Origin of the sequence: Nocardioides sp. NPDC000445, from assembly GCF_040300245.1 — a bacterium.
Taxonomy (GTDB): domain Bacteria; phylum Actinomycetota; class Actinomycetes; order Propionibacteriales; family Nocardioidaceae; genus Nocardioides.
Window position 1 is genome coordinate 226,194 of sequence record NZ_JBEPDH010000003.1, and the last position, 111,276, is coordinate 337,469.

The window sequence follows — 111,276 nt, forward strand, 5'->3', positions numbered from 1 at the left end:
GAGGGCCGGTCGGCAGCGCTAACTCCGGGTCGAATCAAGGAGTTCAATCAGCGGATTCTTGCCGAGCTTCCACTCAAGGAAGGCGTCGTGCCTGGCCATGTGCGTACGCACAGCGTCGGGGTAGCAGGATACCGAGGCGCCCCTGCCGAGGACTGCGAATACCTCCTGGAGGAGCTGTGCTCCTGGCTCGAGCGCATCGACCGCCAGATCGAGCAGCAAGAGGAGCTTCGGTTCACCCTCGTCGTCATGAAGGCGATCCTCGCCCACCTCTACATCGCTTGGATCCACCCCTTCGGCGACGGCAACGGCCGAACCGCCCGGCTGATCGAATTCGAGCTGATGGTTCAGGCTGGCATCCCGCTCCCCGCCGCCCACCTGCTGTCCGACCACTACAACCGGACGCGAGAGGTCTACTACATCGAGCTCGACAAGACGAGCCACGGCAGCTTCGCGATCGAGCCGTTCGTGCGGTACGCGCTCCGTGGATTCGTTGACGAACTCCGCGAGCAGTTGGCCGTGATCCGCGAGGAGCAGATGGAGGTGACCTGGGAGAACTACGTGCACTCTCACTTCCGCGACCACGAGACACCGGCCCGCCGCCGGCAGAAGCATCTAGTTCTGGACATGCCCAAGGGCGAGGTCGTGCCCATCGGAAAGCTTCGAGAGGTGAGCATGCGAGTCGCGCTGGAGTACAGCTCCAAGACGGCCAAGACCGTCACCCGAGACGTCAACGCGCTGACGGACTGGGGCCTCGTCCGCCGCGTGCGTGGAGGGGTCATCGCCAACCGAAAGGTCATCAAGGCATTCCTCCCTGTCAAGAGCGTCGACGGGCACGTGTAAACGAAGGGCCCACTTGCAGCCCAGACCCCCGGTCGAGTGGATCCAACGAGACCACATCCTAGAGCTCGACATGGACCCCGCCAGCGCCTCAGGCTCGCCTGGGCCGCCCAGAATCCCAAATCCGTCCGGATCGACCCCGACTGATCGCGGCTGGCTGATCCTCATGGCGAAAACGTTTTCCCGCGTTGACGCCACCCCTGGTTCACTGTCCCGGTGGCATCCTCCCCCGGCTCCCTGTGGCACACCCTGATCCACCTCCGCGGCAACCCGCGCGCGTGCGTGTGGACGGAGCCGATGTGGGGCCTGTCGATGGCGCTGGTGCTGCCGTACCTCTCCGTCTTCATGCTCACCCTCGGGCTGCACGACGCACAGATCGGCCTGCTGGCGACCGCCGGGATGATCTCCCAGGTGTTCTTCGGGCTCGCCGGCGGCATCATCACCGACCGGATGGGACGTCGGCTGACGAACGCGGTCTTCGACGTGATCGCCTTCGTGATCCCCTGTCTGATCTGGGCATTCGCCCAGGACTTCTGGGCCTTCCTGGCCGCGTCGCTGCTCAACGGGGCGCTGCAGGTCACCGCGAACGCCTGGGACTGCCTGATGGTCGAGGACGCCGAGCGCGACCAGCTCACCGGCATCTACTCGCTCGTGCGGGTCGCGGCCGACTGCTCGGCGCTCTTCGCCCCGATCGCCGCCTTCATGGTCGCGCAGTTCGGCCTGGAGCCGGCGGTGCGGGTGCTCTTCATCAATGCCGCGGTCGTGATGCTGGCCAAGGTCATCCTGCTGTACGCCGCCTCCACCGAGACCCGACAGGGCCGGATCCGGATGGAGCAGACCCGCCACGAGAGCCTCTGGCGGCTCTTCGTCGGTTACCGCGAGGCCGCGAGGCTGCTGGCCCACTCGCGCGGCTCGCTGCTGGCGCTGGCCATCGCCGCCGTCGTCGCGGCCGTCACCCTCGTCAACGCCACCTTCTGGCAGGTCCTGGTCAACCAGCACCTGCACGTGCCCGACCCGGTGCTGCCGTTCTTCCCGATGGTGCGCTCGCTGCTGTCGGTGCTCTTCCTCTTCACCCTCATCCGCCGGCTGACCTCGGGGCATGACCTCAAGCAGGCGACCTTGTGGGGCTTCGGCATCTATCTGGCCGGCCAGCTCGTGCTCGTCGTGATCCCGGCCGCCGAAGGTGACGCCGGCGTCGTGACGTACGCGCTTCTCGGGGTGTGCCTCCTCCTCGACGGCTTCGGCGCGGGGATGCTCTTCATGCTCTCGGAGTCGCTCGTCGCCTTCCACGTCGACAAGGACGAGCGGTCACGGGTGATGGCGCTGCAACGCACCGCGGTGATGCTCGCTGCCGCCCCGTTCGGCTGGATCTCCGGTTGGCTCTCCGGGATCGACCGCACCTATCCGTTCTGGCTGACCAGCGCGTTGCTCGCTATCGGCCTGGTCACCGCCGCCGTCTGGTGGACCGGGCCTCGCAGCGAGCAGCCGGTCGAGGTCGTGACGGCGGATCGAGCCTGACTGGCGTGCGGTCCTGGACGCCCTCGCTACCGAGTGGGGGGACTCCAGCAACACGGGCGCCCGGACCGCACCCGGAAGTGATAGCACGCATCCTGCGCCGAGCATCGCCAAACCTCGATATCTGGTAACAGATGTTCTCATCCGAGCCGGCTGTCGACGTCTCGGACGGGAGTATCCGCGGCCCTGCATTACTCAGCGGCTCAAGTCAGGGCGAAGGTGCTGGAGCGCCGTCCCGCGGTGCCACCGACGGTGAGCGCACCGCGGTCGTGCTGGAGGTAGTCGCCGCGGTCCGTGGCCACCTGCAGCGAGATCCCGCCCTTGACCGGGATCCGTCGGAAGCTGGCCTCCGCGGCGTACGCCGGGCCGGACTCGACCGGGTCGATCCGGACAGTGCCGCCGGTGACCCGGACGTACCGGTCGGGGAAGTTGACCGACTGCAGCGACTCCGACCCGTCGCCCGCCAGACCGGGGACGAAGCGGAACTGGCTGTCGGCGAGTTCCCTGGGGGCATGGTCCACCCGCACGGCGTACTCGTAGTGGCGTACGAACGAGCCCGGCGCATCCAGCGGGGTGAGCCGCACGATCGGCCCGCCCTTTCCGACCGGGATCCCGAACATGGGTGTGCCGTCCGCGTGCCACACGACCTTCTGCACGCGAGCGTGCCGGTTCGGGTCGTAGAGGGGATCGCCGGTGATGTCGCGGTAGTCCCGGGCGTGGTAGACGAGAACATCGGTCACGCCGTCCTCGGCGACCGTGAACGAGTTGTGGCCCGGGCCGTACTGCCCGGTCTGCACGTTCGTCGTGAACACCGGATCGGGGCTCTTGACCCACGACGCCGGGTCGAGCAGGTCGGCGTCGGCCGAGGCGGTGAGCAGGCCCATGCAGTAGCGCGAGTCGGTGGCGCTGGCCGAGAACGTCATGAAGACGCGGCCGTTGCGGACCAGGACGGCGGGCCCCTCGTTGACCTTGAAGCCCTGCACCTCCCAGCTGCGGGTCGGCGTCGCGATCCGCGCCGGGAAGGTGCTGATCGCGAACGGGGAGGCCATCTCGGCGATGTAGAGGCTGGTGTTCACCGCGATCTCGGGCTCGCTCTGCGCCCAGACCAGGTAGCGGCGGCCGGCGTGCTCGAAGGTGGTGGCGTCGAGGGCGAAGCTCTGCCACGGCGTGACGATCTGCTGCGGTGCGCCCCAGCCCGCCGGGTCTCGCGGGTCGGCGAGCGCCGACTCCATGACGTACATCCGGATCCGGAAGACGTCGTCGGAGTCGCCGGCCGCGAAGTAGACGTACCAGCGACCGTCGATGCGGTGCAGCTCCGGCGCCCAGATGTGACCGCCCATCTTCCCGCTCGCGGGCCGGCGCCAGATCACCGACTCCGCCGCGGTGGCCAGACCGGCGAGCGAGGCCGACCCGCGGATCACCAGACGGTCGTACTCGGGAACGGAGCCGGTCAGGTAGTACATCCCGTCGACGGGCCGGGTGACGAACGGGTCAGCCCGGCGCTCGACGAGCGGGTTGAGGGTCGGCACTCCCCAGATCTCGGCGTCGCTGGGCATCGGCGTGGGCGGCGCCGCGGCGGCCGGCGCGACGTGCCCGGCGAGGGCGGCGGCGGCCCCGAGGCCGACCCCGGCCTGCAGGAGGTGTCGTCTGCTGAGGCCGGCCCGGAGACTGAGGTGGTTCAGGTGATCGGACATGGATGCTCCCCTACCGGGTCTGGATGCGGATGAAGGTCACGGAGTACGGCGCGAAGGTGCGCGTGAAGGTGCTGTCCACGCCGCGGATGGTGCTGGTGACCGGCTTGATGGGCTGCGCGGTACGGGTGTTCTGCGCCTCCGGATCGCCGCTGATGACGGTCATCTGCGCCCTGGAGGCGACCTTGACGCCGAGGTCGACGCGGGTGACCGCCGGCTCGGCCTGGGCGTTGACGACCTTGACGAGCAGGTCGCCGGTCGTCTCGTCACGGGTGACCACCTGCGCGAACGGCTCGGTGACCTGGTCGTCGTCGAAATCCTGGAAGAGCTGGCCGTCGAGGAAGAGCCGGACGTGGGTGCCGCGGACCTCGATGCGTACGTCGTAGGTGCGCCCGGTCTCGACCGAGTGACCCTCACGGGCGACCAGGGTCTCCTTGCCGCCGTTGGTGGCCTTCTCGACGACGGTGCGGGTGTTGTTCCAGCCCCCGATGTTCCACCAGTAGAAGTTGCCGGAGTCCTTCACCCCGAACGCGACCAGGAAGCCCTCGGCGCCGGACAGCTTCGTGGCCTTGAGCTTGATGTCATAGTCGCTCGCGGTGATGTCCGCGGCCCCGACCAGGGTGTCCTGGGCGGCAGCGTCCGTCTGGGTGTAGGCACCGTCGACGACCGACCAGCTGCCTCGGTTGGCCAGCGAGCTCCAGCCCTCGGCGTCTCCGTCCTGGAAGTCGTCGGCGAACAGCTCGGTGCCGTCAGGGGCGGTGACCGACACGTCGTCGTACGCCGCGGAGGTGGCCCAGGTGGAGAGGCCGACGCCGCCGGTGATGGGCTGCGCCTCGATCACCTTGCCGGTCGCCTCGCTGGGTACGACCCGGTCACCGACGTTGTTCATGAACAGCTTCTGGACCTCGTAGCTCGCCGAGCTCCAGGACTGGTCGTTGTCGAACCAGATCATGTCCGGGCGCCACTGCACGTGGTCGATGTTGGCCAGCAGCGGGGCGTAGGAGGCGAGCCGCACGACGTCGGCGTTGCGCTCGAGCCCGGTCATGTACGCCGCTTCGGACAGCGCGTTGAAGAGCTTGTTGTCCTGGGAGGCGTACTCGCCGAGGAAGACCTTCGGCCCGTTGCGGTCGTAGCTGTCGTAGCGGTCGTTGTTCTGCAGGAACCAGGTCGGGGAGTTGTAGTAGTGCTCGTCGACCATGTCGACCCCGGCGGCCCGGTTCTGTGCCCAGTGCTGGTCGAAGAGCGCGCCCTGGTCGTCGGGGCCGGAGTTGCTGATGATCGTGATCTCCGGGTGGCGCGCCTCGATGGCCGCGCGGAACTTCTCGAACCGCTCGAAGAACTCCGTCGGCAGGTTCTCCTCGTTGCCCACGCCGAGGTGGGTGAGTCCGAACGGCTCCGGGTGTCCCATCTCCGCGCGCAGGGCGCCCCACTCGGAGTCGACCGGGCCGTTGGCGAACTCGATCAGATCGAGGGTGTCCTGGATGTAGCGCTGCAGCAGGGCTTCGTCGTCGGTGACTCGGTTCTGGCCGCAGCCGGTGACCAGCGCCGGTACGACCGGCAGCGGCATCGCGCCGATGTCCTCGGCGAACTGGAAGTATTCGTAGTAGCCCAGTCCGTAGGACTGGTTGTAGCCCCAGAAGTTGGCGTTCGTCGCGCGCTCCTCGACCGGGCCGACGGTGTCCTTCCACTGGTAGGACCGGGCGCGCTGCCAGCCGGAGGCGGCGTCGTAGCCGGACATGCTGCCGGTGTTGACGAGACAGCCGCCCGGGAAGCGGACGAACTCCGGCTCGAGCGCGGCGATCTTCTCGGCGAGGTCCTTGCGCAGCCCGTTCTCGCGGCCCATGAAGGTGTCCTCGGGCATCAGCGAGACCATGTCGAGGCGGAGGGTGCCGACGCCCTCCCCCTGCAGCCACAGCCGCGCGGAGTCGGTCGTGGACGTCGCGGTGAAGGTGCCGGCGTACTTCTTCCAGGTGTCGCCGTCCACCTGGATTCGGACCGGGTCGGCGTACGCGGTGGCGCCGGACTCGTCGCGCAGCGACACGGTCAGCGGCGTACCGCCGGCGGTGTCCGAGCGTGCCCAGACCGAGAAGTCGTAGCTCTTGCCGGTCTCGAGCGCGACGCCGTTGTTCCAGCCACCGTTGGAGACGCCGTACGTGCCGCCGGCGGTGTTGGTCAGGGACAGCTGCAGGTAGGTGCGGTTGCGCTCGTTGAGCCGGGAGCCGTCGTTGACGGGCGTGGCGGTACCGCTGCCTCCGCCCTCACCTCGCGGGGTCCAGGCGGTCAGCCCGGTGTAGGAGCGGTTGTCGGCCGGCAGGAACTCGAAGGACCGGTTCCGCACGAGCTCGGCGTAGAGACCGCCGTCGGCGGCGTAGTTGATGTCCTCGAAGAAGACGCCGTACATCGAGTCGCTGATCTCGGGCCCGGCCTGACCGGCGTGGGCTGTGATCGTGTAGTCGGGTTCGGGTGCAGCGGCTCGTCGGTCCGCGCCGAGGCTGGGCGCTGCGTAGGACAGGGGCAGGGCGAGGACGGTGGCGGCGGACAGGACGGTCAGCAGACGGATTCTGTGCACGATGGTCTCTCCTCAGAACACGCGGTAGGCGGTGCGGATGCGGTCCAGCTCGGCCTTGGTCACCGGCAGAACGGTCCCGTGGCGGGGGCGGCTGGGAAGCTGGTAGTCGCTGGAGATCCGGAAGAAGCCCGAGTCCAGGTCGGTGGTCTCGAACGGCACGTACCCGCGGCCGCCGAACTCGTCGATGAACAGGTACCACTTGTCCTCGGTGTTGGACTTGAAGATCGTCGGCCCCTCGCCGCGGTCGATACCCGGGTTCTCGGCCGTCGCCTTGCCGATGCACTCCGCGACGAAGCTCCAGTCCAGGTCGAGCAGCGAGGTGGCCTTCTCCTCGACGATGAACTTGCTGCAGGGCGTGGTGGAGGTGTTGTTCCGCTCGTCCTTGGTGAACCGGTAGTAGGTCCCCTCGTGCTCGACGACGGTGGAGTCGATCACCGAGTAGCCCGGGTCGATCCAGACCTGGGGCTCACTGAAGGTCCGGAAGTCCCGGGTGGTGACGTAGACCATCCGGTTGTGGGTGTTGCCGGCATGCTCGGGGTCGGACTCGTCGTAGAGCTTCGAGGCCCAGAAGACGACGTACGCACCGATCCCCTCGTCGTAGTAGGCCTCGGGCGCCCAGGTGTTCCCGGCCTGTGGCGAGGACACCCGGACGTGGCGCTGCTCGGACCAGTTCACGAGGTCCGTGGACTCCCAGATCTCGATGTAGCGGCTCCCGCGGCGCTGTGCCGCGTCCCAGTCCCCGTTGCCGTAGATCTTGAGGTCGGTGGCGATCAGGTAGAACTTGTCGCCCTCCGGGGAGCGAATGATGAACGGGTCGCGTACGCCCTTGTCGCCGTGCTGCGACCGCAGCACCGGCTGGCCGCCGTTGAGCTCGTCCCAGTGGAGCGGGTCGTTGCCCCTGCTGGCGGCGAGGTAGACCTGCTCGCCGTCCGCCGTCCCCTCGCCCGTGAAGTAGGCGAAGGTGTAGCCCTCGAGCGGCTCCTGCTTGGGCAGCGGCAGGACCGTCAGCCGGAACTGCCGCTTGTCCTTGACCTTGCCCAGGCTCACGGTGGCATTGAGTGCCAGGCGGACGGCCTTCTCGCCGTACGCCGGCCGGTTGACCTCGCCGGTCGGGGTCACGATCGTGGGCTCGCTGGAGGTCCAGCTGACGGTCGTGCCGTGCAGGCCCTGGGTCGGCAGCGTGATGTTGCCGCGGATCTGGTCGGCGTCCCAGACCTTGAGCGCTGCTGCGGCGCGGGTGACCTTCTCCTCGTCGCTGATGTCGGCCGGCACGTTCACGGTGAACGCCTCGGGCTGGCTGGCGGAGCCGTGGGTTGCGGTGGCGGTGAGGGTCACGGTGGCGTCGGGGCTGCCGTAGGGCGGGCGGGTGACGTCACCGGTCGCGGAGACGACGGCGGGGTCGGAGGAGGCCCAGGTGAAGGTGGAGCCGTTCGGGCCGCTGGCCGGGAGCGAGAGGTCACTGACAACGCGAGACGTGTCCCCCAGGTCCAGCCAGGCGAGGTCGCGCTCGACGCGCTGCTCGTCGGTGACGTGGCCCAGCTCGTGGACCTCTGCCGCCGTCAGCGCCCGGTCGTACATCCGGAAGTCGCGCACCTGCCCCTTCAGGTGACGGTCGCCGCTATAGACCGATCGACCGAGGTAGTTCGCCGTCGTGACCCCGTTGCCGATCTGAGCGGGCGTGATGGTCACGCCGGTGCGGCGGGCGACCTCGACACCGTCCTCATAGAGCACCGCGGTGCCGTCGGCGAGCGTATAGCTGATCGTCTTCCAGGTGTCGCGGACCAGGTTGCGGCCCGCTGTGACCGTCTGCTCGGTGCTCCAGTTGCCGGTGGCGATCGACGTCCGGTAGGCGTTGCCGGTCGTGAAGAGGTAGCCGTTGCCCGAGCCGTTGGAGCCGGTGTTGCCGAGGCCCCAGATGAAGTAGGGCGTGGCCTGGTCCGCTGCGATCTTCACCTCGAGGGAGACGGTGATCGACGTCATCCCGGCCATCACGTCGTTCGGCAGCCTGACGTGGCCGTTGGTGCCGCCGAGGGACAGCCCCTCGCTGCCGAGCCAGGTCGCGTCACCGGAGAGGGTGCCGTTGCGGCCGGCGCCCGACTCGTCGACGACCGTGGTGCCGGTGGTCTGGTCGAGGGGATAGTGGACGACGAGCCCTACGTCGCTCGCGCCCTGCGCCGGCGCGGTGGTCACCAGGCCGGCCAGCATCAGGGGCAACGACGCGAGCGCCGCCAGAGTGCGCACGAGATGCTTCCGGCGCGGGTTGTCGGGGGTCGGTTTCGACTGGTCCATCTGCGCTCCAGGGTCAGCTTTGGACAAACGCCGGGCTACTCATGTGTGACTGCGATCACATGAATGTGAGCGCTAACATAACCAGGGGGCTGAGGCTGTCGTCAAGAGCCGCCGGCCAAGTCTCTTGGGCGGTCCCGCCGACTGCTCCCCGACGGGCGCGGTGCGCAAAAACAAGGGAACCCCCGCCGTTCCTGCCGTGTTTCGGCTGGTCAGACGAGGGTTTTGGTGGAGCCGCCTGTCGGAATCGAACCGACGACCTTCTCATACGAGGGCGTTCCTGACCAGTTCCATGAGGATCCGCACACATCCCAACAGGCCCGAGGCGAGAACCATTACGGCCATCGCGCCGAAGAACACAGTGCCGAAGGTCTGATTCAGCTTCTCGCCCGCTGTCAGTTCCTGCCACTCGAGTCGTCGCCATTCGAACTGAACGGGCCACCTCGAATGAACCTCTTTATCGAACAGTCGCCGGTTGTACTGGACGATCCAGCGCCACCACATCAGTGACGACCAGGCGAGAAGGGAGCCAAAGGCCAACAGGGCCCCGGTACCGAAGATGAGCGCGACCACCAGACCCGGCCCTTCCGACCACAATGTTCGCGCCAAAGTTAACCGAAGGCAGGCCGCCTCGTCAGGGCTTCGGTGATGAGGGCGCGCATCTGGCCAGCTCGAGTACAGGCTCGACAGACCCGACGAGGAGCGGACAAGTCCCAGGAGTGGTGTAACGCCGCGTTCTGCTCCTTCGGCCCATTCGTCAGCCTGTTCGACCAGAGTGGCGCCGACCAGATCACGCGGTGGCCGCACCGTCGTCCGACGTACACGCCGGCAACGACCTGGGCGACCGCGCTACACCACTATCGGGGACTCAACTGATGTCCTGGACCATCACGGCAACGCTTGGCCACAGAGTCCGGAGGGTTCCGAATCCGTCCTCCTCCACCTGTACGGCGCCGTCCTCACCTCGACGGTTTCGACAGACCAACAGCTCAGCTCCTGCCGACGACACCGCGAACGGGATCGGCGGGATCGAGTCCCAACGATGCTCATCGAAGGTCGGGTCAAGTTCCACGGGCCCTCGTTTCGGACGTTCAGCCCGCTCCGCGGGAGACGGCGGGCGGCCCATCCGTGCTGGCGTCCCGAGCCGTTCGATCCCGGCGAGGATCTCCTCGCTGGTGAACGGGCGATAGCCACCCGGAAGAATTCGGTACGCCGCCGGCCCGGTCGCACCGTCACAAAGCCTCATCAGGTCGGCGAGCTGGGACGGCACCCGTCGCCACCCGTCACGCAGGGAGCCCAGCGCATCGCCCGGTGCGGGAGGTCGCAGTGTGGCGTACGCCTCGGGGTCCGCTCGCCGCAGCCGCTCCATGGCCTGCCGCCAGGACAAGTCGGACCAGGATGTCGCATCATGGGCAGAGTCCCACCACATCTCGCCGTCCCCGCCGAGCACCGGGACATAGTCAGAGCCGCCGCGCCCACCGCTCACCGGGCTTCCCGTCTCCAGACCGTCCGCGACCTCCTCGAGCATGGCGAGAAGACTCGGCCACACCTTCTTCCCGACATACCCGAACTCGTACTCGACGACCTTCACTGCACCTCGATCGTCTCCGTCACCGTGCTCGATCACCAGCGTCGCACCAGAGCCATCGACAGCGAACTCGATCCACTCGAGCTCATCCGGGATGTCACCGGCCCAGTCTCGGACACCGTCGAGGAGCTCGAAGCGACGAATCTTCGATGCCGGCATCAGGCTGACGCTCGGCGCCAACAGGACTCCGGCGTTGAGTTCACCATCCACGACGGTGAGCAATGTCGCGAGCTGAGGGTCCAGATCGAACTTCGCCACCAGGTCCTTGATCACCCCGGCAGGAGCCGGCGGCCGGGCCATGCCCAGGTTGTACGGCGCCCACTCCTCCAACCACGCTCTGATGCGCTCCCAGGCAGCAGTGACCTCGGGAACGAACGGCACTTGCACGGAGGACTCGGAAGGCATGGCGCGCATCATTGCAGGCACCACCGACATCAACGTTGTGCCGCCAAGAACCTCAGAGGCACGAGGCCTACCAAGCACGACCGGGTGGGGTCCGGGGCCACAAACCGGCGAGGCGGGCGTATGACAATGAAGAACCCCCGTCATCCCTACCCTATTCGGGCTGGTCAGACGAGGGTTTCTATCCGAGCCGCCTGTCGGAATCGAACCGACGACCTTCTCATTACGAGTGAGACGCTCTGCCGACTGAGCTAAGGCGGCGCACCGTCAGCCGTTACCGCATGAAGCGGGTCTGGTTGAGCGGACCGGATGAGTGTACCGAGACTGCGCGCTCGACACTAAAACGGTGCGCCTCGACGTGCTCGTCGATGGTCATGCGGGTGGGCTTGCCCTTGCCGATGAGGCGGCCCAGGCGGCGTACGCCGTGCTTCATTGTTGCTGTGCTCTTCTCTGAACGTGGGTCAACCACCGACTGCGGACACAGGGGTGGTGATTCAATGATGACCCCCGGCGATTCATAGAGGTAGACGATCTTTCCTTGGAAAGTCATAGGATGTCTCTATGTTGTCGCTGCACCAGCTCCGCGTGTTCCTCGCGGTCTACGAGCATGGCTCGCTGACCGCGGCGGCGGACGAGCTCGGGTATGCGCAGCCGTCGATCTCGGAGCAGGTCAGAGGCCTCGAGCGTACGCTCGGCGTCCAGCTCTTCCGGCGCGTCGGGCGTGGGGTGGTGCCGACCGGGGTGGCCGACGAGCTGAGGCCGCACGCGGAGCGTACGGTCGCGGCCGCGGAGGACGCGCGCAGGGCCGTGCAGGCGGTGAAACAGTTCGAGACCGGGACGATCCGGTTCGGGATGTTCGGGATCGCGCGGCTCTACGGCGGCGCCGGTCTGGTGGCGGACGTGCTCGACCGGTACCCGGGCGTGCGCGTCGAGCTGACGGGGCAGAACTCAGCCGAGGTCCAGGAGGACCTGCGACGCGGACGGCTCGAAGCGGCGATGCTGCTCGTCGGCAGCGTCTCCGGTCCGGGCCTGAAGGTCACACCCGTGGCACGCGACGAGCTCGTCTACATCTCGGCCGACCCCGCTCACCTGGCCACGCCGGTCACCCCGCACCGGCTCTCGCTGGCCTCGCTGGTCATGTCCGACACGAGCTGGAGCGCCGAGGACCCCACCCGGGTCACCATCCGCAACCTGCTCCACGAGACCGGCCGCAACCCACCCAGCCGGATCGAGGTCGAGGACATCGAGACGGCAGTCGAGCTGGTGGGGATGGGCTATGCCGACAGCGTCATCGCCAAGGGAGCAGCCGAACAGCTGCTCCCCCGGCTGGCGCCGAAGGCCGGCTGGGTGTCGCTGCGGCCCAGGACGTACGACACGTTCGCCGTCGTCCACCGCACCGACGCCACCCTCTCCCCCGCCGCCACGCTGATGATCGAGCTGGCCACCAAACGGATCCAGGCCATCGCGGACCCGGTCCACCGGCGCTAGCCCGGTGTCGCTCAGTCGCAGCCGTAGCCGTCGTTGTCGGCGTCGAGGCGCCACGGGTCGGAGCTGTTGTTGACCCGGACAGGCTTCTTGTAGCCCGGGATCTCGCCGCAGTCACGGTCGTTGGTCGAGGTGGCGTTGAAGACCTGCTCGCCGTTGGCGTACGTGTAGTCCAGACCCGAGACGCGCTTCTTCAGGTAGAACGACGCGGACACGTCGGCGCGCCGGTTGGCGTCGCCGGCGAACTTCCAGCGGTAGTAGCGGCTGACCTTGGGCGTCACGATCACGGCGCACTTGCCGTACCTGTTCGTGACGCAGGAGGTCACGCTCATCCAACGGCCGCTGGCCCTCTTCTGCAGGTGGATGCGCTTGCCCTTGATCGGGTTGCCGCCCGCGGTCAGCTTGCCGACGGGTCGGTAGGACCTCGTCCCGTACGGCTTGGCGGAGACCTTGATGACCTTGGTGATGACCTTGGCCGACACGGTGGCCGCGGGCGTGGCTGCGTGGGCGGGCTGGCTGATGACGGGGGCGACCGCGATCGCCAGGGCGGCGACCGCAGAGGCAGCGAATGCCTTCGTCGTCGAACGGACTCGCTGGTTCATGATCACGTGCTCGTGACCCTTCTTCTCGAGGTGAAATGACGAGAAGTGATCCTCTGGGTCAGTGAGATCCAGCGGGCGGAGACGGTGAGGACCCACCCCACATGGGGTAAATCAGCACTCCAAGCCGTCGTCGGGAACCTTGCCGTCGACCAGGTAGTCGTCGATGGCGTCGTCGACGCAGCCGTTGCCCTGCATGTAGCCGGTGTGGCCGTCGCCGTCGCGGGAGACGAGTACGCCGTTGTCGAGAGCCTTGGCGAGGGCCTCGGCCCACTCGTAGGGCGTGGCCGGGTCGCGAGTGGTGCCGACGACGACGATCGGGTTGGAGCCCTGGGCGTCGATCTCGGGCTCCGGCTCGGTGGCCTTGAACTTCTCCGCGGCGCAGCCGTTGAGCATCCAGGCCAGGGCGGCGCCGAAGGTGGGAGCGGCCTCCTCGAAGGCGGGCAGCTGCTTGCGTACGTCCTCGGGGCTGAGGCCGGAGGAGTCGTCGAGGCAGTTGATCGCCCAGTTGGCCTCCATCGTGTTGTTGATGTAGCCGCCCTCGGGGTCGCGGCCCGCGTAGTTGTCCGAGAGGCTCATCAGCTGGGAGCCGTCGCCCTTCATCGCCGCCTGGAGGGCGTCGGTGAGGTAGGGCCAGTAGGACTCGACGTAGAGCGGGGTGATCAGGCCGTAGAGCGCGTTGCCGGCGGTCAGCTCGCGGTCACCGGCAGGCAGCGGCTCGGCGTCGATGTCGGCCATCAGCTTCTGGACGCGCTCGACGCCCTCGTCGACGGTGTCGCCGAGGAAGCAGTCGCCCTCGTCGACGCAGTTCTCGACGTAGGAGCGGAGCGCGACCTCGAAGCCCTTCGCCTGGGCGAGGTTGGCCTCGAGGACGCTCAGCCCGGGCTCGATCGCACCGTCGAGCACGAACCGGCCGACCCGGTCGGGGTAGAGCTCGGCGTAGGTGGAGCCGAGCTGGGTGCCGTAGGAGGCGCCGAAGTAGTCGAGCTGGTCCTCACCGAGGGCAGCCCGGAGTACGTCCATGTCCCGAGCCGCCTCGACGGTGCTGACGTGGGCGGAGATGCCGTCCTTCTGGGCCGCGCAGCCGTTGGCCATCTCGACGCCGGTGTCGACGTACGCCTTCTCCTCGGCCGGGGTGTCGGGGTCGGGGTCGACCGCGACGTAGGCGTCGAGGCTCTCGTCGTCGAGGCAGTCGACCGGGGTGCTCTGCCCGACACCACGCGGGTCGAAGCCGACGATGTCGTAGGAGTCGCGGACGGTGGAGCTGAAGGACTGGTTGTTGTAGAGGGCGTACTCGATGCCGGAGCCGCCCGGGCCGCCCGGGTTGATCGCCAGCGAGCCGATCTTCTTCTCGTTGGCCGGGTCCTTGATGACCGAGACCTCGATGGTGCGGCCGGTCGGGTCGGAGTAGTCGAGCGGGACCTCGAGGGTCGCGCACTCGAAGGCGCCGTTGCAGTCCTTCCAGTCCAGCTTCTGACTGTAGAAGGTCTGCAGCCCCTCGTTCGGGGCCGCGGTCGCCCCCGCGCTCGGACTCACCTGGTCGGCGTCGGGGGTGCCGCTGTCGGCACCGCAGCCTGCGGCGATCACGGTCAGAGCGGTCAGCGCGGCGGCGCCGGTCACTGCTTTGAGTTTCACTGATCTCCTCCGGGCGGCAACAGCGCCACCATCATCGCTTCCAGCACCAACTGGGGCTGCACATTGAACTCCAGCAGCTGCTCACGGGCTTCGAAGATCGCCCCGATCCGCTGCAGGTTGAGCTCGGGGGTCGAGGCCGCGACGAGCTGCTCGATCTCGCGCCGATGCTCCTCGTTGACGAGGGTCACCGGAGCGCCGGCGGCCATCGCGATCGCGTCACGGTAGACCGAGACCAGGTCCATCAGCCCGCGGTCGATCACGTCGCGGTGGCGGCGGGTGGCACGGCGCTTCTGGTCCTTCTCGAGCGCGGACAGCGCCGGGCCGTACTCACGCGGCCGACGGCCGCGATCGACCACGCCGTAGCCGGTGTCGAGGTCGGCCTTCTCCTGAGCGTCGAGGTCGGCGGTGACCGCGTCGGCCTCCTCCTTCGAGACGGCAGCGAGCTCGCCTGCGGCCCGGAGCGCATCGGCGAGGGTGTTCAGCCGGGCCGGGTAGGCCACCACCTGCTCGCGCCGGCGCCGGGTGTCGTCGTCGCGGGCCAGCGCCTTGGCCCGGCCGATGTGGCTCTGGCTCGCCCGCGCCGCGTAGGCCGCGCGCTCTTGGTCGACACCGAGCGTGCGCTGCAGGAAGACGGTGACGTCGGGCGCGGTCGGGGTGGTCAGCGTGACCAGCCGGCACCGGGACCGGATGGTCGGGAGTACGTCCTCGACCGTCGGCGCGCAGAGCATCCAGACCGTGCGGGCACCGGGCTCCTCGACCGCCTTGAGCAGCGCATTGTTGGCCTGCTCGGTGAGTCGGTCGGCGTCCTCGATGATCAGGATCTGCCAGCGGCTTCCGGCCGGGCTGAGCGCGGCCTGGCGGACGAGGTCGCGGATCTCGTCGACGCCGAGGGTCAGCTTCTCGGTGCGGACCAGGTTGACGTCGGCATGGCTGCCCGCCAGCACCGTGTGGCACGCGTGGCACTGGCCGCAGCCGCCGTTCGGGCACTGGAGCGCGGCGGCGAAGGCGATGGCGGCGTTGGACCGTCCCGAGCCCGGCGGTCCTGTGAAGAGCCAGCTCTGGGTCATGCCGTGCCCGGCAGCGGCGGTCTGCAGCGTGGAGATGATGTGGCGCTGGCCGACCAGGTTGTCCCAGACCGAGGTCGTGGCGACGTTCATGCACTCACCGCCTGGGTGAGCAATGGCTCGAGGCGCGCCAGCACCGCGGCGTGGATCTCCTCGACCGGAGCGCGGGCGTCCAGGACCAGGTAGTGGTCAGGGTTCCGCTCCGCCAGCCCGACGAACGCGGCGCGCACCCGCTGGTGGAACTCGACCGACTCCTGCTCCATCCGATCGCGCTCCTCGAACCGGGTGAAGCCGGCCGTCGGATCCAGGTCGAGCAGCACGGTCAGGTGGGGCCGCAGGTCGGCGGTCGCCCACCGCGCGACCTCCTCGAGCTGCGTGGCGTCCAGCACCCGGCCGGCGCCCTGGTAGGCCAGCATCGAGTCGACGTAGCGGTCGGTGATGACCACCTCGCCGAGCTCCAGCGCCGGGCGGACCATCGACTCGATGTGCTCGGCCTTGTCGGCGGCGAACAGGAGCGCCTCGGTCCGGTCGTCGAGGTCTCCGGTCTCCGGGGACAGCACGATGCGGCGTACGTCCTTGCCCACGGCCGTGTCGCCCGGCTCGAAGGTCAGCAGGACCCGGTGGCCGCGGGCGGTCAGGGCCTCGTGGAGCAGGCGCGACTGGGTCGACTTGCCCGACCCCTCGCCGCCCTCGAAACAGACGAAGACGCCGTGCTCTGCGTAGACACCCGGAAACCTCACGCAGCCACCTCCGTAGCGCAAGCGCCAGAATACGGACGCGGCTGCGTGGTGACTTCATGGTTCACTCGCTGACGCTCGTTCACGCAGCCACCTCCGTAGCGCAAGCGCCAGAATACGGACGCGGCTGCGTGGTGACTTCATGGTTCACTCGCTGACGCTCGTTCACGAGGCAAACCTACGGGGTCGTACCGACAACCCCTGAGTACGCCGCCCGCGGATGGGGCGATTCCCGGATGTCGAACGTCGCACCTCCACGTTAAGGTTCGGGTCGTCCTCACGCTGAACCAAGGAGTCTCTGGTGATCTATGTCCTGATCGTCCTGCTGCTGGCCGCCCTCGCGGTCGCGGGCTACCTGCTCTGGAAGAGCCGGCAGCAGCCGACGGCGCAGAAGGAGCCCGACGACTTCATCGGCGACCAGCACAAGCACGCCTCCGACCAGCTGCGCCAGGTGCGCAACGGCGACGTCATCGAATACCTCGGCCACAACTGGTTCGTCCGCGGGCGGATCGACTTCGACGAGCACGGCTATCGCTGGACCGAGCACATGCTCGACGACGCCGAGGGCAAGAAGTGGCTCTCGATCGAGGACGACGAGAGCTTCGAGGTCTCGCTGTGGCACGCGATCCCGCTCGGCGACATCGAGCAGGGCGCCGTCGGTGACCGCGACATCATCGTCGGCGGCGTCGCCTACCGGCTCCAGGAGAAGGGTGCCGCCGCCTTCACCGCCACCGGCGCGACCGGCACCGCGCCCTCGGGCACGGCCGAGTACGCCGACTACAAGTCGGTCGACGGCAAGCTGCTCGGCTTCGAGAAGTGGGGCAGCAACTGGGAGCCCTCCCTCGGCGAGGTGCTGCAGCCGTTCGAGCTGACCGTCTACCCCTCCACCGACCGGCCCGCGACCCTGGACGACGAGTGACGCTTCTCGACGTCCCGTTCGCGGACGTACGCGGCGACACCCTGCGCTGGACCCTCGCACCGACCCCCTGCACCCCGCTGGCTTCCCGGACGGTTGACCTCGGCAGCGGTCTCACGGTGACGCTGAGCGTCCTGGGCGCCAGCCACCAGGTCCTCGTACGCCGCGACGACCGCCCGCTCCTGCACGAGACGATCGCATGCGGGATCGCCGAGGCCGCGCCCCTTCCCGAGGCGCACGCGGCGGGCGGCTACCGCCTCGCCTCGCACGTCGACGAGATGGGATCCGAGGAGCTCGCCGCGCAGGCGTCGCGGCTCGTGGAGCGGCTGAGCGGGCGTACGGATGCCGTCGTCGCGCACTTCCCGGGAGACCCGCACGCGGTGACCGCCCTGGCCCTGGAACGGTCCGACCCCAGGCAGATCGTCTGGAACACCTGGCACACCTACCCACAGACCGGCGAGATCGTCGCCACCACCACCAGCTACCGGCCCGAGGAGGGCACAAGTGTCTGAACCACACGGCTCCGGAGGCCCGAACCGCAAGCTGATCGGCTGGGCGATCGTCGCGGCGTGCGTCGCGCTCGCCATCATCATCGCCATCGCCGTCTCCGGCGACGGGAACAGCCCCGAGAAGTACCTGCGCAAGAACTTCGACCACGTCAGCGGCACCGACCCCGACAGCGAGGCCGGGATCGTCTTCGAGGACGACGGCTCGGTGAGCTCGGTCGCCAACCAGATCGCGAGCGGCACCGACGCCGACGAGAACCGCGCCGAGGGATCCAGCCACTACCTGCGCTACGACGACGACTGGCTGGTCGTCGTGGAGCCGCGTACGCCCTCGGGATCGACGATCACGCTCTACGAGTACGACCGTGGCTACCGCCACCACGCCACGGTGATCGGACTGTGGGGCTGGAACAGCTACTACGGCCGCAACAGCGGTGGCGGCAGCAGCGGTGATTCCTTCCGCGGCGGCGGCAGCGGATTCGGCAAGTGACCACCCTCAGACTGGAGATGAACCGATGACTGACCTTGTGAGCGGACTGCTGTCCACCGTTGCCTTCGCCGCCCTCGGGCTGGTTCTGCTGATGATCGGCTTCTACGTGATCGACCTGCTCACGCCGGGCCGGCTGGGACAGCTGATCTTCGTGGAGCACCGTCGCGACCCGGCGCTGCTGCTCGGCTCCTCGGTCGTCGCGATCGCGACGATCGTGGGCACCTCGATCTACACCGCGGAGGAGGACACCCTCCAGGGGCTCGCCGAGACCGCTGCGTACGGCCTCATCGGCATCGCCCTGCTCGCGTTCGCGTTCGTGATCCTCGACCTGCTCACGCCGGGCCGGCTCGGGGAGCTGATGACCGACGACAAGGACGACCCGGCGATCTGGGTCGCCGTCGCGGTGCAGCTGGCCGTCGGCGTGATCGTGGCGGCCTCGATCACGTGAGTCTCACCCTCCCCTCGTTGTCCGCGCTGCCCGAGGGACGGGCGGCGCGGCTGCTCGTCCTCGCGGCGGTGTTCGTCTGCGCCGCCTGCGGCCTCGTCTACGAGCTCGCGCTGGTGACGCTGGGGAGCTACCTGCTCGGCAACTCGATCGCCCAGACGTCCCTGGTGATCGCGGTGTCGATGTTCGCGATGGGCATCGGCGCCGTGCTCGCCAAGCCGCTCACCGCGCGGCCGCTGCGCTCGTTCGTGGGCGTGGAGATCGCGCTCGCCGCGGTCGGCGGGGCCTCGGTGCCGGCGCTGTACGCGTCCTTCGCGTGGCTGCATCTCTACACCCCGATGATGCTGCTGGTGACGTTCCTCATCGGCGCTCTGGTGGGTGCCGAGATCCCGCTGCTGATGGAGCTGCTGCAGCGGCTGCGGCGCCAGCAGGCCTCGCTCGCGGTCGCCGACATCAACGCGGTCGACTATGTCGGGGCGCTCATCGGCGGGCTGGCCTTCCCGTTCGTACTCCTGCCGACCCTGGGGCTGCTGGTGGGGACGGTGGCGACGGCGGCCCTGAACGTCCTCGCCGCCTGGACGGTCGGGGTGGCGCTGGCCGGCTCACGCCGGCAGCGCGGGACGGTCACGGCGATCTGTGGCGCGCTCGCGGTCGCCCTCGGCCTGACCGCGGTGACCGCCGACGCCTTCGAGCTCAACGCCCGGCAGGCGCTCTACCGCGACCCGATCATCCACTCCGAGCGCTCGGCCTATCAGGAGATCGTGGTGACCCGCGGCGCTCCGGTCGGGCCGACGTTCGACGACGTACGCCTCTTTCTCGACGGGGACCTGCAGTTCTCCTCGCTCGATGAATACCGCTACCACGAGATGCTCGTCCATCCGGCGATGAACGGGCCGCACCAGCGGGTGCTGATCCTCGGCGGTGGCGACGGGCTCGCGGCGCGGGAGGTGCTGCGCTACCAGTCGGTCTCGTCGGTGACGCTGGTCGATCTCGACCCGGCGGTGGTGTCCCTGGCGCGCTCCTTCGAGCCGGTCTCGTCGCTGACGTCCGGGTCGCTGGAGGACCCCCGGCTGACGTACGTCGCCGACGACGCGTTCTCCTGGGTGCGCGACTACTCGGGGGCCCCGTTCGACGTGGTCATCGCCGACTTCCCCGACCCGGACTCGACCGCGCTGGCCAAGCTCTACTCCGTCGAGAACTACAGCATGATCGCGCGCCTGCTCGCTCCGTCCGGACGGATGGTCGTGCAGTCCGGCAGCCCGTTCTTCGCGCCCGACGCGTTCTGGTCCGTACGGCACACCCTCACCGAGGCCGGCTACCGGACCAGGCCCTATCAGGCGGACGTACCCTCCTTCGGGAACTGGGGCTACGTCCTCGCCTCCCGCGACGGCTCGGCCCCTGAGCTGGCGCTCGACGACGAGGCGCCGGGCGGGCTGCGCTACGCCAGCGACGCCGTGCTCGCCGCCGCTTCGTCGTTCCCGCCGGACCGCGCCGAGCGGCCGACCTCGGTCACGACGCTGCTGGACCCGGCGATCCTGGACTACGCCCGGAACGGTTGGGTGGGCTACTGATGTTCTTCTTCATCAGACTGGCCCGGCGCACCTCACGGCACTACGCGTGGGTGCTCCCGCTCGCCATCATCGGCTTCGTCTTCGTCACCGGCTGGATCGCGATGGCGCTGGCGCAGCCGGGCAGCGAGATCGTGCGCCCCGCCAACTACTGGTGGTGGTTCCTGGTGACCGCGACCACGGTCGGCTACGGCGACCTCTTCCCGGAGACCACCGGCGGTCGGCTCGTCGGGGCGTACGTCGTCTTCGGCTCCATCACCACCCTCGCCATCTTGTTCAGCCGGATCTCAGCAATCATCGAGAACGCCAAAGGACGCCGCATGCGTGGAGAGATCAGCTTCAGCGGAAAGAACCACATCGTGATGCTCGGCTACACCGCCGGGCGCACCGAGCGGATCCTCGTCGAGCTCCTCTCCGAACCGGAGCGCGAGGTCGTGCTCGCGACCTGGGAGGACCAGCTCTCCGAGCACCCGATGCCCGGAGAGGACCGCCTGCATTTCGTACGCGGCGACATCACCGACCTCTCGGTGCTCGCTCGTGCCGGGATGACCGGTGCGCACAGCGTGCTGATCGACGCGCGTGACGACAACGAGGCGGTCACGCTCACCGTCGCGGCCAACACGGCGGCTCCTGCGGTGCACACGATCGTGGCGCTGCGCGACCTGCGCGTGCAGCGCACCATCTTCCGCGTCGACACCACCGTCCACTGCGTCCAGTGGCACAACACCCAGCTGATCGCCGAGGAGCTCAGCGACCCCGGGATCGCCGAGGTCTACCAGGAGCTCGCCACCGCCGGCGGCAAGGGCACCTACTCGCTCACGGTGCCCTCCTCGGCCGCGACCGTCGACGTCGGCGCCTGGCAGGCCGCACTCGGCCGCTCGCACGGTGCGACTCTCCTCGCCGTCCGTACCGACGACGGCATCCAGGTCAGCCCGTCGTGGGACCTGCCGGTCTCCCCTGGCACGCGGCTGTTCTACATCGCGGCCGACCGATTGGACTACGACGAGGTCGTCGGGTCGCTCGGCTGACAGATTCCCGCCATGGCGGGGTTCTGTCATGAGCGGCCGGGCCGCGGCGTACGGCCTCAGGACTTCTTGGTCGCGGCCTTCTTGGTCGTCTTCTTGGCGGTCGACTTCTTCGCCGGAGACTTCTTGGTCGTCTTCTTCGTCGCCCGCTTGGTGGTCTTCTTCGCCGGGCCCTTGGCGCGCTTGTCCGCGAGCAGCTCGGCGGCACGCTCGGCGGTCAGGGTCTCCAGGTCGTCGGCGGCCCGGAGGGTGGCGTTGTACTCACCGTCGGTGACGTAGGGACCGAAGCGACCGTCCTTGACGACCATCGGCTGCCCGGAGACCGGGTCGGGACCGAGCTCCTTGAGCGGCGGCTTGGCGGCGGCACGGCCGCGCTGCTTCGGCTGGGCGTAGATCTGCTCAGCCTCCTCCAGCGTGATCGTGAGCAGCTGGTCCTCCGAGCTCAGGGTCCGAGAGTCGGTGCCCTTCTTCAGGTAGGGCCCGTAGCGGCCGTTCTGGGCGGTGATCTCCTCGCCGTCAGCGCTGGTGCCGACGACCCGGGGCAGGGTCAGCAGCTTGACCGCGTCCTCGAGCGTGATGGTCTGCAGGTTCATGCTCTTGAAGAGGCTCGCGGTGCGGGGCTTGGCACCCTTCTTCGCGTCCTCGGGGAGCTGCTCGGTGACGTACGGACCGAACCGCCCGCTCTTCGCGACGACGGTGAGCCCCGTCTCGGGGTGGACGCCGAGGTTGAGCTCCTCGCCGGCAGGGTTGGCGAAGAGCTCCTTGGCCTTCTCCAGGGTGAGCTCGTCGGGCGGCAGGTCGTCGGGGACGTTGGCCCGCACCGCGAACGGGGTGCCGTCGTCGCCGGGGCCCTCGATGTAGGGACCGTAGCGGCCGACTCGGAGGTTGACCCCGGCCTCCGGGCTGCCGACCGGGAAGGTCGCCAGCTCGCGGGCGTCGATGTCGCCGAGACCGTCGACCAGCGGCTTGAGACCCATCACCCGCTCGGAGCCGAAGTAGAACTCCCCGAGCTCGGTGGTCATGTCCTTGTCGCCCTTGGCGATCTCGTCGAGGATCTCCTCCATGCTCGCCGTGAACCGGTAGTCGATCTGGCGCGGGAAGTGCTCCTCCAGCAGCCTGACCACCGAGAACGCGACCCAGGCGGGCACCAGCGCGGTGCCCTTCTTGAAGACGTAGCCGCGGTTGATGATGGTCTGGATGATGCTCGCGTAGGTCGACGGACGGCCGATCTCGCGCTCTTCGAGCTCACGGACCAGGGTCGCCTCGGTGTAACGAGCCGGCGGCTTGGTCTCGTGGCCGTCCGCGGTGAGGCTCGCGGCGTTCACCCGGTCGCCCTCGGAGAGGTTCGGGAGGCGGGTCTGCTGGTCGTCGGAGGTCTGGTCGGCGGAGTCGGTGCCCTCGACGTACGCCTTCAGGAACCCGTGGAAGGTGATCACGCGTCCGGTCGCGGAGAAGACCACGTCCTCGCCCGTGGCCGCCGTGGCGCCGAGTCGGATCGCGACCGAGTTGCCGACCGCGTCCTTCATCTGGGAGGCGACGGTGCGCATCCAGATGAGCTCGTAGAGGCGGAACTGGTCGCCGGTCAGACCGGTCTGCGCCGGGGTGCGGAACGAGTCACCCGCGGGGCGGATCGCCTCGTGGGCCTCCTGGGCGTTCTTGACCTTGGAGGCGTACGTCCGGGGCGCGTCGGGCAGATATTCGGCACCGTAGAGCTCCCGGACCTGAGCGCGGGCCGCGCTGACGGCGTCTCCGCTCAGGGTCGTGGAGTCGGTACGCATGTAGGTGATGAAGCCGTTCTCGTAGAGACGCTGGGCGACCGACATCGTGGTCGACGCGCTCATCCCGAGCTTGCGGCTCGCCTCCTGCTGCATCGTCGTGGTGCGGAAGGGGGCGTACGGGCTGCGCTTGTAGGGCTTCGACTCGACCGAGCGGACCTCGTAGGTCTTGTTGTCGAGGGCTGCCACGAGGGCCTCGGCGCGGCTGCGGTCGAGGTGGACGACCTTGTCGCTCTTCAGCACGCCGTCGGGGCCGAAGTCGGTGCCGCGGGCGACGCGGTTGCCGTCGATCGAGGTGATCTTGGCCGGGAACATCCGCGGGTCGTGGTCGGAGCCGGCGTCGAAGGTGCCGGCGAGATCCCAGTAGGAGGCGGTGCGGAAGGCGATCCGCTCGCGCTCGCGGTCGACGACGAGCCGGGTGGCGACCGACTGGACACGGCCCGCGCTCAGGCGGGGCATGACCTTCTTCCACAGCACCGGGGAGATCTCGTAGCCGTAGAGGCGGTCGAGGATGCGGCGCGACTCCTGGGCCTCGACGAGGTCCATGTCGAGCTCTCTCGGGTTCTCCGCCGCCGCCAGGATGGCGGCCTTGGTGATCTCGTGGAAGACCATCCGCTTGACCGGGATGCCCTTCTTCGGCTTCAGCTCGTCGAGAAGGTGCCAGGCGATCGCCTCACCCTCGCGGTCCTCATCGGTGGCGAGGTAGAGCTCGTCGGCGTCCTTGAGGAGCGACTTGAGCTTGGCGATCTGCTTCTTCTTGTCGCTGGGCACGACGTAGTAAGGGGTGAAGCCGTTGTCGACATCGACGCCGAAGCGCCCCCACGGCTTGTCCTTGATCTTGGCGGGGGTGTCTGCCGCGCTCTGCGGAAGGTCGCGGATGTGCCCGACGGATGCCTCGACGACATACCCCTGTCCGAGGTATCCGCCGATCTTCTGAGCCTTCGCCGGGGACTCGACGATCACCAACTTGTGTGCCACTGACGTCCTTATCTCACTGCAGCAGAGCCTGGCACCACTGACAAGCTCTGGCGAGACACGTTAGCGCGTGTCTCCAGCCGGCATGGGTCCAGTCACCGCGGTTCATGCGGCACTGAGCTCTCGGACAACATGGCGTGTTGCCTTGGGCGCCGCGAAGACAATACCTAGCACGCTGGGGAGCGGGAGCGTGAAATCGGTGTCTCATCCGCTCCTGTCCGAAAACTGTCGGTGCTCGTCCGTAGGGTGGCTTTTCGAGGACGGCGAGACCAATCCGAACCGAGAGGTCTCTGCTGATGATCGACACCGAATACATCGACTACATGGAGGGTCTGGCCACACCCCCGGAGCACCTGGTCTGTTCCGAGTGCGCGCAGCTGCTCACCCGGACCAACGCGATCCTGGAGCGTCTGGAGGCCGAGCTGACCCGGCCACGCTGGGCGGAGCCGGATACGCCGCCACGGCCCGACCACGAGGTGGCCCTGGACTGGCTGGCCGCGCTGTGCGGCGGCCACGAGGCGGTCACCGCGCTGGATGCCGCGCCGCTGGTCGAGGACGGCCTGGATTTGCCGGTCGTGGAGGATGCGGCGGGACGTACGCAGCTGGAGGCGGTCGCCGCGCTGCTCGACGAGGTCGCTGCCGACTTCCCGGTCGAGGAGGTGGGCTTCGCGCTGCGGAGGGCCCTGCTGCGGCTGTGGGAGATCGACCCGCTGGTCGTCGACCGACCCACGCAGCCGGCCCAGGTGGCGGCCGGGATCGTCTGGACCGTCCTTGGGGCCAACGGGCTCGCCGGGCCGGGTGGCCTCGTCACCGCCACCGAGCTCCAGGACCGCCTGGGCGTCAAGAAGATGCCCTCGGCCTACGGCAAGCAGCTGGCGGCCGCGCTCCGTGGCTTCTGGCCGTGGCAGACGCAGCGGCCGTGGGGCATGCGCGACCTTCCCGACCTCGAACCGCTGGGCTACCCGGACCTGCTGGTCTCGAGCGTGCGCAGACGCCTGATCAGGCTGCGGGACCAGGCGTGCCTGGCGCGGGACGGAGGAAGCCCTCGCTGACCAGCTCCTGGGCGATCGGCAGATAGCTGCTGCGCACGACCGCGGGGTCGCGGTCGAGGATCTGCGCGAGCGCGTCGAGGATCTGGCCGACGGTCAGGTCACCGTCGCACGCGCCCGCGAAGGCCGCCTCGATCGTGTCCGCCTGCCGTGCACGACGCAGGCCGCGCTGCTGGCGCAGGATGACGGTGCTGGGGTCCTCGGCGCCGGGCTGGCCGAGGGTCTCCTGCTGGACGTCCTCGACGATCACCAGGGTGGAGTCCTCGGTGACCTCGACTCGGGCCGCCTCGCCCCACGCCGCGAGCGCCGGCGCGATCGGCTGCTCGACGTCGTAGGGCCACTCGATGAGCTCGCGCTTCGGGTTGCCCGCGCCGACGCGGTGCAGGTTGATCCAGCCGAACCCGACACCCTCGATCTTCTGCTCCTCGAACCAGGACAGCCAGGTGTCGTAGCGGGTCAGGTAGTCCGGGGCGCCGTGGTGGCCGGAGTCCTTGAGCCACAGCTCGACGTACGCCGCGGGGTCGAGCACCTCACGCTGGACCACGAACGCGTCGACCTCGTCCCCGAGCCATCCCTCGAGGCGGTCGTCCCAGGGCTGCTCCTCGGAGATGATCCAGTTGCCCAGGATCTGACACCAGCCACCCTCGGTGAGCATGCCGGGAGCGGCTCGGACGATGTCCTCGACCACCCGGTCGCCCGGAAGCCCGGAGTCGCGGTAGACGAGGCGCTCACCGGTCGCCGGGCTGATCACGAACGGCGGGTTGGTGGCGATCAGGTCGAAGCGCTCACCGGCGACGGGCTCGAAGAACGACCCGTTGCGTACGTCGATCCGGTCCGCCACATCGTTGAGCGCGGCGTTGAAGGTGGTGATCCACAGGGCTCGCTGGTTGACGTCGGTCGCAACCACCCGGTCGCTGTGGGTGGCGAGGTGGAGGGCCTGGACGCCGCAGCCCGTGCCGAGATCGAGCGAGGTGCCGACCTGGTCGCGGATGGTCAGCTGCGCCAGGGAGGTGGAGGCGGGGCTGATCCCGAGCACGTGCTCGGGACCGACGCGCTGCGGGCCGCCGTCGAGTCCTGGCGTGAGGTCGGAGACGACCCAGAGGGCGGTGTCGTCGCTGGCGTACGGACGTACGTCGAGGCGGGCCGCGACCTCTCCGACCGACTGCTCCAGGATCCCCTCGACGGCGAGCCGGTCGACGAGCCCCGGCAGGGCTGCCTCGGCGTGGTCGAGGGGCACGGTCGTCTGCAGCAGGAAGAGCCGGATGAGCGTCTCGAGCGGGGTGCCTCCGTGGGTGCGTCGCCGGCCCGGCAGCGTCTCGTTGCGACTCAGCGCGCTGTGCGCGGTCGGACCGAGCAGCTCGGCGACGGAGTCGTAGGAGAAGTCGGCCTGCTGAAGGGCGTCACGGAGCCGGTGCGGGAGGTCACTCACACCTGGAGCCTAATGTCAGGTCAAGTCAGCCCGCTGCCGCGCCCTCGGCGCTGGCGTGGATGTCGAAGACCTTGGCGAGGCCGGTGATCCGGAAGATCTTGAGCAGCCGCTCCTGCGTGCAGACCAGGCGAAGCATGCCGTTGTGCTGGCGCACCTTCTTCAGGCCACCCACCAGCACGCCGAGGCCGGTCGAGTCGAGGAACTCCACGGCTTCGAGGTCGACGACGATGTCGTAGTGACCCCGCGCGACGAGCTCGGTGATCTTGTCCCTCAGCTTCGGCGCGGTATAGACGTCGATCTCGCCGCCCACGGCCACGATGGTGGCCGAGTCGAGCTCGCGAGTCGCAAGCGTCAGATCCACTTCGAAGTTCTCCTGCCAAGGAACGTGAGACAACCAGCTCCGGTCGGCATGCCTGGTGTCCGATACCCGGAGTCGATCGTAATGTAACCACGGCTCACCAGGATGCGCGCAAGAAACTCGCAACGTCATGGCCACGATGCGGGGGCGTGAGCGTGGCGGCCACCAGGATTCTGGGAGAATATTCAGGTGTTGACGACAGCGACCGGTGATCTCGTACGCCGGCTCGCGGACGTCCCCGGCCGCGAGGACCGGCTGGCTCACCTCGAGCAGGTCCCGCCGCGAGAGGCCGTCTTCGCCGACTGGCCGACGTGGGCTTCGGCCGATGTCGTCGCCGCCTTCGTCGCTCGCGGGATCGAGCGTCCTTGGCAGCATCAGGCGGTGGCCTCGGAGGCAGCCCACGAGGGCACCCACGTGATCGTCTCGACCGGCACCGCCTCCGGGAAGTCGCTGGCCTATCAGCTGCCCGCACTGACCGCGATCCGAGACGGCCGAGGTCCACGTGGTGAACGCGGTGCCGGCGTCCTCTATCTCGCACCCACCAAGGCGCTCGCTCAGGACCAGCTGACCGGGGTGCGCGAGCTGGGCGTCGACGTGCGCGCCGTGACCCACGACGGTGACAGCACCCGGGAGCAGCGGGACTGGGCGCGCGACTTCGGCGAGTACATCCTGACCAACCCCGACATGCTGCACCGATCTCTGCTCCCCGGTCATCAGCGATGGACGGCGTACTTCCGCTCGCTGCGCTACGTCGTCATCGACGAGTGCCATCACTACCGAGGCGTCTTCGGGGCGCACGTCTCGCACGTGCTGCGGCGACTGCGGCGCATCTGTGCGCTCTACGGCTCGTCGCCGACGTTCATCCTCGCCTCGGCAACCGTCGCGGAGCCGTCGATCGCCGGTGAGCGGCTCACCGGCCTTCCGGTCCTCCCGGTGACTGCCGACGCGTCACCACGCGGGGAGCTCTCGATCGCCCTGTGGCAGCCGCCGCTGACCTCTCACGCCGGCGAGAACGGCGCTCCCGTGCGCCGCGCGGCCTCTGCGGAGACCGCCGACCTCCTCGCCGACCTGGTCTCCTCGGACGTACGCACCCTGGCCTTCGTACGCTCCCGGGTCGGTGCCGAGCAGGTCGCCCTGACCGCGGCCGCCGAGCTGGAGGAGGTCGACCCGTCCCTGCCCGGGCGGGTGGCGTCCTACCGCGGCGGCTATCTACCCGAGGAACGCCGGGCTATCGAGGCCTCGCTCCGCTCCGGCGAGCTGCTCGGGCTGGCGGCGACGAACGCGCTCGAGCTCGGTATCGACATCAGCGGTCTGGACGCCGTGGTGCTCGCCGGCTATCCCGGCAGGCGCTCGGCTTTCTGGCAGCAGATCGGCCGGGCAGGACGGGGCGCGGGCGACGCCCTCGGCATCCTGGTCGCCCGCGACGACCCGCTGGACACCTACCTCGTCACCCATCCCGATGCGCTTCTCGGCCAGCCGGTCGAGGCCACGGTCTTCGACCCGGCTAACCCGTACGTCGTCGGCCCCCACCTGTGCGCCGCGGCGCAGGAGCTGCCCCTGACCGAGCCGGACCTGCCGCTCTTCGGACCGGGCGCCCGGGAGATCCTGGACAATCTGGTCGCCTCGGGGCTGCTGCGCAAGCGCCCCCGCGGCTGGTACTGGACCGACCGCCGCCGCGCGGCCGACCTCGCCGACATCCGCTCCTCGGGCGGGTCCCAGGTGCAGCTGATCGAGGCCGAGACCGGTCGGGTCGTCGGCACGGTCGACGCGGCGAGCTCACACGCGAGCGCCCACGCCGGCGCCGTCTACGTCCACCGCGGCGAGACCTATCTCGTGTACGAGCTCGACCTGGAGGAGAACGTCGCGGTCATCTCCCGCGACGACCCCGGCTACTCCACCTTCGCCCGGGAGATCACGGAGATCTCGATCGTCGCCGAGCGGGAGCAGGTCGCCTGGGGAGAGTGCCGCCTGGCCTACGGCGACGTCGACGTCACCCACCAGGTCGTCTCCTTCCTGCGTCGCCGGCAGCCGAGCGGCGAGGTGCTGGGTGAGGAGCTCCTCGACCTCCCCGAACGTACGCTGCGCACCTCCGCCGTCTGGTGGACCGTGCCCGCCTCAGCCCTCGAGGCGGCCGGCCTGGAGACGGCGGACATCCCGGGCGCTGCCCACGCCGCCGAGCACTGCTCGATCGGGCTGCTCCCGCTGATCGCCACCTGCGACCGCTGGGACATCGGTGGCGTCAGCACCGCGTCCCACCCGGACACCGGCATGCTCACCGTCTTCGTCTACGACGGGCATCCCGGCGGCGCAGGATTCTCCGAGCGCGGGTTCCGTGCCGCCCGGGAGTGGCTCGGTGCCACGCTGGAGACCATCGAGGCGTGCGAGTGCGACGATGGCTGCCCCTCCTGCGTGCAGTCGCCCAAGTGCGGCAACCAGAACAACCCTCTCGACAAACAAGGCGCGATCGTGTTGCTGCGGCTGCTGCTGCACAAATAGGCCTACCCTGGGGAAATGCTGATCTTGGGCCTTGTGCTGATCGTCGTTGCCGCAGTCCTCATCGTGCTGGGTATCTTCACCACCGGTAACGGTGACCTCGACGACCCGACCGCCACCCTGCTCGGCCTTCCGGTCGGCTCGACCACGATCTTCGTGATCGGCCTCGTGGCAGGCGTCCTTCTCCTCTTCGGGTTCTCGCTCACCAAGTGGGGCGGCAAGCACCAGGTGAAGTACATGAAGCAGAAGCGCCAGATGCGGGACATGGCCAAGACGCTGCAGGACGCCGAGTCCAAGTCGGAGTCCACGTCGGAGCCGAAGATCGCGCCCGAGCCCAAGTCCGAGGACGCCTAGTCCGACCGTGACCCGGTCGGGCCGGCTCTCGCCTCGGCGACCGGATCTCCCGGCTGACCGAGCCAGCGCGGCCCCTCGACCCGCACGGTGACGGTGACGTCCTCGCCGGCGATCTCGCACGACTCCAAGGTGGCGCCGTTGCGGTCGGTGATCGTCGACGCCGCCGCGCATGCGTCCTCGGAGACCTGGAGCGCGTTGGCTCCCGCCAACGCCGCCAGATCGGCCGCGGACTGCGCGGTGCGGTGGGCGACGAAGACCGCGCCCACCACACCCAGCGCCGCGCCGAGGAAGAGCAACAGGCCAATGGCACCGACCGCGAACGGGGCTGCCGACCCGCGTTGGTCCTTGTCTGGCCGGACCGTGCTCACCGCTCCCCCTGCGTCGCCTCGGTCGCAGCGACCGCCTCACCGCGCACGGTCACACCCGGCATCCAGCTGAAGATCCCACCGGGTCCGGTCACTCGGGCTCGGGCCGAGGCGACGACCTCCTCGGCACCGGCGCTGACACTCATCTGTGTGCCCGCCGGCCCGACCCGACGTCCGCGGGCGGCGGCGGAGCCGCTGTCGTCCCCTCGGGCGACGGCCCGGGCGGTCTCCCGGGCCGCGTCGACCACCTGGATCTGCGCCGCTCCCACCGACAGCAACCACACCAGCCCGATGGTCACGGCCACCAGGAGCGGGATCACCATCACCAGCTCCGCGGTGGCGGCGCCTCGCTCGTCCCGCTCGCCCCGCTGCCCGCGGATCATCGGTCAGATCCCCAGCAGGCTGAGCACGTGCTGGAACAGCCTGTTGAGCAGGTCGTTGCCGAAGCCACCGGTGAGCAGCTTGTAGAGCAAGCCGGCGAGCCCCGCGCCTGCCGCCGTCCCGACGGCGTACTCGGCGGTCTAGTGTGTTTAGTGGTTACATGAGGTCATGACCACCGCACGCGAGTACCTGCGCGTATCCAAGGACGACACCAAGACCGCCCGCTCTCCCAAGGAACAGCACGACGCGCACCTCAGGGCCGCTCAGAGTCAGGGCTGGAGCCTCGGCGAGCCGTACGGCGAGATCAAGGATGGGCGGCACGAAGCCCGCTCGGCCTCCCGTTACGCCCTGCGGGAACGTGAGGGCTTCAAGGAGCTGATCGCCGACTTGGAGAACGACACGTTCGGTGCCGACGTCCTCATGCTCTGGACGACGTCACGCGGATCGCGGCGCGCAGGTGAGTGGCTCAACCTGCTCGACCTGCTCATCGAGCGTCGCGTCAAGGTCTACATCACGGCTGATGACACAATCTTCGACCCAACCAAGAGCCGTGACTGGAAGACACTGGCAGATGACGCAGTGGACGCCGAATATCAGACCCTAAAGTCATCGGCGGACATCAAGCGGGCCCTGGCCGCCAACGCGGACAACGGTAGGCCCCACGGCAGGCCTCTGCTGGGCTACGCGCGCCAGTACGACCCGAACACGGGCGAACTGCTCGGGCAGGCCCCCGACCCCGAGACAGCACCCCGTATCCGTGACATGTTCGCCCGCCTGGCCCGTGGGGAGTCCATTCGCTCCATCGTCCGCCTGTGGGGCGCCGCTGGCCACCTGAACGGCGCAGGGAAGCCGTACGACCACACGTTCATCACGCGCCTTGCCCGCAATCCTCAGTACGCGGGCTATCGGCTCCACGAGGCGGGACGCACGGGAGGCCAGCTGCCCTCAGACAAGGCTCGGCTGATCGAGGCCGCTTGGGAGCCGATCGTGGACCGTGAGACGTTCTGGGCCGTCCAGGAGATCCTCAACGCCCCCGGCCGTCGCTCCAACCGCGAGGGGCGCGCCAAGTGGTGGCTGACCATGATTGCGCGCTGTCACGTCTGCGGCGGCCCGACAGTCGCCCGCAAGTTGCACGGCAAGCACATGCACTACGCCTGTCAGACGGGGCACTGCTCGGTACGCATGGACGGCGTGGACGAGGTGGCGGAGAGTCTCATCGTCTCCTTTCTGGAGCGCGAGAACATCACCAAGGACACCGCCGAACTGGAGCACGACAATGCCGAGTTGCAGCGCGTACGCAGTGATATCGCGACCCTTTCGGAACGCCTCAAGGCGACTGAGGCCGACTACGACGCAGACCTGATTGACGGGCGCCGCTACAAGGAGAAGACGGACAAACTGAACAAGGAGATCAGGGACGCTGAGGCCAAAGAGCGGGAACTGACCGCGCCCGACATCCTCGGCGGGCTCTTCGAGATGGGCCCGGGTGCGGCCGAGCGCTGGCGGTCCCTGACCCTGGAGCGCCGTCGCAAGATCGCCAGCATTCTGCTTACGCCTGAGCACATCGGACAGTTGCGCCTCAGGACCGCCAACTATTACCGCGAGCCTGCGATGGATCGGATTGTCTGGAGATAGGCAAGGTAGACCCCACTTCTTGCCGTTCTGCGTGGAAACTGTTCTCTTCTCAATCTCAACGGCTTAGCGTTGAGAAAACTTGAGCCCGATTGGCAAACACCGAGATTCGAGTTCTCGGCGGGCACGGCATCCTTGATCAGAGCAGAGCCGGAGAAGCAGCCGCTAGGCCGAAGCCCCTCATCACGGGCGACGGAGACCAGTACGAGTCCGGGACAGACCGCCCCTCAGATGTGCGCGGTGTGAATCTCTGCACCCCGAGGGGCTGTCATCCATGACCGTGGCACCTGCCACCCGCGAGAGCGCGACTCGCCTCAATCTCCGTATCGCGCGCATCCTGAAGAACGACCCGCGTGCGGACGTCACCGAACTGCGCGCCCAGTACCGCGCCCAGAAGCTCGCTGAGTACGTCGAGAAGGTGCTGGCCGACGTTCCGCCGCTGAAGCCGGAGGACCGCCAGCGCATCGCCCGGCTGCTGATGCGAGGTGCCGCCTGATGAGTCTCGGAAACGAGGAACGCCGCCCCCGGCCAGAGAGCGGCGCCCAGATGTCGAATGACCCCGACGCCGTCATCGTACGTCGTGCGGACGTCGCCTTGCGCTGCGCGTGGCTGCGCGTCGTCGCGGACGAGATGTACGAGGTCGACACCTCCGGCCTGCTCAGCGCCCAACTGCGCGACTTCGCCGACTTGCTGGAGTTGACCGACGAGCCGGAGGCGGCGTGATGGACGAGATCGACCGTCTCGCCGGCCAACTGGCCTGTCGCGAGGCCAACGAGGCCGAGGCCCGGGGCGAGCCGCGGCGGTTGCACGAGAGGTTGAAGGCCCACAGGCGGCGTCTCATCGCCGAGCGTGACGGCCGGGCCCGCCCGTTCCTGCCCGACGTGGGCACGCCTAACCTCCTGGGCGTCGGCCGGTACGCCGCGCAGGCCCTGGCTCTGGAGGTCGCCGAACTCCGGAGCGCGACCGAGGGCACCCGTAACGACGTGCTCAACAAGGCCGCGTTCAGCCTGGGCACCCTCGTCGGTGCCGGACACCTGAGCCGTGCCACGGTCGAGGAGCGGCTCACCGCGGCGGCGCTGGCGGTCGGCCTCGACGAGGAGGAGACGCGCCGGACGCTCGCCTCAGGCCTCGACAAGGGCATCGCCTCACCGCGTGAGGTCACGTTGACCGAGACGGCCAACGTCCGGGAGGTCTCGGCCGAAGAGCTCGGCGGGCTGAGCGCAGACCCTGACGGGGCGGACGCTGGCACGCCCGGGGTGTCCCTGGAGCGGTCGTGGCGGCCGGTCGACTTCTCGGCGGTCCTCTCGGGCGAGTGGAAGCCCGCTGAGGCGACCGTGGGCAGGCGCGGGGACGGTCTGACGGGACTGTTCTACCCCGGCCGGGTGCACTCGATCGCGAGTGAGTCCGAGGGCGGCAAGACGTGGCTGACGCTAGCCGCCGCGCTCGCCGAGGTCGAGGCCGGCGGACACGTCGTCTACCTCGACTTCGAGGATGACGAGGGCGGCATCGTCGGGCGTCTGCTGACGATGCAGGCCGACCCGGTCGCCCTGTCCGAGCGCTTCCACTACATCCGGCCTGAGGGTCCCCTCGGGGCGGGCGTCCACCGTGACGACCTGCGCGCCCTGCTCACGGAGAACTCGCCGACCTTGGCCGTGATCGACGGGCTCACGGAGGCCCTGGCGATGCACGGGCTGGACCCGAACAGCAACCCTGACCAGGCCGTGTTCGGGCGGATGCTGTCGCGCCCGCTGGCCTCCTACGGCGCAGCGGTGGTCATCTCCGACCACGTGACCAAGGCGAGCGGCGAGACGCGCGGCCGGTATGCGCTCGGGGCGGTCCACAAGCTCAACGGGCTCAACGGCGCGGCGTACGTGCTGGAGAGCCGTACGCCCTTCGGCGTGGGGATCACCGGCCGGTCGACGGTCAAGATCGCCAAGGACCGGCCGGGCCAGCTCCGCAGGCACGCCAAGCCTTCGACGGGCGGCCTGTTCTGGTTCGCCGACCTGGTCGTGACCTCCCACGCCGAGACCTTCGCCGAGGTCAGCCTCGACGCCCCACACGGCGAGGCCGCCACCGACTTCCGCCCCACCGTCCTGATGGGCCGGATCATGGCCGAGGTCGAGGCCCGGGGGCCGCTGAGCGGGCGGAAGATCCGGGCAGCCGTCCCATCGAAGGCCGCCACGGTCGACCGCGCCAGGGACCGGCTGATCCTGGAGGGCTACCTGTCCGAGACGAGCCCGCACGAGGCGCTGAAGCCCTGGGCGGACGAGTCATGACGGGCCGATTCACAACCTCACAAAGCGCGTCCCGGACGGCCTCCGCCCGGGACGCACCCCAGGGGCGCTCATCGCGTCCTGCGTTTGCGCAGGTCAAAGGCGCGTCCCGACCGTGTCCCGACCGCGTCCCGGACACACCGTGTCCCCGTGTCCCCCCTCTTTATGAGGGGGACGCGGGGCACACACGGGTCAGACACCCACCTGCCCGTGTCCCTGATGACGACCAAGGAGAAGACGTGACGCACCACTGCCACCACTGCGGAGGGCTCATCCGCTGGGCTGCGAACCATGCCATCACCAAGGACGGACGCGTCCTGCATGACGCCTGCGCCTCCGACCTGGGCTGGAAGGGAGTCGTCGCCGTCGGCGACGCCTACCTGGCAACACGACTTCTCTATCCGGAGACAACCACCTAGACCGGAGGCGTACTCCGTCCGCCCTCCGAATCACAAGAAAAAACGAAGGAGAACGACCCATGACCAACCCCTTCAACCCGAGCTTGGCCAGCACCATCAACGTCGTGCGCGCCGCCCTGCGCGACCTCGGCCACGATCTGCCCGAGAGCCTCACCGCCGCGATGGCGCTCGCCGACACCGCGACGAAGGTCCCCGCCACCTTGCGGCCCGACTCCGCCAAGGCTGCCCGGCGGTGGTGGGATCTCTACACCTCCGGCAAGGACCCGGCCCGAGACCCCGAGATCCTCGGGCTGCTCACTCGCAACACTGAGGCCGTGCGCGGGCTGGAGCTCAGCCTCGCGGAGCTGGCCGAGGCTACCAAGGCCGAGGCCCTCGCCGAGGCGGCTGACCCCATCGTCGAGACCCTGCAGGGCGTCGTCACCGAAGCCCAGGAGCACATCGACGAGGCCCGGGAGCGGATCGGGCTCGTCATCACCGAGACCCGTGTCTCCGGCCTGTCGCCTGACAACGTCCGCCTGCACGCCCGCGCCCGTGAGGCGTTCGTCCGGACCGACCTGGCCCGGCGGGCGTGGGTCGCCCTGGCGAAGCAGTTCGGGCGCGCGAACTGGCGACCCGGACATGCCGAGGAGATCCTCATCTTCGCAGACCTCGACCTGGCCGGCCTCTCCGAGATTGCCGGGCGGGTCGGCCGCGCCCGCAGCGCCGGGGCGGTCGTGCCGACCCTGGACAAGTACGACGCCCGGACGGTCATCGCCACCGGGCACCGGCTCGACCTCGCTGACTTCGACTCCTTCCGTGAGCGTCTCGCGCTGGTCGCCGAGGAGGCGCAGCGCCAGCACGATGCCGAGAAGAAGCAGGCGCGGAAGAAGGCACACGACGGCATCGACCCGGCCCGCATGCACGCGACCCTGTTGTAGGTCAGGAGACCCCAGAAGGGCGCGGGGTCAACGTCGCCGGGCGGAGGCTCAGGCATGGCCTCCGACGCGCACCCCGGATCGAAGGCGGATAGCGGACTCTGACCGCGGCGACCCGCCTGCCCCGCGCCCCTGGGGAGGGTCCCCCACCTCGCCCCATCCCCGCCTCTCACGGCATAGGTGGGGATCTCTCCCCGACGAATCCACCGGCTAGGAGAACCATGACGAAGAACGGACAGACGAGCGTCTCAGAGGCCTCGGCCAGCGGCGACCGCGGCGACATCCTGCGAGCTCTGCAAGAACGCCTCGCCCGCGCCCTGGACGACCCGAAGACCGCGGCGCATGCGTTGCCGCCGCTAGCCAAGCGCCTCTTGGAGGTCGGCGACGAGATCCAGGCCCGGGAGGCCCACGGGGCCGGGTCCGTCGTCTCGACGGCCGAAGACGAGCCCTGGGACGGGAGCGGCTGAGGAACTCCTCTATCCCCCGGCTGTATCTGGGGACGCATCGTCACTAACCGGGATCTCATCAGCCACGGGGCGCGGGAGTCTATAGACGTTCTCCGTAACGACCTCTCGTCCGTCAGCCATGACGACTCGTATTCGCACGTCGGTCGTTTCCGGGATATCGGAATAGGCCTCGTCAAGCTTGGAGCGCGGTGTCCACCAGGTCGCGAAGGTACCTGGGTCGATCGAGAAAGGAAGGTCAGGTCCGAAGCGCCAGCGCCGCCAGGTGATGCCGACCCTGAATTTGAACGTCGGCTCCCTGCTGATGATGGACTTGAACCTGGAAAGCCGCCCTTGGGGCGGCTCGTCGGGTACGACGTAGTAGTCCCTTACCACCAATGGGGCTCGGCCAACGTTGTGGACCTCAACCCCGACGAACTCCGTGTGGCCTTTCGCGGGCACACGGATGATCCGTTCGACACATTCTTCATCGAACCCGGAAGCCACTGTGACTTCGCATCTGGCCCGTCCAATCGACCGGTGCCACGCGTAGATGTTCCAGCCGAGAGCGAGCGAGGCAACGATCAGGCTCAGCAAACCCAGGATGAACGCGGCGAGTGGCATGCGGCGAAGCATGCCGCTCGCTACGTGCGGACCGGGTCGCGCCGGAGTGGAGCGTCCTCAGAATCTGGTACTGCTATGCGGTCTGCTCGATTGCCTCGAAGATGTCCGCGTCGGTCTCGCGCTGCCACTCCGGCATGTCGGCCCAGTCGGCGACATAGGAGGGCTTCGGGTCGGGGAAGTGCTTGAAGATCTGCGCGGTCCAGCAGATCGCCACGAAGCGGCCCTTCTGCTCGCGGGTGAGCTTGGCCGTCGCGCCACCTGAGGTCTCGACGAAGGCGCGGACCTGCTCGTAGACGGCCGCGGCGCTGGCGCGCTCCCAGTCCGGCGTTTCCTCCCACGGGGCCACGTAGCCCGGCTTGGGATCACCGGGGTAGTGCTTCTGCACTCCGGCGATCCAGGCCTCACGGAAAGTACGTCCCTGGTCGAGCGACAAAGCGGTCTCCTTCGTAGTTGTCATGACGTCGCCGTCGTGAACGACGCCAACTTCTGGCTGAGCTGATCCACCCGCGGCTCACCCGCCAGCGGAGCGAGCTGGCGATGCAGGCCTGTGAGTTTGCGCTCCACCCACCCTGACCCCGTGGTCTGGGCGACCTCGACGGCGGCGTCGGCGTGGATCACGAGCTGGTCGAGGTCTCGCTGCTGGAGCCCAAGCGATGCGAGGTCTGTCAGGACGCCACCGCGACGGCGGGTTGAGATGTCCGCGCGAAGCGCAGCGTCGAGGGCCTGTTCGGCGAGGTCGGCGCGCTGCAAGGTGACGTAGCAGGCGCCCCGTTCCTCCGGAAGTCGCGAGCCGTCGAACCGGAGCCATCCATCGGTGTGAACCTGGCCGCTCAGGTGGTGAACCTGGTCGGCGTGGTCGAGGGCGCGCTGGCAGGCCGCGAGATCGCCGAGCCCGGCCTGTACCTGCGCCTGGACGGTGCTCACCCAGAAGCGCGTCGACAGGCCGGGGTTGCCCTTGCTGGCGACTCCTGCCGCCAGGTCGAGCATCGGCCGGGCGGTGGCGTGCTGGTGCTCGTAGACCCCGATGAAGGCGTGGCGGGTGAGCGCGGTGGCCCATAGGTCGTACGCGCCGGCCTCCTTCCCCGCTGAGGCGGCCAGGGTGTAGCAGTGGGCGGCGTCGGTGTAGCGGTTGCTGTCGAAGAAAATCTCTCCGGCGAGCTGGAAGAGGTCGGCGATCAGGGAGCAGAGCTCACGGTGGACCTGCTCGCCGTGGCTGCGTTGGAGCGCTGAGACCAACACGTCGAGGTGCTCCCGCACGAGCGGGTAGGTGTGGCGCTTGGTCTTCGCCAGGGCGAAGACGCGCCACAGGTGGCCGTTGAGGGCGGCGTACTCGCCGAGCGTCTCGGAGTCGACCCGGCGACTGCCGTCGGCGAGGTGCTCGATACGTTCCCAGTCGAGATCCTCGAGCCCGGGCAGTGCGATCAGGGTTCCGGCCATGGTCATCAGCCGGAGCAGCTCGCGGCGGCTCAGGTCGTCGAACTCTGGGACCTGCGCCGTGACCGAGACCAGATCGCCCAGAACGGCCCCAGACTGCACAAGGGGGACGGCCTGGCGTTCTGTGAGGGCCGACTCGAACCGGGTCCGGGCGGCAGGGTCTGCGCGCTCTAGAACGGTGTCGAGGATGGCCTGCATGTGCGGGCGCGGCACGAGAGCAGCGCCGCCCGCCTCCCACTTCGAGACCGTGCGGGACGGGATGCCGAGAAGGTCGGCGAAGTCACGCAGACTCAGCCGCAGCGCCACCTCACGCAGCAGCCGCGCCTCAGCCCCCGTCCACGTCTCCACCTCCGGCATTGAATCAGAGTTGGAGGCCGAAGGGCAGGGCAAGGGCAGCGGAAGGGCAGCAGTCGGCCGTACCGAACGGCCCCGATGCTGAGGAGTCTTGAGAACGACACCCGGCACCGCCCGAACGACGCCCCAGGGCAGGTCATCGAGTCTCCCGGCGAGAGACCTACCCGACAGGGCTGACGAGTCGCCGGTGCCGGGGGTCAGCCATCACAAGCCGTCCCCACCCTGACAGGCACGGAGCATCATGAGCTCAGCATCAGCAAGTGGCAGCCGACGCGGAAGGCCCGGACGGCCTCGCCTCCTGCCCCAACAGCACTCGGGCACACCACGCGAGCAGATCCTCGACGCGGCAGCCGGCCTGTTCACCAGCAGGGGGTATGCCGCGACCTCGACGAGGGAGATCGCCGACGCGGTCGGCATCCGCCAGGCCTCCCTCTACTACCACTTCGCGGGGAAGGGCGAGATCCTCACCGAACTGCTGGGCCAGACGATCCGCCCGACCGTGGACAGCGTGGCCCGGATCGAGTCCCTGACCGACGACCCTGACACGGCCCTTTACCTCCTGGCACTCATCGATGTCCGCACCCTGGCGCAGGCCCCGTACAACATCGGCTGGCTCTACCTCGCCCCCGACGTCGCTCAGGTCGAGGGCTTCGAGGACTTCGCCGCTGCCCGTGACGATCTCGCGGCCACGTACGCCCGGCTGGCGGAGCCGATCGCCGCGCCGGACGTCCTGGCCCTGGTCACGCGGGCCAGGCTCGGGGAGATGCTCGTCCACGCGGTCGAGGAGGTCATCGGCCTCCGCAACGCCGGCCAGCGGATCGACGTGACCGAGGCCGTTGGGATCGCGTCCTCATGCCTACGCCTGTGCGGGGTCGACAGCGCCCGGATCGAGCTGGCGATGAAGACCGCGGAGACACTGCTTGACCAGATCGACGGCACAGACCCCGATGGACCGATCCGGGGCTAGTTCCTACTCACTCATCAGGTCCCGCCGATGATCTCGGAGTTCTTCGGCGATCGTCGTCCACGCCGCGGCCGAGTCACGCAGGATTTTGCCGTGCCGCTGGCGTGGGACTGCGCTCAGCGCGAGCACAGTCCCTAAGGCCCCTTCGACGGCGGTGGACGCGTTCTCCAGCCGGTAGACGTGCACCGGGCGCGACACACCGGCCCGCAGCGCTGGATGAGGAAGTGGATCGTGAAATCCGGCGTCGGAGTGGACCGCCTCGTTACGCGCGCGGAATAGCAGTTTGAGGTCCGCCCGCCAGCGGCTGAACTGGCTCTGAGGGATTGCGAAGCACTGCTTGAGGACTTCGGCAACACGGGCCGCGGTGCCCGAGCTGCCCCCGATGCCTGCACGCGACAGGCCCGTCTTGGAGGCAGCCGACAGGGCCAGCGCCTCGAAGGTGAAGGCGGCGGCCGTGACGGCGACCATGCCCGCTCGCGTCTCCTCCTCGACAAGGAGCGCCCGGCGTTCGTCGTCGTCGGGTCCGTCCGCAGTCAGCAGCTCGGCCCTGAACCGACGAGCAGCCGCCTCGTGATCGATCGCGACTCGGAGCCAGAGTGGCCAGATGTCCCAGGAGAGCATCGGGCGCATGGAACCAGCCGGGCCTCCGTCAGCGTTCAGCGTGAGCACCAGATCTCGGATCTGAAACGATGACCCACGAATGATGAGGATGCCCTCCCCGCCGACGGGCGTTGGAACCGGTATCGAGTCAGTCACCCGCCGAGTGTGCCGAGACGACGGCGCTGACCAAGTCCTGCGTCTTTCCCCGATACCAGATCTGCGGTATCCCGCCCCTGGCGAGACGCCACGCGCTGACATCATCCGGCGGCACGCTCAGGGGCATGACGCAATCATTCATGACGTTCGGAATCATGCCGGGGCCGAGGCGCTCAGCGCTCACCGCCGCACTCACCGCTGCCGGATTCAGGGTCACCGACTCTCAACGGATGGTGCCCAGTATCCAGGTTCGCGTTCGGGAGGGCACGGCCGACGAGGCCGAGGTCAAGAAGATCGTCGCCGTCCATGCGCCCGACGCCGAGCCAATGCCTCCAGGCTCGCCGGTCCAGCACATCGAGAACTACAGGGCCGGGCGGCCGTAGTGGGTGACACATGTAACAACTAAGCCACAAATACTGCCGTCGTGATCCCTTTCTCGTCCTTCCGAAGATGTGCCTTGGCCATGGTTGGTCCTCTCTGGTCGATGGCCGTCGGTACGGCCGTTCACGGACGACAATGACCCGCTCCACCGACATCCGCGACCGCCATGTCGCCAGCTGTGGACAACCCGATCCCGAACCCACCCTGTGGATGACAAACGGCCCGTTGATCAGGGAAAACAAGCACGCCGAGACGTCACGTACGTCGGTCGAGTCGGCATTCGGCTGCCAACTCGGCCGACGCGAGTGACGTCTCGGCCGACGGGGGTGACGCCTCGGCGGGGTCAGATGCCGAGGTTGGAGAGGAGGCCGCCGACGACGGGGACGACGCCCAGCAGCAAGAAGGCGGGGAGGAGACAGATGCCGAGCGGGACGGCGGCCTTGACGCCCACCGCGCGGGCGCGGTCCTCGACCTCGGCGCGGGCGCTTCTGGTCAGGTCGTCGGCAAGGCGCTCGACCGTCGTGGCGACCGGGGCACCGGTGGCCTGAGCTCGGGCCAGTGCTCGGCCCAGCGGCGCCAACGCGGGATCGTCCACCAGGGTGCGCCACGTCTTCTCCGGATCGGCTCCCAGACGAAGCCGAGAAGCGGCCGGCAGGAGCCGGGCGGCTGCCGGGCCGGGCAGCGCTGCGGCGACGGCCACGAGCGCCTCGGCGGGCGCCGCGCCGGAGGAGAGGGCGGCGGAGAGCAGGCGGACCAAGGCAGGCAGCTCGGCCTTCGCCGCCTCCCGCTCGCGCCGGACCTCGGCGGGCTCGACCCGGCCGATGACCAGCCAGCAGACGACACCCGCCGGAGCGGCGAGTAGGGCACCCGCCGTGCCGCCGACGAAGGAGTAGACGGCGCCGGCCGCGAGCAGCGCCAGCAACGGCCGCCAGCGCATCATCCAGCCGCCGGGGTCATCCCGATCCGCAACGGTCGCGACCGTGCCGGGAAGTGGTGACGCCGGCGCAGGCAGCAACGCCGCTGCCAGCCCGAGCGCGAGGGCAGCAAGCCACATGGTCATCTCGCCTCCACCCCGCGAGCGATGCCCTCGATCCACCACAGCCCCAACCAGCCGAGCAGCAGTCCGAGACCGAGGCAGGCCAGGCCTACCGGCGACCCGAAGAGGAACGCCAGCGGGTCGCCGCCGACGCCGCTGCCCATCGCCAGGGCCGCCACCGGCAGTCCCGAGATCAGGCGGGCGGTGGAGCGGGCCGAGCCGAGCTCACCGTCGACGACCCGCTGGGTGGCGGCTGCGGCCCGCAGGTCGAGCGCCACTCGGTCGAGTGCGTCCGCGAGTCCGCTCCCGGTCTGGTGGGCGATCTGCCAGGCCGCGGCGACCACCCTGAGCGATCCCGCACCTGGCACCTCGGCGACCTGCCGCCACGCGGCGGGGACGTCGGAGCCCATCCGCTGCGCCTCCGCGACCGGCTCGATCACCGGCCACTCCGTGGCGAGCTGCGTCAGCGCGGGACCGGGCGGGTGGCCGGCGGCGAGCTCGGCGGCCATCTGCTCGCAGGCCTCGACGACACGGTTGGCCGTACGCCCGGCCTCGATCCGCTCGCAGCGTCGCCGCCACAGGGCGACGCCGCCGAAGGTGGCGATCCCGAGCAAGACAGCCGCGACGACCGCCTTGCCCGGGAAGACGATGGGGATCAGGGCGATGAGGAGGAACGACCACCGCGGCACCCGCCACGCGAGCGACCGTGGTCCGACCGCTGCTCGTGGACGGAGCATCAGCGCGGCGGCGGCACCGAGCAGGCCGGCGACCAGCCCGAGGCTCAGCCCGCTCACCGCTCGGCTCCCAGCAGCGCTTCGAGCCGGTCCGAGGCAGGTCCGGCGACCACGACGTCATCGGCGGCCACCGAGAAGGCGGTCTCCATCCGGACCAACCCATCGGCTCCGCGACGCGGGACCGCGATCTCGGTCAGCACCCGGCGGCCGTCACGTCGGCGCAGGTGCACGACCACGTCGACGCCGGAGGCGAACTGGCTGTGCGCCGCCTCCCTGCCGAGGCCGGCGGCGAGCGCCAGGGCCTCCACCCGCGCCGGGACGTCGGCGGCGGAGTTGGCGTGCAGCGTGCCGCAGCCGCCCTCGTGGCCGGTGTTCAACGCGGCGAGGAGATCGACGACCTCGGCGCCACGCACCTCACCCACGACCAGCCGGTCCGGACGCATCCTGAGGGCCTGGCGGACCAGCGTATGGAGCTCGACGGCACCGGCGGCCTCGATGTTGGCCGGGCGTGCCTCGAGGCCGACCACATGCGGATGGTCCGGACGCAGCTCGGAGGCGTCCTCCACCAGCACCAGGCGCTCCTCCGGCGGCACCAAGGACAACAACGACGCCAGCAGGGTGGTCTTCCCGGTGCCGGTGCCTCCGGAGACGAGAAAGGCCGACCGGGCCAGCACCAGCCGCCGCAGCAGATCGGCCACCGCGGGAACGACCATCCCCGAAGCCTCCAGCTCGGCGAGCGTGAACGCCCGCGCCGACGGCACCCGCAACGAGATCACCGTGCCCGGTCGCGCCAGCGGCGCGAGCACCGCATGGAACCGGCTGCCGTCACCCAGTCTCAGGTCGACGTAGGGCGAGGCATCGTCTAGGCGGCGGCCGGCCCCGGCAGCCAGCCGCTGCGCCAGCCGTCGGACCGCGTCGTCGTCGGGAAACGCCACCGGAGCTGGCTCCAGACCGGAGCCGCGGTCGATGAAGACCTGATCGGGCCCGTTGACCAGGACGTCGGTCACCCCCGGCATCCGCAGCAGCGGCTCCAACGGCCCGGCGCCGACCACGTCGCGGCGCAGCATCTCGAAGACGGCCAGCACGGTCGCGTCACCGACGATCCGCCCCTCGGCACGGAGCGCCTCCTGGACCCGGTGCGGGGTGAGCTCTCCCGGCGTACGCGCCAGGTGGTCGCGGACGAGGTCGACGACCTGGGGTGCGATGTCGACGGCGCCGATCATGCGACCATCACCCCGGCGCGGACCCGGCAGCGCGTCAGCACCTCGGCCGCGGCGCGGGCCAGCGGCGCCCGCTTCGAGCGGATCGGCCCCAGGCCCAGGTCGATGGCCTCCGAGAGCCCGCGCTGGTCGGACATCGAGGCGATCACCGGGAGCCCGAGCGCACGCCCGACGGCCTCCGGCTCGGCCGCGCGGCCGCGGACGACGACCCGCACCCGATCTCGCTCGGGAAGGCGGGAGATCAGCCGGGCGGCGGACGCCGTGCCGGTGACGTTCGCCCGAACGACGACGAGGACGATGTCGCAGCCGGTCAGCAGCGCCTCGGTCCCGGCGTCGGACTCGCGTGGCAGGTCGACCACGACCAGGTCATGGCCGCGACGAGCGGCGGCGAGCACCTCGCGCACGACTTCCGGCCGTGGTGGCACCACGTCGCCGCCCGGCCAGCCCAACAGGCCCAGCGACCCGACGTGCGGCACCGCCTCACGCAGCGCCCGCGCCCCCAGCCGCCCGGCGGTCTGCCCGAGATCTCCCCAGGTCACCCCTGGGATCTCGTCGAGGCCGAGCACCCGACCTGCTCCGGGACCGAGCCGGTCGGCGTCGATCAGCAGCGTCGAGCCGCGGTCGGCTCCGAGGCTGGCCAGGGCCGCGGCGTACGTCGTCGCACCGGCTCCACCCGATCCGGCCAGCACGCCGACGACCATGCCGTCGCCGCCCTCACCGTCGCCGACGTCGGCGAGCAGCCCGGCGACCACGGTCTCGGCCGACGGCAGCTCGAGCAACGTCTCGGCGCCGATCTCCAGCGCGGCCCGGAGCAGCGGTTCGCCGGTCGAGCCCCAGCCCACGACGTACACCCCGTCTCTTCGGGGCGGACGCAGCGATGCCACCTCCGCCAGGAGGTCGGCGCCGACGAGGATCAGTGGTGGGCGTTGCCATCGACGCAGGGCGCCGACAGCGTCGGTGCACTCCTCGACGGTGACGCCGGAGGCAGCGGCCAGGCGCGCCGCCTCAGCGGCGAGCAACGAGTCCGAGGTGATGACGAGCGGTTCCGAGGTCATGGCAGCAGGATCCGCCGGGACACCGACAATTCCACTCGCAAATCCAGGACCTGTGGATAACCCGGTCCTGGACCCGCCCTGTGGATGGTGATCGGCCCGCCCAGCGGCCGTCTACGATGTGCCCATGACACGCATCGCTGCGTTCTTCGACCTCGACAAGACGATCATCGCGAGGTCCAGCACGCTTGCGTTCTCCAAGCATTTCCAGGCCGGCGGCCTGATCACCCGCGCGGCCATGATCCGCTCGGCCTACACGCAGTTCGTCTACGTCGTCGGCGGTGCCGACCACGACCAGATGGAGAAGATGCGCAAGGCGCTCTCCGAGATGGTCACCGGCTGGGACGTGGCGACCGTCAAGGAGATCGTCGCCGACACCCTCCACAACGTGGTCGACCCACTCGTCTACGAGGAGGCCGTACAGCTCATCGAGCAGCATCACGCCCAGGGACACGACGTCATCATCGTCTCGGCCTCGGGCACCGAGCTGGTCGAGCCCATCGGCACGATGCTCGGCGCCGACCACGTCGTCGCCACCCAGATGGAGATCGAGGACGGCCGCTACACCGGCGAGATCGCGCTCTACGCCTACCGTGAGGAGAAGGCCCGCGCGGTCCAGCAGCTGGCCGAGCGCTTCGGCTACGACCTCGAGCAGTCGTACGCCTACTCCGACTCCGTCACCGACCTCCCCATGCTGGAGGAGGTCGGCCACGCCTTCGCGGTCAATCCCGACAAGGACCTCCGCAAGGCTGCCAAGGAACGCGGCTGGGACATCCTGGTCTTCAACAAGCCGGTCGCGCTGCGCAGCCGAGTGCTCACCCCGTCCACGCCGACCCTGGCTGCGCTGGCCGTCGGGGGCGCCGTCGCGATCGCCGGCGGGGTCATCTGGGCGGGCACGAAGCGCCGTCGCCTCGGCGCCTGACCCGATTCTGCAGACGCGGCATCATCCTCCTCATCCTGCAGAATTTCCAGCCTTGAATCTGGCCGCCGATCAGCGTAGAAACAGGGGTGTAACAAGACGTACACGAGTGAGAGGCACCCACGCGGCGATCCACCCATCTGATGGGGTGCTGTAGCCGGGGAGAAATCCCGACGCAGTGACCAGACCTTGCACGCTTGGTAACCAGAAACGCTCGTGTCAGCGGTGGCACCCGGTGCTCACAACCCACCGGGTGCCACCTGCTTTTGCGCCTTCTACTCGGCCGCGTCCAGGCGCAGCGGCGAGGCCTCGGCCCCAGCGGCGTACGCCTCGGCGGCGTAGAGCAGCCACGAGTGCGCCCCCGCCTGGCCACCCTCGCGGAAGCCGCGCAGGTTCGACTCGTAGGCGGCACGCAGCGCCAGATGGCCGGCCTCGGGCACGACCAGCGACTTCTCGTCCACGCCGCGCGCGACCAGGATGAGCCGCTCTGCGGCACGCGCGACCAGACCGTTGTGGGACGCGAACGGAGCCGCGGTCGCCAGATCGGCGTGCACGAACGCCGCCACGACCAGCGCCGGCGCGGACGTCGGGGCGAGCAGCAGATCGGAGAGACGCCGCAACCGCTCGGCCGACTCGGCAGAGCGCGGACGGCCCAGCTCCTCAGCGTCCAGCGACCCCGCAGCCGCCAGCGCGTGCAGCCGCGCGAACGCCTGCAGCGGCGCGTGCTTCACCACCGGGACCAGCGAGAGCAGCTCGGTCGAGAGCCGCACCGCGTCCTGCGCGATCGCGTCCCCGCCGGAGGCGCGAACCTCACCCAGGGACGACGAGGACCCTTCCAGCACGGCAGAGGCGTGCGCACCGCGCAGCAGCGACTCGGCGGTGGTCTCCGGAGACGTACGCCGCAGTCCCCGGTCACGCAGCATCACGTCGATACCGTCACGAGCTGCGGCGAAGCCCGAGGCCACGCCTTCGAGCGACACCAACCGGGCAAGCGGATCGTCCTTCACGCGTCAACCTTAAGCGCGCGTTACCCTGACCGAGATGACGGACCCAGCCAACCCCGACCCGGCACGCTCCTTCGGAAGCGTGGCGGACAGCTATGACCGCGGGCGCCCGTCCTACCCGGTCGATGCCGTGAAGTGGCTGGTCGGCGACGAACCGGTGAGCGTTCTCGAGCTCGGCGCCGGCACCGGCAAGCTCACCGAGGTGCTCGTCGGCCTGGGCCACGACGTCTTCGCGACCGACCCGGACGACGCGATGCTCGACATCCTCTCCGGGAAGCTCCCGGACGTACGCGCCACCAGCGGCACCGCCGAGCAGATCCCGACCGGCGACAGCCTCTACGACGTGGTCGTCGTCGGCCAGGCGTTCCACTGGTTCGACCACGCCAAGGCACTGGCCGAGATCGGGCGGGTGCTGCGTACGGACGGACGACTCGCCGTGGTCCAGAACGAGCGCGACGAGCGGATCCCCTGGGTGCGCAAGCTGGGCAAGCTGATCGGCAAGCAGGACGGTGGCTTCGACCCGACCTCGATCCTCGACGACTCCGGGTCCTTCTCCGCCGTCGAGGCGCAGACGTTCCGGCACTGGCAGGTCGTCGACCGCCACTCGATCCAGGACCTGGTCCAGTCGCGCTCCAACATCGCCACCCTCGAGCCGGAGGCCCAGGAGCAGAAGCGGCGCGAGGTGCTGGCCTTCTACGACGACTACGGCCGCGGCATGGACGGCATGCAGCTGCCCTACAACTGCCGCGCCTGGCGGACGCAGGTGCTCCCGCACGCCCAGATGGTCTCGACAGGCTCGACCACCGGCGCGCACATGGTGGTCGAGGCGGACGAGGAGCCGGCGCCGCAGGTGCCGCTGGCCAAGCGCACGGACACCGCCGTACGCCTCCCCCGCGTCATCACCGACCCCGAGAACGGCGACGACGACCTGCTCATCGACTTCCGGTGAGAGGGTCGCGCGGGCGCGTCGTGAGCGCGTCCCGCTCCGGGTCCATCAGGTCGAAGCTCTGGATGATCCAGAAGATCGCGAAGCAGACCAGCAGCGAGACCTCGGTCGCCAGCAGCCAGTATTTCCAGCCGGTCAGGCCCAGCACGATGCCGCCCGCCAGCAGCACCACCATGGCCACGACCAGTGCCCAGTAGGTCTTGTCCAGCCGCGTACGCGCCTTGTCGGCCTCCTGCGCGATCTTCCGCACGCCCCAGTCGGTGTTGAGCACGACCGCCAGCGCGAACGGCGTGAAGGTGAAGATCGCCGCGAGCCCGTGCGCCTTGGCCGCGAAGCTCTCCTGGTCGATCAGCAGCCAGCCCACCCCGACGACCCACGCCCCGGCGACCGAGACCAGACCGATCAGACCCCAGCGCGAGGGCCAGGCACCGGCGGCGGCACGCTTGCGGAGCCCGAAGATCAGCACGACCACCCAGCCGATCGCCATCACCGCCAGATAGCTCCAGGCGTTGTTGACGATGGCGGCCTTGTCGATCTGCTGCCCGATCTCCGGGGTCGGCACGAAACCGACCATCGGCGCCGAGAGCCCGGCGAGGTTGAGCGCGGTGTCCTCCGCGTCGGTATAGCCCCGTAGCACCACCAGACACACGCCCAGCGCACACAGCACCGCGGTGAAGACCGGGCCGGCCGGGGTGTAGTAGTAGGACGAGATGGACGTCTGCCACTCCCCGCTCGTGATCGTCTCGGCGCCCACCGAGATCGCGAGCCCCGCGAGCAGACAGCACAGAGCGAAACGGACATAGCGGTACGTCGTCACCTCGGTCGTCATAGGCCTGAACGTAGCGGGATCCGGCCACCGTCGGGGGCCTATCCGGCAGCGCGTCCGAGACCCGCGCCAATCGTTCACCGAGCAATGTCGAGGAACGCATAGCGTGACGAAGGCCACATCAGATACCGTAAATCGAGCCCGGATCCCCGCCGGTTTCGAGAAATCCTCCGTCGCTCCTACGATGCGCGCGTGAAGATGACGATCAAGTGAAATCCTTCGCCCCGAGCCGATGATGTCTTGGGATGCGCCCACGGACGCGTTAGCGTCCGGACGAAGCCGCATATCTCTGCCGTAGCCCCACCACCATCACCGCTCGGGCGATGCCTCCTGCGGAAAAGTGAGGTCGACATGTCCACCGTGACATACCTCGAGGACGGCCCTTCCGTCCTCTCCCTGTACGAAGGTTTCTTCGCCGGTGGCGCCCGGATCCTGCACACCGCAGTCGTCCGCGCGCTCGACGCCACCACGCCTCAGCGGCACAGCGTGCTGAGCCTCAGTGACCGCGTGCAGCGCGAGTTCACCGCGCAGCGGATCTCTTCCGACAACTCCTACCGACGCTTGACCTCGGCCGGCGTCCCGGTGCGGGCATTGAGACGTACGCCGACGGGCCCCATCACCACCAGCCAGCTCAAGCGCGTGGCGCAGTCGGTGGCCAAGGCCGACGTGGTGCTCTCCCTCAAGGAGCAGCCGCTCACCGTGCTGGGCAGGGTCGGTACGTCCGGGACTCCGCTGATCACCTGCCTGCACCGCTCCGACCCGGAGCACCAGGGGGCAGGGGTGCAGGAGCTCATCGACCTCGACCGCGCCGGGCTGCTGACCGCTGCCGTGTGCTGTGCGGAGTCGACCCAGCGGGCCTACCACGAGGCGACCGGGATCCCGCTGGAGCGGCTGCCGGTCTTCCCCAACGGGGTGGACCTCTACAAGTTCCGCACCGATGCCGAGCTGCGGGCCGGCAAACGGGCCGAGCTCGGCGTGGACGGCGACGCACCCGTGGTGATGATCGCGGCGCGCTTCGACGAGATGAAGAACATCCCGCTCTTCGTCCGGGCCGCGCGCCGGTTCGTCCAGGAGCACCCCGACGCCCACCTCGTCATGTGCGGTGCCGGGATGACCGCGGACAACCCGGCCTTCGCCCAGCTCATCAACGAGGAGCTCGGCGCGTGGCCGGCACTGGAGACCAACCTGCACGCCCTCGGGATCCAGAGCCAGATGGCGCCGCTCTACAACGCCGCCGACCTGATCACGCTCACCTCGGCGTTCGGCGAGGCCGCCCCGCTGTGCCTGCTCGAGGGGATGGCCTGCGGCGCGGTCCCGGTGACCACGCCGGTCGGCGACGCTCCGGCGATGGTCGGCGACCTCCGCCTGGTCTCGAGCTTCGACCCGACCGAGATGGCCGAGTCCTGGAAGGCCGCCTTCGCCCAGCGCGAGGAGCACTTCGAGCGCATCTTCCGCAACCGGCAGCGCCTCTCCGAGCAGCGGCTCTTCGACGCGTACGCCCGGCTCATCAAGGACTCCGCAGACTCGGCGCTCATCCCGGTCGCGGTCTGAGACGGTCGCTGGTCGAGCCCCGCACGCGGGGCTCGACCAGCGAGCGATCAGTAGATGGTCACGCCGTAGGCGTTGACGGCCTCACGAACGGGCTGGAAGAAGGTCGTTCCGCCCGTGGTGCAGTTGCCGGAACCACCGGAGGTGATGCCGAGGGCCTTGGTGCCGTCGTAGAGCGCGCCGCCGGAGTCACCGGGCTCGGCGCACACGTTGGTCTGGATCAGGCCGCTGACCCGGCCGGAGCCCTGGTAGCGGACGGTGACGTTGAGCGCCTGGACGGTGCCGCTGTGGACCCCGGTGGTGGAGCCGTCCCGGGTGACCCGCTCACCGACGTACGCATCGGCGACCGTGAAGCCGCCGGGGTGCGAGAGCGAGGGGTTGTCGTAGCGAACCAGGGCGTAGTCGTTGCCCGGGAAGCTCGACGAGACCGTCGGGCCGATCAGGGTGGACTGGCCCGAGTTGGCATACCAGGTCGGAACCTCGTCACCGCAGTGACCGGCGGTGATGAAGTAGTAGCTGCTGCCACTCTGCACGTTGAACCCCAACGAGCAGCGGTAGCCGGATCCGTAGATCGCATCGCCGGCGCCGAGCAGCGTGGTGAACGTGCCGGCGGTGCGCTTGATCGTGAGTGCCTCGGCGTCGGCGCCGGCGGCCTTGGTGACCTTGGCGAGCTCCGCCTTCGAGACGGTGGAGTCGGCGGTGACGACGACCTTGCCGGTCGCGGCGTCGGTGTACCAGGCGATGCCGGATACGGCCGACTTGTCGACAGCGGAGTTGACCGCGGCCAACGCCTTCGGACTGAACTCCTTGTGATCCGGTGCGGCGACAGCCGGCGTGGTGGCAGCGGTAGCCGCCAGACCAAGACCGGCGACGACTGCGGCCAGACGGGTGCGGGACGTGGTGAACCTCATGTGTTCCTCCTACGAACGACCAGGCACCCGCGTGGTTGCAGGCGCCAGGAATGCCCGACCACCGCGATGCGCCCGAGCACGCCTTCTCGGGAGTATGTCGACGGGTCGATCGGTCGGCTACGCCGCGGAAGAAAATTTCACCGCCAGGCGGAAATCATTGCCAAATAGGGCGAAGTGGTCTGAACCACTTCGCCCATTTCAGCTGCGTATCAGTAGAGGTTGACGTCGTACGCGTTCACGGCCTCGCGGACCGGCTGGTAGAAGGTGGTGCCGCCCGAGGAGCAGTCACCGGAGCCACCCGAGGTGATCCCCAGGGCGGTGGAGCCGGCGTAGAGCGGGCCGCCGGAGTCGCCCGACTCGGCGCAGATGTCGGTCTGGATCATGCCGCGGACGGTGCCGGACCCGCGGTAGCGGACCGAGACGTCGAGCGCCTCGACCCGGCCGGAGTGCGCGCCGGTGGACGAGCCGTCGCGGGTGACCCGCTGACCGACGCGCGCGTCACCGACGGAGTAGCCGCCCTGGTGGCTCAGCGAGTCGTTGGCGTAGCGCACCAGGGCGTAGTCGTTGCCCGGGAAGCTCGACTTCACGGTCGGCCCGATCCGGGTGGTCTGACCGGAGTTGGTGTACCACGTCCCCACGTCTTCGGCGCAGTGACCGGCGGTGAGGAAGTAGTGGGTGCCACCGCTGCGCACGTTGAACCCGAGGGAGCACCGGGTCCCCGCGCCGTGGATGGCGTCTCCAGGCCCGAGGAACGGCTTGAACTCACCCTTGGCGCGCTTGATCGTGATCGCGTCGGCGTCGGCGCCGACCGTCCGGGTCAACCTGCCCAGCGCGGAGGCGGGGACGGTGGAGTCCGCGGTCACGACCACCTTGCCGGTGGCCTCGTCGGTGTACCAGGCGATGCCGGACAGCGCGGACCTGCTGACCGCGGAGTCGACGGCGGCGTAGGCGGCCGCCAGCGCCTTGGCGCTGACCCCCGACTCCGCGGGCGCAGCGACCGCCGGCGTGGCCATGGCGGTGGCCGCCAGACCTAGACCGACCGCTGCCGCGAGCAGTCGGCTGCGTGACCTGGTGAACCTCATGCGTTCCTCCTGGGACGACCAGGCGCCCGCCCCGGTAGCGCGCGCCACGTGCACGACCACCGCGATGTGCCCGAACACGTCAACTGTGAGTATGTCGTTGTAGACACCACATCGGCCAGTCGTAGGCAAAAAACTTTCGCAGTTCGACCAAATTTCGTACGCCGCGGGGCAAAGTGGCTCAAACCACCTCACCCCGCGGCGTACTCGTGCTTGATCAGTAGATCGTGGCGCCGTACACGCTGAGCGCCTCGGTCACCGGCTGGAAGAAGGTGGTGCCGCCGGTGGAGCAGTTGCCGCTGCCGCCGGAGGTCAGACCCAGCGCGGTCGAACCGGAGTAGAGCGCGCCGCCGGAGTCACCGGGCTCCGCGCACACGTTGGTCTGGATCAGGCCGCTGACGGTTCCCTCGGCGTAGCGGACGCTGGCGTTGACCGCGGTCACGGTGCCGGTGTGGACACCGGTGGTCGAGCCGTCACGGGTGACGCTCTGGCCGACCCGAGCGGTGCCGGCCGTGAAGCCACCGGTCTTCGAGATCGTCGAGTTGTAGCGGACGATGCCGTAGTCGTTGCCCGGGAAGCTCGAGCCCGCGGTCGAGCCGAGGAGCGTGCTCTGCGAGGAGTTGGCATACCAGGTCGAGACGGCGTCGGTGCAGTGGCCCGCGGTCAGGAAGTAGTCCGCGCCCCCGACCTTCACGTTGAAGCCGAGCGAGCAGCGGGAGCCGCCCCCGTAGATGGCGTCGCCGGGGCCGATGAGCGGGCTGAACTCGCCCTTGGTGTGCTTGACGGTCACGGCCTGGTCGCCCTGGCTCGTCTTCTCGGCGGCAGCCTCCTTGACCTCGGCGATCTCGGCCGCGGAGACGGTCTCGTCGACGGTGATGACGACCTTGTTGGTGGCCGGGTCGGTGTACCACGACGAGCCGACCGGGGCGGACTCGGCGACGGCCGACTTGACCGACGCGACCTCGGCCTTGCTGAACTCGGCATCCGCGGCGGCTGCCGGGACGGCGACGGCGGCGGAGGCCGCGAGACCCACACCCGCGGCAAGCGCGGCGATCGTGCGGGGACGGAAGGTGGTGCGTTGGAACCTCATACGTCTCCTCCTGGGGGAAAGGCCCACGTGTTGTGGGCTTCCGCACCCGGAACCACGGGTTTCGCGGCTTACCGGGGGCGGGTAACTGAGTTTCGTGTTCTTTTCCTTGCCCCGCACCACATTCGATTCCCCAAGAATCTGCATTGCAAAGACTCGTTCATCGAATTCCTGCAATGCAGCAACACGCGATTCCGCAGCGTTTGCGGCTCAGCGCCGAAAGAAGAGGATTGGGTAAGCATTGCCAAGTTGTAGGTGCCCGGGTCCCGGGCCGCGTACGGTGGGTATCCGTGTTCATCTCGCTGCTCGAGCGAGGATTCGGGCGGGATTCCGTCCGGCTTCCAAACCTTCGGCGTGGCGACTGTTGATAGATGGTAGACAAACCCCATGCCGTATCCGCCGCCCCCAGGCTCCCCCGGTTCGGGCGCGCCTGACGAGGAGCCGCAGAAGCAGCCTGCCCCTTTCGACTACAACGAGCGGCTGATCGGGCTCTCCGACGAGAGCGGCAACCGGCCGGCGTTCAACGCCCGCAAGGAGCGCGCCGGCCAGGGCGGGCCGCTGCGCCAGGTCCTGACCATCGCCGTCTCCCTCGGGCTCGTGGTCGTGTGCGGCGTGGTCGTCTACGCACTGTTCACCCGCGGCGACGATGCGGCCACGACCGCCGGAGCACCGACCGCGAGCGACACGGCCTCGGCCGACAGGACACCGAGCGGGTCGGCGAGCCAGGGCGGCGGAAGCTCCGACGTCGGCGGTGAGTCCAGCGGCAATCCCGACTGGCCCGGGACCTCCGCGGCCGACCCCAGCGACGGCGCCACCAGCTCGCGTTCGACCATCGGCCCCGAACACCTCTCCAAGGCCGACGTCCCCCGCCCGTGGGAGTTCACCTACGGCGACGTCAACCTGAAGGCCCGCTACCTGAGCGGCAAGGACTACTCCGGCTGCAAGGCGACGCTGAAGCCCGCGATCCGCAACCTCGGCTGCGACTACGCCGTTCGGGTCTCCTACAAGGCTCAGCGGGGCAACCTGCGGATGACCCATTTCATCTACGACTTCAGCACCGTCGAGGCCGCCGGCAAGGCCGCCACGAAGACCGAGCCGCGGCACGTGATCCCGCCGACGGAAGCCTTCCTGCCCGGCTACACCCAGGGCTGGTTCAAGGTGAAGGACTACGGCAAGTACGTCGTCTACACCATGGTCACGGCCAGCGACGGCATCACCGAGGCCCAGGGCAAGGAGTACACCTCCTACGGCAACACCGACCTCGGCGCGGAGATCCTCTTCCGGATGTGACCCGGTCTCAGGGGGTCGCCTGGTCTCCTGCTTCGGGTGACGCCCCTACCGTGGGCGAAGGCTCCGTCGAGGCGCTGCCGCTCTCGCTCGGCTGCGCCGACGGCGTTGCGCTCGACCCGGTCGAGGTCGACGGCTCGGCGCTCGGCTCCTCCGTCGTGGCCGACTCGGACGGCTCGGCCGACTCCGAGGGCTCGGTGCTCGGGCTCGCGGACTCCTCGGGAGTTGCGGTCGCGCCCGGCGACGGATTCTCGCCCTGCTTCTCGTCGCCCTGCCCCGAGCCACCGCCGGTCACCCGGGAGATCGTCGTGCCGCCGTCCCCGCCGCGCGTGATCGAGCTGACGCTGCGTCCGGCCAGCAGCTCGAAGACGGTGATCACGGCGACGACGACCACGAACATCGCCAGCGAGGCCAGCGCGATCCGCTTCCAGGGCAGGGTCTTGAGCCGCTCCTGCCACGACGGCATCGACTCGGCGTCACCGTCCCCCTCGGCCATCTCCGCCGGCTCGGTCGCGGGCTCCGAGCTGGTGCGTACGCCGGCGAGCCCGGCCGACCGCCACCGGGCCAGGGCCTGGGCGCTGGTCACCTTCTGGTGGCTCTTCGCGAGCCACTGCCCGTAGAGGTTGGTGCCGATCGTGGCCGCCACGCTGCCCATCGCCGCCCCGAGGAGGGTGCCGACGGCACCGAGCGTGGAGAGCAGCAGAGCGGAGGTGACGGCAGCGAGGGCGCCTGCGGTGGTCGCGATCCAGTCGATGCGTGCGGGTTTCGATGCTTGGGAATCACTGGAGGGCGGGGTGTTGCTCATTGGGCCCAGATTAACTCGCGACCAGACGCTACCGGGGCCAACTTGACGCAGATCACCCTTGACTCAGGTCACGTTCCAGAGCCGCTGCACCGGACATCAGAGTGGCGACGACGCTCGGCAGGGACTCCTTGTCGTAGCGGACGCTGGGCATGGAGATCGACATCCCGGCGACGACGTCGCCGCCGGCGCCACGGACGGGGACGCCGATCGCGACCACGCCACGCTCGGAGCGACCGTCGTTGAAGGCGAAGCCGTTGCGGCGTACGCGCTCGAGCTCGGTACGCAGCGCGTCGACGTCCGGGCGATCGGCCAGGTGGTCGGCGTACCTCTCCCGGGAGTAGATCGAGGCGACCTCGTCGTCGGAGATCTGGGCCAGGAGCAGAAGCCCGGCGGTGGTGCGGTGGGCCGGGAACACCATGCCCTCACGGGAGCCGACCTTGAGCGACTGCGGCGACTCGACCGAGGCGATGAAGCGACAGGTGTCACCGGTGCGTACGGCGACGTTGGCGGACTCGCCCAGCAGGTCGACCAGGCGCTGCAGATGGGGCAGCGCGACCTGACGGAGCCGGGATGCGGTCGAGCGGGAGTGGGCAGCCAGCTCCAGCACCGGTCCGGCCCGGTAGACCTTGTCCTCGTCCTGGACCGCGAAGTCGCGGTAGACCAGCATCGCCAGCAGCCGATGGGCGGTGGAACGAGCGACGTCGAGCCGAGCCGCCGCCTCTGAGACGGTCAGGCGGCCTTCGAGCTGGAGGATCGTCGCCAGCTTGAGTGCGTGGTCGACGCTGGTGATCGCATACGGGGGCCGGGTCTTGAGCGGCTTGTCCATCCCACCTCTTCCTGATCACACCAAACCAAGCATCTATCGCTCGCGTCCGCAGGAGATTGACCCAGCTGGGGAGGCCGCTGTGACAATGGCCACGTCTTCGAGGCGATGCCTCCCGACGCACCCGGTTCGACAAGTGAGGAACACTGCGATGTCTGTCCTGATCGGCACCAACCCGACGCGTACGTTCGAGGATGCCCGCCGCTGGGTCGAGGAGGGAACCACCCTGCTGACCGGTGCCATCGACGGTCTGGATCGCTCCGCGTTCGACGGCGACTCGCAGCTGCCGGGCTGGACCCGCAAGCACCTGGTCGGCCACGTCGCCGCCAACGCCGATGCCCTCGGCAACCTGATCTCCTGGGCCGAGACCGGCGTGGAGAAGCGGATGTACGCCTCCACCGAGCAGCGCAACGCCGACATCGAGGCGGCCGCGACGCGTCCGGCCGAGGAGCTCCGCGCGTGGTATCTCCGTGGTGCCGCGGAGCTCGACGCGGCCATGGACCGGCTCACCGCCGAGCAGTGGGAGCACGAGGTGATCACGGCCCAGCTCGTCACCCGGAAGGCGAGCGACGTCCCGTGGATGCGGGCCCGTGAGGTCTTCGTCCACGCCGTCGACCTCGGCGTCGGGATCACCTTCGCCGACCTGCCCGACGACTTCCTGCTCGCCCTCGCCGACGAGATCCGTACCAAGCGGGGACTCTCCGACGACGACCTGCTCGGCGTCGAGGGCACGCTTCCCGAGGTGGCCGCCTGGCTCGCCGGGCGTCCGCACGGCCTCGTGGACGCGCCGACGCTCGGGCCGTGGCTGTGACCCTTTCTGGGATCAGCTCCAGAGGGCGAGCTTGTCCGGGTTCAGGACGATCCAGACGTCGGTGACCCGGCCGCCGGCGACCCGGAGGTTGGCGACGCCGCGGTGAGCGCCGTCCTCGACGAACGTGAACCCGAGACCGTCGGCGGTGGCCTCGGTCCGGACCTCCCAGCTGGGTCGCTTCGTGAGTACGCCGAGCAGGAACCGCGCCACCTTCTCCGGCCCGACGATCGGGTTGCGGGCCGCGCTGACCCGGCCGCCGCCGTCGGAGCGGAGCGTGACCGACGGGTCGAGCAGCGTCACCAGCCGGCCGAGGTCGCCGCCGGCGGTGGCCGAGACGAAGGCGCGTACGACGTCGTCGTGCTCCGGCAGTGGGGCGACGTCGTCGCGCTGCTGGGCGACCCGGCGCCGTGCGGAGGCGGCGAGCTGCCGCACCGCGGCCGGTGAGCGGCCGACTACCCCGGCGATGTCTCCGAACGGGACGGCGAAGATGTCATGGAGCACGAAGGCGACCCGCTCGGCCGGCGTCATCGCGTCGAGCACGACGAGCAGCGCGGTGCTCACGGTGTCGTCCAGAGTCGCCCGGTCGGCCGGATCCTCGGGGGCGGCGAGGAAACCCGGCCGGACCGGCTCGGGCAGCCAGGGGCCGACGTACCTCTCCCGGCGGCTGCGCGCCGACTTGAGCACGTCGAGGCAGACCCGGCTGGTGACGCGGCTCAGCCAGCCGGAGGGGTTGTCGATCGCCGCCCGCTCGTCGTCGGAGAGGCGATACCACCGCAGGTAGGTCTCCTGGACCGCGTCCTCGGCCTCCTCGACCGTGCCGAGCAGGCGGTAGGCGAGCGCGATCAGACGGCGGCGCTCGATCATCACCTCGCCCAGGTCGTCCATGTCAGGCATCGTGGCATCTCCTTCGGGGTTCACCCAGTGTGACGAGCCAGACATCGCGATTGTGAGGTGGCGACCTCACATTCGCATCTGCCACCTCGTCAACCTGACGAGTGCCCGCGCTGTGGCGGGCCAGACCGGAAGGACCCCGATGCTCGCCAACGTCAACGTCACCAAGCTCTTCCCCGCTGCGTACAAGGCCCAGATGGCTGTCGAGGAGGCGGTCGAGGAGGCCATCAGCGTCGCCGGCCTCGACCGGCTCGCGGTCGACCTCGTCAAGATTCGCGCCTCCCAGATCAACGGCTGCGCCTTCTGCCTGCGGATGCACACCCAGGACGCCATCAAGAACGGCGAGACGACCGACCGCCTCGCCCTCGTCGCCGCGTGGTGGGAGTCGCAGTACTTCACCCCCGAGGAACAGGCCGCGCTCACCATCGCCGAGCAGATCACCCGCATCGGCGACCTGCACACCTCCCCGGCTCCCAAGGTGGACGTCGAGAGCATCCTGGACGCCAAGCAGATCGCCGCGATCACCTGGGTCGCGATCTCCATCAACGCCTGGAACCGGATCGCGATCTCCAGCCACTACCCGGTCGCACCCTGATCCGAGCGGGTAGTCCAGGGAGTTTCGGTCCGTTACCGGCTGGTAGATGGACGAGAACTCCCTGGACTACCGTCCGGCTTACCGAGTGCTGTCGCGGCCGAGAAGGTAGCCGACCGCCAGCGCGACGACCGCCAGCGCGACCGGATAGCTCTGCAGGAATGCCCCGAAGACCACGTCGGCCATCAAGCCGAGCAGTTCCAGGATCACCCAGATCGCCAGGACCGTGCCGGCGACGATGAGGACCTTCCACCTGGTCGCCATCTACTGGCTCACGTGGAAGTAGGCGGACGTGGTCGAGCGAGGACGCATGGGGATCCTTTGTGGAGCGTGATGGCCGAGGCGGCGCCCACCCGTCGGCGCATCGCAGAAAGTAGCAGTGGGTATGGGGGCGTACGAGAGAATCGTGGAACCGCGTGGGAACGTTTCTCCTACGTGAATCTTTACTCGGCCAGGGGGTCCGATGACTACGCCGACACCACCACCGCCGCCGCCGGACGGGTACGGCGCGATGCCTCCTGCGCCGGACCTCCAGCCTGGCCGGCCGCCGAACGAGAACTCGTACGGCGCGGGAGGGCCACCGCCGCCGGAGAAGCCGCACAACCCGTGGCCCATCGTCATCGGGCTCGGGGCGATCGCGGTGGTGCTGGTGCTCGGCGTGATCATCACGGCCGCCCTCGTCCTGCTCCGCGGTGAGGAGGACCCGACGGCGAAGCCGGGACCGTTGACGGTGACGGCCACGCCGAGCACGTCGGCGACCGCCCCTGCCCCGGGCGGGCTGGCCGCCGACCTGTTCGAGGGTGACTGGAGGTTCAAGCTCGGCGACGTGAGCATGAACGCGACGTACGTGGCCGCCCAGGACTACCCGGACTGCGGGCCGATCGCGTCGGCGGCGCTGGAGAAGAAGGGCTGCCGCTATGCGGCCATGGGGATCCACGACGCCGAGGGCGGCAAGCTGCGGATGCTCCGGGTGATCTACGTCTTCGACAGCGAGGCGGAGGCGACGGCGGCCGCGGAGTCGGTCAAGGAGACCGACTTCGACCTGCCCACCGGCAGTCTCATCGCGGACGACGTGATCGGGAAGTGGGTCGCCAAGGACTCCTCCAAGGCGGTCGTCGTCGGCTTCGTGACCGCGCAGAAGGGCGTCCCGGAGACGACCGTCGACGACTACCTCCACTACGGCACCGCCGACATCGCGGGCGCCCTGATCTTCATGGACCTGTAAGCCGGACGAGGCGGCGATGAACCTCCAGCACCGGATCCAGTACGTCCTGGACGAGCTCGTCGCCAGCGGCACCGAGACCGGCCTGCAGGTCGCCGTCGACCACCGTGGCCACCGGGTCGTGGACGCCGTCGCCGGGGTCGCCGACAGCGGAACCGGGCGGCCGGTCAGCCCGGAGACGCTGTTCTTCAGCTTCTCGACCGGCAAGGGGATGGCCGCCTTGATCGCCCACCTCCTGGTCGGCAACGGCCTCGTCAACTATGACACCCTGGTCGCGGAGGTGTGGCCGGAGTTCGGGGTACGCGGCAAGGAGTCGGCGACGCTGCGTCACGTGCTGACGCACACGGTCGGCGTACCTGCGATGCCCGGCGGGCTCGGCCCGGGCGACCTGGGCGACTGGTCCCGGGTCTGCGCGGCGATCGCCGGGGCGGACCCACTGTGGCGCCCCGGCACCCGGACCGGCTACCACCCGTACACCTTCGGCTTCCTGGTCGGCGAGATCGCGCACCGGGTCACCGGGATGCCGATGGGGCGGCTGTTGAACGACTGGGTCGCCGCACCCCTCGGGATCACCGGCGAGCTCTGCTTCGGCGTCCCGGCGAGCGAGCTCACCCGACTCGCCAGGCTCGAGGACGCCGAGCCACCGGCACCCGAGACACCGGAGCCGGGCGGCATCCTGGCTCCCTGGGAGGGACGACCCCGGGCGTCGATGGGCAACGACCAGCAGTTTCTCCAGGCCGACATCCCGTCGGTGGGCACCTTCACCGCACGTGGGATCACGACCGCGTACGCCGCGATGCTGGACGGGCGGCTGATCGCCCCGGACCAGATCGAGGAGCTGTCGGCGGTCGCCTTCGAGGGCACCGACCAGGTCTTCGGCAACCCGACCCGGCTTGCTCTCGGCTATCCGCTGGGCCGCCTCGGCGCCCCGGCCGACGAGGCGCCGACCGCGCTCGGCTGGCCCGGCGGAGGAGGCAGCTATGCCTACGCCGACCCCGCCACCGGGATCTCGTTCGCGGTCACCAAGAACCGACTCACTCCCGACTTCAGCACCGCGCAGCGACTCTCGGACCTGGTGAACGCCGAGATCGGGCGACTGGCCTGACCCGTCGCCGGAGTTCACCCGAGGTTTCCGAGTATTCGAACGCGTTTGGTTCAGCGCACACGGCGGACTCATACCGTCGGTAGGCGTGTCCCCCACTGCCTCGGACGGTCTCGCCAAGCTCGACCACCGATGGCGGGCCGTCGTGCCCGCGGTCGCGCTGTGCGGCGTCATCGCCGCCGCCTTGAGCTTCCTGGTCCCGACGACCGCCTCGGCCGGCCCGACCGTCAAGGTCGCCCAGGCCGGACCGGTACAGCCCGGCTTCCAGCGCTTCGCCTGGCTCAACGCCTGGGCGGACCACCACACCGCGCCCGGCGGCGCTGCCGCCGGCCGGCTCGACGGGGTGCCGCGGATGCGGATCGTGGTGGGTCACCTGCGGCGTACGGTCATCGACTTCGGCGTGCTCGCCGAGGTGGAGGCACCGCAGCGGGAGGCCTTCGAGTCGTTCGGCCGTGAGTTCGGCCTCGTCTCCACGCCCGACGCCACCGACGACGCGGTCTTCTACCGCCGCTCGGTCTTCCGGCTGGTCAGCAAGGACACGGTGACCATGTACTACCGCCACGGCACCCAGGTCAGCGCGCCGGTGGTCGTGCTGGAGGAGCGTTCCTCGGGGCAGCGCGTCGGGGTCCTGCCCGTGCACTTCCCGGCGAGCCTCCCGTCCGCCCCGGGGCAGAAGAAGTGGCGCGAGCTGAACGCCCGGATCGTCGAGGCCGTGGTCGCGCGTGCCGAGGTGCCGATGGTGGTGGCCGGTGACTTCAACCAGCGCAACGACATCCTGTGCGACCTGACCTCGCCGGGGACCGGTCTGGTGAGTCCGCTGGCGACGCACGAGGAGTGCGCCACAGCCCGCCGGGCGCCGATCGACCAGGCCTTCCTCAGCCCGTCCCTGCGGCCCGACCGCTATCAGGTCTACTCCGGCCCGTCGGCCCGTCGCGCCACCGACCACGGCGCGTTCTACCAGGTCAGGCTGCGCCTCTCCGACGTCGCCTGAGCCCTCAGAAGTACGTCCGGACCAGGTCGGTCACGGTGTAGTCGAGGTCGACGACCGGGATCAGCCGCCACTTGTCGAACGCCGTGCACGGGTGCGAGATCCCGAAGCTGACCAGGTCGCCCGGCCTCAGCCCGGCGTCGGTGCGCAGGAAGGCGTGCTGGTCGGCCAGCTTCTCGACGGTGCCCTCGAGCGGCTCCGCACCGCCGTAGCCGCTGCGCCGCACCGCGAGCGGGACGGGCAGGCCGTGGTCGAAGGGCGCGTCGCGCCTGCCCATGCCGACGATCACCAACCCCTCCTCCGGGGCCGAGATCACCTGGGCCCACACCTCGATGGCCGGGTCCAGGGTGCCCTCGATGCGGTTGTAGGGCGTCTCCTCGGCGTAGAGGCCGTGGTCGTGGGTGACGTACGTCCCGCTGCGCAGCACCTTGCGAGGCGTCATCCCGTCCGGCCAGCCCGTGGACCAGCGCTCGGCGAGCACGTCGAAGAAGGCGCTGCCACCTGCGGAGACGATGGCGTCGGCGGCGACCAGGCCGTTGGTGTAGAGGCTCGAGGCGAGCTCCTTGAGACGGTCGAAGTAGTCGCCGACCTCTTCCGCCGTCCGCAGCCCGCCCTCGTAGCCGGCCACCCCCGCCAGGAGTACGCCCGGCGTGGAGTCGACCACCCGCGCGAGCTGGATCGCCTCCTCGACGGACCGGCAGCCCGTGCGCCCGCCCGGGAAGCCCAGATCGATCAGCACGGCCATCGGCCGGTCCTCGACGCCGACCAGGGCAGACGCCTCGGCCGCCGCCTCGACACCCTCGACCGAGTCGACCCAGTGCAGGTGGAGGAACTCCGGGTCGGCCGCACGTTCGGAGGCCACCCAGCTCAGCGCGCTGTGGTCGAGGATCTCGTTGGCGACGAGGACTCTGCGTACGCCGGCATGGCGGGCGACCAGGGCCTGGCTCGGCGAGGCGACGGTGATCGCCCACGCCCCGGCGTCGAGCTGTCGCTGGTAGAGCGAGGGCGCCATCGTGGTCTTCCCGTGCGGGGCGAGCAGCAGGCCGTGCTCCTCCGCGAAGCCCGCGAGGGTCGCGATGTTGTGCTCCAGCGCGCTCTTCTTGAGCACCATCACCGGCCAGGTGAACGAGCCGTCGAAGAGGTTGCGGCCGGAGGCTGCGTACGTGGTGAGATCGACGGCTTCTCCCGGCTCCCAGAAGCCCTTGTCCGCCCAGGTCACTTGATCATCCATCGGGACAGAACCTACCGACGGCCCAGCCGCGAGACATCGGGTTTTCGAGAAACTGTGGAAATCCCCAGGGCGGTATCGGCGTCGCTTATCGTGACGCCATGGCCAACCGTGCAGCCCAGAGGGGTATGACTCGCCAGCTCCTGCTGGACGCGGCGATGGATCGGTTCGTCGCGAGCGGCTATGCGGCTACGACGATCGACGAGATCGCCTCGGCGGCAGGCACCACCCGGGTGACGTTCTACGCCTACTTCCCCTCGAAGTCCGAGGTCATCAAGGCCCTGATCGCCGAGCGCCTCGAGGACGAGCTGGTCCAGCTCCGCTGCCCGCAGGGCAGCTCACTCGGTGGCCTCGCCGACGCGGTGGCGGCCGGCACCCGCGAGCAGCTCGGGGCCTGGATCCGGCAGGCGATGTCCCGATGGCCGGAGGTGCGTCCGATCGTCATGATCGCCCGCGCGGCCCAGGCCGTCGATCCCGATCTCAGCCGCATCGTCGACGGCTGGACGGACGAGACGATCGAGGACGTCAGCGCGGGTCTGGACAAGGCGGACCGGTTCGACGCCGACAGCAGGCGGCTGCGCGGCACGCTGGCGGTGGGTCAGCTCGACTTCCTGTTCCAGCGCTGGGCGGACGGGTTGTGGGGTGTCGAGCACGACCGCATGTGCGAGCTGGTCACCGAGAGCTGGTTCCAGCTGCTGGGCGAGTGACCGAGCAGGTCACAGGAAGGTCTGGCCCTCGCCCCGGTAGGTCGGCGCGACGGTGATGATCGTGTCGCCCTCGATCAGCTGGAGCGTGTCGAGCCGCTCGCAGACCTCGCCCGCCTTCGCGTGCCGGAACCACACCTTGTCACCGATCGCGAGCTGGTCGGCGGCATGCCCACGCAGCGGCGTCTGGACCTCCCCGGCGCCTTCGGTGCCGACGTACTCCAGGCCGAAGGGGTAGGTCGGGCTGGGCACGCGGTCGAGTCCGGGCGGGCCCGAGGCGATCCAGCCACCACCGGCGACGGTGACGATGCCGGGCGCGGGACGGCGGACCACGCTCAGCCCGAAGTACGCCGCGGGGTGGGGAGTGAAACCGTCGTAGCGGTCGAAGAGGGTCGGCCCGTAGAGCCCGGACCCGGCCGCGATCTCGGTGACCGATGGATCGGCATGGGTGGACTCGATCGAGCCCGTGCCGCCGCCGTTGACGAACTCGAGGTCGGCCAGGGAGCGTACGGCCGCGACGATCTTCCCGCGACGCTCGGTGATCTCGGCGATGGAGGCCTTCTTCATCCGTCTGATGACGGCCGCCGGCGGGTTGCCGCTGAGCGGTCTGTCGACGGTGCCGGCGACCTGGCCCTCGTAGGCCATCAGCCCGACCAGCTGGAAGTCGGGGTCGTCGGCGATGATCCGGGCGAGGGCGACGGCGTCCTCGGGGGTGCGGACCGGGGAGCGGCGGGCACCGAGCCAGATGCGGCGCGCGATGACCAGCGCGGCGTCGAGGTCGATGGCCACGCGTACGGGGGCGGCCGGGGTGCCGATCGCGGCCTTGACCAGCGACAACCCCTCGGCACTGTCGACCATCAGGGTGACCCGGGCGAGCTTCTCCTCGTCCTTCGCGAGGGTGGCGAGCGCGGCCCGGTCGGCGGTCGGGTAGCCGACCACGACGTCGTAATGCGTCTCGGCCAGCCACAGAGCCTCGAACAGCGTGAAGGCCAGGATCCCCTCGTATCCCTCGCGGGCGAGCACCCGGTCGATCAGCGCCCGGCAGCGTACGGACTTGCTGGCGACCCGGATCGGGGTGCCGGCGGCACGGCGTACGAGATCGTCGGCGTTGGCGTCGAACGCCGCGAGGTCCACCGCCCCGACGGGTCCGTCGAGACGGGCGGTCGCCCGGTCGAGCCGTTCGTGCTGCTGGGCGGAGAGATGGTGGGAAGTCGTGACCACGACGCAAGTGTCTATGCCCCGCGCGGCACTCGCGTCAACGGGAGGTGACCAACTGTGCCACCGCGCGGGCCGATCGATGTGGGCGCAGCCGTTGACCGTACGCCTCCGAGGCGACACCCTTTCCCGCGTGAGCGAGCGTCAGCGAGTGAACCAGACAACCAACACGCCACCGCCTCCGTATCCTTGCGCTTGCGCTACGGAGGCGGTCGCGTGAGTCAGTGGCAGAACTGGGCAGGCAACCAGCACGCGGGCGCGGTCGAGGTCGTGGTGCCTCGTGACGAGGCAGAGCTCTCGGCGGTCGTCGTGGCCGCGGCGGAGGCCGGGCGGAGGATCAAGCCGATCGGGGCGGGGCACTCGTTCACCGCGATCGGGTCACCCGTCGATGTCCAGGTCAGCCTGGATCGTCTCTCCGGGATCGTTCGAGCGGACTCGACGACCGGTCTGGTGACGGTACGCGGCGGCACCCGCCTCAAGGTCCTCAACCGGGCGCTCGAGGCGCTCGGTCTGTCGATGACCAACCTCGGTGACATCGAGGAGCAGTCGATCTCCGGGGCGATCTCGACCGGCACCCACGGCACGGGAGCCCGTTTCGGCGGCCTGGCGACCCAGGTACGCGGCCTGCGGCTGCTCCTCGCCGACGGCTCCGTGATCGCCTGCTCGGCGTCGGAGAATCCGGAGGTCTTCGAGCTCGCCCGCGTGGGGCTCGGCGCGCTCGGGATCATCGTCGAGGTCACCCTCCAGACCGAGCCTCTCTTCGCGCTCAACGCGATCGAGGGAAACGGGGAGCTCGCCGACGTGATGGCGTCGTTCGACGAGCACGCGTCGGGCACCGACCACTTCGAGTTCTACTGGTTCCCGCACACGACCCGGGTCCTGACCAAGCACAACACCCGGCTGCCGCTGCCGGAGACTCCGTTGGCGCCGGTGGGCCGGCTCCGGGGCTGGTTCGACGACGAGCTCCTCTCCAACCAGGCCTTCGGCGCGACCGTCGGTCTCGGTCTTCGGGTCCCTGCTCTGGTGAAGCCGCTGGCTCGCTTCGCCGCCTCCGCCCTCTCGCCGCGCGAGTTCACCGACATCTCCTACCGCGTCTTCACCTCGCAGCGGAAGGTGAGGTTCGTGGAGAGCGAGTACGCCGTCCCGCGTGCCGTGGGCATGGACGTCCTCGCCGAGCTGGAGCGTGCGGTCGAGGCCTCGTCGTGGAACATCTCCTTCCCGGTCGAGGTCCGGGTGGCCGGCGCCGACGACATCCCGCTGTCGACCGGGTTCGAGCGCGAGAACGTCTACATCGCGATCCACACCGCGCCCTCCTCGCCCTGGCGCGAGGAGTACTTCGCGACCTTCGAGCGCATCGCCGGCGAGGCCGGTGGCCGCCCGCACTGGGGCAAGATGCACACCCTCACCGCCACTGACCTGGCCGAACGCTATCCGCGGTTCGGCGACTTCGTCGCGCTGCGCGACAAGCTCGACCCGTCGCGTACGTTCGGCAACCCCTACCTCGAGCAGGTCCTCGGCTCTTAACCTGCACTTCTCCCGGGGGTCACCGGCGACCCTTAGCGTGACCCGATGCCGCAGCCTCCCCGACCGCCGCGCATCGCTGAGATCCACGGGCTACGGGGGCTGGCGCTGGCACTCGTGGTGGTCTTCCACCTCTTCGGCAACGGCCGGGTCTCGGGCGGCGTCGACGTCTTCCTCGTGCTGACCGGGTTCCTGGTGACCCGGTCGCTCGTCCGCCGGGTCGCGTCGTCCGAGCTGCGGCTGGGCGACCACTACGGGCGTACGTTCCTGCGGCTCTCGGCTCCCACACTGGTCGTGCTCGCCGGGACGGCGGTGCTGATGGTGACGGTCATGCCGCGGTCGATGTGGGGCTCGACGTTGCGGGAGATCGCTGCGTCGGCGGCGTACGTCCTGAACTGGGAGATGATCCGGTCGCAGCTCGCCTACGGGGCGGCCGGACCGAGCGCGAGCCCGCTGCAGCACTTCTGGTCGCTGGCGGTGCAGGGACAGTTCCTGCTGGTCTGGCCGCTGGTGGTGCTGGTGATCTGGCGGGTGGCGCGGGCGCGGCTCCGGCTGGTGCTGACGCTCGTCGTGGCGGTGGCGACGGTGGCCTCGTTCGTCTTCGCGTGGCGGCTGGGGATCGCCGACCAGCAGGTGGCGTACTTCCACACCGAGGCACGCTTCTGGGAGCTCGGCGTCGGCGCGCTGCTCGCGCTCGGGCTCGACCGTCTCCGTCCACCGGGGGCCGCGCGTCCGGTGCTCGCCTGGGCCGGACTGCTGCTCGTCGCGAGCTCGGGGTTCGTGCTCGACGGTGCCGCGCTCTTCCCCGGGCCGTGGGCGCTGTGGCCTGTCGGCGGGGCGCTGCTGGTCGTGCTCGGCTCCGGATCGACGGCGCGCTGGGGGCCGCAGCGGCTCCTCGCGGTGAGGCCGCTGCGGTTCGTCGCGGACATCTCCTTCCCGCTCTACCTGTGGCACTGGCCGCTGCTGGTGGCGTGGCTGAGCTGGACGTACGCCACCCGGACCACGCTCCTCGCGGCTGTGGTCGTGCTCTCGGCCTCGGTGGTCCTGGCCTGGCTCACCCACCGGTTCGTCGAGGTGCCGGTCACCCGCCTCGGACCGTCCTTCGCTGGCCGTGGCCGGCTCGTGACCGTCCCGGTCGTGCTCGCGCTGGTCGTGGGCACGACGATGGCCGGCGCCACCGCTGTCGAGCGCCAGGACGCTGCCGCGAGGGCGGCCGCCGTCGCCGCCGCGAAGAAGTACGCCGGCTGCATCGGCGCGGCTGCCATGGATCCCGCGACCGCGGGCTGCGAGGGTCCGGACCGGCTGCTCGACGCCAGTCTCGGCTACCAGGCACCCGACGGGTCGGGCTGCTGGTCCAACAAGGAGCGGCCGGTGCGGTTCAAGGTGTGCACGCTCGGGCCGGCCCGCGGCTACACGCGGCGACTGCTCGCGATCGGCGACTCGCACAACCACCAGCTCGTCCCCGCCTACCGCGAGATCGCCGAGCGCCGCGGGTGGCGCATCGACGTCGCCAGCCGCGCCGGCTGCCACTGGAACGCGCGCGATCGTGTCGGCACTCCCCGGACGACCGTCGAGCTGTGCCGGCAGTGGAAGTCGCGGCTCGCGACCTATCTCTCCGAGGAGCGGGGCATCGATGCGTACGTCGTCATCCACTCCAGCCAGGTCTCGGTCGAGGCCGTCGGTGACGAGACGACCGGGGAGGCACTCAGTCGAGGTCTCGCGGAGGCATGGGCGAGCCGGCCGGACCCGTCGGTGCCGGTCATCGCGATCCGGGACAGCCCGATCTTCGAGGGCAGCACCACCCGGTTCGCCCGCGTCGTCCAGCCGTGCATCGACGACGCCGGCCTCGCGGCGGGATCGACCTGCGCTCGCGACCGTGACCGGGCCGTACGCGACGACGGCACCGCCGGCGCGGTTCGGCTGACCCCGAACGCCCATCGTGTCGACCTCACCGACTACTTCTGCGAGGCCGACACCTGCTCGCCCGTCGTCGGCAACCTGCAGGTCTACCAGGACGGCTTCCACATCTCGCCGCTCTACGCCGCGACCCTCGCGCCCTACATCGGCGACCGGATCGCCACGATCCTGCGCTGATCGTGCCGAGCTAGGCGGCCGCCGGCTCCGGCTCGGGCTCGTCCTCGTGCGGGAAGTGGGTCTGCTTGAAACGTACGGCCATCCTGGTCGACGGCCCCATGGCGGCGGCAGCGGCGACGATGATCGCGCCGATCACGATCCAGCCGGCGCCGCTGTAGAAGTCGGGGTGCCAGCCCATGGCGAGGAATGTGAACAGGGCCGGGGCCCACGCGCCGCCGAGCTGGCGGCCGATGCCGGCGACGCCTTCGTACTCGCCTCGCCGCTCGGGGTCCATGAGCTCGGCCTGGAAGGCCCACGAGGCGGAGCCGATGGCCAACTCGGCACCGGTCACGGCGACGTGGCCGAGCCAGACCAGCGCGATGGTGAGGAAGCCGCGGGTGTCGTGGGTGACCAGCGTGATCGCGCAGGCGGCGACGAAGAACGCGCTGCTCCACCACACCCGGCGCAACGCGTCGCGGACGTCGTGGACGCCCTTGGACGTGTAGGCCGGGAGGATGATGCACAGCACCGTGTTGGTGGCGAAGAGCCAGGCCAGCAGCCAGCGCGGCGAGTCGGTGTATTCGACCAGCCACAGCGGGATGACGGTGTGCAGCAGCACCTGGTTGGACCACAGCGTGCCGGTGAAGGTGGTCACCAGGAGCCAGCCGACGTTGCGCAGCGCGCCCGGGCCGGGCAGCTTCTCGGTGACCTCGCCGGCGGCGCGGCGCTCCTCGTGAGGCGCCCGCGGCAGCCGGGTGATCCAGACGGAGTTGGCGATCCCGATGGCCAGCGCGAAGAACGGCACGCCCCACTTGAGGACCGTGTCGGTGTCCAGCGCGAGCGCGATGCCGGCGATCAGGGCACCGATGGTGAAGCCGAGGTTGAGGCTGGAGTACATGAACGCCTGGGTCGCGACCCGCTCCTTGTCGGGCAGCACATCGAGGACGTACGCATTCCGGCCGGCGCCGCCCGCGTTGTTGACCACCTCGAAGACGACGATGACGCACAGGTAGGCCCAGAAGCCGTGGATGAACGGCATCGTCGCGAACATCAGAGCGCTGATCAGCGCACTGATCGCCCAGATCCGCTTCGGGCCGATGAAGTCGGCCAGCCGGCCCATCGGGTAGGCGGTGAGGAAGCTCGCGATCCCGGCGACCGTCAGGCCGACACCGATCTGCGCCGGGCTCAGGCCGACGAAGGCGACCAGGTAGAACGCGGCTGCGGTGTTGAACGTCCCGTCCCCGGCCGCGAAGAGCAGCGACTGCGTCGCCAACCGCCGCGACAACGGTGTCGGCGGGATGAGGTTGCTGATGAAACCGGGCAGGGGCACCGGCCAATTGCATCACCGGGAAGGGGTGGTTGCCGACTGGTTTTCTGCCGAGGCGTCACCCCGGTCGGCCGAGACGTCAGGCGCGTCGGCCGAGGTGGCATCGATGTGCCGGATCGGCCGACCGTCGTGACCTCTCGACCTGCGTACGTGACGTCTCGGCCGACGGGAGTGACGCCTCGGCTCAGGGGCGGAGGGAGGCGAGGGCTTCGACGGCTTCGCGGGCGGTGGCGGCGATGGCGAGATCGACGTCGTTCTGGATCCGGGCGGTGCGGTCGGAGTCGGTGAGTACGGCGATGGCGACGCGGCCGGCGGGATGGGTGACCACGGCGATCTCATGTCGCAGGGTGAGGAACCCGCCGGTCTTCCCGGCGAGCTGGATGTCGTCGGCGAGCAGGTCGGCAGCGATGCGATGGGTGAAGACCTGCTTGCCCATCAGCCGCCGCACCAGCTCGGTCGCCTCGGGCTTGGCGACCTCGTCGCGCCAGATGCGCTCGAGCAGGTCGACGCAGGCGCGCGGAGAGCCGATCGTGGCGCGTTCGACGTCGAGCGAGTCGATGACGTGCCGGCCGCCGGGCCGGCGGCCCTCGACCGCGAGCTGGGTGGCGAGGGCGAAGTCGGGACCGGCGACGCGGGTGGCGTAGTCGTACATCGGCTGCATCCGGTGCCGCACCCGCAGCCCCTCCACGCCCCACTCGGCGAGCTGCTCGTCGACCTCGCGCGGCGAGACCTGGTCGAAGAGCGCGTCGGCGGCGGCGTTGTCGCTGAGGCCGAGCATCATCAGCATCAGGTCGGTGACCGAGCAGGTCGCGTCGTGGGTGAACGCCGAGATGCCGTACGGCCCGTAGCTCCGCTCCGCCGCGGTCAGCGTCACCATCGCGCCGCCGTCGATCTCGCCGCTCGCGATCCGGTCGGCCACGACCAGCGCCAGCGGGACCTTCGCCACCGACGCGAGCGGCATCGGCCGGTCGACACCGACCCCGACCTCGTGACCGGTGTCGAGGTCGCGGGCGAGGAACGCGATCCGTACCTGGAGCTCGCCGAAGCGCTCGGCCGTCGCCTCGGCGAGGTCGATGAGGCGCCGGTCGCTGCCGACGAGCGGACTCATGCGCGTCCTTCCTCGGCTGCACCGACGCAGGCACCGAGCAGGGCGAGCGCCTGCTCACGCACGGGGCCGGCCGCCAGCGGTGCCGGCGGTGGTGGCTGCTCGACGAGCCGGTGGCCGCGCACGACGGTGTCGACGAAGGGCGACCAGCTCAGTCCGTACGTCACCGCCTCATGCCGAGCGCAGACCAGGCTCGCGCGCCCCGCCATCGTCTCGGCCACCGCGAGCTGGTGCGGGGCGCGGCGCAGGGTGGCCGGTCCGATGCCCGCCCGGTCCGCGAGCCGCCGCAGCCGGCCGGCCGGATCGTCGAGGTCTCGTGGGAGGGCCAGCACCTGCGTACGTTGCCCGCCTCGGCGTGGTCGCAGCGAGCTCAGCGACACCGGCCCTTCGGCGGTCCCGGGAGCGGTGGCCGCGCCCAGCCGGGTGAGCCACGTGGCCGCGTCGGGGTCGCACGTCTCGACCGTCCAGGCGGCCGACTCCGGCGTCTCGTCGTGGTCGCCGTCGCTCGCGAGGCGTACGTCGACTTCTTCGGCCTCCAGCAGCGCGACCAGTCGCGCGAGCGGAGCGGGGTCGCAGCCGGACGGCACCGCGACCACGAAGGTCTCCCGGTCGTGCCGGCGGATGCTCCGCAGCAGATGGTCGGCCTGGTCGAGCAGGTGCTTGGCCCGTGGCAGCAGCGCCGTACCGGCCGGGGTGAGCGCGATCTGGCGCCGGGTGCGGTCGAGCAGCTCCACCCCGAGCTCGCGCTCGAGAGCACGCAGGCGACGGCTGAGGAGCGGCTGGTCGACGCCGAGCTCGAGAGCCGCCTCGGAAACGCTCATCTCGTCCGCGACGGCGGCGAAGCCGCGCAGGTGAAGCAGTAGGTCCACGCGTACAGGATGGCTGATCGGCCCCACCTCGTCCCATGTCGGCGATGCATACGTCCATGCCGGATCGTCCTTGGACGCCGTCGCCGAACCGGGGTCACGATGCTCGGCATGACCAACCCGATCCTCAGCCGCCGCACCCTCCTGGGCGGAGCCGCCACCGCGGCCGCCGTCGCCGCGACCGGAGTCAGCAGCTCCGTGGCGTACGCCGCCGACAGCCCCGCGATCGCCTCACTCGAGCAGAAGCACCAGCGTCACCTCGGCGTCTGGGCCAAGAACATCCGGACCGGCCGCGTCATCGAGCACCGTGCCGACGAGCGCTTCCCGATGCTGTCGACCTTCAAGACGCTGCTCGCGGCCTCGATCCTGCGCGATCATCCCGCGCGTACGCTCCAGCAGCGCCTGACCTGGGAGGCCGCCGACGTCGTCGTCAACTCGCCGATCACCTCGCTCACCGTCCGCAACGGCCTGACCGTCGCGCAGCTCGCCGAGGCGACGATCACCCGGTCCGACAACACCGCCGCCAACGAGCTGCTCCACCTCATCGGCGGCCCCGCCGGCATCACTCGCTTCGCCCGATCGCTCGGCGACTCCGTGACCCGGCTCGACCGCTGGGAGCCCGACCTCAACAGCGCGATCCCCGGCGACCCGCGCGACACCACCTCGCCCCGTGCGATCGCGCAGACCTACACCAAGCTGGTGCTCGGCGACGCCCTCGACCGCGCCGACCGGGACCAGCTGCTCACCTGGATGCTGGCCAACCAGTCGACCGTCACCCGGTTCGGCGCCGGGGTTCCGGCCGGCTGGCGGCTCGCCGACAAGACCGGCGGTGGCGACTACGCGTCACGGAACGACGTCGGCGTCACCTGGACCCCAGACGGCGCTCCGATCGTCATCGCCGCCCTCACCCGCTCCGACGACCCCACCGCAGCGCCCCTTGACACCCCGCTCGCCGACATCGCGGCGACCGTCTGCGGGGAGCTCGGCTGAGGGCCGGCTCAGGCTCCGTACACCTTCTCCGGCACCGGCGCCTGGGCGAGCAGCTTGCGGAGGGCGGGCCCGACGTCGGCGGCGTCCCAGCGGGCTCCGGCGTCGGCGGAGGGGCCGTGGGCCCAGCCGTTCTCGACGGTCATCGTGGGCCCGTCGATCTCGATGACCCGGCCGGTGACATCGCGCGCCTCCGGAGAGGCGAGCCAGGCGACGACCGGTGAGTTGTCCTCGGGCAGCGCCATCGCGGAGGTGTCGAAGGCGCCCTCGGTCATCCGGGTCTTGGCGACCGGCGCGATGGCGTTGACGGTGACGCCGTAGCGCGACATCTCGGCGGCGGCGACCAGGGTGAGCCCGGCGATCCCGGCCTTGGCGGCGGAGTAGGTGCCCTGCCCGATCGAGCCCTGCAGGCCCGCGCCGGAGGAGGTGTTGATGACCCGCGCGTCCCGCTGCCGCCCGGCCTTGGACTCGGCCCGCCAGTACGCACCCGCGTGCCGCAGGGTCGCGAAGTGTCCCTTCAGATGCACTCGGATGACCGCGTCCCACTCCTCCTCGGAGGTGTTGACGAGCATCCGGTCACGTACGAATCCGGCGTTGTTGACGAGGATGTCCAGGCCTCCGTACGTCTCGATGGCCTGCCCCACCATCGCCTCGGCGTCCGCGAAGTCGGCCACGTCGGCGGCATTGGCGACCGCCTCCCCACCTGCGGCGACGATCTCGTCGACGACCTGGGACGCGGGCGACTCACCGGTGCCCTCCCCCGCCAGCGAGACGCCGAAGTCGTTGACGATCACCTTCGCCCCGTGACGGGCGAGCTCGAGCGCATGCGCCCGGCCGATGCCTCGCCCCGCTCCGGTGACGATCGCGATCCGGCCTTCGAGCAGTCGAGCCATGGTGGCGTCCCTTTCCAGTCTTGCGTTCAGAAACCAAGCAACTGCTAGGCTACCAAGCAATCGCTAGGTTAGGCAGTGCTGAATCGAGGATGGGCACCATGGGCATCTCCACCGAGATCACCGACGAGCAGATCGCCGTCGTCACGATGAACCACCCACCGGTGAACGCGCTGCCGGTCAAGGGCTGGTTCGAGGTCGCCGACGCCGTCACCACCGCCGCCGAGAACAACGCACGAGTCGTGATCCTGCGCGCGGAGGGCAAGGGCTTCAACGCCGGCGTCGACATCAAGGAGATGCAGCAGATCGAGGGGTTCGAGGGCATCCTCGGCGCCAACCGCGGCTGCTACGCGGCGTTCAAGGCGATCTACGAGTGCCCGGTCCCGGTCATCGCCGCGGTCAACGGCTTCTGCCTCGGCGGCGGCGTCGGCCTGGTCGGCAACGCCGACACCATCGTGGCCAGCGACGACGCCTTCTTCGGCGTACCCGAGGTCGACCGCGGGGCCCTCGGCGCCGCCACCCACCTGAGCCGCCTGGTGCCGCAGCACATGCTGCGTACGCTCTACTTCACCGCCCAGACCATCACCGCCCAGCGCCTCCACGAGCTGGGCTCGGTCCATGCGGTGGTCCCGCGCGACGAGCTCGACGAGACGGCCCTCGAGATCGCCCGGCAGATCGCGCAGAAGGACCCGCAGGTCATCCGCGCCGCCAAGGCCGCCCTCAACGGCATCGACCCGATCGACGTGAACGCCTCCTACCGCTTCGAGCAGGGCTTCACCTTCGAGCTCAACCTCGCCGGCGTCGCCGACGAGCGCCGCGACGCCTTCGTGAAGGACGGAAAGTGATGCCGACCCGGCTCATCCTGACCGATTTCTCCGTCGAGTCGGCTCGTCACGACGCGCCGACTCGACGCTGAATCTCGTCAGGACGAGCCGACTCGGCAAGATCAGGAGACCCGATGAGCACCGCACAGACATTTCGTACGCCGCTGACCGAGCTGACCGGTGTCGACCATCCGATCGTGCAGACCGGCATGGGCTGGGTCGCCGGCCCGCGTCTGGTCTCGGCCACCGCCAACGCGGGCGCGCTCGGCATCCTGGCCTCGGCCACGATGACTCTCGACGAGCTCGAGAAAGCGATCGTCGAGGTCAAGGGACGTACGGACAGACCCTTCGGGGTCAACCTGAGAGCCGACGCCTCGGACGCCCCCGACCGCTGCCGGCTGCTCATCGACCACGGCGTGAAGGTGGCGAGCTTCGCCCTCGCACCCAAGCCCGAGCTGATCAGCAGGCTCAAGGAGCGCGACATCGTCGTGATGCCGTCGATCGGCGCGGCCAAGCACGCCAAGAAGGTGGCGAGCTGGGGCGCCGACATGGTGATGATCCAGGGCGGCGAGGGCGGCGGGCACACCGGCCCGGTCCCGACGACCCTGCTCCTGCCGAGCGTCCTCGACGCCGTCGACATCCCCGTCGTGGCCGCGGGCGGCTTCTTCGACGGCCGCGGCCTCGCCGCCGCGATGGCCTACGGCGCCGCCGGCATCGGCATGGGCACGCGCTTCCTGCTCACCGCCGACTCCGCGGTTCCCGAGGACGTACGACGCCGCTATCTGAGCTTCGGCCTCGACGGCACCGTCGTGACCACGAAGGCCGACGGCATGCCTCACCGCCTGCTGCGCACGGAGTTCGTCGACACGCTCGAGAAGGAGGGTGTCACCGCGAAGCTGCTCCGGACCATCAGGCGCACCAGGCAGTTCAAGGAGATGTCCGGCCTCCCCTGGCGCACGCTGATCAAGGACGGCCGCAGCATGGTCCACGGCGGCGACCGGACCTGGGCCGAGGTCGTCCTGGCCGCCAACACACCGATGCTGCTGCGCGCCGGGCTCGTCGAGGGCGACACGAGCGCCGGGATGCTCTCCAGCGGCCAGGTCGTCGGCCTCCTCGACGACCTCCCCGCCTGCGAGGAGCTCGTCGACCGGATCATCGCCGGCGCCGTCGATCGCCTCAAACACCTGGACGCCAACCACGCCTGAGCAGCACGCTTGGGCCCATGGTGATCGAGGTCCGCCCGGCAGAGGTGTTCGAAGACGTACGCACGCTTGTCGGCCCCAAACGACCCGACGCCAGCGTGTGCTGGTGCCTGAGCTACCGGATCCCCTCCACGATCAACAACAAGATGCGCGGGCAGGAGCGCGGGGAGTACGTGCGCAACCTGCTCGCCGACGGACCGCTGGGCGTGCTGGCCTACGAGGGCGACGAGCCGGTCGGCTGGGCCGCCGTCGCCCCGCGCGCGGACACCACCTTCGCCCGCAACCGGAAGATTCCGCACGTCGACGACCTGCCGGTCTGGTCGGTGTGGTGCATCCGGGTCCGTCCGGGCCACCGCGGCAAGGGCATCTCGCACACGCTCATCGAGGGTGCCGTCGACTTCGCGCGCGACCACGGCGCTCCCGCCATCGAGGCCTACCCGCTCGACAACAAGGGCGCGAAGGTCGACCTGACGATGGCGTACGCCGGGATCCGCAAGAACTTCGAGGCGGCCGGCTTCACCTGGGCCGCCGACACGACCTCGGTCCTGGCGGGTCACCCACGCGTGCTGATGCGGCGCGACCTGAGCTGACGCGCCTGGTTGACGACGATCGGTAGAGTGTGGGTCGTGAACACCGAGACGAGCCGCGTACGCATCGCGCTCGTCGCGCTTTTCACGCTGATGCTCCCGGCGCTGATGAGCGTCGATCCCGAGCAGGCGCTGCTCACCATCGCCGTCTCGACCGCGCTCGCGGCCGTCGCGGTCGGCGCGATCCACAACGTCGGCGCATTCGCCCTGGTCAGGGCCCACTCGACGGCCCCACGCGATGCCTCCGACGGGCCGCGTCACCTCGCTGCCCGGGTCACCGACCCGGTCTGCTCCCCGCGCCGCCCACGCGCTCCTGAGCAGGTCTGACACTCGCCACACCCGGCGAGCCCGTCAGCCCTATCCACTCACCTCTCAGGAGCACACCCATGTCCGTTCTCGCCCCGCTGTCGCACGCCCTCGCCGCCGTCCTCGCCGGCGCCCACCACGTCCTGGCTTTCGTCGGCCCCGACCTCAGCTGGCTCCTGGCCATCGCCGCCGTCGTGGTGCTGGTCCGGCTCGTTTTGCTGCCGCTCGCGATCCGGGGCGTACGCCACGCCCACGCCTCCGCGCGGGCCCGCCCGCAGCTGCAGGCGCTGACGAAGAAGTACCAGAAGCAGGCCGCGAAGGGCAGCGCGAGCCAGGCCGACATGATGGCAATGATGGAGGAGCGCCGGAAGATCAACGAGGAGCACGGCGTACCCCGCTTCGCCATGCTCGCCGCCTTCGCCCAGCTGCCGATCTTCCTGGCGCTCTACCACCTGCTCTCCGACGTCAGCCGGAGCAACTCCGTCGGTGCGATGAGCGACTCGCTCGTCGCCTCGCTCGGTGACGCGACCTTCCTCGGCACGCCGCTGACCGGCCACGGCTACCTCTCCGGCGACACGACCCACCTGGTGATCACCCTCGGCCTCGCCGCGACCGCCGCGCTGGTCAGCTATCTCAGCCAGCGGCTGTGGGTCCTGCCCAACATGGTGCGCACCGACATGCCCGAGTCGATGATCCGGATCCAGGAGATGATGCCCGTCATCTCCGCCGGCGGCATGCTCCTCGCCGGCAGCACCGTTCCCCTCGCCCTGCTCGTCTACTGGGTCATCAGCGGCCTGTGGACCGCCGGCCAGGCCGCGGTCATCCACCGCTGGTTCCCCACCCCCGGCTCGCCTGCGGCCGAGCGTCGGACGCTCAGGTTGCAGCCGGCCTGACCCCTCGGACCGGCACCCTCAGAGCCGCTCGATGATGGTGACGTTCGCCTGGCCACCGCCCTCGCACATGGTCTGGAGTCCGTAACGACCGCCGGTGCGTTCGAGCTCGTTGAGGAGGGTGGTCATCAGCCGGGTGCCGGTGGCGCCGATGGGGTGGCCGAGGGCGATGCCGCCGCCGTTGACGTTCACCTTCGAGTGCGGGATGTCGAGCTCCTTCATCCACGCCAGGACGACGCTCGCGAAGGCCTCGTTGCACTCGAACAGGTCGATGTCGTCGACGGACAGCCCCGTCTTGGCGAGGGCATGGCGGGTTGCCTCGATCGGGCCGGTGAGCATCCAGACCGGGTCGTCTCCGCGGACGGAGAGGTGGTGGATCCGGGCTCGCGGGGTGAGACCGAAGGTGCGTACGGCCTGGGCGGAGGCGATGAGCAGGGCCGAGGAGGCGTCGCAGATCTGGGAGGCGACGGCCGCGGTGATCCGCCCCCCGGGAGCGAGGGGCTCCAGGGAGGCCATTTTCTCCAGCGAGGTCTCGCGCGGGCACTGGTCGACGGCGAAGTCGCCGACCGGCACGATCTCGCGCTCGAACCGTCCCTCGGCGATCGCGGTCTTCGCGCGCTGGTGGGAGGCGAGGGCGTAGGCCTCCATGTCCTCGCGCGAGATGTCCCACTTCTCGGCGATCATCTCCGCGGAGCGGAACTGGGAGACCTCCTGGTCGCCGTAGCGCTTCACCCAGCCGGGCGACTCGGCGAAGGGAGTGGTGTAGCCGTATTGCGCCCCCACCAGCATCGCCGCCGAGATCGGGATCGCGGACATGTTCTGCAGGCCGCCCGCGACCACCAGGTCCTGGGTGCCCGACAGGACTCCCTGGGCCGCGAAGTGGACCGCCTGCTGCGACGAGCCGCACTGCCGGTCGATGGTCACGCCCGGGACGTGGTCGGGCAGCCCGGCGACCAGCCACGCGGTCCGCGCCACGTCGCCGGCCTGGCCGCCGATGGTGTCGCAGCAGCCCATGATCACGTCGTCCACAGCGCCCGGGTCGACACCGGTGCGGTCGACGAGCGCGGCCAGCGAGTGGGCGCCCAGGTCGGCCGGGTGGAGGCCGGCCAGCGCGCCGCCGCGCTTGCCTACCGGCGTACGAACGGCGTCGATGATGAATGCCTCAGGCAATGTTCTGACTCCTTGACCCACGTCGGTCGAGCCGACGTCGTGAGGTACGAGCGACGTCGTGTCGAGACCAACACGGTCCCTGCGGCGCTCGATGGGACTGTGTTGGTCTCGACACGCTCGGCCGCAGGCGGCCTCCCGGCTCGACCAGCGGGGTGTTGCTAGGCATGCTGGCTGCTCACCGAGACGACCTCGCCGGTCATGTACGACGAGTAGTCGCTGGCCAGGAAGACCATGACGTTGGCGACCTCCCACGGCTCGGCGGCGCGGCCGAAGGCCTCGCGGCCCTTGAGCTCGACGAGCAGCTCGGGTGAGGTGACCTTCTCCAGGAACGGGTGCATGGCGAGCGACGGCGAGACCGCGTTGACCCGGATCCCGTGCGGCGCCAGGTCCGCGGCGGCGGAACGGGTCAGCGCCATCACCCCGGCCTTGGCGGCGGCGTAGTGCGCCTGCCCCTCCTGGGCCCGCCAGCCGATCACGGAGGCGTTGTTGACGATCACGCCGCGCTTCCCGGCGGCCACGAACCGCTGCCCGACGGCCCGGATGCAGCGGAACGTCCCGGTGAGGGTGATGTCGAGAACCTTCCCCCACTGGTCGTCGGTCATCTCCAGCACCGACGCGGTCCCGCCGAGGCCGGCGTTGTTGATCATCACGTCGACACCGCCGTACGACTCCGCGGCGTCGAGCAGCGCCTGGACCTGGTCCTCCTGGGTGACATCGCAGGTCACGGCCGTGATCCGGCCCTCACCGAACTCCTCGGCGAGGGCGTCGCGCGACTCCTTGAGCCGGCGCTCGTGGGTATCGGAGACGACGACCCCCTTCGCGCCCTCCTCGAGCACCTTCCGCACCACTGCCGCCCCGATCCCCGCACCGGCGGCGGCCGTGACGACGACGACCCGCCCGTCCAGGAGCGAGTGGCCGGGGACGTACGCGGGGGTTGGCTGTTCAGGCTTCATGCACGAGCCTCTCGTGGCAGGCCGAGGACGCGCTCGGCGATGATGTTCCGTTGGATCTCGTCCGAGCCGCCGTAGATCGTGTCGGCGCGGGAGAAGAGGTAGAGGGACTGGAGTCGGTCGAGCGCGTAGCCCTCGCCGGTGGTCAGCCCGGCGAGCCCGACGACGTCCATCGCCAGCTCGCCGAGCTCGCGGTGCCACCGCGCCCACAGCAGCTTGGAGACGCTCGCCTCGGGGCCCGAGGAGCCGGAGTCGTACGCCGAGAGGGTCCGCAGCGCGTGCAGCCGGAGCACCTCCAGCCCGACATGGGCCTGGGCGAGTCTCGACGAGATGTCGGGCGAGTCGATGGTGCCGTTCGCCCGAGCGGCATCCTCGACCGTCTCCAGCTCGCGCGCGAAGCCGACCTGCTGACCGATCGTCGAGACCCCGCGCTCGAACCCGAGCGTCGCCATCGCGACCTTCCAGCCGTCGCCGGGCTCACCCACGACCAGGTCGGCCGAGGTGACGGCGCCGTCGAAGAAGACCTCGTTGAACTCAGAGGTGCCGGTGAGCTGCTCGATCGGCCGTACGTCGACCCCGGGCTGCGCCATCGGCACCAGCAGATAGGAGAGCCCATGATGGCGGGACGACCCGGGCTCGGTCCGGCACACGACGAAGCACCAGTCGGAGAGGTGGGCGTTCGACGTCCAGACCTTCTGCCCGTCGACAACCCACTGGTCACCGTCCAGCCTGGCCCGCGTCCGCACCCCGGCCAGGTCGGAGCCGGCGCCGGGCTCGGAGTAGCCCTGGCACCACAGCTCCTCCACGGCCACGATCTTCGGCAGGAACCGCTCCTTCTGAGCGGACGTTCCGTGGGCGATCAAGGTGGGGCCGAGCAACTCCTCGCCGAGATGGTTGATCCGGACCGGGGCGTCCGCGCGGGCGTACTCCTCGTGGAAGATCACCTGCTGGAACAGCGGCAGGCCTCGGCCGCCGTGCTCCTCGGGCCAGCCCAGACAGGTCCACCCATGTGAGGCCAGGTAGCGGTTCCACGCCAGCCGCCCCTCGTACGACTCGTGGTCGCGGCCGTTCCCGCCGGTGCCGCGCAGCGCGGCCCACTCGCCGACCAGGTGGTCGGCCAGCCACTCGCGCACCTCGGCACGGAACGCCTCGTCCTCGGCGGAGTAGGTCAGGTCCATGCCGGACAACCTACCAAACCAAGCACTTGTTTGGTAGCGTCTGCGGCATGAGCGCCACTCCAACCGAGACCAGTGTCGTGACGTACGAGACCCACGGACCCGTCGCGGTGGTGCGGCTGAACCGCCCCGAATACCGCAACGCCCAGAACTCGAAGGTGACCTACGCGCTCGACGAGGCGTTCACCCGAGCGACCAACGACGACGAGATCAAGGTGATCGTCCTCGGCGGCAACGGCAAGCACTTCTGCGCCGGCCACGACATCGGCACGCCGGGCCGCGACATCGACGAGAGCTTCGAGCGCAAGGCCGTGATGTGGTGGGACCACGTCGGCAAGGAGGGCGTCGACTCCCGCTTCGCGCGCGAGTCCGAGGTCTACCTCGGCATGTGCCGCCGCTGGCGCGAGCTGCCGAAGCCGACGATCGCGATGGTGCAGGGCGCCTGCATCGCCGGCGGCCTGATGCTGGCCTGGTCCTGCGACTTCATCGTCGCCTCCGACGATGCCTTCTTCTCCGATCCGGTGGTCAAGATGGGCATCCCCGGGGTCGAGTACTTCGCCCACCCGTGGGTCACCAACCCCCGCGCCGCCAAGGAGATGCTCTTCACCGGCGACCGCTTCACCGCCGAGCAGGCCGAGCGCTGGGGCATGGTCAACCATGTCGTACGTCGCGACGACCTCGAGACCGAGACGCTCGCCCTCGCGGGGCGGATCGCCGAGATGCCGCGCCTGGGTCTCGCGCTGGCGAAGAAGGCGGTCAACCAGGCCGAGGACCTGATGGGCATGCGCGCCGGGATGGACTCGGTCTTCGGCCTCCACCACGCCGCCCACGCCCACAACGCCGAGGTCGGCAAGGACTCGCTCGCGGGGATGAACGCGAGGTCGATGAAGAAATGAGCACGCTGGAGTTCACCGAGGCCGAGGAGGCCTTCCGCCTCGAAGCCCGTGAGTGGCTCGCCGCCAACAACCCCGGACGGCTGCCGTCGATGGACACCGCCGAGGGAGCCGCCGCCCACCGGGAGTGGGAGCGCACCCTCGCCTCCGGTCGCTGGTCGGTCGTCACCTGGCCCGAGGCCTACGGCGGCCGGGACGCGTCGCTCACCGAGTGGGTCATCTTCGAGGAGGAGTACTACCTCGCCGGCGCCCCCACCCGGATCAGCCAGAACGGCATCTCGCTGCTCGCGCCGATCATCTTCGGCCACGGGACCGAGGCGCAGAAGGAGCGCTATCTGCGCGACATGACCGACGGGTCGTTGGTCTGGGCGCAGGCGTGGTCCGAGCCCGAGGCAGGGTCCGACCTGGCGTCCTTGCGCGCCTCCGCGACCCGGGTCGAGGGCGGCTGGAGGCTCAACGGCCAGAAGACCTGGAGCAGCCGGGCGCCCTTCGCCGACCGCGGCTTCGGGCTCTTCCGGAGCGACCCGTCCGCGGAGCGGCACCGGGGGCTGACGTACTTCCTCTTCCCGCTCGACGCCGACGGCGTCACGGTCCGGCCGATCGACCAGCTCGACGGCACGCCGGGGTTCGCGGAGATCTTCTTCGACGACGTCTTCGTGCCCGATGAGGACGTGCTCGGCGGGGTCGGCGACGGCTGGAAGGTCGCGATGTCGACCGCGGGCAACGAGCGGGGTCTCTCGCTGCGCTCGCCGGGCCGATTCTGCGCCGCCGCCGACCGCCTCCTCGACCTGTGGCAGACCGACCCGCAGCCGCATCTCCGCGACCAGGTCGTCGACGCCTGGATCGGGGCCGAGGCCTACCGTCTCTACACCTGGGGCACCGTCACCCACGTCGAGGCCGGCGGCTCCGTCGGCGCCGAGGGCTCGATCAACAAGCTGTGGTGGTCCGACCTCGACCTCGCACTGCACGAGACCGCGCTCTCGCTGCTCGGTGCCGACGCCGAGCTCGAAGGCCGCTGGCTCGACGACTACCTCTTCTCCCTGTCCGGCCCCATCTACGCCGGCACCAACCAGATCCAGCGCAACATCGTCGCCGAGCGGGTGCTCGGCCTGCCGAGGGGTGGCCGATGAGGTTCGGACGTACGCCGGAGCAGCACGCCTTCTCCGAGGCACTCGACGATCTGCTTGGCACCGCAGGCGTGCCGTCGGTCGCCCGTGCCTGGGCGGCAGGTGACCACTCCTCCGGCCTGAAGCTGTGGCAGCGGCTCGCCGAGCTCGGTGTCACCGGGCTGCTGGTGCCGGAGGCGCACGGGGGCGTGGGAGCGACCCCGGTCGACCTGACCGTCGCCTTCGAGCGGCTCGGATACCACGGTGTCCCGGGACCGTGGATCGAATGCGTCGCTGTCACACCGACGCTCGTCGTAGGTACGCCCCTGGCAGATCTCCTCGCCCGTCTGGCCGCCGGAGAGACGGTGGTGTCCGTCGCACCACCGCTCGTCTTGCCGGAAGCAGCCCGGCCGGAAGCAGAGCAGGCCTCGGCCGTGAAAGAAAAGTTTCTTTCACGGCCGGCGCGGGCTGTCGACGCGGACATCGCAGAGCGAACGTACGCGTTGAGCACCACCCTCCACGACGCTGTTGTCGGCACCGAGCGCAGGTCTGTCGACCCGACCCGACGACTCTTCGACGTGACCCCGGGAGAGGAGATCGCCACGGTCGACGCGGCGACCGCCCACGACCTCGGCACCCTCGCCTGCTCGGCCCAGCTCCTCGGGGCCGGGCTGAGACTGCTCGACGACTCGGTCGCTTATGTGAAGCAGAGGACGCAGTTCGGGCGGCCGATCGGGGAGTTCCAGGCGGTGAAGCACCTGCTGGCGGACGTACGCGTCGCCCTGGACTTCGCTGCCCCGCTGGTCCACAACGCGAGCCTGACCCTCGAGCCGCGAGACGTATCAGCCGCGAAGGTCGCGGCCGGCGATGCGGCGTACCTCGCCTCGCGCACCGCACTCCAGGTCCACGGCGCGATCGGCTACACCCGCGAGTTCGACCTGAGCCTGTGGATCCTGAAGGTGCGCGCGCTGGTCGGCGCCTGGGGCACCCCGGCGGAGCATCGGGCCAGGATCCTCGAGTCGCTGGTGGAGGGTCGATGAAGTTCGCGCTCACCGAGGAGCAGACCGACCTGGTCGCGACCGTGCACACGCTGATCGCCAAGCGGGCCGCGTCGATGGACCTGCGGGCGGCGATCAGCACGCCCGAGGGCTACGACACCACCCTGTGGCAGACGCTCAGCGAGCAGATCGGAGTGACCGCGCTGGCGGTCGCCGAGGTGTACGGCGGGGTCGGCTGCTCCTACATCGAGGCACATCTCGTCCTCGAGGAGCTCGGCGCCACGCTCACGCCCTCGCCGTTCGTCGGCACCCTGCTGGCGACCCAGGTCCTGACCGCAGCCGACACCCCACAGGCCGGTGAGCTGCTGGAGCGGATCGCCGGCGGGGCCACGGCCGCAGTCGCCACTCCTGGATCCGATCTCGTCATCGACGCGTCCGGCGCGGAGATCCTCCTCGTGCTGCGCGGCGACCAGGTCCACGCGGTGGACCCTTCGGCGGCCACGATCACCCCGACCCCCGCCCTGGACCCGACCTGGAGGTTCGCGACGGTCACGATCGACGACCTCCCGGATGAATCCGTCGGCACGGTCGACCCGGCGTACGTCACCACTGTCGGCGCCACCATGATGACCGCCCTTCAGGCCGGAGCCGCGCGCGAGGCGCTGGAGCGTACGGTCGCCTATCTCAAGGAGCGCCACCAGTTCGGTCGCCCGCTCGGCTCGTTCCAGGCGCTCAAGCACCGCTGCGCCGACCTGCTGGTCCAGGTCGAGACGGCCAAGACGATGAGCTGGGCAGCGGCCTGGGAGCTCACCCAGCAGACTCCGGACGTACGTCTCGTCCACGCCGCCAAGACCTGGTGCTCCGATGCGTTCTCGCAGGTCGCGGCCGAGATGATCCAGCTCCACGGCGGGGTGGCGATCACCTGGGAGCACGACGCCCACCTCTACTTCAAGCGCGCCCATGCCACCGCTCAGCTCTTCCGAGGAGACACGTGAACAAGACTCCGCTCGACAAGACATTGCCCCTCACCGAGGTCAGCAGCAAGCTCGAGTCCGGGATGACCATCGGCATCGGCGGCTGGGGCTCGCGGCGCAAGCCGATGGCGCTGGTCAAGGAGATCCTCCGCAGCGACATCACCGACCTGACCGTGGTCGCGTTCGGTGGCCCCGACGTCGGCCTGCTCGCACGGGCCGGGAGGATCCGCAAGCTGGTCTACGGCTTCGTCAGTCTCGACTCGATCCCGCTCGACCCGAACTTCACCCGCGCCCGCGAGCGCGGCGAGATCCCGGAGACGAGCGAGTACGACGAGGGCATGTTCGTCGCCGGCCTTCGCGCCGGGGCGAACCGGCTCTCGTTCCAGCCCATCCGCGCCGGTCTCGGCAGCGATGTGATGGCGATGAACCCCGACCTGAAGACGGTGAGGTCGCCCTACGACGACGAGAAGTACGTCGCCGTCCCCGGGCTCCGCCTCGACGTCTCGCTCATCCATCTCAACCGCGCCGACGCGGCCGGCAACGGGCAGTACCTCGGGCCCGACCCCTACTTCGACGACCTCTTCGCGATGGCCGCCGACACCACGATCATGTCCGTCGAGCAGATCGTCTCCACCGACGACCTGACCGCCAAGGCCCCGCCACAGTCGCTCCTGGTCCCGCGGATCTTCGTCAACCACGTCGTCGAGGCCCCCGGCGGCGCCCACTTCACCAGCTGCGATCCCGACTACGGCCGGGACGAAGAGTTCCAGAAGACGTACGTCGCCGCGGCGAAGGCCGAGTCCGACGAGCAGTGGACCGAGTTCGAGGAGCGTTACCTGTGAGCCTGCAAACGATCAGCCGAGCAGACATCTGCGTGGCCGCTGTCTCGGACGCCTTCAAGGGCTCCGGCGAGGTGCTCGCCCACGCCGTCGGGATCGTCCCGGCCATCGGCGTACGTCTCGCCAAGGCCACCCACACCCCCGAGCTCGCCCTCAGCGACGGGGAGGCGTTCATGATGGCCGAGGCTCCGCCGCTGCTGAAGACCGCGGCGGCTGGCGGCACCCCGGAGGCCTGGGTGCCGTTCCGCAGCATCTTCGACATCGTCGCCAGCGGTCGCCGGCACTCGATGATGGGCGCCAGCCAGATCGACCGCCACGGCAACCAGAACATCTCCTCGATCGGCGACTGGCGGCAGCCGAAACGCCAGCTGATCGGCGTACGCGGCGCCCCCGGCAACACCGTCAACCACCGTGTCGACTACTGGGTCGCCAAGCACTCCGCCCGGATCTTCGTCGACCGCGTCGACGTCGCCAGCGGCGTCGGCAACGACCGAGCCGTCGGCACCGCCGGCCGCTTCCACGACCTCGGCGTCATCGTCACCAACCTCGCCGTCTTCGGCTACGACGAGTCCGGGCTCGTCAAGGTCGACTCGATCCACCCCGGCGTAACCCCCGAGGAGCTCCAGGACGCCACCGGCTTCCCGATCGACGCCACCAACGCACCCCTCACCCGCGAGCCCACCCCGGACGAGCTGAGGATCATCGAGGCAGAGGACCCCAAGGGCCTCCGCTTCAAAGAGGTCCCGTAAGCCCCGCTGGTCGAGCCGTGAGGCCGCCTGCGGCCGAGCGTGTCGAGACCAACACAGTCTCCTGGCGCGCTCGATGGAACCGTGTTGGTCTCGACACGCCTCCGCCTAGCGGCTCCGGCGGCTCGACCAGCGGGGGTCAGGCGAGGACCCCCAGCGCCTTCGCAACCTCCCACAGCGTGTCCTCCACGAAGACGTCTTCGCCGTCGAACGCGGCAGTGGCCTGCTCCACGGTCAACGGGTTCAGGCCCACCGCACGCGCCCATAACGTTGCCCGCTCAGCTGCCACGCTGCCCAACGGAATCGCCTTCGCAAGACGCTCCCGCGCCACCTCGAACTTCTTGGCGTCCGCAGCAGCGAGCTTCGCCTCATCTTCTTCGGACATCGGCGTGCCGTCCGCATAGAACGGCACATATCCAACCTCGGCCACATAACCGACGTACGCATCCAGATGAAGCACCGTCTGCCACGGCGCTTCATGCCCGATGAACGTCAGACAAGCCGCGTCGCTGTCCCATACCTCAGCCGACAGCAGCGGTACGCCGAACGTCGCCGCGATCGTCCGATCGAAGTCGTCTGGGAGATGGCGGCCGAAGTCCCAGGCTGACCAGCCGGCCACGCAACCCGAGATCGGATCTGCCGTTTGGTCGGGATACAACTCCTTCGGAGATCGCTCCGACGGGTAATACATGATGGCACCCCAACGACCCATACAAGCCTCCTTGCCAGATTCAGTGCGCGCAAGGGTGCCACATCACCCGCAGCTCGGGCAGGCACACGGCTCAGGCCAGGATCCCGGCGTGGAGCAGCTTCAGGTACTGCTCCGCGAGCGTCTCGGGGGTGTGCCGCCCGCCGGGGCGGTACCAGGAGACGGTGGACCAGACGCCGTCACGGATGAACCGGTAGGTCAGCGCAGGGTCGAGGGAGGCCTGGAAGGCGCCCGAGGCCTGACCGGCCTCGATGACCCGGATCCACAGCGCCTCGTTGTCGCGCGAGCGCTCGGCGACGAACTCGAAGCCCTCGACGGTCGCCAGGAAGGACGCCTCGTTCTGGTAGAGCGCGACGGCGAGCCGCTCGTTGTGGATCGTCCGGAACGACTCGGTGATCAGTCCGTCCAGGTCGGCCTGCGGGTCGACCCCGCTCTCGACGATCTCGGTGAAGCGCGCGTTGAGCCCGTCGAGGAACCCCGACAGCAGCTCGGTCAGCATCGCTTCCTTGGATCGGAAGTGGTGGTAGAGCGAGCCGGACAGGATCCCGGCAGCGTCTGCGATGTCGCGTACGGTCGTCTGGGCGAAGCCCTTCGTCGCGAACATCTCGGCAGCCAGCGTGAGCAGCTCGGCTCGCCGCGACGACCCCGACGCCGTCCCCCGCCTTCTCGGCGCAACCCCCGCGTCAGTCATGGACGAAGCCTACCAAACAAGCAGTTGCTCAACTACGCTTGCGAGGGTGACCCCGCGCACGATCCCCGCCCTGATCGAGAAGGCCAAGCAGACGTACGCCGACCACCCGGCGATCGTCGACGGCCCCACGACGCTCACCTACGCCGAGCTCGCCGACGCAGCGGACCGGACCGCGCGCGCCTTCCTGGCCAGCGGCGTACGCAGCGGCGACCGTGTCGCGATCTGGGCGCCCAACCGGTGGGAGTTCCCGGTCGCGGTTCTCGGCGCGCAGACGATCGGGGCGGCCGTGGTGCCGCTCAACACCCGTTACCGGGGCCATGAGGCGCGCGAGATCCTGGAGCGCTCCCGCGCCACTGCGCTGGTCACCGTCAACGGCTTCCTCGGCACCGACTACGTCCAGATGCTCCACGACGCCGGCCCGCTCCCGGAGCACCTGCTCACCATCGTCGACCTCGCCAACGGCTGGGAGGAGTTCCTCGCCAAGGGCGCGGAGATCCCCGACCAGCGGCTCGAGGACGCCAAGGCGTCGGTCACCCCCGACACCCTCGCCGACCTGCTGTTCACCTCCGGCACCACCGGGAAGCCGAAGGGCGTGATGAGCGCCCAGCGGCAGACGATCGGCGTCGCCGACGTCTGGGCGCGCGGCGCCGAGCTCACCACGCGGGACCGGTACGCCATCGTCAACCCGTTCTTCCACGGCTTCGGCTACAAGGCGGGGTTCATCGCGGCGTTCACCTCGGGCGCGACGGTCTACCCGATCGCGACCTACGACCCGACCCAGGCGCTGCAGCTGATCCAGGACGAGCGGATCACCGTGCTCCCCGGCGCTCCCACTATCTTCACGACCCTCATCAACCACGAAGACCTGAAGGCGTACGACCTCTCCTCGCTGCGCTTCGCGATCGCCGGCGCCGCGAGCGTCCCGGAGAGCCTCTTCGCCGACATGCGCGACATCCTCGGGATCGACGAGGTCAAGGGTGCGTACGGCCTGACCGAGTGCATGGTCGCCACCACCACCCGCCCCGGCGAGGATCCCGAGCACGTGGCCAAGGTGGTCGGGCCGGCGGTCGAGGGCCTGGAGATCCGCACCGTCACCTCGGCCGGCGACGACGCGGAGCCGGGTGAGGACGGCGAGGTCTGGATCCGTGGCGACAACGTCATGCTCGGCTACTTCGAGAACCCCGAGGCCACCGCCGAGGCGATCGACGCGGACGGCTGGCTCCACACCGGCGACGTCGGCTTCCTCGACGAGCACGGCTGCCTGAAGATCACCGACCGGATCAAGGACATGTTCACCGTCGGCGGCTTCAACGTCTATCCCGCCGAGGTGGAGAACACCCTGGCCGCACACCCCGGCATCGTCGAGGCCGCGGTCATCGGCGTCCCCGACGCACGCCTCGGTCAGGTGGGCAAGGCATTCGTCGTCGTACGCGACGACCCGAGCGCCGACGAGATCGCGGCCTGGCTCAAGGACCGCCTCGCCAACTACAAGCAGCCGAGGGCGTACGTCCTGGTCGACAGCCTGCCGCGCAACGCCAGCGGCAAGGTCCTGAAGACGGATCTACGCGACACCTCGAAATAGGCGGGACACCCCACCGGGCGGGGGTATAGGTTTCCTCAGCCCGTTCTTTACTTCCCCCACGGAGGCTTCGATGCCCCGACGCGCCACGATCGCGTCCCTCTCCGGCACCACCCTCATTCTCGGCGCGGCCGCAGTGGCGATCCCCCTGACGCTGAACTCCGCCACCGCCGAGCCGACCACGTCCGGCCCGCTGGCCGCGTTCGCCGCCGCGAACAGGGAGCCGTCCACCCTGCCCGCCGGTTCGGTGGAGTCTCACGTCGAGGAGGTCGCACTGACCACCTCGGCCGGCAAGGCGACCGAGCACGCGACGAAGGTCGACAAGCCCCGCACCGACGTCATCAAGAGCGAGCCACAGGACGTCACCGGCTTCGGCGTCGTCGGCGTGACCTGGTCCGGCGAGATCGCCGAGGACGTACGCCCCGAGATCCGCACCCTGAAGGACGACGTGTGGTCGTCGTGGAGCCCGATGGTGGTCGACACCGAGGACCACGGTCCGGACGCCGGCACGGCGGAGGCGAAGGGTGTCCGCCCGGGCACCGACGAGTTCCTGGCCGGGCACGTCGACCAGGTGCAGACGCGGATCATCGTCCCTGACGCCGCCGAGATCCCCGGCGACCTCGAGCTCGCGGTGATCGAGCCGGGCAAGCCCGAGGACACGGTCGAGGAGCTCCCCGAGATCGAGACCGACAAGGACAAGCCCCGGGCGACCAACGTCCACAACGGCAGCAAGGACTCCGACCTCAACCTGGTCGCGTCGACCTACACCTCGAGCCCGACGATCTACAGCCGCGCGCAGTGGGGCGCCGACGAGTCGCTCCGTACGGACAAGACCGTTGGCTACCGTCAGATCCACGGTGGCTTCGTTCATCACACCGCAGGCACCAACAACTACACCCAGGCTGACGTCCCCAGCATCATTCAGGGTGTATACGCGCTCCACGTGAAGACCCGCGGTTACCGCGACGTCGGCTACAACTTCTTCCTCGATAGGTTCGGCCGGATCTGGGAGGGCCGCTACGGCGGCGTCGCGCTGCCGGTCGAGGGCGCTCACACCAGCGGCTACAACTTCGACAGTTTCGGTGCCTCGGTGCTCGGCTGCTTTGACACGGTCGCGAACGGCTGCCTCAACGACGCCGGCGCGACGCAGAACCAGCCCACGGACGCGATGATCCAGGCGTACGGCTCCCTCTTCGCCTGGAAGCTCTCGCTCCACGGCGTCACCGCCAACGCCACCAACGTGACCCTGACCCGCTACGCGAAGAAAGCCGACGGGACCGAGACCTGGACGCCGACGGTCTTCCCTCACGCGATCAACGGCCACCGCGACGCCGACTCCACCGTCTGCCCGGGCGCAAACCTCCAAGCCAAGCTCCCCGACATCCGCAACCTCGCCGGCAGCCTCCAGAAGAGCTGGAGCGGCCGCGACCTGGAGTCCCACATCGCCGGCACGAGCCACTCCGACTTCGTGGCACGACGGGCCTCCGACGGCCGGATCTTCACGCTGCGTACGGGCGGGTTCGCCGGGTTCAACTCGACCAAGACGTCCACGACGGTCGGCAGTACCGTGCGCGAGGCCGTGGTCACCCCGGACATCACCGGCGACGGCAAGGCCGACCTGATCCAGGTCCGCACCGACGGCTCGGCCGGCATCCGCAAGGGCCGCGGCGACGGCACCTTCGCGGCGGTCTTCAAGAACCTCGGCAAGAGCACTTTCTACGGGGTCTCCAAGATCACCGCGACCGGCAACATCGGCGGCACCTCGGCCAACGACCTGATCGGCAAGAACGCGAAGGGCTACCTGGTCCGCTACACCGGCAACGGCGCCGGCGGGTTCAGCCGGGCGGGTACGACGCGCTCGCTGAGCGGCTTCGACAAGCTCGCCGCGACCGGCGACGTCAACAAGGACGGCAAGCGCGACCTGATCGGCCGCAAGTCCGGGGCGCTCTACTACTTCAAGGGTTCCGGCAGCGGTACGTTCGGCTCGCCGATCAAGCTCGCGACCCAGAGCCCGTCGTGGTCCTCGCTGGTCCAGATCAGCGGCTACGGCGACTTCACCGGCGACGGCCGCGGTGACCTGATCGGCCGCGACGGCTCCAACCGCGGCTGGATCTACCCGGCCTCTGGCTCGGGCTTCGGCAAGCCGTTGGGGCCGTACGCGGACATCAACCGCACCCTCGTCGGCGCGGTCAACCTCGTCGGCAACAGCCTCCCGGACCTGGTGATGAAGTCCGGCTCGACGCTCTACGTCAAGCCGAACAGCGGCCGGCTCAGCCTGGCCGCGCCGGTCGACAGCGGCATCACCCTGACGAGCGCCACCGCACTGATGAACGCCGGCGACTGGAACCGCGACGGCAAGGGCGACTTCCTGGCGAAGATGTCCGACGGCTCCGTACGCCTCTACCGGGGCTACGGCACCGGCAAGTTCACCAGCCCCGTCACGATCGCGACCGGCCTCGGCACGGTCAGCGTCATCGACGCCGTCGGCGACATCACCGGCGACGGCTATCCGGACCTGATGGGCCGCACCTCCGGCGGCACGATCAAGCTGTGGCCGGGCAAGGGCTCGGCCAAGGTCGGCACGTCGATCACGATGAAGTCCTCGGCCTCCGGCACCCGCCTGGTCGGCGTCGGACGCTGGAACAGCAGCAACACCCCGGACGTACTCTTCGTCAACGGCACCAGCACCGTCGTCCACGAGAGCAACGGGCCCGGCGGCCTGGTCTCCACGCAGACCCTGTCGATCAACCTGTCCGGCTATGACGCGGTGCTCGGCGTCCGCGATCTGCGGGCCGGCTCGGGCGGCGACCTGATCGTGCGCTCGGGCAGCTACATCTATGCGCTGGAGCGCAACAGCACCGGCACCGGCGTGACCCGCACGTACCTGGGTGCGCTGTCGGGCTACAACCTGCTGGGCTGACCGGGGCTGTGAAGCCGAGAGGGCCCTTGGGCCACTCTCGGCTTCACGGCTCACGCGGAGAGCTGGCGCTCCTGGTTGACCCGGATCGCCTTCTCGGCGAGGTCGGAGCCGGCGGAGGCGTACAGGTTCAGGACGGCGTGGGCGCCGCGCTTCTTGAGCTCGTCGCGCTCCTCGGGGCGCAGGGCGATGGCGGCGACGGTGCCGGTGAACCCGAGCTTCTGGAGCAGGTCCATGGCGAGCAGGTTGTCGCCGTGGAAGGGCATGGTGAGGACGACCAGCTCCATGCCGGTGCCCTTCTTGACCCGCTCCCAGAAGTCCTGGTCGGTGGCGTCGGCCTCGACCACGTCGAAGCCCTCCTCCTTGAGCGAGTCGGCCCGCACCGAGTCGTGCTCGACCGCCAGCACGTGGTAGCCCTGGGTGTCGCGCAGCTCCTCGTAGGTCGTACGCCCCACTCGGCCCATCCCGACCACGAGCGCCTTGGCGTCGCCGAGGTGGATCGGCCGGTCCGCCTCCTGGAGCCGCTCCGGCCTCCGCTCCGGCAGCAGTCGGTTGAGCAGGTTGATGAGCTTCGGGGCGTACGCGTTGAAGACGGCGCCCACCAGGAACGAGAGCGACGTCGCGACCGCGAGCACGGTCTGCCACTGCGCCGAGGCCAGCCCGGTCGCGGAGGCGATGACGATCACGATCAGCCCGAACTCGGAGTAGTTGGTCAGCGTGAACGAGGCCAGCGTCGCGGTGCGGTAGCGCAGCCCCATGAGGACGAAGATCACGACGTACGCCGCGGCCTGCAGCGGCAGCAGGAGCTGCAGCACGGTGGCCAGCGCCAGGTCCTCGAGCGAGGGCACCCCGGTCAGTCCGATACTCAGGAAGAACGCGATGAGCAGGAGCTCCTTGGTGCTGAACAGCAGCTTGGCCAGCGCCGGCGCCTTGGCGTGCGACCCGAGCAGGGCACCGACCACGAGCGCCCCGAGGTCGCCCTTGAGCCCCACGGTCTCGAAGAGCCAGTAGCCCGGCACGAGCGCGATCGCCAGACCGAAGAGCGCGGTCAGCTCGGCGGAGGTGATCCGGTCCCAGATGCGGTGGGCGAGCCAGGCGCCGGGGAGGAGGAGCACCAGCGCGAAGACCCACGGCGAGGGCCAGTGGCCCTTGGAGATGGTCAGGAACGCGACCGCGACGATGTCCTGCATGACCAGCACACCGATCGCGATCCGGCCGTAGAGGGTGTTGTTGTCGCGGCGCTCGTCGAGGACCTTGATCGCGAAGACGGTCGAGGAGAAGGAGAGCACGAAGGCGATCAGCGCCATCTCGCCCAGGTCGGCGTCGGCGAGGAGCGCGAACCCGAGCGGCGCCATGCCGGCCAGCATCCCGACCCCGATGATGACGCTGAAGCCCAGGTGGGCGAAGGTGCTCAGCCAGACGTCGGGCCGGAGCAGCGATCGGACGTCGAGCTTGAGACCGATCCCGAACAGGAGCAGCGTGACGCCGAGATCGGCCAGCGTGTGCAGCCCGGCCATCTCTCCGACGCCGGCGGCGTGCAGCCCGAACCCGGCGGCCAGGAAGCCGACCAGGGGCGGGAGCCTGAGGAACATCGCGACCAGCCCCGCTCCGAGTGCGACGAGCAGATAGAGCGCGGTCAGCGTCATATTGGACTTCCCCCAGGGTGAAACTCGACGTTCCGACAGGCGCACGATACCGCGTGATACCACTTCGGGTTACAGTGGGTCCATGGCTATGACTCTGCGACTCAGCGAGGCCGACGACCGGCTGCTGACCGACCGTGCCAGGACGGAGAACCGGTCCAAGCAGGAGATCGCCCGCGAGGCCATCCGCGCCTACCTCAACGATCACGAGCGGCGCATCGAGGATCTCGAGGACGACCTCGCCCTCGCGCGCTACTCCCTGCGTCGCGAGCTCGGCGAGGTCAGCTACACCCCGCATGCCGAGGCTCGGCGTGCCCTCGGCCTCGACCGCCCCGTCGGCGAGTGACCTATCAAGTCGTCTGGGCCGACGAAGCGCTGCAGTCGGCCGAGGCGTACGTCGACGACGACCCCATCGGCCTGATCCAGGTCTTCGACACCGTCGACACCCTGACCGAGACCCCGCGCGACGTCGGCGCCTACGCCTGGGGCAAGGACCGCTACCGCCTTCGCGTCGGCCGCTACCGCATCGTCTACGTGGTCGAGGAGCGTCGCATCACCGTCGCAGTCATCCACCTGGGTCGCCGCAGCGTCTAGCCCCGCTGGTCGAGCCGCCGGAGCCGCTGGGCAGAGGCGTGTCGAGGCTCGACCAGCGTGGCTCAGAGCCGCTCGATCACCAGCGCCATGCCCTGACCGCCGGCGGCGCACATGGTCTCCAGGCCGTAGCGGCCGCCGGTCTCCTGCAGGCCATGGAGCAGTGTGGTCGTGAGGCGGGCGCCGGTGGAGCCGAAGGGGTGGCCGAGGGCGATGGCGCCGCCGTTGACGTTGACCCGTTCGGGGTCGAGGCCGATCTGGGCGATGCTGGGAAGTACCTGGGCGGCGAAGGCCTCGTTCATCTCCACCAGGTCGATGTCGTCGGGAGTGAGCCCGGCGCGAGCGAGCGCCTGGCGGGAGGCCTCGACCGGCCCGAGGCCCATGATCTCGGGCGAGAGCCCGGAGACTCCGGTCGACACGATGCGCGCGAGCGGCCTGATCCCGAGCGCCTCGGCGCGTACGTCGCTCATGATCACCAGCGCGGCCGCGCCGTCGTTCAGGGGGCAGCAGTTGCCGGCGGTGATGGTGCCGTTCTCGCGGAAGACCGGCTTGAGGCCGGCGACCTTCTCGAGGGTGACCCCGGCTCGCGGCCCGTCGTCGGCGGCGACGACCTCGCCGGACGGCAGTGTCACCGGCGTGATGTCCCGCTCCCAGAAGCCCCGGGCAGCGGCGGCCTCGGCGCGGTTCTGGGAACGTACGCCCCACTCGTCCTGTGCCTCGCGGGTGACGCCGCACATCTCGGCGACGTTCTCGGCAGTCTCGCCCATCGCGAGGTGGTAGTCGGGCAGGTCGCCGGAGTCGCGAGGGTCGGTCCAGGCCTCGCCGGCGGCCACCCTTGCGGCGCCGCGTTCACCCGCCTTGAGGAACTCCTCGGCCTTGGTGTCCGGCACCCCGTCGGCCTTGCCGCGCTCGTAGCGGGACACGCACTCCACCCCGGCGGAGACGAACGCATCCCCTTCTCCCGCGCGGATCGCGTGGAAGGCCATCCGGGTGGTCTGCAGGGAGGATGCGCAGTAGCGGTGGACCGTGGTGCCGGGCACGGCGTCCAGCCCCAGACGTACGCCGACGACCCGGCCGATGTTGTAGCCCTGCTCCCCCGCAGGCTGAGCACAGCCCATCATCAGGTCGTCGATCTGCGTCGGGTCCAGCTCCGGGACCGACGCCAGAGCGCTGCGTACGATCTGCTCGGCCAGCACGTCGGGACGCAGGTCCTTCAGCGAGCCCTTGAAGGCGCGGCCGATGGGTGAGCGGGCTGCCGAGACGATGACGGCTTCGGGCATGGAGGCTCCTCAGGAGTTGGGGGTGTGCTGGAGGAAGGCGGGCCACTCGCCGCCGCCGTCGACGGCGAGGACGGCGCCGGTGACGTGCGCGGCGAGCGGGGAGGCGAGCAGGAGGCAGGCGTCGCCGACCTCTTCGGGGGTCGCGAAGACACCGCGCGGGATGGTCGCGGCCACCGCAGCGCGCTGCTCCGGGCTGCCGTAGTGGTCCTCTGACCCCGGCGTGGCGACGAGCCCGCAGGAGATGGCGTTGACGCGTACGTCCGGGGCCCACTCGACCGCGATCGACCCGGTCAGGCTCTCGACGGCCGCCTTCGCCGCGCCATAGACCGCGGTCCCGGGACTGGGCCGCCGTGCCGAGATCGAGCTGATGTTGATGACGGAGCCGCGAGAGGCCTTCAACGCCTCGTACGCCGCCTGGCTGACGTAGGCGGTGGCCAGGAAGTTGAGCGCCGAGATCTTCTCGTGCAACCGCGGCGACGCGGTCGCGAAGTCGGCGTAGGGCGCGCCACCGGCGTTGTTGACCACCACGTCGAGCCGCCCGAGCCGCGAGGTGATCGCCGCGATCCACGCCGCGACCTGCTCCGGATCCCGCACGTCCACCTGGGAGAAGACCGGCTTGCGCCCGTCGATCACCGGAAGCTCAGCCGGAGCAGTCCGGCCGCAGATCTCGACCTCCGCACCGGCCTCGAGGAACCGCGCGACGATCCCGGCGCCCACGCCGCGCGCGCCACCGGTCACCGCGACCACCTTGCCGCTGAAGTCGATCTCGACTGCCATGTGCGGCAGTCTAGAGCGGCTACCAAGCAAATGCTAGGTTGATGGTCGCAGTGACCGGATCAGAGGGTCAGGCGCAGCGCCTCAGACGCAGTGCACGTCCACCCAGTAAGTGTGGTCTCCACTCATGTGCTTCTTGACCTGGATCGGGACGGTGACCGAGCCGTTCGCGTCGGGCAGGAAGGTCTGCCCGGCGTAGTGCACGTCATCGATCTCGCAGCCGACCTGGTCGGTCACGGTGATCTTGTGCAGACCCGCCTCAGCGGCCTCGACGTGTGCCTCGTGGAACGCGAGGACCGCCGGGTTGTACTCGGAGTACTTCACGTTGTGAGCACCCAGGGTGTCGGTCCACTCGGCAGCCAGACCGTCGATGAACGGTCCACCGTGGCGTGAGAACCGGGTGTCGATCTCGACGATCGCCCGTGCCTTGACCTTGAAGTTGTCGGTCTTGCTGTCGGACGGGACGAAACCGTGCCGGTTGCCCGGAGCGGTCGGGTCGAGCGCGTCGTACGGCGTCAGCCAGACCTTGTACTCGCCACCGTTGTTCGGGGTGTCGAGGTAGGGGAAGAGCTGCACGGTGATGCCGCCGTCCTCGGCGTCGGTGCCGGTCGCGTGAGCGCAGGCACCACTCGGGGCGACGCTGACGAAGCGCCCGCTGTCGTCGACCTCGACCAGACGGCACTCGACGGCGTCGGTGGAGAGCAGCGTCTTGCCGGAGGGATCGGTCACCTGGAAGGCGTAGATCCCGGCAGGCAGGCCGGCGGCGTCATCGGGAGCGTTGATGCCAGGACCGCCGTTGAGATAGACGTCCTGCTTGGCGGCGTAGTGGTTCAGGTTGACGGGCGCGCCGGTTACGTCGGTGGTGAAGATCGCGCCGGAGAGCTGCAACAACGGTGCAGACGAGGCCGGCATCGACCAGAGCGCCGCCGCGGCGACCCCCGCCGCGACCGCACAGACGAGCTTTCGGATCATGGGTTTCCCCCTCAGATAGATCGGACCTCGAGTCTTTGACGCGCCTCGGTAAAGGCCGCCGCCCGACCCCCGGGTATCACCCGAACCGGGTAGGCGCACGGACTGTGTGATGGGCCACCTCGGCACCATCACCAGGAATACCGGAGAGTCCCTCCGTCTTGGGTCAGAAGTGGATCGAGGCCACCGGCCTCGGCAGACCTGAGAGGAACTTGTTGTGACCACGACCGCCGTCGACACCTTCACGGACGTGATCCGCTCGCGCCGTTCCGCGCGAGCCTTCCTGCCCGACCCGGTGCCCGCCGACGACATCCGCGGTGTGCTCGAGGACGCCCAGCGCGCTCCGTCGCACAGCAACACCCAGCCGTGGGAGGTCCATGTCTTCTCCGGTGACGCCCGCGAGCGCCTCAGCGAGGCGATGCTCAAGGCGTTCGAGGCCGGCCAGATGAGCCCCGACTTCACCACGACGTACGGTGCCGACGACAGCGTCCACGTCCAGCGGTCCCAGCAGACCGGGGCCGTCCTCTACGGCGCCCTGGGCATCGCCCGTGAGGACGTCGCGGGCCGCACCAAGGCCGTCGCCGAGAACCTTCGCTTCTACGGCGCTCCGCACGTGGCCCTGCTCTTCGTGCCGGAGCTCGGCGATGTCGTACGCGCTGCCAACGACGTCGGCATGTACGCCCAGAACTTCCTGCTCTCGCTCACCGCCCGCGGCTACCACGGCGTGCCCCAGGGCATGCACGGCCTCTTCGCCGACACCGTCCGCGACCACCTCGGCCTGCCCGCCAACCGCAAGCTGCTCTACGGCATCTCGTTCGGCACCGCCGACCCCGACGCCGCGGTGAACCGGCTCGACGTCGGCCGAGCCCCGCTCGACGAGCACATCGTGCTGCACGACACCTCGCTCTGAGCCGGCGTAGTCTCGCTGGTCGAGCCGCCGGAGCCGCTAGGCGAAGGCGTGTCGAGACCAACACAGTCCCCTCGGCGCTCGATTCGACTGTGTTGGTCTCGGCACGCTCGCTGGCGCTCGCGGCTCGACCGACGCATGTTCGACCAGCGGTTCAGCCCGCCGCCACCACACCCCGGATCTCCGCCACAGACGTACGCTGCGCCCGACCCGCCGCGAAGAGGCTGACCGCCACCGCGAGCAGGAGCCAGAGGACCAGGCCGCCGACCGGCGCAGCGACCGCGGCACCGCTCTGCGCGACGGCGACCCCGCGGAGCGCCTCGGCGGCGAGCGGGACCGGCAGGATGCCCGCGAGCGCACCGAACGGCGCGGACGCGGTGGCGACCGGCAGCAGCCCGCCGAGGGAGACGAGCTGCAGGGCGAGGAAGCCGAGCGAGATCAGCCAGCCACGGCGCTGGCCCGCGAGCGCGACGACGGCCTGGTGGACCGTGACGAACACCGACGCGGCGAGCACCGCGATCCCGACCGTGGCGAACGGCCACGCGAGATCGGCGCCGAGAAGCGCAGCGGCAGCCACGAGGAGCACCGCCTGCGCCAGCCCGACGAGAGCCGCCGGCCACAGCCCGGCGAAGGTGAGCCGCCGCGCCGTGAGCGCCTCCCGCAGCCGCCCGGCAGGGAAGGCCGGACGGAGCAGGTAGATCGCGAGCGCACCGAGCCACAGCGCCAGCGCGATCACCGCCGGCGCCAACCGGGTCGCCCCCGAGGTGGAGGTCTCGGAAGCGACCGAGACCTGCACCGGGTCGGCGACGACCTCGGCCTGCTTCTCACCGGGAACCGCGATCTGCGAGGCACCGTCGTCGAGCCCCGAGGCGAGCGAGTCGGCGCCCTCGGTCAGCGAGGACGTACCGGAGGCCAGCGAGTCGGCGCCGGAGGCCAGCGAGGCCGACCCGCTCTCGAGCTGCTTGGTCCCGGAGGCGAGCTGATCGGCTCCGGAGGCCAGAGCGGTGGCGCCGTCGTTGGTCTTGCCGAGGCCGGATTCGAGCTCACGCGCCCCCTTGGCGAGGCGGGCGTTGGCGTCGGCGACCTGGGACGCCCCGGACGCAACCTTCCCGGCGCCGTCCGCCGCCGACGAGATCCCTCCGCTCAGCTCAGGAGCCGCCTGCGACAGAGCAGAGGCCCCCGAGGCGACCTGCTCCGCGCCTGCGGCGAGCTGGTCTGCCTGCCCGCCACCGGAGCCGACCGCCGCGGCGGTGGCGCCGCACAGCTGTGGCTTGGAGGCCGCGAGCAGCGGGTCGCTCGCGCAGGCCTGCGCCCATCCCTTGGCGAGCTGGGTGTAGCCGGCCACTCCCTCCGACACCTGTGAGGCACCGGCGGCGAGCGACGAGGTCTGCGACGGGAGCCCGGCGGTCGACCTCTCGAGCCGGTTCAGCCCGCCACTGAGCTCGTCGGCTCCGGCAGCCAGCGAGGAGGCGCCCTTCGACGCCTTGCCCGCTCCCCCTGCCAGCGATCCCGCACCCGACTCCAGCCGCGCCGTCCCGCCCGCGAGCGTGTCGAGCCCGCCCGCGACCTGCGAGGCGCCGTCGGCAGCCCCGGAGGCACCCGAGCTGAGCGACCGAGCGCCGTCGGCGACCTTCCCGGCCCCCGAGTCGGCGGCAGCGGCCCCGTCGGCGAGCTGGTCGGCACCGTCGGCGGCGTCGGTCAGGCTGGTCTTGAGCTTCCCGGTCTCGTCCCGGACCCCGTCGAGGTAGGTCGTCGTGACCGTACGCCCCAGGGTCGACGCCGACTGCCGCGCGACCTGCCGGGCGATCTCGGCGGTCACCTCGCTGGAGGCGTCGGAGGCCTCCACAGTGACCCGGCCGGCGCTCGGGTCGCTCCCCTGCACGCCGGACAGCGTCTTGGACAGGTCCTTCGGGATCGTGATCACGGCCGCGTACGTCCCGTCCGCGTAACCCTCCCGCGCGTCCTCCGCATCGGTCAGCTCCCAGCCGAGCGTGGGGCTCGCGGACGAGCCCGAGGAGGAGACGAGGTCCGCGGCCAGCGCCCGGCCGGCGTAGACCGTCTGCTTGTCCTTCCCGCTCCCCGTCGTCACCGGCTCGTCGAGGTTGACCACCGCGGCGGGCACCTTGTCGAGGTTCTCGGTGCGGTCGCTGAGCGCGACGAGCGCGAGCGCCGTCACGACGACCGGCAGCAGGATCGCGGCCGCCACCAGGCGGCGGCCCGACCACCATGATTTCGTACGTTTCATCGGACTGTCTCCAGGTCGGCGACCGAAGCCGCAGGGTCGGTGAGCTCAGGATCGGGTGAGGTGCGTGCGGGCGCGGCATGCGCGAGCGCCTCCGCGACCTGCGGCACCGCGGGCAACGACGGCATCCCGAGCAGGACCGTCGTGCCCCGTGAGGTCAGCGCGGACAGCGCGGCGAGCTGCCCGCTGTCGAGCGAGGTCGGGCTGTCGATGGCGACCAGCGCAGGCACGCGCCGGGCACCCACGAGCCGGAGCGCCTCCGCGACGTCGCTGACGAGAGCGGCCCGAGCGCGTACCGCCCCCGCCTCCTCCGGCAGCAGCCGGTCGAGCACCACCAGCTGTCCGGAGAAGCCCAGCCGCCCGGTGAGGGCAGCGAGCGCGGCGGATCGCGCGACGGGGTCGGACCCATGGACGATCCCGAGCCCTCCCGGCCGCAGGTGTAGATCGAGCGGCGCGAGCGCCTCCGGCACCCCGACCTGCCGCGCCCGGACGGCGACCTCACCATTCGAGGCGACGTAGTCGGCGTGCTCGAGATGGTGGACGAGCGCCTCCCCCTCGATGTCGAGGACGGGCATCCGCCGGTCCAGCCAGCCCGGCAGCCACCAGGCACCCCGCCCGAGCAGGGCGAGCACCGCCGGCACCAGCGTCATCCGCACGAGGAACGCGTCCACGAGCACGCCCACGGTCAGCCCCAGCGCCATCGGCTTCACGATCGGGTCGCCATTGGGCACGAAGGCGGCGAAGACCCCGATCATGATGAGCGCCGCAGCGGTGACGACACGGGCGCTGGCAGCGAACCCGGTGTCGACCGACCGCCGCGCATCACCGGTGTGGACGAAGTCCTCCCGCATCCGGGAGACGAGGAACACCTCGTAGTCCATCGCGAGCCCGAAGAGCACGCCCATCAGGATGATCGGGAAGAACGCGATCACGGGGCCGACCTTGGCGACGTTGAACAGGTCGGCGCCCCAGCCCCACTCGAAGACCGCGGCGACCACTCCGAACGAGGCCGCCACCGACAGCACGTAGCCCAGCGTCGCCTTCAGCGGGACCGCGATCGAGCGGAACACGATCGTCAGCAGGATCAGCGACAGCCCGACCACGACGGCCCCGAACGGCAGGATCGCTCCCGAGAGACGAGCGCTGACGTCGATCGCGACCGCGGTCTGCCCGGTGACCATGACGTCCTCGATCCCGAACCGCTTCTCCAGGTCCGCCGAGTCCGCGCGGATCTCCTTGACCAGGGCCGCCGTCTCCGGCGAGCTCTTCTCGGTGGTCGGGTAGATCACCACCAGCCCGAGGTCGGCGGTCCGGTTCGGTGTCGCCAGCGCGACCTTCTGGATCCCGTCGTAGGCGCCCAGCGCCTTGCCCAGAGAGTCCATCACCCCGATCGGGTCGGTGGTGTCGATGATGTCCGCGGTCACGAACAGCGGCGCGTTGTAGCCCGGCCCGAAGTCGCGGCTGATCAGGTCGTACGTCTCCCGCGGAGCAGTCCCCGGCTCGGCGCTGCCGTTGTCGTTGAGCCCCAGCGCGAGGTCGCGCGCGGGGATCGCCAGGACGGCGATCACCAGCAGCGAGACCACGACGGTGAGCACCGGCACCCTGGTCACCAGCCGCACCCAGCGTGCTCCGAGGGTTGTGGCGTGAGGCCGCCCCTCCGCGACAGCCTCACGCCGATGGGCCCGAGACCCAGGCTTGGGCCGGAGCCGCTCGCCCGCGAGGGCGAGGAGCGCCGGCACGGCGGTGAGCGCGACGAGCACCGCGACCAGGACGGCGGAGGCCGCTGCGTACCCCATCACCGCCAGGAACGGGATGCCCGCGACCACGAGGCCGCACAGCGCGATGATGACCGTGACCCCCGCGAAGATGACCGCGCTGCCGGCGGTGGCGACCGCCCGAGCGATCGACTCCTCCACCCCGAGACCGGTGGCGAGCTGGCTGCGATGCCGGGCGATCACGAAGAGCGCGTAGTCGATCCCGACGGCGAGCCCGATCATCAGTGCGAGGGTCGGGGTGGTGGCCGAGATCGTGGTGGCCGCGGCGACCGAGAAGATCCCCGCCATCGCGATCGCCACCCCGAGCAGCGCGGTCAGGATCGGCAGGCCGGCGGCCAGCAGCGACCCGAACGTGATCGCCAGCACCAGCAGGGCGATGAGGATCCCGATCCCCTCGGTCGCGCTGACGTGCACCCCGGTGACGGAGTACGCATCCCCGCCCACGTGGAGCTCCAGCGAAGACCCCTCGGGCAGTTCCGCAGCGTCTTCCAGATCCGAGGTCACACCCTCGGGGAGCTCGTCGAGGCCGAGGTCGAACTGCACCGTCGCGAGCGCGTCCCGGCCGTTGTCGCTGACCGTCCTGCTGTCCTTCGCGAGCGGGTCGGTGACGGTCGCCACGTGGTCGACCTTCTCGACCGCGTCGAGCACCGCCCGGATCTCCTTGCCGTGGTCGACGATCTTCTCCCCCTCGGGAGCGACGAAGACCAGCTGGGCGGAGGTCCCGGAGACCTCGGGGAAGCGCTGCGTGAGCGCATCCAGGCCCTGCTGGGACTCGGTGCCGGGGATCGTGAAGTCGTTCTGCAGCTTGCCGCCGAGCGAGACGGTCAGCGCACCCAGGAGCACCGCGAGCAGGAGCCAGAGCGCCAGCACGGTCTTGGCGTGGCGGGCGACCTGTCGGCCGAGTCGGTAGAGGTAGGAGGACACGTTCAATACATTAACGCATTCAATACAAAAGTGTATCGTTGGCGTATGTGAGGATTGCTACATGACCGAGGTGAAGGCCCCCAGGCGACGTACGAACACCCGCGCCCGGCTGCTGTCCGCGGCCGTCGACGTCTTCGTCGAGCGCGGGGCGCGCCGGGTCACCGTCGACGACCTGGTCAGCGCCGCCGGCTACACGCGCGGAGCGTTCTACTCCAACTTCGGCAGCGTCGAGGAGGTGCTGCTCGAGGCGTTCAAGGAAGAGTCGGAGAGGCTGATCGAGGCCGTACGCACCGCCGTCGGCGAGCACAGCGACGCCGACTCGAGCGGATCACTGATCGGCGCGGCCTTCGACGCGATCCGGCCCCTCCAGGACCGCTGGTTCGTGCTGCAGAGCGAGGTGGTGCTGCAGAGCCTGCGCGACGCCGACGCGCGAGAGATCAGCTCGGCGACGTTCACCGCGCTCAGCGAGCAGCTCGTCGAGGTCGTCGACCTCGCCCTGGACCGCCTCGACCGCACCTCCACGATGCCGACCGATCTCCTCGCCCAGACGCTGATGGGTGTGTTCCTCCACAGCGTCACGATGCGTACGATCCGCCACGACGACCCGCGGGCGGACCGGCTCCTCGAAGACGCGCTGCCCCAGATCATCGATGGGCTGTCGATCCCGAGGCCCTCCGCCTAGGCTGAGGCCGATCCCACGTCTCGGGTCGACTCTCAGGGGGTTTGTCACTATGGGCGCACCAACATGGGTGTGGCTGGTCACCGTCGTCGCGATCGTCGGGCTGCTCGGCTTCGACTACGTCTTCCACGTACGCAAGGCCCACACCCCCACGTTGAAGGAGTCGGCCATCTGGTCGGCGATCTACGTCGCGATCGCGCTGCTGTTCGGCGTCGGCGTGCTGATCTTCGGCGGCGGCACGATGGGCGGGGAGTACTTCGCCGGCTACATCACCGAGAAGGCGCTCTCGGTCGACAACCTGTTCGTCTTCCTGATCATCATGACCAGCTTCCGGGTGCCCCGTGAGGACCAGCAGAAGGTGCTCCTCTTCGGGATCACGTTCTCGCTGATCGCCCGCACCGCGTTCATCTTCGTGGGCGCCGCGCTGATCAACACCTTCGCCTGGGTGTTCTACCTGTTCGGGCTGATCCTGCTGATGACGGCCGGCAACATGCTGAAGCCCGACGGCCACTCCGACGGGGAGAACGTCGTCGTACGCCTGGCCCGGCGGCTGTTCCACGTCAGCGAGCACTACGACGGCGACAAGCTCTTCACGGTGGAGAACGGCAAGCGCATCCTGACGCCGATGCTGCTGGTGATGGTGGCCATCGGCGGCACCGACATCCTCTTCGCCCTCGACTCGATCCCGGCGATCTTCGGCCTCACCCAGAACGTCTACCTCGTCTTCACCGCGACCGCGTTCTCGCTGCTGGGTCTGCGCCAGCTCTACTTCCTGCTCGACGGGCTCCTCGACCGGCTCATCTTCCTGTCCTACGGCCTGGCCGCGATCCTCGCCTTCATCGGCGTGAAGCTGATCCTGCACGCGCTCCACGAGAACAACATCCCGTTCGTCAACGACGGCGAGCCCGTGCACGTGGCCGAGATCAGCACCGGCCTCTCCCTGAGCGTCATCCTCGGCGTACTCGTCGTCACCATCGTTGCCTCGCTCTTCAGCAAGCGCGGTCGCGCGAAGAACGCCATCGCCAACGCCCGCCGGCACGCCGCCGCCTACCTCGACTCCGAGTACACCGCCGACCCGGCCGAGCGCGAGCGCATCCACAACGCCCTTCTCGCCGAGCGCGACCTCATCGTCTCCCTCGGCCCGAAGTATCTGCAGATCGCCCGCGAAGAGACCCCGCTCATGGAGCTCCTCGAAGCCGCCCTCGCCAGCCACAACGCCGCCGTCGAGCGCGGCGAGGCCACCCCAGCAGGGCCGCCGAAGATCCTGCGCAGCGAATGAGCCCCGGTTCGACTTCTAGCAGCAGACGACCTGCTGCACCGTGAACAGGCTGTCCTCCTGGCGCTGCATGTTGACGTAGCCCTGATCCACCCAGACCACCCGGAAGAGCCCGTCCCCGAGGTCCTCGACCCGCCGCTCGCCGTCGGCGTCGAGGTCGTCGAGGATGTGGTAGTAGAAGCCGTCGCCGCCGTTGGCGTCATCGGTACAGTCCCAGGCAGCCGGGTCGTCGAGGTCGGGCATGTAGAGGCCCGCGGCCTCGCAGTCCCCCGCCTGGAGCGCATCGACGAACCGGACGGCCGCGGTCTCCGCGCCGCTGACCGGCTGCCCCGCCGTAGTCTCCGCGCCGCTGGCCGGCTCCTCGGCCGGACCGCGCGCCACGAACCAGGTCGCGGCGCCGCCCAGCACCAAGGCGGTGACGACGGCGGCCCCGACGAGGACCGCGTTGCGCCGGCCGCGCGCGGGCGGCTGCGGCTGCGGTTGCGGCGTTGGGGACGGCGAACGGAGCACGGTCTGCGCGTCCGATGGTGGAGGTACGGCGACCGCCCGCCCCTCGGCCGCGGCGGTGAGCGCTGCGGCGAAGCTCCCCGCGTCCGGCCAGCGGTCCTCGGCCCGCGGCTCCAGGGCCCGCATGATCACCGCCGACACCGTGGCCGGCACGGGCGCGACCGTACCGAGCTCGGGAACCCGGGAGACGACCGTCAGCGCCGGCGCGGGCGAGCGGCCCGCGAACATCGCCCACGCGACCGCACCCAGGCTGCGTACGTCGGCACGATGGTCGATCGGCAGCGACTCGTCGAACTGCTCGGGCGCCATGTAGGCGGGCGTCCCGATCTGCCTCGTCACCTCCGAGTGCTGGTCGAGCGCGCGGGCCACGCCGAGGTCGGCGACCATCGCGCGCAGCCGACCGTCGGACCCGCCGGTGAGCAGGATGTTGGCCGGCTTCACGTCGCGGTGGATGACCGAGCGCACGTGCAGCGCGTCGAGGCCGGCCGCGGCCTGTGCCACCAGGTCGGCCACCAGCTGTGGCGGCATCCCCTGAGGGTGCTGGGTGATCAGCTCCGCGACGCTGCCCGCGTCGGCGTACGCCATCACGAAGTAGGGCGCTCCCTCCGGCGTCTCGCCGATGTCGTGGACCGAGACGACGTGGGGCGAGTCGACCGACCGGAGGAAGCGCGCCTCCTGCAGAAACCGCTCCCGGATGTCGGCCGCCTGCGTCCATTGGGCGCTGAGCACCTTCACAGCGACAGGCGAGTCGAGGTCCGGGTCGTGGTAGAGCCACACCTCGGCGAATCCGCCGGAGCCGAGCGGCTTGACCTGGCGCAGGCGCCCGAGGATCTGGGGAAGGGTCACCGGCACATTATGAGGCCGCGTCAGAGCTCTTCCGGCGGTGCCATGCGGTAGACGAACTCGCCGAGGCCCGACTGCGAGATCGCGAAGATCGTGCCGGCGAGGCCTTCTTGAGTCGCGGCCATGCTCAAGTCGCCCAGACGGACCGCCTCGAATCCGGCATCGTGGCTGAGCCGGCTGACGACGTCGTCGGCCTGGTCGTCGCCGGACCACAGGTTGCTCGGTCGTACGCGAGCACCGGCGACCCGGCCGAGGAGCGAGGCGAAGTTGGTGCTGAACGCCTTGGCCGTGGCGCCGCCGGTGACCGACTTGACGTACTCGGCGTTGGAGGAGAACCCGGCCGGAGGCCGGGCGCCGCCGTAGAGGTTGGTGGCGTCGAGCACGGTCTTGCCCTCGAGCCCGGTCACCGATGACAGTGCTGCCTCTACCGCGGCTCCTGGGACCGCGAGCAGCACGGCTTCGGACCTACTGGCGTCACCGCCGTCTCGCCCCAGCCTGAGCACGCGGTGGCCGGCGCGCTCCCACAGATCGGCCAGTCCGCCGCCGATGTTGCCGCGCCCGATCACTGTGATGTTCATGCCGACCACGACCTCTCCTGGTGCTCGACGACGCGAAGGGCGCCGGAGGGGCAGCGACCGATCACCTCTCGCAGGGTCTGAGCGGTCCCCTCCGAACCGGCGTGCGCGGGGTCGATCCACGGCCGAGCGGAAGGATCGAAGACGGAGGGCATCCCCCGTACGCACTCGGCCGCGTGCTGACACACATCACCGTCGAAGGAGACGTCGACCACGGGGCCGGTGTAGGTCTTGCGCGCCATGGTCAGTCCTTCGCCGTCGACGGGGGCACTCGCTTGACGAGTGCGACGTACTCGCGGTGGTTCCCGATCCAGCCCTTGATGAAGGGGCACAGCGGCATCACCTTGCGCTCGCTGCTGTCGCGGACGTCGTCGAGCGCGAACCTGGCGATCGCGGAGCCGACGCCTTTCCCCTCGTACGCCGGGTCGACCTCGGTGTGGGTGAACACGATCAGGTCAGTGGCGAGGATGTACTCCGCGAACCCCACCACGGTTCCGTCCACACGCGCTTCGTAGCGCAGACGCTCCGGGGCGTGTGTCACCTCGATGTCGATGTCTGTCATCACTCGTCCCCTTGCTCGGTCTGCATATTTGTTTGTGCGCACAAACAACCTACCTGAGCAGACAAGGCTGTCCGGGCAGAGACCGATGATCAGCGACCTCGGCGGCGAACCGGCGGTCCAGCCTCAGCCTGAGCGATCGCCGCGAGAGCATCGGCGAACGCCACCAGGTCGACGTTCTGGAGATGATCCATCACGTGGCGCCGGACGCTCTCCAGGTGCACCGGCCACGCCTTCTTCAGACACGTCAGTCCGGCCGGGGTCAACCGCGCCAGCTGGCCGCGACCGTCGGCCGCCGAACGGACCCGCTCGACCAGTCCCGTCCGCTCCAACCGCTCGACGACGCGGGTCAGCCCGCTGACCGAGATCGCCACATAGTTGGCGAGCTCGCTCATGCGCAACGAGCGCTCGGGTGCCTCGGACAGGTTCATCAGCACGGTGTACTCCGTGAGACTCAGGCCCTCCGACTGCATGAGATCGGAGTCGAGCACCCGCGGAATCACCACGACCGCCCGCCCCAGCGCACGCCAGGCAGTCTCCTCCTCGGGCGACAGCGGGCGTACCTCCCCAGCTGCTGTACGCCGACCGTCCATACCCACGAGGCTAGCGGGTAGTTGCTTGACGTAATAACGATCCGGGCAGCCGAAGGCACCCAGGACTCAGGCGACGTGGCGGCTCCGGAAGGAGGTCGGCGAGGTCCCGTGGAGCCGCTTGAAGGCCGCACTGAGGGCGAACGGGTTGGCGTACCCGACGCGGGCGGCGATCGCCGACAGAGTCAGATCCGTGCCGATCAGCAGGTCCGCGGCCAAGGCGAGACGCCACCGGGTCAGGTACGCCAACGGCGGCTCACCGACCTGCTCGGTGAAGCGTCGCGCCAGTGCGGCTCGCGAGAGACCGACCTGCTCACCGAGGCCGGCGACCGTCCAGGGCAGCTGCGGGTGCTGTTCCATCGCTCGCAGCACCGCGGCCACCGCATCATCGGCCGGAAGGGCCGGGGAGGCCGAGAGCACCTCACGCACCGCTTTGACCACGAGTACGTCCAGCAGTCGGTCGAGCAGGGCCGCCTGGCCGGCCTCCTCACGCACCAGCTCTGCGGACAGGAGGTCGACAACGGCAGTGTCGAAACCGCGAAGCACCACGCTGGTCGGCAGCCGGGACAGCAGCAGCGAGCCCACCGACGTCTCGCGCTCATAGTTCCCGATGAGCATCACGGTCGCCTCCGGCGAGCGACTGTTCCCCCAGGTGCGTACGCCCAGGGCCAGCTCCTCGGCCAGCAGGGCACCGCTCGGGTCGACACAGACCTGACCCGGGAGGATCCGGATGTCGGCGGGGCGATCGGCCGAGTCGGCGATGACATAGGTCGCGGGCCCGCGGCACACGATCACATCACCTGCCGCCACGTCCTGCGGACCCTCGCAGCCAGTGAAGACCGCCCTGCCGCGTGCGATCGCAATGACCGTGAGCGGCACCTCGTCCTCGGCGGTGATCGACCACTCGCCGGCGAACACCGCCTTCAGCAGGAAGGCGGCCTGGGCGCGCGGACCGTCCATGAGCAGATCCAGTGACGACATGGTGAGACGATAGCGCATGCTGCCTGGAGCCAGGCGTATTCCATCGTCGCTCGCCGCAGGCCAGATTAGAGGCATGACAACTCTCATCACCGGCGCCACCGGCAAGACCGGCCAGCGCGTCGCCCGCCGCCTCCACACCCTCGACCACGACGTACGTGCCGTCACCCGCCACTCGGCACCCCGGTTCGACTGGCACGACCAGACCACCTGGTCCGAGGCCGTCGACGGCTGCGCATCGGCCTACCTGACGTTCCAGCCCGACCTCGGCCTGCCGGGTGCCGACGAGATCATCGGTGCCTTCGCCGCCCAGGCGGTCGCCGCCGGCTGCAGTCGGCTCGTGCTGCTCTCCGGCCGCGGCGAGGAGGGTGCCCAGCGAGCCGAGCAGGCCATGATGGCCTCGGGCGCCGAGTGGACGATCCTGCGTTCGGCCTTCTTCCTGCAGAACTTCACCGAAGGTGCGTTCGCGGACGAGCTCGCGGCTGGTTCGCTCACCATGGTCGAGCACAACGTCGCCGAGCCGTTCGTCGACGCCGACGACATCGCCGACGTCGCCGTCGCAGCCCTCCTCGACAAGGGCTACGTCGGCCGCGTCCTGGAGCTCACCGGGCCGCAGCTGCTCACCTTCGAGGAGGCCGCGCACGCCATCGGCGGACCGGCCGTCACCTACCGGCCCGTCCCCACCGAGGACTACATCGCGGTCCTGACCGAGGCGGGGTTGCCGGCCGCAGACGCGGCCGGACTGGCGTACCTCTTCGAGGAGGTTCTCGACGGACGCAACGCGTACGTGACCAGCGACGTCGAGGCTGTCCTGGGCCGCGCGGCTCGAAGCATCGACGACCTCGGCCGGGGTGAGCAGTCATGAGCGAGGTCGTACTCACCGGCGCGAGGCTGCTCAACGGCGTCACCGCCGGCATCTACATCGCCTTCCTGGTCGCCTTCATGCCGGCGCTGCACGGCCAGCCGGACGAGGTCTACGCACGGGTCATGAACCGGCTCAACGTGGTCATCGTCAACCCGGTGTTCCTGGCCTTCTTCCTGGGCGCTCCGCTCCTGGCCCTGGTCCTCCTCGGCTGGCACCGGACCCCGATCTCCATCAGCGCCGCCGTCCTGGCCGTAGCCGCCGTCGTCATCACGTTCGCGGCGAACCTGCCGCTGAACGACGCCCTGGCCAACGGCGGCGCCGTGTCCTCGTTCGAGAAGCCGTGGCTGGTCTTCCACACCCTCCGAACCCTCACTGCGACCGGTGCCTTCGTCCTGCTCAGCCTGCCCGCGGCGGTCATCCGGTAGAGGCCCGCGGCCTCACAGCATGCCGGTGAGGACGCCGCCGTCGGCGCGGAGGGCGGCGCCGTTGGTGGCGGACGACAGCGGGCTCGCCAGGTAGACGGCAAGGTTCGCGATCTCGTCCGGCTCGATGAAGCGCTGCAGCAGCGACGTCGTGTTGCCCGAGGCGACGGCGCTCTTCAGCTGCTCTGCCGGCATCCCCTGGCCCTGGGCGATGCTCTCGATGGCCGCCGCGACGCCGTCGGAGTACGTCGGCCCGCCGAGGATCGTGTTGACCGTGACATTCGTGCCACGAGTGAGCTTGGCCAGGCCGTTGCCCAGGGCCAGGGCCCCGGCCTTGGTCACTCCGTAGTGCGTCATGTCGGCAGGAACGTTCACCCCCGACTCGCTGCTGACGAAGATGATCCTCCCCCAACCCGCGGCCAGCATCGCGGGCAGCGCATGCCGCGACAGGCGGACCGCGCTCATGAGGTTGACCTCGAGGTAGCGCTGCCAGTCGTCGTCGGAGATGTCCGCGAAGGCCTTGACCTCGAAGATGCCGACGTTGTTCACCAGGACGTCGACCTCGCCGAGCCTGCCCATCAGCTCGCGCACCTGACCGGGATGAGCGAAGTCGGCGGCGATCCCCGACACATCAGCGGTCGGGACGAGGGCACGGAGCCGCCCGACGGCATCGTCCACCCGATCGACGGTGCGTCCGTTCAGGACCACGGCCGCGCCCTCCGCAGAGAGCGCCCGCGCGACGGCGAAGCCGATGCCCTGCGTCGACCCGCTCACGAAGGCCCTCTTGCCGT

The 111,276-nt window shown here is 69.7% G+C and carries 110 protein-coding genes, 1 tRNA gene and 1 pseudogene (2 of these 112 running past the window's edge); 54 read left to right on the top strand and 58 right to left on the bottom strand.

All coding sequences use genetic code 11. The features are described 5' to 3' along the window. Nucleotides 1-840, top strand: partial view of a Fic family protein gene (locus tag ABT304_RS05635; RefSeq protein ID WP_350713714.1) — the 3' portion only. 354 nt of this gene lie to the left of the window's left edge; only the last 840 of its 1,194 coding nucleotides appear in the window; the start codon falls outside the window, past its left edge; it ends in the stop codon at nt 838-840. A 213-nt stretch (nt 841-1,053) separates the two neighbouring features. Next, a complete protein-coding gene (locus ABT304_RS05640) occupies nt 1,054-2,355 on the top strand; it encodes an MFS transporter (protein ID WP_350713715.1) in 1,302 nt (433 codons plus the stop codon). Nucleotides 2,356-2,555: 200 nt separating this feature from the next. On the opposite strand, the gene ABT304_RS05645 is transcribed toward ABT304_RS05640, so the two are convergent. From ABT304_RS05645 to ABT304_RS05675, 7 genes are all read right to left on the bottom strand, one after another. Then, nucleotides 2,556-4,046, bottom strand: a complete 1,491-nt coding sequence (locus tag ABT304_RS05645) for a family 43 glycosylhydrolase (RefSeq protein ID WP_350713716.1) — start codon at nt 4,044-4,046, stop codon at nt 2,556-2,558. Nucleotides 4,047-4,056: 10 nt separating this feature from the next. Next, nucleotides 4,057-6,612: an alpha-L-arabinofuranosidase family protein gene (locus ABT304_RS05650; protein ID WP_350713717.1), complete on the bottom strand. Its 2,556-nt coding sequence runs from the start codon at nt 6,610-6,612 to the stop codon at nt 4,057-4,059. 12 nt (nt 6,613-6,624) lie between these two features. Then, nucleotides 6,625-8,901 (bottom strand): immunoglobulin-like domain-containing protein, encoded by a 2,277-nt coding sequence (locus ABT304_RS05655; RefSeq protein ID WP_350713718.1) that lies wholly within the window; start codon nt 8,899-8,901, stop codon nt 6,625-6,627. A 261-nt stretch (nt 8,902-9,162) separates the two neighbouring features. Beyond that, nucleotides 9,163-9,471 (bottom strand): hypothetical protein, encoded by a 309-nt coding sequence (locus tag ABT304_RS05660; RefSeq protein ID WP_350713719.1) that lies wholly within the window; start codon nt 9,469-9,471, stop codon nt 9,163-9,165. Between the two features lie 295 nt (nt 9,472-9,766). Beyond that, nucleotides 9,767-10,891, bottom strand: a complete 1,125-nt coding sequence (locus tag ABT304_RS05665; RefSeq protein ID WP_350713720.1) for an SMI1/KNR4 family protein — start codon at nt 10,889-10,891, stop codon at nt 9,767-9,769. A 185-nt stretch (nt 10,892-11,076) separates the two neighbouring features. After that, nucleotides 11,077-11,149 (bottom strand) — tRNA-Thr (locus ABT304_RS05670). 13 nt (nt 11,150-11,162) lie between these two features. Continuing rightward, complete coding sequence (locus tag ABT304_RS05675; protein WP_350713721.1) at nt 11,163-11,438, bottom strand: hypothetical protein; 276 nt, start codon at nt 11,436-11,438, stop codon at nt 11,163-11,165. Between the two features lie 11 nt (nt 11,439-11,449). Between ABT304_RS05675 and ABT304_RS05680 the strand changes: the two genes are divergently transcribed. Continuing rightward, nucleotides 11,450-12,376, top strand: coding sequence for a LysR family transcriptional regulator (locus tag ABT304_RS05680; RefSeq protein WP_350713722.1), 927 nt, complete (start codon nt 11,450-11,452; stop codon nt 12,374-12,376). Nucleotides 12,377-12,387: 11 nt separating this feature from the next. Here ABT304_RS05680 and ABT304_RS05685 read toward each other — a convergent pair whose 3' ends face one another. The 4 genes from ABT304_RS05685 to tmk form a co-directional block, all read right to left on the bottom strand. Then, complete coding sequence (locus ABT304_RS05685; protein ID WP_350713723.1) at nt 12,388-12,975, bottom strand: hypothetical protein; 588 nt, start codon at nt 12,973-12,975, stop codon at nt 12,388-12,390. Between the two features lie 111 nt (nt 12,976-13,086). After that, nucleotides 13,087-14,607: an alpha/beta hydrolase gene (locus ABT304_RS05690; protein WP_350713724.1), complete on the bottom strand. Its 1,521-nt coding sequence runs from the start codon at nt 14,605-14,607 to the stop codon at nt 13,087-13,089. Beyond that, nucleotides 14,604-15,764 (bottom strand): DNA polymerase III subunit delta', encoded by a 1,161-nt coding sequence (locus tag ABT304_RS05695; RefSeq protein WP_160026318.1) that lies wholly within the window; start codon nt 15,762-15,764, stop codon nt 14,604-14,606. Before ABT304_RS05695 ends, ABT304_RS05690 begins: the two co-directional genes overlap by 4 nt. Further along, complete coding sequence (gene tmk / locus ABT304_RS05700) at nt 15,761-16,411, bottom strand: dTMP kinase (protein ID WP_350713725.1); 651 nt, start codon at nt 16,409-16,411, stop codon at nt 15,761-15,763. Before tmk ends, ABT304_RS05695 begins: the two co-directional genes overlap by 4 nt. Before the next feature lie 298 nt (nt 16,412-16,709). Between tmk and ABT304_RS05705 the strand changes: the two genes are divergently transcribed. The 6 genes from ABT304_RS05705 to ABT304_RS05730 are packed head-to-tail and all read left to right on the top strand — an operon-like array spanning nt 16,710 to nt 21,361. Then, nucleotides 16,710-17,327, top strand: coding sequence for a DUF4178 domain-containing protein (locus ABT304_RS05705; RefSeq protein ID WP_160026316.1), 618 nt, complete (start codon nt 16,710-16,712; stop codon nt 17,325-17,327). After that, nucleotides 17,324-17,836: a DUF2617 family protein gene (locus ABT304_RS05710; protein WP_350713726.1), complete on the top strand. Its 513-nt coding sequence runs from the start codon at nt 17,324-17,326 to the stop codon at nt 17,834-17,836. Before ABT304_RS05705 ends, ABT304_RS05710 begins: the two co-directional genes overlap by 4 nt. Beyond that, the gene (locus tag ABT304_RS05715) at nt 17,829-18,320 is read left to right on the top strand and encodes a DUF4247 domain-containing protein (protein WP_160026314.1); all 492 of its coding nucleotides are present in this window, start codon (nt 17,829-17,831) and stop codon (nt 18,318-18,320) included. Before ABT304_RS05710 ends, ABT304_RS05715 begins: the two co-directional genes overlap by 8 nt. 25 nt (nt 18,321-18,345) lie before the next feature. Further along, nucleotides 18,346-18,768, top strand: a complete 423-nt coding sequence (locus ABT304_RS05720) for a DUF350 domain-containing protein (RefSeq protein ID WP_160026313.1) — start codon at nt 18,346-18,348, stop codon at nt 18,766-18,768. After that, the gene (locus tag ABT304_RS05725) at nt 18,765-20,336 is read left to right on the top strand and encodes a polyamine aminopropyltransferase (protein ID WP_350713727.1); all 1,572 of its coding nucleotides are present in this window, start codon (nt 18,765-18,767) and stop codon (nt 20,334-20,336) included. The genes ABT304_RS05720 and ABT304_RS05725 overlap by 4 nt, the downstream gene beginning before the upstream one ends. Then, entirely contained in the window at nt 20,336-21,361 is a 1,026-nt protein-coding gene (locus tag ABT304_RS05730; RefSeq protein ID WP_350713728.1) for an ion channel, read from the top strand. The genes ABT304_RS05725 and ABT304_RS05730 overlap by 1 nt, the downstream gene beginning before the upstream one ends. Nucleotides 21,362-21,417: 56 nt before the next feature. Here ABT304_RS05730 and topA read toward each other — a convergent pair whose 3' ends face one another. Continuing rightward, entirely contained in the window at nt 21,418-24,111 is a 2,694-nt protein-coding gene (gene topA, locus ABT304_RS05735; RefSeq protein WP_350713729.1) for a type I DNA topoisomerase, read from the bottom strand. Nucleotides 24,112-24,404: 293 nt separating this feature from the next. On the opposite strand from topA, the gene ABT304_RS05740 reads away from it, so the two are divergent. Next, a complete protein-coding gene (locus tag ABT304_RS05740; protein WP_350713730.1) occupies nt 24,405-25,160 on the top strand; it encodes a hypothetical protein in 756 nt (251 codons plus the stop codon). Here the strand turns inward: ABT304_RS05740 and ABT304_RS05745 are convergent. Continuing rightward, the gene (locus ABT304_RS05745) at nt 25,108-26,586 is read right to left on the bottom strand and encodes a DUF7059 domain-containing protein (RefSeq protein ID WP_350713731.1); all 1,479 of its coding nucleotides are present in this window, start codon (nt 26,584-26,586) and stop codon (nt 25,108-25,110) included. The genes ABT304_RS05740 and ABT304_RS05745 overlap by 53 nt on opposite strands. A gap of 25 nt (nt 26,587-26,611) precedes the next feature. Then, nucleotides 26,612-26,947 (bottom strand): anti-sigma factor antagonist, encoded by a 336-nt coding sequence (locus ABT304_RS05750; protein WP_091044749.1) that lies wholly within the window; start codon nt 26,945-26,947, stop codon nt 26,612-26,614. Nucleotides 26,948-27,127: 180 nt separating this feature from the next. Between ABT304_RS05750 and ABT304_RS05755 the strand changes: the two genes are divergently transcribed. Both ABT304_RS05755 and ABT304_RS05760 read left to right on the top strand, forming a co-directional pair. Then, the gene (locus ABT304_RS05755) at nt 27,128-29,440 is read left to right on the top strand and encodes a DEAD/DEAH box helicase (protein ID WP_350713841.1); all 2,313 of its coding nucleotides are present in this window, start codon (nt 27,128-27,130) and stop codon (nt 29,438-29,440) included. Between the two features lie 15 nt (nt 29,441-29,455). Continuing rightward, a complete protein-coding gene (locus ABT304_RS05760) occupies nt 29,456-29,791 on the top strand; it encodes a hypothetical protein (protein WP_350713732.1) in 336 nt (111 codons plus the stop codon). On the opposite strand, the gene ABT304_RS05765 is transcribed toward ABT304_RS05760, so the two are convergent. The 3 genes and pseudogenes from ABT304_RS05765 to ABT304_RS05775 form a co-directional block, all read right to left on the bottom strand. Continuing rightward, on the bottom strand, nt 29,788-30,159 hold the full coding sequence (locus tag ABT304_RS05765) for an Rv3654c family TadE-like protein (RefSeq protein ID WP_350713733.1): 372 nt from the start codon (nt 30,157-30,159) through the stop codon (nt 29,788-29,790). The two genes, ABT304_RS05760 and ABT304_RS05765, sit on opposite strands and share 4 nt — an antisense overlap. Continuing rightward, on the bottom strand, nt 30,156-30,539 hold the full coding sequence (locus ABT304_RS05770; protein WP_350713734.1) for a TadE family type IV pilus minor pilin: 384 nt from the start codon (nt 30,537-30,539) through the stop codon (nt 30,156-30,158). The genes ABT304_RS05765 and ABT304_RS05770 overlap by 4 nt, the downstream gene beginning before the upstream one ends. Nucleotides 30,540-30,542: 3 nt before the next feature. Then, a pseudogene (locus tag ABT304_RS05775) lies at nt 30,543-30,665 on the bottom strand (DUF4244 domain-containing protein); the annotation flags it as partial. A 40-nt stretch (nt 30,666-30,705) separates the two neighbouring features. Here ABT304_RS05775 and ABT304_RS05780 point away from each other — a divergent pair. The 7 genes from ABT304_RS05780 to ABT304_RS05810 all read left to right on the top strand — a co-directional run bounded on the left by ABT304_RS05780 (nt 30,706) and on the right by ABT304_RS05810 (nt 36,242). Next, complete coding sequence (locus tag ABT304_RS05780; protein ID WP_350713735.1) at nt 30,706-32,172, top strand: recombinase family protein; 1,467 nt, start codon at nt 30,706-30,708, stop codon at nt 32,170-32,172. A gap of 271 nt (nt 32,173-32,443) precedes the next feature. Continuing rightward, the gene (locus ABT304_RS05785) at nt 32,444-32,665 is read left to right on the top strand and encodes a hypothetical protein (RefSeq protein WP_350713736.1); all 222 of its coding nucleotides are present in this window, start codon (nt 32,444-32,446) and stop codon (nt 32,663-32,665) included. Then, nucleotides 32,665-32,892, top strand: coding sequence for a hypothetical protein (locus tag ABT304_RS05790; RefSeq protein WP_350713737.1), 228 nt, complete (start codon nt 32,665-32,667; stop codon nt 32,890-32,892). Before ABT304_RS05785 ends, ABT304_RS05790 begins: the two co-directional genes overlap by 1 nt. Then, complete coding sequence (locus tag ABT304_RS05795; RefSeq protein ID WP_350713738.1) at nt 32,892-34,445, top strand: AAA family ATPase; 1,554 nt, start codon at nt 32,892-32,894, stop codon at nt 34,443-34,445. The genes ABT304_RS05790 and ABT304_RS05795 overlap by 1 nt, the downstream gene beginning before the upstream one ends. A gap of 236 nt (nt 34,446-34,681) precedes the next feature. Beyond that, the gene (locus ABT304_RS05800; RefSeq protein ID WP_350713739.1) at nt 34,682-34,861 is read left to right on the top strand and encodes a hypothetical protein; all 180 of its coding nucleotides are present in this window, start codon (nt 34,682-34,684) and stop codon (nt 34,859-34,861) included. A 59-nt stretch (nt 34,862-34,920) separates the two neighbouring features. Beyond that, nucleotides 34,921-35,778, top strand: a complete 858-nt coding sequence (locus tag ABT304_RS05805; protein WP_350713740.1) for a hypothetical protein — start codon at nt 34,921-34,923, stop codon at nt 35,776-35,778. A 218-nt stretch (nt 35,779-35,996) separates the two neighbouring features. Continuing rightward, on the top strand, nt 35,997-36,242 hold the full coding sequence (locus ABT304_RS05810; protein ID WP_350713741.1) for a hypothetical protein: 246 nt from the start codon (nt 35,997-35,999) through the stop codon (nt 36,240-36,242). A gap of 9 nt (nt 36,243-36,251) precedes the next feature. Here ABT304_RS05810 and ABT304_RS05815 read toward each other — a convergent pair whose 3' ends face one another. The 3 genes from ABT304_RS05815 to ABT304_RS05825 form a co-directional block, all read right to left on the bottom strand. Beyond that, nucleotides 36,252-36,842: a hypothetical protein gene (locus tag ABT304_RS05815; RefSeq protein ID WP_350713742.1), complete on the bottom strand. Its 591-nt coding sequence runs from the start codon at nt 36,840-36,842 to the stop codon at nt 36,252-36,254. Between the two features lie 73 nt (nt 36,843-36,915). Then, on the bottom strand, nt 36,916-37,299 hold the full coding sequence (locus ABT304_RS05820; RefSeq protein WP_350713743.1) for a hypothetical protein: 384 nt from the start codon (nt 37,297-37,299) through the stop codon (nt 36,916-36,918). Next, nucleotides 37,296-38,624 (bottom strand): helix-turn-helix domain-containing protein, encoded by a 1,329-nt coding sequence (locus ABT304_RS05825; protein ID WP_350713744.1) that lies wholly within the window; start codon nt 38,622-38,624, stop codon nt 37,296-37,298. The genes ABT304_RS05820 and ABT304_RS05825 overlap by 4 nt, the downstream gene beginning before the upstream one ends. A 247-nt stretch (nt 38,625-38,871) precedes the next feature. On the opposite strand from ABT304_RS05825, the gene ABT304_RS05830 reads away from it, so the two are divergent. Beyond that, nucleotides 38,872-39,597, top strand: a complete 726-nt coding sequence (locus ABT304_RS05830) for a TetR/AcrR family transcriptional regulator (protein WP_350713745.1) — start codon at nt 38,872-38,874, stop codon at nt 39,595-39,597. Between the two features lie 3 nt (nt 39,598-39,600). Here the strand turns inward: ABT304_RS05830 and ABT304_RS05835 are convergent, their stop codons facing one another. Then, a complete protein-coding gene (locus ABT304_RS05835; RefSeq protein ID WP_350713746.1) occupies nt 39,601-40,350 on the bottom strand; it encodes a hypothetical protein in 750 nt (249 codons plus the stop codon). Between the two features lie 125 nt (nt 40,351-40,475). Here ABT304_RS05835 and ABT304_RS05840 point away from each other — a divergent pair, with 125 nt between their 5' ends. Then, entirely contained in the window at nt 40,476-40,733 is a 258-nt protein-coding gene (locus ABT304_RS05840) for a hypothetical protein (protein WP_350713747.1), read from the top strand. A 341-nt stretch (nt 40,734-41,074) separates the two neighbouring features. On the opposite strand, the gene ABT304_RS05845 is transcribed toward ABT304_RS05840, so the two are convergent. From ABT304_RS05845 to ssd, 4 genes are read right to left on the bottom strand one after another with little or no spacing between them, the layout of a single operon-like run. After that, on the bottom strand, nt 41,075-41,791 hold the full coding sequence (locus ABT304_RS05845) for a type II secretion system F family protein (RefSeq protein ID WP_350713748.1): 717 nt from the start codon (nt 41,789-41,791) through the stop codon (nt 41,075-41,077). Next, nucleotides 41,788-42,561, bottom strand: a complete 774-nt coding sequence (locus tag ABT304_RS05850) for a type II secretion system F family protein (RefSeq protein ID WP_350713749.1) — start codon at nt 42,559-42,561, stop codon at nt 41,788-41,790. The genes ABT304_RS05845 and ABT304_RS05850 overlap by 4 nt, the downstream gene beginning before the upstream one ends. Further along, nucleotides 42,558-43,724, bottom strand: coding sequence for a TadA family conjugal transfer-associated ATPase (locus ABT304_RS05855; RefSeq protein WP_350713750.1), 1,167 nt, complete (start codon nt 43,722-43,724; stop codon nt 42,558-42,560). The genes ABT304_RS05850 and ABT304_RS05855 overlap by 4 nt, the downstream gene beginning before the upstream one ends. After that, nucleotides 43,721-44,776 carry a septum site-determining protein Ssd gene (ssd, locus tag ABT304_RS05860; protein ID WP_350713751.1) on the bottom strand — a complete coding sequence of 352 codons (1,056 nt, stop codon included), beginning with the start codon at nt 44,774-44,776 and terminating at the stop codon, nt 43,721-43,723. Before ssd ends, ABT304_RS05855 begins: the two co-directional genes overlap by 4 nt. Nucleotides 44,777-44,900: 124 nt before the next feature. Here ssd and ABT304_RS05865 point away from each other — a divergent pair, with 124 nt between their 5' ends. Continuing rightward, nucleotides 44,901-45,695 carry an HAD family hydrolase gene (locus ABT304_RS05865; RefSeq protein ID WP_350713752.1) on the top strand — a complete coding sequence of 265 codons (795 nt, stop codon included), beginning with the start codon at nt 44,901-44,903 and terminating at the stop codon, nt 45,693-45,695. Nucleotides 45,696-45,967: 272 nt separating this feature from the next. On the opposite strand, the gene ABT304_RS05870 is transcribed toward ABT304_RS05865, so the two are convergent. Further along, the gene (locus ABT304_RS05870) at nt 45,968-46,699 is read right to left on the bottom strand and encodes a Fic family protein (RefSeq protein ID WP_160026298.1); all 732 of its coding nucleotides are present in this window, start codon (nt 46,697-46,699) and stop codon (nt 45,968-45,970) included. A 34-nt stretch (nt 46,700-46,733) separates the two neighbouring features. On the opposite strand from ABT304_RS05870, the gene ABT304_RS05875 reads away from it, so the two are divergent. Next, complete coding sequence (locus ABT304_RS05875; protein WP_350713753.1) at nt 46,734-47,645, top strand: class I SAM-dependent methyltransferase; 912 nt, start codon at nt 46,734-46,736, stop codon at nt 47,643-47,645. Here ABT304_RS05875 and ABT304_RS05880 read toward each other — a convergent pair. Beyond that, the gene (locus ABT304_RS05880; RefSeq protein WP_350713754.1) at nt 47,629-48,471 is read right to left on the bottom strand and encodes a hypothetical protein; all 843 of its coding nucleotides are present in this window, start codon (nt 48,469-48,471) and stop codon (nt 47,629-47,631) included. The two genes, ABT304_RS05875 and ABT304_RS05880, sit on opposite strands and share 17 nt — an antisense overlap. Nucleotides 48,472-48,819: 348 nt before the next feature. Between ABT304_RS05880 and ABT304_RS05885 the strand changes: the two genes are divergently transcribed. Next, entirely contained in the window at nt 48,820-50,019 is a 1,200-nt protein-coding gene (locus ABT304_RS05885) for a glycosyltransferase (RefSeq protein ID WP_350713755.1), read from the top strand. A gap of 47 nt (nt 50,020-50,066) precedes the next feature. Here ABT304_RS05885 and ABT304_RS05890 read toward each other — a convergent pair whose 3' ends face one another. The 3 genes from ABT304_RS05890 to ABT304_RS05900 all read right to left on the bottom strand — a co-directional run bounded on the left by ABT304_RS05890 (nt 50,067) and on the right by ABT304_RS05900 (nt 53,096). Continuing rightward, the gene (locus tag ABT304_RS05890) at nt 50,067-50,927 is read right to left on the bottom strand and encodes a S1 family peptidase (protein ID WP_350713756.1); all 861 of its coding nucleotides are present in this window, start codon (nt 50,925-50,927) and stop codon (nt 50,067-50,069) included. A 209-nt stretch (nt 50,928-51,136) separates the two neighbouring features. Next, on the bottom strand, nt 51,137-52,009 hold the full coding sequence (locus ABT304_RS05895; protein ID WP_350713757.1) for a S1 family peptidase: 873 nt from the start codon (nt 52,007-52,009) through the stop codon (nt 51,137-51,139). Nucleotides 52,010-52,223: 214 nt separating this feature from the next. Beyond that, a complete protein-coding gene (locus ABT304_RS05900) occupies nt 52,224-53,096 on the bottom strand; it encodes a S1 family peptidase (RefSeq protein WP_160026293.1) in 873 nt (290 codons plus the stop codon). A 384-nt stretch (nt 53,097-53,480) separates the two neighbouring features. On the opposite strand from ABT304_RS05900, the gene ABT304_RS05905 reads away from it, so the two are divergent. After that, nucleotides 53,481-54,383, top strand: a complete 903-nt coding sequence (locus ABT304_RS05905; RefSeq protein ID WP_160026292.1) for a hypothetical protein — start codon at nt 53,481-53,483, stop codon at nt 54,381-54,383. Between the two features lie 7 nt (nt 54,384-54,390). On the opposite strand, the gene ABT304_RS05910 is transcribed toward ABT304_RS05905, so the two are convergent. Both ABT304_RS05910 and ABT304_RS05915 read right to left on the bottom strand, forming a co-directional pair. Next, nucleotides 54,391-55,185 (bottom strand): hypothetical protein, encoded by a 795-nt coding sequence (locus ABT304_RS05910; protein ID WP_350713758.1) that lies wholly within the window; start codon nt 55,183-55,185, stop codon nt 54,391-54,393. A gap of 52 nt (nt 55,186-55,237) precedes the next feature. Further along, nucleotides 55,238-56,011, bottom strand: a complete 774-nt coding sequence (locus ABT304_RS05915) for an IclR family transcriptional regulator (RefSeq protein WP_160026290.1) — start codon at nt 56,009-56,011, stop codon at nt 55,238-55,240. A gap of 148 nt (nt 56,012-56,159) precedes the next feature. On the opposite strand from ABT304_RS05915, the gene ABT304_RS05920 reads away from it, so the two are divergent. After that, nucleotides 56,160-56,819 (top strand): maleylpyruvate isomerase family mycothiol-dependent enzyme, encoded by a 660-nt coding sequence (locus tag ABT304_RS05920; protein ID WP_350713759.1) that lies wholly within the window; start codon nt 56,160-56,162, stop codon nt 56,817-56,819. 12 nt (nt 56,820-56,831) lie between these two features. Here the strand turns inward: ABT304_RS05920 and sigJ are convergent, their stop codons facing one another. Next, the gene (gene sigJ, locus ABT304_RS05925; protein WP_160026288.1) at nt 56,832-57,713 is read right to left on the bottom strand and encodes an RNA polymerase sigma factor SigJ; all 882 of its coding nucleotides are present in this window, start codon (nt 57,711-57,713) and stop codon (nt 56,832-56,834) included. Between the two features lie 139 nt (nt 57,714-57,852). Between sigJ and ABT304_RS05930 the strand changes: the two genes are divergently transcribed. Next, complete coding sequence (locus tag ABT304_RS05930; RefSeq protein WP_350713760.1) at nt 57,853-58,305, top strand: carboxymuconolactone decarboxylase family protein; 453 nt, start codon at nt 57,853-57,855, stop codon at nt 58,303-58,305. Between the two features lie 78 nt (nt 58,306-58,383). Here ABT304_RS05930 and ABT304_RS05935 read toward each other — a convergent pair whose 3' ends face one another. Further along, nucleotides 58,384-58,566, bottom strand: coding sequence for a hypothetical protein (locus tag ABT304_RS05935; RefSeq protein ID WP_350713761.1), 183 nt, complete (start codon nt 58,564-58,566; stop codon nt 58,384-58,386). A gap of 199 nt (nt 58,567-58,765) precedes the next feature. On the opposite strand from ABT304_RS05935, the gene ABT304_RS05940 reads away from it, so the two are divergent. The 3 genes from ABT304_RS05940 to ABT304_RS05950 all read left to right on the top strand — a co-directional run bounded on the left by ABT304_RS05940 (nt 58,766) and on the right by ABT304_RS05950 (nt 61,617). Beyond that, nucleotides 58,766-59,527, top strand: a complete 762-nt coding sequence (locus tag ABT304_RS05940; RefSeq protein ID WP_350713762.1) for a hypothetical protein — start codon at nt 58,766-58,768, stop codon at nt 59,525-59,527. Between the two features lie 16 nt (nt 59,528-59,543). Next, on the top strand, nt 59,544-60,629 hold the full coding sequence (locus ABT304_RS05945) for a serine hydrolase domain-containing protein (protein ID WP_350713763.1): 1,086 nt from the start codon (nt 59,544-59,546) through the stop codon (nt 60,627-60,629). An 85-nt stretch (nt 60,630-60,714) separates the two neighbouring features. Then, the gene (locus ABT304_RS05950; protein ID WP_350713764.1) at nt 60,715-61,617 is read left to right on the top strand and encodes an endonuclease/exonuclease/phosphatase family protein; all 903 of its coding nucleotides are present in this window, start codon (nt 60,715-60,717) and stop codon (nt 61,615-61,617) included. A gap of 4 nt (nt 61,618-61,621) precedes the next feature. Here ABT304_RS05950 and ABT304_RS05955 read toward each other — a convergent pair whose 3' ends face one another. Then, nucleotides 61,622-62,845, bottom strand: a complete 1,224-nt coding sequence (locus tag ABT304_RS05955; protein ID WP_350713765.1) for an alanine racemase — start codon at nt 62,843-62,845, stop codon at nt 61,622-61,624. A gap of 98 nt (nt 62,846-62,943) precedes the next feature. On the opposite strand from ABT304_RS05955, the gene ABT304_RS05960 reads away from it, so the two are divergent. Then, nucleotides 62,944-63,549: a TetR/AcrR family transcriptional regulator gene (locus ABT304_RS05960; protein ID WP_350713766.1), complete on the top strand. Its 606-nt coding sequence runs from the start codon at nt 62,944-62,946 to the stop codon at nt 63,547-63,549. A 9-nt stretch (nt 63,550-63,558) separates the two neighbouring features. On the opposite strand, the gene ABT304_RS05965 is transcribed toward ABT304_RS05960, so the two are convergent. Further along, nucleotides 63,559-64,767 (bottom strand): amino acid deaminase/aldolase, encoded by a 1,209-nt coding sequence (locus ABT304_RS05965; protein WP_350713767.1) that lies wholly within the window; start codon nt 64,765-64,767, stop codon nt 63,559-63,561. Between the two features lie 210 nt (nt 64,768-64,977). On the opposite strand from ABT304_RS05965, the gene ABT304_RS05970 reads away from it, so the two are divergent. Beyond that, nucleotides 64,978-66,285 (top strand): D-arabinono-1,4-lactone oxidase, encoded by a 1,308-nt coding sequence (locus ABT304_RS05970; protein WP_350713768.1) that lies wholly within the window; start codon nt 64,978-64,980, stop codon nt 66,283-66,285. 45 nt (nt 66,286-66,330) lie between these two features. Continuing rightward, nucleotides 66,331-68,376 (top strand): acyltransferase family protein, encoded by a 2,046-nt coding sequence (locus tag ABT304_RS05975; RefSeq protein ID WP_350713769.1) that lies wholly within the window; start codon nt 66,331-66,333, stop codon nt 68,374-68,376. Nucleotides 68,377-68,386: 10 nt separating this feature from the next. On the opposite strand, the gene ABT304_RS05980 is transcribed toward ABT304_RS05975, so the two are convergent. The 3 genes from ABT304_RS05980 to ABT304_RS05990 form a co-directional block, all read right to left on the bottom strand. Then, a complete protein-coding gene (locus ABT304_RS05980; protein ID WP_350713770.1) occupies nt 68,387-69,685 on the bottom strand; it encodes an MFS transporter in 1,299 nt (432 codons plus the stop codon). A 181-nt stretch (nt 69,686-69,866) separates the two neighbouring features. Further along, nucleotides 69,867-70,790: a serine hydrolase gene (locus ABT304_RS05985; protein ID WP_350713771.1), complete on the bottom strand. Its 924-nt coding sequence runs from the start codon at nt 70,788-70,790 to the stop codon at nt 69,867-69,869. Then, on the bottom strand, nt 70,787-71,683 hold the full coding sequence (locus ABT304_RS05990; RefSeq protein ID WP_350713772.1) for a LysR family transcriptional regulator: 897 nt from the start codon (nt 71,681-71,683) through the stop codon (nt 70,787-70,789). Before ABT304_RS05990 ends, ABT304_RS05985 begins: the two co-directional genes overlap by 4 nt. A gap of 81 nt (nt 71,684-71,764) precedes the next feature. Between ABT304_RS05990 and bla the strand changes: the two genes are divergently transcribed. Continuing rightward, nucleotides 71,765-72,643 carry a class A beta-lactamase gene (bla, locus tag ABT304_RS05995; protein ID WP_350713773.1) on the top strand — a complete coding sequence of 293 codons (879 nt, stop codon included), beginning with the start codon at nt 71,765-71,767 and terminating at the stop codon, nt 72,641-72,643. Between the two features lie 8 nt (nt 72,644-72,651). On the opposite strand, the gene ABT304_RS06000 is transcribed toward bla, so the two are convergent. Next, nucleotides 72,652-73,533 (bottom strand): SDR family oxidoreductase, encoded by an 882-nt coding sequence (locus ABT304_RS06000; protein WP_350713774.1) that lies wholly within the window; start codon nt 73,531-73,533, stop codon nt 72,652-72,654. A 98-nt stretch (nt 73,534-73,631) separates the two neighbouring features. On the opposite strand from ABT304_RS06000, the gene ABT304_RS06005 reads away from it, so the two are divergent. The 5 genes from ABT304_RS06005 to yidC all read left to right on the top strand — a co-directional run bounded on the left by ABT304_RS06005 (nt 73,632) and on the right by yidC (nt 77,342). Further along, complete coding sequence (locus tag ABT304_RS06005) at nt 73,632-74,375, top strand: enoyl-CoA hydratase family protein (RefSeq protein WP_350713775.1); 744 nt, start codon at nt 73,632-73,634, stop codon at nt 74,373-74,375. A gap of 113 nt (nt 74,376-74,488) precedes the next feature. Next, nucleotides 74,489-75,559, top strand: a complete 1,071-nt coding sequence (locus tag ABT304_RS06010) for an NAD(P)H-dependent flavin oxidoreductase (RefSeq protein ID WP_350713776.1) — start codon at nt 74,489-74,491, stop codon at nt 75,557-75,559. 17 nt (nt 75,560-75,576) lie between these two features. Next, complete coding sequence (locus ABT304_RS06015) at nt 75,577-76,146, top strand: GNAT family N-acetyltransferase (protein WP_350713777.1); 570 nt, start codon at nt 75,577-75,579, stop codon at nt 76,144-76,146. Between the two features lie 36 nt (nt 76,147-76,182). Next, on the top strand, nt 76,183-76,470 hold the full coding sequence (locus tag ABT304_RS06020) for a hypothetical protein (protein WP_350713778.1): 288 nt from the start codon (nt 76,183-76,185) through the stop codon (nt 76,468-76,470). 59 nt (nt 76,471-76,529) lie between these two features. Beyond that, a complete protein-coding gene (gene yidC / locus ABT304_RS06025) occupies nt 76,530-77,342 on the top strand; it encodes a membrane protein insertase YidC (RefSeq protein ID WP_350713779.1) in 813 nt (270 codons plus the stop codon). Between the two features lie 18 nt (nt 77,343-77,360). Here yidC and ABT304_RS06030 read toward each other — a convergent pair whose 3' ends face one another. From ABT304_RS06030 to ABT304_RS06040, 3 genes are all read right to left on the bottom strand, one after another. Then, nucleotides 77,361-78,509, bottom strand: a complete 1,149-nt coding sequence (locus tag ABT304_RS06030; RefSeq protein WP_350713780.1) for an acetyl-CoA C-acetyltransferase — start codon at nt 78,507-78,509, stop codon at nt 77,361-77,363. A 158-nt stretch (nt 78,510-78,667) separates the two neighbouring features. Continuing rightward, nucleotides 78,668-79,462, bottom strand: coding sequence for an SDR family oxidoreductase (locus ABT304_RS06035; protein ID WP_350713781.1), 795 nt, complete (start codon nt 79,460-79,462; stop codon nt 78,668-78,670). Further along, nucleotides 79,459-80,637, bottom strand: a complete 1,179-nt coding sequence (locus ABT304_RS06040) for an acyl-CoA dehydrogenase family protein (protein WP_350713782.1) — start codon at nt 80,635-80,637, stop codon at nt 79,459-79,461. Before ABT304_RS06040 ends, ABT304_RS06035 begins: the two co-directional genes overlap by 4 nt. Before the next feature lie 47 nt (nt 80,638-80,684). Here ABT304_RS06040 and ABT304_RS06045 point away from each other — a divergent pair, with 47 nt between their 5' ends. The 6 genes from ABT304_RS06045 to ABT304_RS06070 are packed head-to-tail and all read left to right on the top strand — an operon-like array spanning nt 80,685 to nt 86,193. Next, nucleotides 80,685-81,530, top strand: coding sequence for an enoyl-CoA hydratase (locus ABT304_RS06045; RefSeq protein ID WP_350713783.1), 846 nt, complete (start codon nt 80,685-80,687; stop codon nt 81,528-81,530). Then, on the top strand, nt 81,527-82,657 hold the full coding sequence (locus ABT304_RS06050) for an acyl-CoA dehydrogenase family protein (RefSeq protein WP_350713784.1): 1,131 nt from the start codon (nt 81,527-81,529) through the stop codon (nt 82,655-82,657). Before ABT304_RS06045 ends, ABT304_RS06050 begins: the two co-directional genes overlap by 4 nt. Next, the gene (locus ABT304_RS06055; protein WP_350713785.1) at nt 82,654-83,673 is read left to right on the top strand and encodes an acyl-CoA dehydrogenase family protein; all 1,020 of its coding nucleotides are present in this window, start codon (nt 82,654-82,656) and stop codon (nt 83,671-83,673) included. The genes ABT304_RS06050 and ABT304_RS06055 overlap by 4 nt, the downstream gene beginning before the upstream one ends. Then, on the top strand, nt 83,670-84,626 hold the full coding sequence (locus tag ABT304_RS06060; protein ID WP_350713786.1) for an acyl-CoA dehydrogenase family protein: 957 nt from the start codon (nt 83,670-83,672) through the stop codon (nt 84,624-84,626). Before ABT304_RS06055 ends, ABT304_RS06060 begins: the two co-directional genes overlap by 4 nt. Beyond that, nucleotides 84,623-85,447 carry a CoA transferase subunit A gene (locus tag ABT304_RS06065; protein ID WP_350713787.1) on the top strand — a complete coding sequence of 275 codons (825 nt, stop codon included), beginning with the start codon at nt 84,623-84,625 and terminating at the stop codon, nt 85,445-85,447. Before ABT304_RS06060 ends, ABT304_RS06065 begins: the two co-directional genes overlap by 4 nt. Continuing rightward, nucleotides 85,444-86,193 carry a CoA-transferase subunit beta gene (locus tag ABT304_RS06070; protein ID WP_350713788.1) on the top strand — a complete coding sequence of 250 codons (750 nt, stop codon included), beginning with the start codon at nt 85,444-85,446 and terminating at the stop codon, nt 86,191-86,193. The genes ABT304_RS06065 and ABT304_RS06070 overlap by 4 nt, the downstream gene beginning before the upstream one ends. 136 nt (nt 86,194-86,329) lie before the next feature. Here ABT304_RS06070 and ABT304_RS06075 read toward each other — a convergent pair whose 3' ends face one another. Both ABT304_RS06075 and ABT304_RS06080 read right to left on the bottom strand, forming a co-directional pair. Continuing rightward, nucleotides 86,330-86,902 (bottom strand): hypothetical protein, encoded by a 573-nt coding sequence (locus ABT304_RS06075; protein WP_350713789.1) that lies wholly within the window; start codon nt 86,900-86,902, stop codon nt 86,330-86,332. 70 nt (nt 86,903-86,972) lie between these two features. After that, nucleotides 86,973-87,590 (bottom strand): TetR/AcrR family transcriptional regulator, encoded by a 618-nt coding sequence (locus tag ABT304_RS06080; protein WP_350713790.1) that lies wholly within the window; start codon nt 87,588-87,590, stop codon nt 86,973-86,975. A gap of 46 nt (nt 87,591-87,636) precedes the next feature. Here ABT304_RS06080 and ABT304_RS06085 point away from each other — a divergent pair, with 46 nt between their 5' ends. Both ABT304_RS06085 and ABT304_RS06090 read left to right on the top strand, forming a co-directional pair. Then, nucleotides 87,637-89,172: an AMP-binding protein gene (locus ABT304_RS06085; protein WP_350713791.1), complete on the top strand. Its 1,536-nt coding sequence runs from the start codon at nt 87,637-87,639 to the stop codon at nt 89,170-89,172. Nucleotides 89,173-89,242: 70 nt separating this feature from the next. Then, entirely contained in the window at nt 89,243-92,089 is a 2,847-nt protein-coding gene (locus ABT304_RS06090) for an FG-GAP-like repeat-containing protein (RefSeq protein ID WP_350713792.1), read from the top strand. 50 nt (nt 92,090-92,139) lie between these two features. On the opposite strand, the gene ABT304_RS06095 is transcribed toward ABT304_RS06090, so the two are convergent. Further along, complete coding sequence (locus tag ABT304_RS06095) at nt 92,140-93,732, bottom strand: cation:proton antiporter domain-containing protein (protein ID WP_350713793.1); 1,593 nt, start codon at nt 93,730-93,732, stop codon at nt 92,140-92,142. 82 nt (nt 93,733-93,814) lie between these two features. Here ABT304_RS06095 and ABT304_RS06100 point away from each other — a divergent pair, with 82 nt between their 5' ends. Further along, nucleotides 93,815-94,075: a YlcI/YnfO family protein gene (locus tag ABT304_RS06100; RefSeq protein WP_160026252.1), complete on the top strand. Its 261-nt coding sequence runs from the start codon at nt 93,815-93,817 to the stop codon at nt 94,073-94,075. Then, a complete protein-coding gene (locus tag ABT304_RS06105) occupies nt 94,072-94,323 on the top strand; it encodes a type II toxin-antitoxin system RelE family toxin (protein WP_160026251.1) in 252 nt (83 codons plus the stop codon). Before ABT304_RS06100 ends, ABT304_RS06105 begins: the two co-directional genes overlap by 4 nt. A 62-nt stretch (nt 94,324-94,385) precedes the next feature. Here ABT304_RS06105 and ABT304_RS06110 read toward each other — a convergent pair whose 3' ends face one another. From ABT304_RS06110 to ABT304_RS06120, 3 genes are all read right to left on the bottom strand, one after another. Beyond that, a complete protein-coding gene (locus ABT304_RS06110) occupies nt 94,386-95,600 on the bottom strand; it encodes an acetyl-CoA C-acetyltransferase (protein WP_350713794.1) in 1,215 nt (404 codons plus the stop codon). Nucleotides 95,601-95,609: 9 nt separating this feature from the next. Beyond that, nucleotides 95,610-96,377 carry an SDR family oxidoreductase gene (locus tag ABT304_RS06115; protein WP_350713795.1) on the bottom strand — a complete coding sequence of 256 codons (768 nt, stop codon included), beginning with the start codon at nt 96,375-96,377 and terminating at the stop codon, nt 95,610-95,612. An 81-nt stretch (nt 96,378-96,458) separates the two neighbouring features. Continuing rightward, nucleotides 96,459-97,346 (bottom strand): hypothetical protein, encoded by an 888-nt coding sequence (locus tag ABT304_RS06120; protein WP_160026248.1) that lies wholly within the window; start codon nt 97,344-97,346, stop codon nt 96,459-96,461. Between the two features lie 214 nt (nt 97,347-97,560). On the opposite strand from ABT304_RS06120, the gene ABT304_RS06125 reads away from it, so the two are divergent. Continuing rightward, nucleotides 97,561-98,253, top strand: coding sequence for a nitroreductase (locus ABT304_RS06125; RefSeq protein WP_350713796.1), 693 nt, complete (start codon nt 97,561-97,563; stop codon nt 98,251-98,253). 151 nt (nt 98,254-98,404) lie between these two features. On the opposite strand, the gene ABT304_RS06130 is transcribed toward ABT304_RS06125, so the two are convergent. Beyond that, entirely contained in the window at nt 98,405-100,495 is a 2,091-nt protein-coding gene (locus tag ABT304_RS06130; protein ID WP_350713797.1) for a YhgE/Pip domain-containing protein, read from the bottom strand. Then, nucleotides 100,492-103,191 carry an MMPL family transporter gene (locus ABT304_RS06135; protein WP_350713798.1) on the bottom strand — a complete coding sequence of 900 codons (2,700 nt, stop codon included), beginning with the start codon at nt 103,189-103,191 and terminating at the stop codon, nt 100,492-100,494. The genes ABT304_RS06130 and ABT304_RS06135 overlap by 4 nt, the downstream gene beginning before the upstream one ends. Before the next feature lie 61 nt (nt 103,192-103,252). On the opposite strand from ABT304_RS06135, the gene ABT304_RS06140 reads away from it, so the two are divergent. Further along, entirely contained in the window at nt 103,253-103,873 is a 621-nt protein-coding gene (locus tag ABT304_RS06140; protein WP_160026244.1) for a TetR/AcrR family transcriptional regulator, read from the top strand. 49 nt (nt 103,874-103,922) lie between these two features. Continuing rightward, on the top strand, nt 103,923-105,149 hold the full coding sequence (locus ABT304_RS06145; RefSeq protein WP_350713799.1) for a TerC family protein: 1,227 nt from the start codon (nt 103,923-103,925) through the stop codon (nt 105,147-105,149). 15 nt (nt 105,150-105,164) lie between these two features. On the opposite strand, the gene ABT304_RS06150 is transcribed toward ABT304_RS06145, so the two are convergent. The 6 genes from ABT304_RS06150 to ABT304_RS06175 form a co-directional block, all read right to left on the bottom strand. Next, nucleotides 105,165-106,499, bottom strand: a complete 1,335-nt coding sequence (locus ABT304_RS06150; RefSeq protein WP_350713800.1) for a serine/threonine-protein kinase — start codon at nt 106,497-106,499, stop codon at nt 105,165-105,167. Nucleotides 106,500-106,519: 20 nt separating this feature from the next. Continuing rightward, nucleotides 106,520-107,074 (bottom strand): NADPH-dependent F420 reductase, encoded by a 555-nt coding sequence (locus tag ABT304_RS06155; protein WP_350713801.1) that lies wholly within the window; start codon nt 107,072-107,074, stop codon nt 106,520-106,522. Then, a complete protein-coding gene (locus ABT304_RS06160) occupies nt 107,071-107,313 on the bottom strand; it encodes a (4Fe-4S)-binding protein (protein ID WP_350713802.1) in 243 nt (80 codons plus the stop codon). The genes ABT304_RS06155 and ABT304_RS06160 overlap by 4 nt, the downstream gene beginning before the upstream one ends. 2 nt (nt 107,314-107,315) lie before the next feature. Next, complete coding sequence (locus ABT304_RS06165; protein ID WP_160026239.1) at nt 107,316-107,633, bottom strand: GNAT family N-acetyltransferase; 318 nt, start codon at nt 107,631-107,633, stop codon at nt 107,316-107,318. 89 nt (nt 107,634-107,722) lie between these two features. Beyond that, nucleotides 107,723-108,223: a MarR family winged helix-turn-helix transcriptional regulator gene (locus ABT304_RS06170; RefSeq protein ID WP_160026238.1), complete on the bottom strand. Its 501-nt coding sequence runs from the start codon at nt 108,221-108,223 to the stop codon at nt 107,723-107,725. A 66-nt stretch (nt 108,224-108,289) separates the two neighbouring features. Continuing rightward, nucleotides 108,290-109,201 (bottom strand): AraC family transcriptional regulator, encoded by a 912-nt coding sequence (locus ABT304_RS06175; RefSeq protein ID WP_350713803.1) that lies wholly within the window; start codon nt 109,199-109,201, stop codon nt 108,290-108,292. Nucleotides 109,202-109,274: 73 nt separating this feature from the next. Here ABT304_RS06175 and ABT304_RS06180 point away from each other — a divergent pair, with 73 nt between their 5' ends. Together ABT304_RS06180 and ABT304_RS06185 are read left to right on the top strand one after the other, a co-directional pair. Then, nucleotides 109,275-110,063, top strand: a complete 789-nt coding sequence (locus ABT304_RS06180) for an NAD(P)H-binding protein (RefSeq protein WP_350713804.1) — start codon at nt 109,275-109,277, stop codon at nt 110,061-110,063. Further along, on the top strand, nt 110,060-110,488 hold the full coding sequence (locus ABT304_RS06185; RefSeq protein ID WP_350713805.1) for an anthrone oxygenase family protein: 429 nt from the start codon (nt 110,060-110,062) through the stop codon (nt 110,486-110,488). The genes ABT304_RS06180 and ABT304_RS06185 overlap by 4 nt, the downstream gene beginning before the upstream one ends. 12 nt (nt 110,489-110,500) lie before the next feature. On the opposite strand, the gene ABT304_RS06190 is transcribed toward ABT304_RS06185, so the two are convergent. Then, nucleotides 110,501-111,276: the 3' portion of an SDR family NAD(P)-dependent oxidoreductase gene (locus tag ABT304_RS06190; RefSeq protein ID WP_350713806.1), read on the bottom strand. 16 nt of this gene lie beyond the right edge of the window; the window shows 776 of its 792 coding nt (coding positions 17-792); its start codon lies beyond the right edge, outside the window; the stop codon is at nt 110,501-110,503.

Bases quoted from the DNA above. Each gene is read 5' to 3' on its own strand.
- ABT304_RS06050 (WP_350713784.1), top strand. From the start codon at position 81,527: ATGAGCACGCTGGAGTTCACCGAGGCCGAGGAGGCCTTCCGCCTCGAA.
- ABT304_RS05785 (WP_350713736.1), top strand. From the start codon at position 32,444: ATGACCGTGGCACCTGCCACCCGCGAGAGCGCGACTCGCCTCAATCTC.
- ABT304_RS05720 (WP_160026313.1), top strand. From the start codon at position 18,346: ATGACTGACCTTGTGAGCGGACTGCTGTCCACCGTTGCCTTCGCCGCC.
- ABT304_RS05805 (WP_350713740.1), top strand. From the start codon at position 34,921: ATGACCAACCCCTTCAACCCGAGCTTGGCCAGCACCATCAACGTCGTG.
- ABT304_RS05680 (WP_350713722.1), top strand. From the start codon at position 11,450: ATGTTGTCGCTGCACCAGCTCCGCGTGTTCCTCGCGGTCTACGAGCAT.
- ABT304_RS05840 (WP_350713747.1), top strand. From the start codon at position 40,476: ATGACGCAATCATTCATGACGTTCGGAATCATGCCGGGGCCGAGGCGC.
- ABT304_RS06175 (WP_350713803.1), bottom strand. From the start codon at position 109,201: ATGTCGTCACTGGATCTGCTCATGGACGGTCCGCGCGCCCAGGCCGCC.
- ABT304_RS05865 (WP_350713752.1), top strand. From the start codon at position 44,901: ATGACACGCATCGCTGCGTTCTTCGACCTCGACAAGACGATCATCGCG.
- ABT304_RS05885 (WP_350713755.1), top strand. From the start codon at position 48,820: ATGTCCACCGTGACATACCTCGAGGACGGCCCTTCCGTCCTCTCCCTG.
- ABT304_RS05760 (WP_350713732.1), top strand. From the start codon at position 29,456: ATGCTGATCTTGGGCCTTGTGCTGATCGTCGTTGCCGCAGTCCTCATC.
- ABT304_RS06080 (WP_350713790.1), bottom strand. From the start codon at position 87,590: ATGACTGACGCGGGGGTTGCGCCGAGAAGGCGGGGGACGGCGTCGGGG.
- ABT304_RS06120 (WP_160026248.1), bottom strand. From the start codon at position 97,346: ATGATCCGAAAGCTCGTCTGTGCGGTCGCGGCGGGGGTCGCCGCGGCG.
- yidC (WP_350713779.1), top strand. From the start codon at position 76,530: ATGTCCGTTCTCGCCCCGCTGTCGCACGCCCTCGCCGCCGTCCTCGCC.
- ABT304_RS05730 (WP_350713728.1), top strand. From the start codon at position 20,336: ATGTTCTTCTTCATCAGACTGGCCCGGCGCACCTCACGGCACTACGCG.
- ABT304_RS06130 (WP_350713797.1), bottom strand. From the start codon at position 100,495: ATGAAACGTACGAAATCATGGTGGTCGGGCCGCCGCCTGGTGGCGGCC.
- ABT304_RS06095 (WP_350713793.1), bottom strand. From the start codon at position 93,732: ATGACGCTGACCGCGCTCTATCTGCTCGTCGCACTCGGAGCGGGGCTG.
- ABT304_RS05895 (WP_350713757.1), bottom strand. From the start codon at position 52,009: ATGAGGTTCACCAGGTCACGCAGCCGACTGCTCGCGGCAGCGGTCGGT.
- sigJ (WP_160026288.1), bottom strand. From the start codon at position 57,713: ATGCCTGACATGGACGACCTGGGCGAGGTGATGATCGAGCGCCGCCGT.
- ssd (WP_350713751.1), bottom strand. From the start codon at position 44,776: ATGACCTCGGAACCGCTCGTCATCACCTCGGACTCGTTGCTCGCCGCT.
- ABT304_RS06110 (WP_350713794.1), bottom strand. From the start codon at position 95,600: ATGCCCGAAGCCGTCATCGTCTCGGCAGCCCGCTCACCCATCGGCCGC.
- ABT304_RS05855 (WP_350713750.1), bottom strand. From the start codon at position 43,724: ATGATCGGCGCCGTCGACATCGCACCCCAGGTCGTCGACCTCGTCCGC.
- ABT304_RS05940 (WP_350713762.1), top strand. From the start codon at position 58,766: ATGACTACGCCGACACCACCACCGCCGCCGCCGGACGGGTACGGCGCG.
- ABT304_RS06180 (WP_350713804.1), top strand. From the start codon at position 109,275: ATGACAACTCTCATCACCGGCGCCACCGGCAAGACCGGCCAGCGCGTC.
- bla (WP_350713773.1), top strand. From the start codon at position 71,765: ATGACCAACCCGATCCTCAGCCGCCGCACCCTCCTGGGCGGAGCCGCC.
- ABT304_RS05955 (WP_350713765.1), bottom strand. From the start codon at position 62,845: ATGGATGATCAAGTGACCTGGGCGGACAAGGGCTTCTGGGAGCCGGGA.
- ABT304_RS06035 (WP_350713781.1), bottom strand. From the start codon at position 79,462: ATGAAGCCTGAACAGCCAACCCCCGCGTACGTCCCCGGCCACTCGCTC.
- ABT304_RS05900 (WP_160026293.1), bottom strand. From the start codon at position 53,096: ATGAGGTTCCAACGCACCACCTTCCGTCCCCGCACGATCGCCGCGCTT.
- ABT304_RS05985 (WP_350713771.1), bottom strand. From the start codon at position 70,790: ATGAGTCCGCTCGTCGGCAGCGACCGGCGCCTCATCGACCTCGCCGAG.
- ABT304_RS05780 (WP_350713735.1), top strand. From the start codon at position 30,706: ATGACCACCGCACGCGAGTACCTGCGCGTATCCAAGGACGACACCAAG.
- ABT304_RS06005 (WP_350713775.1), top strand. From the start codon at position 73,632: ATGGGCATCTCCACCGAGATCACCGACGAGCAGATCGCCGTCGTCACG.
- ABT304_RS05685 (WP_350713723.1), bottom strand. From the start codon at position 12,975: ATGAACCAGCGAGTCCGTTCGACGACGAAGGCATTCGCTGCCTCTGCG.
- ABT304_RS06100 (WP_160026252.1), top strand. From the start codon at position 93,815: ATGGCTATGACTCTGCGACTCAGCGAGGCCGACGACCGGCTGCTGACC.
- ABT304_RS05740 (WP_350713730.1), top strand. From the start codon at position 24,405: ATGATCGACACCGAATACATCGACTACATGGAGGGTCTGGCCACACCC.
- ABT304_RS05845 (WP_350713748.1), bottom strand. From the start codon at position 41,791: ATGACCATGTGGCTTGCTGCCCTCGCGCTCGGGCTGGCAGCGGCGTTG.
- ABT304_RS06155 (WP_350713801.1), bottom strand. From the start codon at position 107,074: ATGAACATCACAGTGATCGGGCGCGGCAACATCGGCGGCGGACTGGCC.
- ABT304_RS06015 (WP_350713777.1), top strand. From the start codon at position 75,577: ATGGTGATCGAGGTCCGCCCGGCAGAGGTGTTCGAAGACGTACGCACG.
- ABT304_RS05935 (WP_350713761.1), bottom strand. From the start codon at position 58,566: ATGGCGACCAGGTGGAAGGTCCTCATCGTCGCCGGCACGGTCCTGGCG.
- ABT304_RS05645 (WP_350713716.1), bottom strand. From the start codon at position 4,046: ATGTCCGATCACCTGAACCACCTCAGTCTCCGGGCCGGCCTCAGCAGA.
- ABT304_RS05815 (WP_350713742.1), bottom strand. From the start codon at position 36,842: ATGCCACTCGCCGCGTTCATCCTGGGTTTGCTGAGCCTGATCGTTGCC.
- ABT304_RS05915 (WP_160026290.1), bottom strand. From the start codon at position 56,011: ATGGACAAGCCGCTCAAGACCCGGCCCCCGTATGCGATCACCAGCGTC.
- ABT304_RS06075 (WP_350713789.1), bottom strand. From the start codon at position 86,902: ATGGGTCGTTGGGGTGCCATCATGTATTACCCGTCGGAGCGATCTCCG.
- ABT304_RS05920 (WP_350713759.1), top strand. From the start codon at position 56,160: ATGTCTGTCCTGATCGGCACCAACCCGACGCGTACGTTCGAGGATGCC.
- ABT304_RS05960 (WP_350713766.1), top strand. From the start codon at position 62,944: ATGGCCAACCGTGCAGCCCAGAGGGGTATGACTCGCCAGCTCCTGCTG.
- ABT304_RS05945 (WP_350713763.1), top strand. From the start codon at position 59,544: ATGAACCTCCAGCACCGGATCCAGTACGTCCTGGACGAGCTCGTCGCC.
- ABT304_RS05905 (WP_160026292.1), top strand. From the start codon at position 53,481: ATGCCGTATCCGCCGCCCCCAGGCTCCCCCGGTTCGGGCGCGCCTGAC.
- ABT304_RS05790 (WP_350713737.1), top strand. From the start codon at position 32,665: ATGAGTCTCGGAAACGAGGAACGCCGCCCCCGGCCAGAGAGCGGCGCC.
- ABT304_RS05930 (WP_350713760.1), top strand. From the start codon at position 57,853: ATGCTCGCCAACGTCAACGTCACCAAGCTCTTCCCCGCTGCGTACAAG.
- ABT304_RS06140 (WP_160026244.1), top strand. From the start codon at position 103,253: ATGACCGAGGTGAAGGCCCCCAGGCGACGTACGAACACCCGCGCCCGG.
- ABT304_RS05890 (WP_350713756.1), bottom strand. From the start codon at position 50,927: ATGAGGTTCACCACGTCCCGCACCCGTCTGGCCGCAGTCGTCGCCGGT.
- ABT304_RS06090 (WP_350713792.1), top strand. From the start codon at position 89,243: ATGCCCCGACGCGCCACGATCGCGTCCCTCTCCGGCACCACCCTCATT.
- ABT304_RS06115 (WP_350713795.1), bottom strand. From the start codon at position 96,377: ATGGCAGTCGAGATCGACTTCAGCGGCAAGGTGGTCGCGGTGACCGGT.
- ABT304_RS06160 (WP_350713802.1), bottom strand. From the start codon at position 107,313: ATGGCGCGCAAGACCTACACCGGCCCCGTGGTCGACGTCTCCTTCGAC.
- ABT304_RS06045 (WP_350713783.1), top strand. From the start codon at position 80,685: ATGAGCGCCACTCCAACCGAGACCAGTGTCGTGACGTACGAGACCCAC.
- ABT304_RS05880 (WP_350713754.1), bottom strand. From the start codon at position 48,471: ATGACGACCGAGGTGACGACGTACCGCTATGTCCGTTTCGCTCTGTGC.
- ABT304_RS05820 (WP_350713743.1), bottom strand. From the start codon at position 37,299: ATGACAACTACGAAGGAGACCGCTTTGTCGCTCGACCAGGGACGTACT.
- ABT304_RS05770 (WP_350713734.1), bottom strand. From the start codon at position 30,539: ATGATCCGCGGGCAGCGGGGCGAGCGGGACGAGCGAGGCGCCGCCACC.
- ABT304_RS06040 (WP_350713782.1), bottom strand. From the start codon at position 80,637: ATGGACCTGACCTACTCCGCCGAGGACGAGGCGTTCCGTGCCGAGGTG.
- ABT304_RS05695 (WP_160026318.1), bottom strand. From the start codon at position 15,764: ATGAACGTCGCCACGACCTCGGTCTGGGACAACCTGGTCGGCCAGCGC.
- ABT304_RS05795 (WP_350713738.1), top strand. From the start codon at position 32,892: ATGGACGAGATCGACCGTCTCGCCGGCCAACTGGCCTGTCGCGAGGCC.
- ABT304_RS06060 (WP_350713786.1), top strand. From the start codon at position 83,670: ATGAAGTTCGCGCTCACCGAGGAGCAGACCGACCTGGTCGCGACCGTG.
- ABT304_RS05910 (WP_350713758.1), bottom strand. From the start codon at position 55,185: ATGAGCAACACCCCGCCCTCCAGTGATTCCCAAGCATCGAAACCCGCA.
- ABT304_RS06170 (WP_160026238.1), bottom strand. From the start codon at position 108,223: ATGGACGGTCGGCGTACAGCAGCTGGGGAGGTACGCCCGCTGTCGCCC.
- ABT304_RS05875 (WP_350713753.1), top strand. From the start codon at position 46,734: ATGACGGACCCAGCCAACCCCGACCCGGCACGCTCCTTCGGAAGCGTG.
- ABT304_RS05975 (WP_350713769.1), top strand. From the start codon at position 66,331: ATGCCGCAGCCTCCCCGACCGCCGCGCATCGCTGAGATCCACGGGCTA.
- ABT304_RS06145 (WP_350713799.1), top strand. From the start codon at position 103,923: ATGGGCGCACCAACATGGGTGTGGCTGGTCACCGTCGTCGCGATCGTC.
- ABT304_RS05675 (WP_350713721.1), bottom strand. From the start codon at position 11,438: ATGACTTTCCAAGGAAAGATCGTCTACCTCTATGAATCGCCGGGGGTC.
- ABT304_RS06185 (WP_350713805.1), top strand. From the start codon at position 110,060: ATGAGCGAGGTCGTACTCACCGGCGCGAGGCTGCTCAACGGCGTCACC.
- ABT304_RS06165 (WP_160026239.1), bottom strand. From the start codon at position 107,633: ATGACAGACATCGACATCGAGGTGACACACGCCCCGGAGCGTCTGCGC.
- ABT304_RS05665 (WP_350713720.1), bottom strand. From the start codon at position 10,891: ATGCCTTCCGAGTCCTCCGTGCAAGTGCCGTTCGTTCCCGAGGTCACT.
- ABT304_RS06055 (WP_350713785.1), top strand. From the start codon at position 82,654: ATGAGGTTCGGACGTACGCCGGAGCAGCACGCCTTCTCCGAGGCACTC.
- ABT304_RS06010 (WP_350713776.1), top strand. From the start codon at position 74,489: ATGAGCACCGCACAGACATTTCGTACGCCGCTGACCGAGCTGACCGGT.
- ABT304_RS05655 (WP_350713718.1), bottom strand. From the start codon at position 8,901: ATGGACCAGTCGAAACCGACCCCCGACAACCCGCGCCGGAAGCATCTC.
- ABT304_RS05830 (WP_350713745.1), top strand. From the start codon at position 38,872: ATGAGCTCAGCATCAGCAAGTGGCAGCCGACGCGGAAGGCCCGGACGG.
- ABT304_RS05810 (WP_350713741.1), top strand. From the start codon at position 35,997: ATGACGAAGAACGGACAGACGAGCGTCTCAGAGGCCTCGGCCAGCGGC.
- ABT304_RS06000 (WP_350713774.1), bottom strand. From the start codon at position 73,533: ATGGCTCGACTGCTCGAAGGCCGGATCGCGATCGTCACCGGAGCGGGG.